At 49.7% G+C, this 88,812-nt stretch carries 83 protein-coding genes, 3 tRNA genes and 2 pseudogenes (1 of these 88 running past the window's edge); 34 read left to right on the top strand and 54 right to left on the bottom strand.

Annotated features, from left to right (window positions below; genetic code table 11):
• Window positions 1-176 precede the first annotated feature (176 nt).
• Entirely contained in the window at window positions 177-536 is a 360-nt protein-coding gene (locus tag C9J03_RS26490; RefSeq protein ID WP_146149085.1) for a hypothetical protein, read from the bottom strand.
• A gap of 665 nt (window positions 537-1,201) precedes the next feature.
• On the opposite strand from C9J03_RS26490, the gene C9J03_RS27320 reads away from it, so the two are divergent.
• Together C9J03_RS27320 and C9J03_RS27315 are read left to right on the top strand one after the other, a co-directional pair.
• Complete coding sequence (locus C9J03_RS27320; protein WP_052829553.1) at window positions 1,202-1,540, top strand: helix-turn-helix domain-containing protein; 339 nt, start codon at window positions 1,202-1,204, stop codon at window positions 1,538-1,540.
• A complete protein-coding gene (locus tag C9J03_RS27315) occupies window positions 1,504-1,746 on the top strand; it encodes a GyrI-like domain-containing protein (RefSeq protein ID WP_420813012.1) in 243 nt (80 codons plus the stop codon). Before C9J03_RS27320 ends, C9J03_RS27315 begins: the two co-directional genes overlap by 37 nt.
• Window positions 1,747-1,899: 153 nt before the next feature.
• Here C9J03_RS27315 and C9J03_RS15410 read toward each other — a convergent pair whose 3' ends face one another.
• Window positions 1,900-3,246, bottom strand: coding sequence for a magnesium transporter (locus C9J03_RS15410; protein ID WP_044620466.1), 1,347 nt, complete (start codon window positions 3,244-3,246; stop codon window positions 1,900-1,902).
• A 180-nt stretch (window positions 3,247-3,426) separates the two neighbouring features.
• Here C9J03_RS15410 and C9J03_RS15405 point away from each other — a divergent pair, with 180 nt between their 5' ends.
• The 3 genes from C9J03_RS15405 to C9J03_RS15395 all read left to right on the top strand — a co-directional run bounded on the left by C9J03_RS15405 (window position 3,427) and on the right by C9J03_RS15395 (window position 6,130).
• On the top strand, window positions 3,427-3,627 hold the full coding sequence (locus tag C9J03_RS15405) for an MbcA/ParS/Xre antitoxin family protein (RefSeq protein WP_044620467.1): 201 nt from the start codon (window positions 3,427-3,429) through the stop codon (window positions 3,625-3,627).
• Between the two features lie 355 nt (window positions 3,628-3,982).
• Window positions 3,983-5,179 carry a hypothetical protein gene (locus C9J03_RS15400; RefSeq protein WP_044620468.1) on the top strand — a complete coding sequence of 399 codons (1,197 nt, stop codon included), beginning with the start codon at window positions 3,983-3,985 and terminating at the stop codon, window positions 5,177-5,179.
• A 120-nt stretch (window positions 5,180-5,299) separates the two neighbouring features.
• Complete coding sequence (locus C9J03_RS15395) at window positions 5,300-6,130, top strand: hypothetical protein (RefSeq protein ID WP_044620469.1); 831 nt, start codon at window positions 5,300-5,302, stop codon at window positions 6,128-6,130.
• A gap of 13 nt (window positions 6,131-6,143) precedes the next feature.
• Here C9J03_RS15395 and C9J03_RS15390 read toward each other — a convergent pair whose 3' ends face one another.
• The 3 genes from C9J03_RS15390 to murQ all read right to left on the bottom strand — a co-directional run bounded on the left by C9J03_RS15390 (window position 6,144) and on the right by murQ (window position 8,666).
• Window positions 6,144-6,623, bottom strand: coding sequence for a DoxX family protein (locus C9J03_RS15390; protein ID WP_044620470.1), 480 nt, complete (start codon window positions 6,621-6,623; stop codon window positions 6,144-6,146).
• A 170-nt stretch (window positions 6,624-6,793) separates the two neighbouring features.
• The gene (locus C9J03_RS15385) at window positions 6,794-7,345 is read right to left on the bottom strand and encodes a porin family protein (RefSeq protein WP_044620471.1); all 552 of its coding nucleotides are present in this window, start codon (window positions 7,343-7,345) and stop codon (window positions 6,794-6,796) included.
• 418 nt (window positions 7,346-7,763) lie between these two features.
• Window positions 7,764-8,666 (bottom strand): N-acetylmuramic acid 6-phosphate etherase, encoded by a 903-nt coding sequence (gene murQ / locus C9J03_RS15380; RefSeq protein ID WP_044620472.1) that lies wholly within the window; start codon window positions 8,664-8,666, stop codon window positions 7,764-7,766.
• 470 nt (window positions 8,667-9,136) lie between these two features.
• Between murQ and C9J03_RS15375 the strand changes: the two genes are divergently transcribed.
• The 3 genes from C9J03_RS15375 (at window position 9,137) to C9J03_RS15365 (ending at window position 12,054) form a co-directional block, all read left to right on the top strand.
• Window positions 9,137-9,547 carry a DUF2799 domain-containing protein gene (locus C9J03_RS15375; protein WP_052829554.1) on the top strand — a complete coding sequence of 137 codons (411 nt, stop codon included), beginning with the start codon at window positions 9,137-9,139 and terminating at the stop codon, window positions 9,545-9,547.
• Between the two features lie 92 nt (window positions 9,548-9,639).
• Entirely contained in the window at window positions 9,640-10,809 is a 1,170-nt protein-coding gene (locus C9J03_RS15370; protein WP_044620473.1) for a MerR family transcriptional regulator, read from the top strand.
• 807 nt (window positions 10,810-11,616) lie between these two features.
• Window positions 11,617-12,054 carry a hypothetical protein gene (locus C9J03_RS15365; RefSeq protein ID WP_044620474.1) on the top strand — a complete coding sequence of 146 codons (438 nt, stop codon included), beginning with the start codon at window positions 11,617-11,619 and terminating at the stop codon, window positions 12,052-12,054.
• 78 nt (window positions 12,055-12,132) lie between these two features.
• Here C9J03_RS15365 and C9J03_RS15360 read toward each other — a convergent pair whose 3' ends face one another.
• The gene (locus tag C9J03_RS15360; RefSeq protein WP_044620475.1) at window positions 12,133-13,575 is read right to left on the bottom strand and encodes an amidohydrolase; all 1,443 of its coding nucleotides are present in this window, start codon (window positions 13,573-13,575) and stop codon (window positions 12,133-12,135) included.
• 152 nt (window positions 13,576-13,727) lie between these two features.
• On the opposite strand from C9J03_RS15360, the gene C9J03_RS15355 reads away from it, so the two are divergent.
• Window positions 13,728-14,114, top strand: a complete 387-nt coding sequence (locus C9J03_RS15355) for a thiol-disulfide oxidoreductase DCC family protein (protein ID WP_044620476.1) — start codon at window positions 13,728-13,730, stop codon at window positions 14,112-14,114.
• A 177-nt stretch (window positions 14,115-14,291) separates the two neighbouring features.
• On the opposite strand, the gene C9J03_RS15350 is transcribed toward C9J03_RS15355, so the two are convergent.
• From C9J03_RS15350 to C9J03_RS15340, 3 genes are all read right to left on the bottom strand, one after another.
• Window positions 14,292-16,538, bottom strand: coding sequence for a heparinase II/III domain-containing protein (locus C9J03_RS15350; RefSeq protein WP_044620477.1), 2,247 nt, complete (start codon window positions 16,536-16,538; stop codon window positions 14,292-14,294).
• 1 nt (window position 16,539) lies between these two features.
• Entirely contained in the window at window positions 16,540-17,091 is a 552-nt protein-coding gene (locus tag C9J03_RS15345; RefSeq protein ID WP_044620478.1) for an acyltransferase, read from the bottom strand.
• A gap of 106 nt (window positions 17,092-17,197) precedes the next feature.
• The gene (locus C9J03_RS15340; protein WP_044620479.1) at window positions 17,198-18,979 is read right to left on the bottom strand and encodes a sodium:solute symporter family transporter; all 1,782 of its coding nucleotides are present in this window, start codon (window positions 18,977-18,979) and stop codon (window positions 17,198-17,200) included.
• A 204-nt stretch (window positions 18,980-19,183) separates the two neighbouring features.
• On the opposite strand from C9J03_RS15340, the gene C9J03_RS15335 reads away from it, so the two are divergent.
• Window positions 19,184-20,095: a LysR family transcriptional regulator gene (locus C9J03_RS15335; RefSeq protein WP_044621798.1), complete on the top strand. Its 912-nt coding sequence runs from the start codon at window positions 19,184-19,186 to the stop codon at window positions 20,093-20,095.
• Between the two features lie 122 nt (window positions 20,096-20,217).
• Here the strand turns inward: C9J03_RS15335 and C9J03_RS15330 are convergent, their stop codons facing one another.
• Window positions 20,218-21,669, bottom strand: a complete 1,452-nt coding sequence (locus C9J03_RS15330; RefSeq protein ID WP_044620480.1) for a sugar porter family MFS transporter — start codon at window positions 21,667-21,669, stop codon at window positions 20,218-20,220.
• 575 nt (window positions 21,670-22,244) lie between these two features.
• On the opposite strand from C9J03_RS15330, the gene iolE reads away from it, so the two are divergent.
• From iolE to C9J03_RS15290, 8 genes are all read left to right on the top strand, one after another.
• Window positions 22,245-23,138 carry a myo-inosose-2 dehydratase gene (gene iolE, locus C9J03_RS15325; RefSeq protein WP_039469669.1) on the top strand — a complete coding sequence of 298 codons (894 nt, stop codon included), beginning with the start codon at window positions 22,245-22,247 and terminating at the stop codon, window positions 23,136-23,138.
• A 111-nt stretch (window positions 23,139-23,249) separates the two neighbouring features.
• Window positions 23,250-25,121, top strand: coding sequence for a 3D-(3,5/4)-trihydroxycyclohexane-1,2-dione acylhydrolase (decyclizing) (gene iolD, locus C9J03_RS15320; RefSeq protein WP_039469670.1), 1,872 nt, complete (start codon window positions 23,250-23,252; stop codon window positions 25,119-25,121).
• A gap of 139 nt (window positions 25,122-25,260) precedes the next feature.
• Window positions 25,261-26,436, top strand: coding sequence for a Gfo/Idh/MocA family protein (locus tag C9J03_RS15315; RefSeq protein WP_044620481.1), 1,176 nt, complete (start codon window positions 25,261-25,263; stop codon window positions 26,434-26,436).
• Between the two features lie 12 nt (window positions 26,437-26,448).
• Window positions 26,449-27,444 (top strand): 5-dehydro-2-deoxygluconokinase, encoded by a 996-nt coding sequence (gene iolC, locus C9J03_RS15310; RefSeq protein ID WP_044620482.1) that lies wholly within the window; start codon window positions 26,449-26,451, stop codon window positions 27,442-27,444.
• Between the two features lie 187 nt (window positions 27,445-27,631).
• Entirely contained in the window at window positions 27,632-28,501 is an 870-nt protein-coding gene (locus C9J03_RS15305; RefSeq protein WP_044620483.1) for a 5-deoxy-glucuronate isomerase, read from the top strand.
• Window positions 28,502-28,518: 17 nt separating this feature from the next.
• Window positions 28,519-29,346 (top strand): class II fructose-bisphosphate aldolase, encoded by an 828-nt coding sequence (locus C9J03_RS15300; protein WP_044620484.1) that lies wholly within the window; start codon window positions 28,519-28,521, stop codon window positions 29,344-29,346.
• A gap of 63 nt (window positions 29,347-29,409) precedes the next feature.
• Window positions 29,410-30,243: a MurR/RpiR family transcriptional regulator gene (locus tag C9J03_RS15295; RefSeq protein ID WP_044620485.1), complete on the top strand. Its 834-nt coding sequence runs from the start codon at window positions 29,410-29,412 to the stop codon at window positions 30,241-30,243.
• A 531-nt stretch (window positions 30,244-30,774) separates the two neighbouring features.
• On the top strand, window positions 30,775-32,352 hold the full coding sequence (locus tag C9J03_RS15290) for an ATP-binding cassette domain-containing protein (RefSeq protein ID WP_044620486.1): 1,578 nt from the start codon (window positions 30,775-30,777) through the stop codon (window positions 32,350-32,352).
• 87 nt (window positions 32,353-32,439) lie between these two features.
• On the opposite strand, the gene C9J03_RS15285 is transcribed toward C9J03_RS15290, so the two are convergent.
• The 7 genes from C9J03_RS15285 to C9J03_RS15255 all read right to left on the bottom strand — a co-directional run bounded on the left by C9J03_RS15285 (window position 32,440) and on the right by C9J03_RS15255 (window position 39,074).
• Window positions 32,440-33,186, bottom strand: a complete 747-nt coding sequence (locus C9J03_RS15285; RefSeq protein WP_044620487.1) for a phosphatase — start codon at window positions 33,184-33,186, stop codon at window positions 32,440-32,442.
• A gap of 38 nt (window positions 33,187-33,224) precedes the next feature.
• A complete protein-coding gene (locus C9J03_RS15280; RefSeq protein ID WP_044620488.1) occupies window positions 33,225-33,959 on the bottom strand; it encodes a nucleoside/nucleotide kinase family protein in 735 nt (244 codons plus the stop codon).
• Window positions 33,960-33,968: 9 nt separating this feature from the next.
• Window positions 33,969-34,487, bottom strand: a complete 519-nt coding sequence (locus C9J03_RS15275) for an MltR family transcriptional regulator (RefSeq protein WP_044620489.1) — start codon at window positions 34,485-34,487, stop codon at window positions 33,969-33,971.
• A gap of 58 nt (window positions 34,488-34,545) precedes the next feature.
• Window positions 34,546-35,817 carry a zinc-binding dehydrogenase gene (locus C9J03_RS15270; RefSeq protein ID WP_044620490.1) on the bottom strand — a complete coding sequence of 424 codons (1,272 nt, stop codon included), beginning with the start codon at window positions 35,815-35,817 and terminating at the stop codon, window positions 34,546-34,548.
• A 46-nt stretch (window positions 35,818-35,863) separates the two neighbouring features.
• Entirely contained in the window at window positions 35,864-37,264 is a 1,401-nt protein-coding gene (locus C9J03_RS15265) for a PTS mannitol transporter subunit IIBC (protein WP_107291726.1), read from the bottom strand.
• Between the two features lie 13 nt (window positions 37,265-37,277).
• A complete protein-coding gene (locus C9J03_RS15260) occupies window positions 37,278-37,721 on the bottom strand; it encodes a PTS sugar transporter subunit IIA (RefSeq protein WP_044620492.1) in 444 nt (147 codons plus the stop codon).
• A 498-nt stretch (window positions 37,722-38,219) separates the two neighbouring features.
• Window positions 38,220-39,074, bottom strand: a complete 855-nt coding sequence (locus C9J03_RS15255) for a patatin-like phospholipase family protein (protein ID WP_146149084.1) — start codon at window positions 39,072-39,074, stop codon at window positions 38,220-38,222.
• A gap of 314 nt (window positions 39,075-39,388) precedes the next feature.
• Between C9J03_RS15255 and C9J03_RS15250 the strand changes: the two genes are divergently transcribed.
• On the top strand, window positions 39,389-40,045 hold the full coding sequence (locus tag C9J03_RS15250) for a LysE family translocator (RefSeq protein ID WP_044620493.1): 657 nt from the start codon (window positions 39,389-39,391) through the stop codon (window positions 40,043-40,045).
• Between the two features lie 22 nt (window positions 40,046-40,067).
• Here the strand turns inward: C9J03_RS15250 and C9J03_RS15245 are convergent, their stop codons facing one another.
• Window positions 40,068-40,583: a hypothetical protein gene (locus C9J03_RS15245; protein ID WP_044620494.1), complete on the bottom strand. Its 516-nt coding sequence runs from the start codon at window positions 40,581-40,583 to the stop codon at window positions 40,068-40,070.
• Window positions 40,584-41,204: 621 nt separating this feature from the next.
• On the opposite strand from C9J03_RS15245, the gene C9J03_RS15240 reads away from it, so the two are divergent.
• Complete coding sequence (locus C9J03_RS15240; protein WP_044620495.1) at window positions 41,205-41,855, top strand: class I SAM-dependent methyltransferase; 651 nt, start codon at window positions 41,205-41,207, stop codon at window positions 41,853-41,855.
• Window positions 41,856-41,920: 65 nt separating this feature from the next.
• Here C9J03_RS15240 and C9J03_RS15235 read toward each other — a convergent pair whose 3' ends face one another.
• Together C9J03_RS15235 and C9J03_RS15230 are read right to left on the bottom strand one after the other, a co-directional pair.
• The gene (locus tag C9J03_RS15235; protein ID WP_052829556.1) at window positions 41,921-42,556 is read right to left on the bottom strand and encodes a class I SAM-dependent DNA methyltransferase; all 636 of its coding nucleotides are present in this window, start codon (window positions 42,554-42,556) and stop codon (window positions 41,921-41,923) included.
• Window positions 42,557-42,652: 96 nt separating this feature from the next.
• On the bottom strand, window positions 42,653-43,096 hold the full coding sequence (locus C9J03_RS15230) for a hypothetical protein (RefSeq protein ID WP_044620496.1): 444 nt from the start codon (window positions 43,094-43,096) through the stop codon (window positions 42,653-42,655).
• A 369-nt stretch (window positions 43,097-43,465) separates the two neighbouring features.
• Here C9J03_RS15230 and C9J03_RS15225 point away from each other — a divergent pair, with 369 nt between their 5' ends.
• On the top strand, window positions 43,466-44,347 hold the full coding sequence (locus C9J03_RS15225) for a tyrosine-type recombinase/integrase (RefSeq protein ID WP_044620497.1): 882 nt from the start codon (window positions 43,466-43,468) through the stop codon (window positions 44,345-44,347).
• A complete protein-coding gene (locus tag C9J03_RS15220) occupies window positions 44,344-45,396 on the top strand; it encodes an IS91 family transposase (protein ID WP_044620498.1) in 1,053 nt (350 codons plus the stop codon). The genes C9J03_RS15225 and C9J03_RS15220 overlap by 4 nt, the downstream gene beginning before the upstream one ends.
• Before the next feature lie 251 nt (window positions 45,397-45,647).
• On the opposite strand, the gene C9J03_RS15215 is transcribed toward C9J03_RS15220, so the two are convergent.
• Window positions 45,648-46,055 carry a hypothetical protein gene (locus C9J03_RS15215; RefSeq protein ID WP_044620499.1) on the bottom strand — a complete coding sequence of 136 codons (408 nt, stop codon included), beginning with the start codon at window positions 46,053-46,055 and terminating at the stop codon, window positions 45,648-45,650.
• A gap of 372 nt (window positions 46,056-46,427) precedes the next feature.
• Between C9J03_RS15215 and C9J03_RS15210 the strand changes: the two genes are divergently transcribed.
• The gene (locus C9J03_RS15210) at window positions 46,428-47,186 is read left to right on the top strand and encodes a sulfite exporter TauE/SafE family protein (RefSeq protein WP_044620500.1); all 759 of its coding nucleotides are present in this window, start codon (window positions 46,428-46,430) and stop codon (window positions 47,184-47,186) included.
• Window positions 47,187-47,222: 36 nt separating this feature from the next.
• Here C9J03_RS15210 and C9J03_RS15205 read toward each other — a convergent pair whose 3' ends face one another.
• A complete protein-coding gene (locus C9J03_RS15205) occupies window positions 47,223-47,966 on the bottom strand; it encodes a FadR/GntR family transcriptional regulator (protein ID WP_044620501.1) in 744 nt (247 codons plus the stop codon).
• A gap of 233 nt (window positions 47,967-48,199) precedes the next feature.
• On the opposite strand from C9J03_RS15205, the gene C9J03_RS15200 reads away from it, so the two are divergent.
• From C9J03_RS15200 to C9J03_RS15190, 3 genes are all read left to right on the top strand, one after another.
• Entirely contained in the window at window positions 48,200-49,459 is a 1,260-nt protein-coding gene (locus C9J03_RS15200) for an allantoate amidohydrolase (protein ID WP_044620502.1), read from the top strand.
• A 104-nt stretch (window positions 49,460-49,563) separates the two neighbouring features.
• Window positions 49,564-50,955: a YfcC family protein gene (locus tag C9J03_RS15195; RefSeq protein ID WP_044620503.1), complete on the top strand. Its 1,392-nt coding sequence runs from the start codon at window positions 49,564-49,566 to the stop codon at window positions 50,953-50,955.
• 23 nt (window positions 50,956-50,978) lie between these two features.
• A complete protein-coding gene (locus tag C9J03_RS15190) occupies window positions 50,979-51,683 on the top strand; it encodes a DUF1028 domain-containing protein (protein WP_044620504.1) in 705 nt (234 codons plus the stop codon).
• A 43-nt stretch (window positions 51,684-51,726) separates the two neighbouring features.
• Here C9J03_RS15190 and C9J03_RS15185 read toward each other — a convergent pair whose 3' ends face one another.
• The 7 genes from C9J03_RS15185 to C9J03_RS15155 form a co-directional block, all read right to left on the bottom strand.
• A complete protein-coding gene (locus C9J03_RS15185; RefSeq protein ID WP_044620505.1) occupies window positions 51,727-52,062 on the bottom strand; it encodes a DUF4156 domain-containing protein in 336 nt (111 codons plus the stop codon).
• 107 nt (window positions 52,063-52,169) lie between these two features.
• Complete coding sequence (locus C9J03_RS15180; protein WP_044620506.1) at window positions 52,170-52,889, bottom strand: hypothetical protein; 720 nt, start codon at window positions 52,887-52,889, stop codon at window positions 52,170-52,172.
• Between the two features lie 271 nt (window positions 52,890-53,160).
• The gene (locus C9J03_RS15175) at window positions 53,161-53,553 is read right to left on the bottom strand and encodes a RidA family protein (RefSeq protein WP_044620507.1); all 393 of its coding nucleotides are present in this window, start codon (window positions 53,551-53,553) and stop codon (window positions 53,161-53,163) included.
• Window positions 53,550-53,867, bottom strand: a complete 318-nt coding sequence (locus C9J03_RS15170; protein ID WP_231580655.1) for a PTS lactose/cellobiose transporter subunit IIA — start codon at window positions 53,865-53,867, stop codon at window positions 53,550-53,552. Before C9J03_RS15170 ends, C9J03_RS15175 begins: the two co-directional genes overlap by 4 nt.
• 5 nt (window positions 53,868-53,872) lie before the next feature.
• The gene (locus C9J03_RS15165) at window positions 53,873-54,970 is read right to left on the bottom strand and encodes a DUF871 domain-containing protein (RefSeq protein WP_044620508.1); all 1,098 of its coding nucleotides are present in this window, start codon (window positions 54,968-54,970) and stop codon (window positions 53,873-53,875) included.
• An 11-nt stretch (window positions 54,971-54,981) separates the two neighbouring features.
• Window positions 54,982-56,262, bottom strand: coding sequence for a PTS sugar transporter subunit IIC (locus C9J03_RS15160; RefSeq protein ID WP_044620509.1), 1,281 nt, complete (start codon window positions 56,260-56,262; stop codon window positions 54,982-54,984).
• Window positions 56,263-56,272: 10 nt separating this feature from the next.
• The gene (locus tag C9J03_RS15155) at window positions 56,273-56,578 is read right to left on the bottom strand and encodes a PTS sugar transporter subunit IIB (RefSeq protein ID WP_044620510.1); all 306 of its coding nucleotides are present in this window, start codon (window positions 56,576-56,578) and stop codon (window positions 56,273-56,275) included.
• A gap of 320 nt (window positions 56,579-56,898) precedes the next feature.
• Between C9J03_RS15155 and C9J03_RS15150 the strand changes: the two genes are divergently transcribed.
• Window positions 56,899-57,687, top strand: coding sequence for a MurR/RpiR family transcriptional regulator (locus tag C9J03_RS15150; protein WP_044620511.1), 789 nt, complete (start codon window positions 56,899-56,901; stop codon window positions 57,685-57,687).
• A gap of 253 nt (window positions 57,688-57,940) precedes the next feature.
• Here the strand turns inward: C9J03_RS15150 and C9J03_RS15145 are convergent.
• The 3 genes and pseudogenes from C9J03_RS15145 to C9J03_RS15135 form a co-directional block, all read right to left on the bottom strand.
• Window positions 57,941-58,243, bottom strand: a pseudogene (locus tag C9J03_RS15145) (MFS transporter); the annotation flags it as partial.
• A gap of 181 nt (window positions 58,244-58,424) precedes the next feature.
• A complete protein-coding gene (locus C9J03_RS15140; RefSeq protein WP_044620513.1) occupies window positions 58,425-59,519 on the bottom strand; it encodes a permease in 1,095 nt (364 codons plus the stop codon).
• A gap of 232 nt (window positions 59,520-59,751) precedes the next feature.
• A pseudogene (locus C9J03_RS15135) lies at window positions 59,752-61,194 on the bottom strand (immunoglobulin-like domain-containing protein); the annotation flags it as partial.
• 564 nt (window positions 61,195-61,758) lie between these two features.
• Between C9J03_RS15135 and C9J03_RS15130 the strand changes: the two are divergent.
• On the top strand, window positions 61,759-63,174 hold the full coding sequence (locus C9J03_RS15130; RefSeq protein WP_231580609.1) for a cytochrome-c peroxidase: 1,416 nt from the start codon (window positions 61,759-61,761) through the stop codon (window positions 63,172-63,174).
• Between the two features lie 199 nt (window positions 63,175-63,373).
• Here the strand turns inward: C9J03_RS15130 and C9J03_RS15125 are convergent, their stop codons facing one another.
• The 12 genes from C9J03_RS15125 to C9J03_RS15070 all read right to left on the bottom strand — a co-directional run bounded on the left by C9J03_RS15125 (window position 63,374) and on the right by C9J03_RS15070 (window position 74,354).
• Window positions 63,374-64,000: a DUF1190 family protein gene (locus tag C9J03_RS15125; protein ID WP_044620515.1), complete on the bottom strand. Its 627-nt coding sequence runs from the start codon at window positions 63,998-64,000 to the stop codon at window positions 63,374-63,376.
• A gap of 10 nt (window positions 64,001-64,010) precedes the next feature.
• Window positions 64,011-64,427, bottom strand: coding sequence for a DUF350 domain-containing protein (locus C9J03_RS15120; RefSeq protein WP_039457990.1), 417 nt, complete (start codon window positions 64,425-64,427; stop codon window positions 64,011-64,013).
• 33 nt (window positions 64,428-64,460) lie between these two features.
• Window positions 64,461-65,093, bottom strand: a complete 633-nt coding sequence (locus C9J03_RS15115; RefSeq protein WP_039457987.1) for a YjfK family protein — start codon at window positions 65,091-65,093, stop codon at window positions 64,461-64,463.
• Window positions 65,094-65,109: 16 nt separating this feature from the next.
• The gene (locus tag C9J03_RS15110) at window positions 65,110-66,144 is read right to left on the bottom strand and encodes an ion channel (RefSeq protein WP_044620516.1); all 1,035 of its coding nucleotides are present in this window, start codon (window positions 66,142-66,144) and stop codon (window positions 65,110-65,112) included.
• Window positions 66,145-66,168: 24 nt separating this feature from the next.
• Window positions 66,169-66,855: a PspA/IM30 family protein gene (locus C9J03_RS15105; RefSeq protein ID WP_039457982.1), complete on the bottom strand. Its 687-nt coding sequence runs from the start codon at window positions 66,853-66,855 to the stop codon at window positions 66,169-66,171.
• Window positions 66,855-67,253, bottom strand: coding sequence for a DUF2170 family protein (locus C9J03_RS15100; RefSeq protein WP_044620517.1), 399 nt, complete (start codon window positions 67,251-67,253; stop codon window positions 66,855-66,857). Before C9J03_RS15100 ends, C9J03_RS15105 begins: the two co-directional genes overlap by 1 nt.
• A gap of 277 nt (window positions 67,254-67,530) precedes the next feature.
• Complete coding sequence (gene ptsP / locus C9J03_RS15095; protein WP_044620518.1) at window positions 67,531-70,020, bottom strand: phosphoenolpyruvate--protein phosphotransferase; 2,490 nt, start codon at window positions 70,018-70,020, stop codon at window positions 67,531-67,533.
• 19 nt (window positions 70,021-70,039) lie between these two features.
• On the bottom strand, window positions 70,040-70,351 hold the full coding sequence (locus C9J03_RS15090) for a PTS fructose transporter subunit IIB (protein WP_044620519.1): 312 nt from the start codon (window positions 70,349-70,351) through the stop codon (window positions 70,040-70,042).
• A gap of 264 nt (window positions 70,352-70,615) precedes the next feature.
• Window positions 70,616-71,782 carry an AAA family ATPase gene (locus C9J03_RS15085; RefSeq protein WP_044620520.1) on the bottom strand — a complete coding sequence of 389 codons (1,167 nt, stop codon included), beginning with the start codon at window positions 71,780-71,782 and terminating at the stop codon, window positions 70,616-70,618.
• 91 nt (window positions 71,783-71,873) lie between these two features.
• Complete coding sequence (locus C9J03_RS15080; RefSeq protein ID WP_044620521.1) at window positions 71,874-72,716, bottom strand: helix-turn-helix transcriptional regulator; 843 nt, start codon at window positions 72,714-72,716, stop codon at window positions 71,874-71,876.
• A gap of 239 nt (window positions 72,717-72,955) precedes the next feature.
• A complete protein-coding gene (locus tag C9J03_RS15075; RefSeq protein WP_044620522.1) occupies window positions 72,956-73,270 on the bottom strand; it encodes a PTS fructose-like transporter subunit IIB in 315 nt (104 codons plus the stop codon).
• A gap of 22 nt (window positions 73,271-73,292) precedes the next feature.
• Window positions 73,293-74,354: a PTS fructose transporter subunit EIIC gene (locus tag C9J03_RS15070; RefSeq protein WP_044620523.1), complete on the bottom strand. Its 1,062-nt coding sequence runs from the start codon at window positions 74,352-74,354 to the stop codon at window positions 73,293-73,295.
• A 455-nt stretch (window positions 74,355-74,809) separates the two neighbouring features.
• Here C9J03_RS15070 and C9J03_RS15065 point away from each other — a divergent pair.
• Window positions 74,810-74,900, top strand: a tRNA-Ser gene (locus C9J03_RS15065).
• A gap of 140 nt (window positions 74,901-75,040) precedes the next feature.
• On the opposite strand, the gene C9J03_RS15060 is transcribed toward C9J03_RS15065, so the two are convergent.
• The 6 genes from C9J03_RS15060 to C9J03_RS15035 form a co-directional block, all read right to left on the bottom strand.
• Complete coding sequence (locus C9J03_RS15060; RefSeq protein WP_044620524.1) at window positions 75,041-76,543, bottom strand: tripartite tricarboxylate transporter permease; 1,503 nt, start codon at window positions 76,541-76,543, stop codon at window positions 75,041-75,043.
• A 9-nt stretch (window positions 76,544-76,552) separates the two neighbouring features.
• Entirely contained in the window at window positions 76,553-77,017 is a 465-nt protein-coding gene (locus C9J03_RS15055; protein ID WP_044620525.1) for a tripartite tricarboxylate transporter TctB family protein, read from the bottom strand.
• A gap of 68 nt (window positions 77,018-77,085) precedes the next feature.
• A complete protein-coding gene (locus C9J03_RS15050) occupies window positions 77,086-78,012 on the bottom strand; it encodes a tripartite tricarboxylate transporter substrate binding protein (protein WP_044620526.1) in 927 nt (308 codons plus the stop codon).
• Window positions 78,013-78,028: 16 nt separating this feature from the next.
• On the bottom strand, window positions 78,029-78,508 hold the full coding sequence (locus C9J03_RS15045; protein WP_044620527.1) for a hypothetical protein: 480 nt from the start codon (window positions 78,506-78,508) through the stop codon (window positions 78,029-78,031).
• Between the two features lie 423 nt (window positions 78,509-78,931).
• Window positions 78,932-80,407: a DUF1214 domain-containing protein gene (locus C9J03_RS15040; RefSeq protein WP_044620528.1), complete on the bottom strand. Its 1,476-nt coding sequence runs from the start codon at window positions 80,405-80,407 to the stop codon at window positions 78,932-78,934.
• 19 nt (window positions 80,408-80,426) lie between these two features.
• Window positions 80,427-81,215: a hypothetical protein gene (locus tag C9J03_RS15035; RefSeq protein WP_044620529.1), complete on the bottom strand. Its 789-nt coding sequence runs from the start codon at window positions 81,213-81,215 to the stop codon at window positions 80,427-80,429.
• A gap of 128 nt (window positions 81,216-81,343) precedes the next feature.
• On the opposite strand from C9J03_RS15035, the gene C9J03_RS15030 reads away from it, so the two are divergent.
• Window positions 81,344-82,285, top strand: a complete 942-nt coding sequence (locus C9J03_RS15030; RefSeq protein ID WP_044620530.1) for a LysR family transcriptional regulator — start codon at window positions 81,344-81,346, stop codon at window positions 82,283-82,285.
• 95 nt (window positions 82,286-82,380) lie between these two features.
• Here C9J03_RS15030 and C9J03_RS15025 read toward each other — a convergent pair whose 3' ends face one another.
• Window positions 82,381-82,572: a hypothetical protein gene (locus C9J03_RS15025; RefSeq protein ID WP_044620531.1), complete on the bottom strand. Its 192-nt coding sequence runs from the start codon at window positions 82,570-82,572 to the stop codon at window positions 82,381-82,383.
• Between the two features lie 401 nt (window positions 82,573-82,973).
• Here C9J03_RS15025 and C9J03_RS15020 point away from each other — a divergent pair, with 401 nt between their 5' ends.
• The 3 genes from C9J03_RS15020 to C9J03_RS15000 all read left to right on the top strand — a co-directional run bounded on the left by C9J03_RS15020 (window position 82,974) and on the right by C9J03_RS15000 (window position 85,346).
• Window positions 82,974-83,810 carry an enoyl-CoA hydratase/isomerase family protein gene (locus C9J03_RS15020; RefSeq protein ID WP_231580657.1) on the top strand — a complete coding sequence of 279 codons (837 nt, stop codon included), beginning with the start codon at window positions 82,974-82,976 and terminating at the stop codon, window positions 83,808-83,810.
• A gap of 1,240 nt (window positions 83,811-85,050) precedes the next feature.
• Window positions 85,051-85,141, top strand: a tRNA-Ser gene (locus C9J03_RS15005).
• A 128-nt stretch (window positions 85,142-85,269) separates the two neighbouring features.
• A tRNA-Asp gene (locus tag C9J03_RS15000) sits at window positions 85,270-85,346 on the top strand.
• Window positions 85,347-85,637: 291 nt separating this feature from the next.
• Here C9J03_RS15000 and soxR read toward each other — a convergent pair.
• Window positions 85,638-86,084 carry a redox-sensitive transcriptional activator SoxR gene (gene soxR, locus C9J03_RS14995; protein WP_044620534.1) on the bottom strand — a complete coding sequence of 149 codons (447 nt, stop codon included), beginning with the start codon at window positions 86,082-86,084 and terminating at the stop codon, window positions 85,638-85,640.
• A 177-nt stretch (window positions 86,085-86,261) separates the two neighbouring features.
• Between soxR and C9J03_RS14990 the strand changes: the two genes are divergently transcribed.
• On the top strand, window positions 86,262-86,783 hold the full coding sequence (locus tag C9J03_RS14990; RefSeq protein WP_044620535.1) for an NADPH-dependent FMN reductase: 522 nt from the start codon (window positions 86,262-86,264) through the stop codon (window positions 86,781-86,783).
• Window positions 86,784-86,887: 104 nt separating this feature from the next.
• Here C9J03_RS14990 and C9J03_RS14985 read toward each other — a convergent pair whose 3' ends face one another.
• Window positions 86,888-87,364, bottom strand: coding sequence for a TetR/AcrR family transcriptional regulator (locus C9J03_RS14985; RefSeq protein ID WP_044620536.1), 477 nt, complete (start codon window positions 87,362-87,364; stop codon window positions 86,888-86,890).
• A gap of 226 nt (window positions 87,365-87,590) precedes the next feature.
• A protein-coding gene (gene tkt / locus C9J03_RS14980; RefSeq protein WP_044620537.1) for a transketolase crosses the window boundary here: on the bottom strand, window positions 87,591-88,812 show its 3' portion. It continues 770 nt past the right edge of the window; the window shows 1,222 of its 1,992 coding nt (coding positions 771-1,992); its start codon lies off the right edge, out of view; the stop codon is at window positions 87,591-87,593.

Raw genomic sequence — 88,812 nt, 5'->3', positions numbered from 1 at the left:
GCGGCTTCAAGTTTAAACTCGGGGCTAAATGTTCTTCTACTGCGTTTTGTCATTGCGTCACCTGTTAACTTCTGAGGCGATGATATCACCTCTTATCAGGTGGCCAAATTAACTATGCCACTACACTGAACCTTTTTAAAAGATGAAGTTAATATAGAAGAAGAGAAATAAACCATTTAGTGGCCAATCCGCAAACCTTCTAACACAGGTCGACCTAGATCATCACAAGTATAAGATGATAAAGCCGGCCTAGCTTGTCGCTTAGCAGCAATAGAAGTAAGAAGAGCACTAGTGAATTGCTCCCCTTTTTTTGTATTCCCATAAACTCTAACATATTGGCCATTGCTGCTATCTTGGCTACAGTGTGATACTGTCACAGGCTTCTCAAACATGACATAAACTCTTCCACCATCATCTTCACCTTCATAAATAATTTCATCAACGTAAAGCCACTCCCCCCATAAATTGTTCGATATACTCGACGCTGAGGCATTAATTGAAGTAAGCATTAAAAGCGCAGTGATAATTAGTCTCATAGATTGCCACCAAAAAAAGTAAAGAAAATTAGACAGAAGAGGCTACCACTTGCTTAGATTAATATGCAATGAATCAACTTTGCCTCATATCACGCTTTCTCATTTAAATTTATCGAAATAAAAAATAAATCAAAAATACCAATATATTTGCAATCAATAAGAACAGTTATATGCTTATAGCTATATTTGTTACGATATATTACAAACAAAATGCAAGCCAAGGCATTGGCTTGGTCCTGCCAGATCAAATTTTAAAACACTAAAATTCAATGTGTCACGCCCTTCTGTTGGAACCTTCTAGACGGAGGTTTTATATATGCTCGAATCAACTAATTATCGACACTAATTGATTAGAAATCATTAGGCTATTAAACGAACAGCTCTTACTATTTATACTCTTAACTAAAAAGGTTTGGGGCATTTCTGTGTTACACGGCCTGCCAGGACACCTCTAGACAGAATGTGTTGATTCCGAGCCTTCCTATTTTCATCCCCCCTAACCTCAAACGTACTTCTATCAATATTGGTATATTTACACCGAACAACACCGTATCAACCTATTAACTGCTCATTTGTACGTTAGAAAGTGCGCAACTTTGGTCATGTAAACCATTCAACCCAACCATACTATGTTCACACCTTCTGAATTGAGACAAATTTACCCGATGACAAGAGCTAACAAGCGCCGAGAACAGCAAATTCAAACTGTCTGTCAGTACATAGATACCCACCTTGACCAAGCGTTGAGCTTAGAGCAACTGAGCCAGATTGCTATTTGTTCCAAATATCATTTTCAGCGAGTGTTCTCTGCATTTATGGGGATTAGTGCTACGCAATATGTGCTGCTTGCAAGGCTTAAACGAGCGTCATTTCGTTTAGCATTTGAAAAGAACATAACGGTCACAACTATCGCTTTTATTGAGCATCAAGGAAACCCCAAAGAGTTTTTGAAACGGCAGCTAAGTTCATTGAATGGCGAAAATCGACAGGGCTTTCGCCAATAAAAACTAGCCAAACCTTTGGTATTCCTTATGTAGACCCAAGCCAAGTGCTAGAGGAAGAACTTCGATTTGATATCTGCGGCAGCCATATCGGAGAAGTGCCAGAAAACCCTTTTGGCGTAAAAGCAGGTTTTACTCCAGCTGGGCGTTGTGCAATGGTATTACATAAAGGAAGTCATAATACGATTCTCCACAAAGCCATTGTTTGATACCCAGCAACTTATAAAGCTGTTTGAGCAGGCTCAATCCATGAGTTGCGATCTTGTCTTTTCGACTTCCGGTGAGCCATTTTCCTCGGCGTGATACTCAAACAGCTTCGTTGAGCCCTTTCCTCCTCATAAGGTATGGGCTGGTAGCCTTTGTTACAGCAGCAACAGTTTGGCCGTGCCGAGGAAGGCGAAGAAGCCGACCACGTCGGTAACCGTGGTGAGGATCACCGAGCCGGCCAGCGCGGGGTCAAGCTTGAGCTTGTCGAGCACGACAGGGATCAACACCCCGAACAGGGCGGCGGTGATGATATTGACCACGATGCCGACCGAGATAATCGCGCCGATCATCGGTGACTGGAACCACAGCCCCGCCATTAATCCGATCAATACTGCCCACAGCACGCCGTTGAGAAAACCTATGCCCAACTCATTGTGTAGCAGCGAGCGGCGGTTACCGGCGGTGACCTGATTAAGCGCCATACCGCGGATCATCAGGGTCAGGGTCTGGCTGCCGGCTATGCCGCCCATTGAGGCGACAATTGGCATCAGGATCGCAAGGGCCACGACCTGGGCAATGACATCTTCAAACAGGCTAATAGTGATCGACGCCAGTACGGCGGTGAGGAGGTTGATGCCGAGCCACACCGCACGCTTCTTGGCGCTTTTGGTGATCGGGGCGAACAGATCGTCCTCTTCGCTCATACCGGCATTGGCCATCAAGGTACTTTCGTAGTTCTCGCGCATCAGCTCCATGGCAAGGTGGGTATCAATTTCGCCTATCAGTGCGAAGTTCTCGTCAACAATCGGTAGGCTGAATTGCTGGCTGTGCTCGACAGCCTCTACCGCTTCGGTGAGCGAGGCGTCATCTTCCAGTACCAAGCAGTCGGTATTGGCCAGATTGCTCAATTTGGTCAGTGGCTCGGCTTCGTTCAGCTGCTGGTAGTTAATGGTACCGACAAACTTGGTATCGCGGGTGACCACATAAATTGAAGCCGGATACTGGTAACCGTAACGCTCCAGTAATACCTTGGCCCTTTTGGCAGAGATCCCCTGCGGCAGCGAAAGTACCTTGGGGTTGGCGTAGCGGCCGATTTGATCGTCATCGTACTGGTTGGCCCGGTCAAACAGCTCGATGTCTTCTTTGCTGAGTTTTCCGATGGCCCGTTCGATGATCTCTTCCGGCAGCGAGTCGGCCCATTCAATCAGGGAGAGGTTATCGAGCTGGCCGAGTACCAAATCCAGCTCGGTATCACTGAGTGACTGGATCACCCACTCACGCGTGTCAGCACGCATGGCGGTGAGCACATCGACGTGATCATTGAGGGGTAGCTGGCGCCAGAGCTCCATACGTTGATCAAGGGGCAGTGCCTCGAACAAGGTGGCAAAGGCGCCGGCTTCTAGTTGTTGGATCTCGGGTTCATTGAATATTTGACGCTGTTCGTCGGTATCTGCGGCGGAGATGCGCTCAATGAGCAGGCTTAGATCAACGGTGTTGCTCATGCAGGTTTCCTTGTTGCAAACGCTAGCAGCCAGTGGCTGAGCGTGTTGTTATTGTCGTTATTTTTCTATAAGAGTATGGGTTTCGGTTTTGTCGGTCAATTGTGATATCGCTAACTGTTGCTGTTATGAAATCAGGCTAGTTTATTGATAATGCGTTTGTTGTTGGTTAGGAGATGGATAATGGATAAACAGCACATTCCTGAAGCGCTCTACGATGATGCCCTGGAGTACTTTGGTGACCGAGCGAAAGCCGATGATTGGTTACAGACGGAAAATATTGCACTGGGTTTGGTAAGTCCGGCTTACTTATGCCGCACGGAGGAGGGACTTCGGCAAGTGACAGATCTTTTAAACCGTCTCAAAGAAACCGGTCATATCTAGCGCCTGGAGCGATGGAGAAAAATCGTGAAAGGCTGGGTGATAGAGGTCAGCCTTCATGAGAAAAGCTAATAGAATACTCAGTACAGTCATCTTGATATACCTTGTAATAGCGTGTAATAGATAAAAATTTCTCTCGAGTTATATTTTTATAAGCAAGTTGCATGATAGAAAACTATCTAGTGTGATCCTATGTACAAAAATGATTTTTTTCTATACGTGTCAACAAATGCAATATTAAACTTTCAAAGCTACATGCTCGATAACGGTGATTTTAATTGATAATTAAGTCGTTTAGAAATTTAAAATTGCTTGAGTTTTAATTTGAAGTCATAACACTTTTTACGAGGGAAATATTATGTCACAGACAGAGACGTTAGATAAAAGTGTAGGTTCATCTGTTAACTCCGCAATGGATACACTAACGGCGCAGTGGTATAACGCCATGGTAACCGGGTTAGGATTAGACCCGAACCAGTTCCAGTTATATCAAGGTCCCAATTCTATGATGAGCACATCCCAGGATATGTGGAATGTGTTCAACGCGGTACCACCCAAATCAATTAACAACTATTATAACCCAAATCAGACAAATAACTTTTCATCAGCCTATAACTTGATCCTAGAGGCACTTGTTCCTGCCTCTAACTCGAGTTTCCAGAACTGCATGGGGGATTATTATGGCAAATGGAATAGTTATTTCGAGAACCATGATCCTGCAGAGTGGACAGCTCAAGGCGTTTCTGATCTGTTTAACTCATGGGCGATGAGAAATGCTCCCGGGAAAGCTGGTTGCGTAACCGGTCTGACCAATATTTACATCAATCCGGTTGATATCGCGGTTAAAAAGTTTGCCTCGGCTGGTGGGAAATATGCCTGGAATAAAACGGCAGATCAGTTAAAGTCGGCTTTAGCCGGTGGGGCACAGAAGAGTTTTACCCTCGACTCTCAAACAACAAGCAGCGATGTTAAGCATACTTGGGCGGGTGGCAATACCTCCGTATTTTTTGATATTTTTTCATTTGGTGGCGGCGGTAAGTATGACAAGCTTACCACCAAAACTACCTCTGCCGGTGTAAAGATTGATGCGGAGTTCCAGAAGGTGACGACATTTACAGCCGGGCCATTGGCTGTTAATAATCCGAACGATCCAATATTGACAGACTTCAAAGCATGGTATGAAAGTTCAGCGCTAGCAAAGGCCTATGCCACCAAAGATAATACGGTTTGGAACAACCAAAGTTCGACCACGTGGGATAAAGCCTTCGGTTCAGATGGCTTCCTCCAGCGGCTTACCTCTTCGCTCATTGTGGCAGACGGTGTAACGATTACTATGACGTCCAACGCCAGTTATGACACTTCTGAGCGCACGGAAATAGAAGCGGCGGCAAAAGCGGGTATTTGGCCATTCTTTAGCGTATCAGGCCAAGGGGGGACAACGACCGAGGTGAAATTCAACGATCAAGGTAATTTCACCATTACCACGAAGATTGCTTTGGGCAACCCTCAGGTTCTGGGTGTCCTGCAATCTCCTATGTCAGCTATTTTTTCGTAGGATAGATGTGCACCATAATATCTGAATGATTAAAGGCTTCTTTTGTGAAGCCTTTATGTTTTTAGAATATCGATATGAAGTGAAAAATTATATGAATTACTTCTGAAAAGGTGCCTAACTATGGATAAAACCAAGCTGGTTATTTTTATATTAGCTCTGTGGTTACCGATATACGCATCGGCCAGAGCGGATATAAATGAAAACGATTTACAGAGAATAGGGTTGGAGTACTGGCATAGTCAATTGGCTGAAATAGTATCCGTGACCTCTAATGAAATTAAAATATCCCAAGGTATTATGTCGTTAGGCCATGACTCATATCAGCTTTGGAGTGTATTTGATGCCATGGCAAATTATGAAAGTGAGCTTTATTACAATCCCTCTCAATATAACAGCTTTTCTTCGGACTATGGTGATAAGTTATATAACTTACCCGTTGAATCCGTCAGCAGTGAGCGGTGTGATCTAGACAAGGCGGTTATTCGCTATGACAAGAGTGATGGAATTTACGCATGGAGTAAAACACTTGATCAACTCAATGATGAGTTGCTTAATAGTCAGGGCTTGAAATATACCTCCAGCAAGACCTTTGGTAATGAAAGTAATCCCAACGATCAGGCATCTTATACGGTTAAAGTCGACGTGGACTATGAGCAGTTCATCGTGTTTTACGCCGAGCCCTATGGCAGCGATATACACAATACACAATTACAGGGCTATACCCCTTGGTATAGCCCTTGTGTTTTACCATATGCACTCAGTCAAAAACAGGATGAAAAAGAATCAAGACTAAACCAAACGACTGCCCTTGTTGTCGCCAATAAGGGTAAGCAGTGTGTATCTATCCTTAACCCTGCACAAGTCCATCATGATTGCACCACGCTTTCTGTTCCCGCAATCATCGCCGTCATCACTGTCCCCCTAGTGGATCTGTATGCTCAGACCCCTTGACCGCAATTGTGTACTATAGACCTTGGCGAGCAGCCCCGGCTTTGTAATGGGGATGCATCTTTTTCATCAGCAAGCTATCAATGCTGAGACGACCGGCGCCCGAAGCCAGCAGCGAGACCGACATCGCCAGCAGGGACAAGCCAAACTCGTATCCGCCATTGGACATGAACAGACCGTTATCCAAGTGCACGGTAACAATCGCAACCACCATGGTGACAGCCAGTACCAGCGCAGTTGGCCGGGTGAGTAGCCCAAGTAGAATGAACAAGCCACCGAAGAATTCCGCGCTACCGGCCATCAGTGCCATTACAAAGCCGGGCTCTAGACCAATGGAGGCCATCCATTGACCAGTGCCCTCAAGGCCGTAACCGCCAAACCAGCCGAAAAGTTTCTGGGCACCGTGGGCCATGAAAATGATCCCTGCCGGAACGCGCAAAGCAAGAGGGGCGAAACTGGCTGATGACGAGAGTGTTTTGTTGATTAATGTGTTCATGATGCTGTCCTCGAATCTGTCGGCAAACCCTAGTGTCGGGTAACTGTACTGTGTTGTTGGGTACAGAATAGGCAGCTTTGGTTAAGAACAACATCAGGCTAACTTGAGCTTATCGTTCAAAAAATTCGAATGAACTAACTGGTAAAGTCTTAACTTCAAGCAATATGTTGTTAAAACTTAAAATTAATTCCCATCAAGTAATGATTGCTGCTAATGCTACGGGGCAGTTCGATACGCTGGTACTCTGCGCTGATACCGAAATGCTTGCCAAGGGCGAGTTCGGTGCCGAGGGCAATATACGGAGAGAATCCACGTTCGGTACGGGTGTGCCAGTTATCCTTACTCTTGCGGGTATCAATCTCAACGGCGGCGTAGTTAATGCCGCCTCGGGCATAGATATTGGTAAAGCGTGTTAGCGGATATTCTGCTTTAATTCCCAATAACCCGCCGCTATAGCTTGAAATGGAATGGGTTAGGCCAAGCGAGCCGATATAGCTCAGTCCGCCGCTGTTGGCAAAGTAGCCGGTGTCGAGAGAGAAATACGGGTTGAAGTGGTAGTTATAACCGAGCTCGAAGGTCAAGCCAGCATCGATGTCACTATAGTTACGGCTTGTCATCGTGCCCCCGCCGAAGCGCACCCCTATTTCATGGTTGATTGTTTGGCCTGTGGCATAGCTATACATTGGGCACAGAAGAACAATAACTGGGATCAGTTTTCTCATAAAATACACTGTTTTATTGGTTTGGGCGGATTGTAGCGATGAGGCGGCAGGAGCTCAATGGGTCGGTACAAAGTCATACAGTGTTACTAGAGGCAGGTAACTGACGTGTTTATATGTTTTACATGGTTTAGGGCACGCTTTTATCCGTGCAGTCAATGGTTGTCAGCGTGGTGAAGCAAGAGTCGTCTCAAAAGTGAGAGTTGAGCTAATATTAATGTAGTTGTGCCAGTTTTGGTTAAGGAAGCTATGGCTATGATGGATACAGATACACTACTTATCTGTATCTACTTGCTAGAATTTGACTCGCTAATTGTGTCTAGATTTGGACACTCGCAAATTTCGCTCAGCCTCGGCTGGGCATTTTTATTTCTGCCCTTCCAATTTCACCAAGTCACCTCGGCTGAGCTTTATCTCTGTATTACTTGTTACTGATCGCTTTACGGGTAAAACCTTGGTTTTCATCCAGTAGTGAAGCGGCTTGGCAGGCATCGACGCCAGCCAACAGCATGACAATCGCTGTCTTGCAGTGGCCGTTGCAGGCCGCAAGTGCGTCAATAGCTTCTTCTCGGCTGCACTCTGCAGCCGCCATCACAATATTCTTCTGCCGCTCGACCAGCTTGGCGTTGGTGGCTTCGACATCTACCATCAAGTTGCCATAGACCTTGCCGGTTTTGATCATCGCGCCGGTGGTTAGCATGTTGAGGATCAGTTTCTGTGCTGTGCCTGCTTTCAGGCGTGATGATCCGGTGACGATTTCAGGCCCAACAACCGGGGTGATAGCGATATCGGCAGCTTGGCTCATCGGGCTCTGCGGGTTGCAGCTGATACACGCCACGGTTGCGCCAACGGACTTGGCATAGTCCATCGCGCCAAGTACATAGGGTGTCCGGCCACTGGCGGCAATACCGACCAAGACATCTTTGCTGCTGAAATCCAGTGCTTGCAGATCGCCAGCCCCTATTTCACGGTTGTCCTCGGCATTTTCAACGGCTTTGAGAATGGCTTTATGGCCACCGGCAATAAGCCCTACCACTTGTTCTGGCTTGCTGCCGAAAGTGGGTGGGCACTCACTCGCATCCAGAATACCGAGGCGCCCAGAAGTACCTGCGCCACTGTAGATGAGCCTGCCGCCTTGCATAAAGGCATCGGCAATGGCATCGACCGCCCGGGCGATATCAGGAAGTACCGCTTCGACGGCTAGCGCGACTTTCTGATCTTCCTGATTGATGACGCTTAGCATATCGATGGTTGATAGTGTATCAATCTCGGCACTGGCACTGTTGCGGCTTTCAGTCACCATCTTGGTCAAATCAATTTTCATTCTGGGGTCCGTTGTAATGAGGTACCACTATCTTAAGTTATGACAAGGCTCGGAGCTAGGCACGACTGAGATTTGGCCTGCAAGATAGTATTAAGTATCATTTGAAATATATCTTTATGGGGCGCATTGCTATAACATGTATTTAAAAGTTTTGTTTTTGGTGCGCTATCACCCGCCTCATAAGGAAGTACACAATAATGAATTTTAAAATGACGTTTGCACTGATTTTCGCCATGGCCCTGTCATTGTCGATGATTGCCCCGTTGCTGATTTTTGCGCAGTAACATTGTTCATTCACTGCCGGTAGCCCACCGGCAGTTTATTGTTGTTCTTTCCTGCTTCCCCTTCCTGCATTGGCACAAACGTTACTAAGAGTACTGCTCGAATACGTCTTATTGATTGATATAAAAACACTATTGGCCTGTGCCATAATTATCCATTGCTGACATTTCTTGTTTGGATAAACATCAATGCATAACAAAAATCTGATACGAGCACTGGCTGGCCCTTTCATGGTGCTGGCTCTAAGTGCATGCAGTACCAATTACGTCGATAGCTATGTCGCGGCCAACGACTGGCAGTCGCTGGGCGAGCAAGATGCGCTCAAGGGCCACCGGGTGAGGGATCTCTCTTCGTTGGCAAACGGCGACTTATTGGCAGCGCAACAAAAATACAGCGTCGGTTATGAAATGGGCCGCGCTGAATACTGTGACGTCGACAAGGCGTGGCAACTGGGCAAGTCAGGCCAAAACTATTTCGGTATCTGCGACGGGTTGCCACATGGCAATGAATTTAGGCAGCAGTACCAGTATGGCCATGATGCTTTTGTGATAGAGATGGAGCGGGAAAGCTCGGCAAACGGGTTTGGCTTTGGCTATTAGAGATGCTGAAGAAACAACGTTGATTGTTTGACTGTTGACCTGTCCATAGCTTCATAGTTTAAGGTGACGACTTCATTGCATAGGGCTTGGCCATGTATCGGATTTCAGAATTAGCAGAGCAAGTGGGGCTGTCGCGCTCCACCTTGCTGTACTACGAGAAGCTGGGCTTGATTGCCGGTAAGCGGCTCGACAACGGTTACCGTAGTTATAGCGAGCGGGATCTGCAACGCTTAAAACTGTTGCAACAGTTGCAGGCTGGTGGGCTGACGCTCAAAGAGTGCCAGGCCTGCCTCGAGGCCAAGGTTGACCGCGAACTATTGCTAAACCGCATGCACCAGCTAGAAGAAGAGATTGCCCACAAACAACAGTCTCGTGATTTGTTGGCGGCGATGCTGGGTGAATCTGAGCTGACAGCATGGCATCAGTCGTTGGAGCAGGCTGCCCCTGATGCACATTTGGATTGGTTAATGAAACAGGGCTTTGATGAGAAGCAGGCCCTGAGACTGAAGTGGTTATCAAAAGACATGAATACACACGAACAATATATGGCGGACTTCAACACGATATTTGAAAGCCTGGATCGCTGGGGACCGGGCTTGGAGGCCGAAACCATCAAAGCCTTCAACCTGCTGCCAACTGTGCCACAGACAATCTTGGAGATCGGGTGTGGTCAGGGCATTGCAACGACAGTGCTTGCGAACCAGTCCGATGCGGTGATCACTGCGGTCGACAACCATGAAGACGCCCTTAGCAGGCTGCGAGAGCGCGTGGATGAGGCGGGTGTCGAAGGGAAGGTGATTACCCAGTGTGCCAGCATGACCGATTTGCCATTTGCTGATGCCAGCTTCGAGGTGATCTGGGCCGAGGGCTGCGCCTATATCATGGGGGTCAACAACGCCCTCAAGCAGTGGCGGCGCTTACTGAAAAGCGGGGGGGTACTGGTGCTGAGTGATCTGGTATGGCATAGCGACAACCCAAGTGCACAAAGGCAGGCGTTCTGGAATAAGGAATACCCGGACATGACCACGGTTGAAGAGCGTATCAAACAGGCGCAGGCTGCAGGCTACCAAGTGCTTGAGAGCTTTACCCTGAGCGACGAGGCATGGCAGGCGTATTTCTTGCCACTCCAGAAACGGGTTAATGAGCTCAAAGAGAGCATGGCCGAGTCGCAGGCGATCAAGGATATCCAGGCCGAATTGGATATCTATCACCAGGGGTTCGAGCAGTTCGGCTACCAGGTGTTTATCCTGCAAAATAGATAACGCGTAGACTTCTTACCCCATTGGTGGTTCTTAGACGTTAAGCAACAGGCTTCGAATATCGAAGCCTGTTGCTTTTAGTCGTTCAAGGTTTAACGCGGCTTCGACAATCAGCGTCTGCACTGCGGTTTTTCGGATGCGTTGAATTTGAGAGATATCGACTATCAGGATTTAATTTGCGGCAAAACAGATTAGTTCTGGTTGCCGAAGTTGTAGTGGATGAAGCAAACCGCTCCAGAGATCAGAGTACTGAGTGAAAAAATAACAAATCCCATACGTTTCTCCTTTCCAGCTTATAAAGCTATGTAACTTGAAAACATCATGGCATATCAAGATCTGGGCTGATAGAGATGCAGTTATCACTTTTGATAGATTGGTCATTAATGATTGGTCCGGGATCACAGTATTCGATATTTTCCACTAGGCTGGCGCAAGGATTGTCGCTCTTAGTGGCGTTTTATCTCATGTGGTGGCGAAATTGTGACTTTATCCTGCTGTTTAATCGGCCTATAACCCACTCTGTATCAACATGATGGCGGCAATGAGTCTCTACACGTTTTGCACTAAGCTGCTTGGCTAGTTTTCGCTGGCAAGGAAAGCGGTTGGCTTTAAGCACGCAGCTGATGCTGTAGGCTTTTTGTATGCCTATTGTGGAAATATTAAAGGATTATAATTACTTACAATAAGGGGATTCTAAGCCCTACCTAATTTGTGTAACGTGTGTTTTTTTGAATATCCCGACCCATTCATCGAACGCTTGAGTGTCGCTGTCATGGAATTTGTTTATTATTGGCTTAAGGGCAACTCTTTATGAAGCACCGCCTACTCCTTTCTCTTTTTTTGCTTCACCTCAGTGCACCGGCAACGTCTTCCAACCTCGTGTCGCAATTTGTTGAGAATGCGAAAACAGCGGATGTTTTCAATGAGTTTTCATCCTACGCAGGGTTTGATTCAGAGCTGCTTCAACAGCACTACACCATGAACGCAAACCTGTGTATGGCGGAGATATCTCCTGTGACATTGGCGCAGTTAGACAAATGTGTTGATGGCCGCTTGCCGAAATCATTGCAGATATCACCAGATGTCTGGGAAGGATGGCTGGATATCAAGTATCTCGATGACAATATCGATAGCCTTCAACAGCAAATCGACAGGCTGCTGGAAAAAGAGAGCTTGTCGGCAGAGGAAGAGCGGCAATTGATTGTGCTTGAGGATGATCTCGATAGGCTATATGAAACCATTATGTAGTTATCGTGCTGACGCCAACAGTTCGGCCAGCGTCAAAGACGCTGACCTACAAGTGTTAGATGCTACTATTGCCGTGGTTTAATTCATCAAGCTCTTTGACTTGATTGCCTTTTTCGATAGCTCTTTGGCGAACTCGGCAATATCGGCTTCAATGGTCCGTACAGCCTGCTGCATTTCAGCCATATCAATGTTTTTGATTTCCCGCTGCTCCATCACGATGTCGCCATTGACGATAGTCGTGCTGACATTGCCTGGGTTGGCTTGGTACACCAAAGTCGCATACGGGTTGTAATTCGGCATCATATTCGGCGATTGGGTCTCGATAATGATGATATCGGCTTTCTTGCCGACTTCCAGCGAACCGATTTGGTCTTCCATGTGAAGTGCCCTTGCGCCACCGATGGTGGACAGCTCAATCACTTGCTCTGGGATCATAATGGTGCGGTCGTTATGCTTGAGGCGCTGCATGTTGGCGGTGTAACTCAAGGTGCGCCACAGATCGACCTGGTTCGAGCTCATCGGCCCGTCGGTGCCCAGTCCCAAGCGCAATCCCTGGCGATACATTTCCCATGCCGGGGCAATGCCGGTCGCTCCCTTGGCATTGGCCATCGGGTTGTGCGCTACGCTGGCTCCTGCTTCTTTGATGAGATCAATGTCATTTTGATCAAGGTGGATACCGTGGGCCAGCACCATGCGGTTATCCAGTACGCCGATTTCCTTCAGCCAGGCCACCGGACTGAGTTGCTGGTCATTGCCTTCGATACGCTCGGCCTCATTGCCGAATTCGGCAACGTGGATCAGCACAGGTGCATCCAGCTTGGCAGACAGACGGTTGATTTCCTGCAGCTTCTCTTTCGAGACGGTATAGACCGCATGTGGCGCGAAGGCTGGGGTGATCAGCGGATCGTTCTGGTACTCTTCGATAAATTGGGTGGCGTACTCAATACCGCCATATGGTTCGGGGGCATCGACCACCGGGAATTTAATCACAGTTTCACCGAGTACCGCACGGAGGCCGACTTCTTTGGTGGCACGGGCCATGTCATCAACGTGGTAGTACATGTCGGCATAGGTGGTTACACCGCTCTGGGCCAGATCAACCGCCCCCAGTTTGGTCGCCTGATAAATCAAATCGCGGCTTAGCTTCTCTTTTTCCAGTGGGAAGAAATAGGCAAACAGACGGTTTTCGATCCCTTCTTCACCCAAGCCGCGGAACGCGATCATAGGCAGGTGGTTATGGGTGTTGATCATCCCCGGCATGACAATGCCGTCTTCGGCATCGATAACCTTGGGAGCCTGATATCGGCTCAGTAAGCTTGCATCACCGACAGCGACGATGGTGTCGTTTTCGATGACGATAACACCATTTTCTATCACATCTTTTTCATCGTTGATGGTTAACACCTGGCCATTGGTAATGATCAGGCTGGCATTATACTGAGATTCGGCTTGGGGTTCGGCAACGGTTGAACAGCCTGCCAGTAGCAGGGCGGAAGTAATGATCGATATTCTGGTTTTCATTGTGACTTAGCGGACTGTTGAGAGAAGGCGCATGCATTCTAGGTATCAACATGCCGCGTGGCAATCGTTTGCTGTTTGTAGTGGGAGCCGATTCACGCGCAGAGATCGGTTCGTCATACTCGCACGTATAGTCTTATACCGAAGCTAAAGAGATAACTATGTTAATCGTATTTTATGATGGTTCGTGCCCATTATGTGCAAGAGAAATGGCGGCGCTGAAACGGTATGATGCTGACAGTGCGATTCTGCTTGAAGACATCCATCAGCCCGGTTTTATCGAGCGATTTCCGCAGATAGACCCAACAGCCGCGATGAAAATCCTTCATGGCGAGCTTGATGGCAAGCCATTATATGGCCTGGATGTCACTTATCATGCTTGGCGTTTGGTGGGAAAAAAGTGGCGGGTTGCGTTTCTGCGCTGGTGGTGGGTCAAGCCCATTGCCGACAGGGCCTACCTGTTCTTTGCCAAGCATCGGCAGGCGATCTCTAAGCTGTTTGTCCGCAGGTCTCGTTGCGATAATAACGTTTGCTACAAATAATTTTTGGCTTGTGAGCCCTTATTATCCAGTCCCAAGCAAGTTGGGTAATGCTCCGCTATAGGGAAATAAGTCATTGTATCTAGAAAAATTAGGAGCCATGATCATAGTGCTGGCTACACAGTAATAACCCCACCGGATGAAAATCTGGTGGGGTTTTCTCTTTGTGTAAACTAAACCTTAGCCAACCGCGACTTTCTCCTCAGCTTGTTGGATATTCACACTGTCGTTATTGAAGTCGATGATAATGGTGTCTTCTCTGGTGAATATTGTCAGCGTTTGGTTGCTACCGAGCTGATGGGCGATAGGCTGCTTCTCACAGCAAGAAATAATCAGGTGCTCTTTTTGCTCTTGTAACGTCCACTCTAGGTGGTACATGTGCTTACTGGCATCGGAGATCACTTTTTCATCGTGGGAGGTATCATTGTTATAGCCAAAAGATAGCTGTGGGCTGATTTGGTCATGGCTTGGCAAGCTAACTTGATAATTACGGCCTTGTCCTGCGAGGTTAACGTGCTGGCCATCAGCGAATACATCGAGTGGGGAATGCAACCGCCATTGGACTGTCTGCGCCTCGTGCAGCGAGATCTGATCGCAGATCAGTACTCCCTTGCCGTCCACCATCACAAGGGTACGGGTGAAGCGGCGGGTGCCCTCGTAGGCAAGTGCCAGCTCGAGCTGAACTAGGCTCCAACCCATGCCTTGCTCCTGGCGCAGTACCTTGGCAGTCGCAGCCTCGTTATCAAGGATTTGGCCTTTACCCATATCCTCGCCAAAAAGCGGTAAGTTGTGGGCCTGGGTGGTGCGGGTCCACTGGCTGTGGTGGCCGCTGCCAAATCGATAGCCGTAGCTGCCGCTTGGGGTCAGGATGCTTTCTCCGTCATCAAACAAGGCAATATTTCCCTGGTCGGCATGACGGTGGGAGCTGTTGCCAAATTGGCTAGCCCGGTAGTAAAGCGCCAGTTCATTGGTTTGCATTTTGCCAAGCCCGGCAAAGGCATAGTATTGGCTATAGACCGTATCGTAATGGGCTGTGGTTTGTACCTGAGGCTGAGTTGTTGGCGTTTTATTCTCTGCAAAGGCCAGCTGCTTAACCGTTGGGACGACATCCAGCAAATGCAGGTGGAACACCTCGATTTTCGCTTCTAGTTCCTTGCAGGTTTTACGGGCGTGTTCGTCACCGAAACGCTCGGCGTAGATCCGCAGCGGGTTCTGGGCAAAAAAGCCCGGCCACTCGCGGCCATCGCGCTTGCACCAGAAGCCATCACCGAACGGGTGGATATCTTGTTCGGGTGCCACAAAGTCCATCGCAAACTGGCAGTAGTTTTTGTAAAACGGGTGGTCATAGAAAGAGAACCCGCTTAGCCGTTCAACCGAAAGGAAGAAAGGGTGGTGCCACTTGCTGTAAGACGATGAGTAGAATGGCCCTTCAGCCCAGCTGCCGTCTTCGCCGCCATAAAATGGCAATACACTCTGGTAGATCATCAGGGCGTAGTTGAGCCAGCGCTCGCACACCTGCTCATCATATTCTTTATGGAGTGCCAGTGCTGCAACCCCAAGATAAGCAGGCAAACGGGAAGTGTGTGAATGGCCCGGGAACTGCTTGAATTGATCTTGCTCTAGGCGTTGTTCCATTTGATAGGCAATACGAACCAGCATCGGTTTGATAAAGTCTTTTTCGCTGTCGGTCAGCAGCGGCGCCAGCCAGTGATAAGCGAGATACAGGTTGCGGGCTAGGGATAGGCCGACCTCGTCGCCCCAGGTGCAAGGGCGCAATAGTGAAGCCGGGCCTTCCGGGCTCCATTCCGCCAGTCGTAACAACAGCTGTACCGCCAACTCACCATTTTCTTCCTCACCCCAGATTTTGTAGAGCAGGGTCAGGGCCATCAAATCGCGATCAATCCAGTTGCGCACGTTGGCAATGGCGGTGCGCTTTCCTTCTTCCTGGCCACGGCGGTAATGTGTCGGGTAGCTGATGGCATCAATATCAACTAGCTTCGCAGTGTTTTGGAATTTCTGATAAGACTGGGCTGAAAAATCACGAACGCTCGGGATATCCTGGTCAAAATACATTAAAAACTGCTGGTGCTTGCTGCACAACTCGAACAGCTCCTTGGCACTTGGCGGCAGGTATTTTTCGGTCTGGCTATCAATGGCAAACGTCATCCACTGCGAGGTGTTGTTGCAGGTATCCTGTACCCGCCAGCGGTATTGGCCAGAGGACAATAGGAACGGCAGGCGAAATGGCGAGCTGACATTCTCCCAGCGCCATTGCAGCTGCTTTTCGACATGCTCCAGTTCGATATTGTAGGTGGCTTGGTAGTCCGATTGCGGCCAGTTGAAGCTTGGTGGGTTAACCCGGGTTGGTTTGTTTTGCTCCGGGGTCACAAACTTTTGAAAATCATGGGTTCGGCGTAGAGACAACATATTACACCTCCTTGTTGTACCAAATATATTCGCCGCTTTGCGGATTTATCTCACCGATCTGTTTGGCAGGAGAGCCAGCCACAATCGCATGAGGGGCGACATCACGGGTAACGACTGCGTTGGCGCAGACCAAGGCTGACTTGCCAACGGTGACACCAGGCGTGATCACCACACCGGATGTCAGCCAAACGCCGTCTTCGATAATAACTTTGCCTTTTTCCAGGCAGGTGCGGTCGCTGAAGTGGCCGGAAGCGGGGTCGAATAAGTGATTGGATGCCACGATAGAGACATGCGGGCCAATCAACACGTTCTCGCCGATGGAGACGTCGCCGTTGATGTAGCTATACAGGCCGATATAACTGTTCTTGGCAATTTGGTTGTCGCCGATGCGGACGATAGCGCCCGGGGCAATGCGTACCCCTTCGTTTTGGAAGCCGAGGATTTGGGCACGGGTATTGTCATCCTCGAAGTTGTTGCTTTGGGTGGTGTAGAGCGTGAATTTTTTGAATTCTTCTTCGCTGAGCTCGCCCCCAAAACGTTGTTGTACTGACATGTTTGTCTCCCGAAAAGAGATAGGAGCAAGGTGCTCCTATCTCAAGTAGTTCAAAATAAATGGTTGTTCAAGCTATTGGCTTTTCGAAAATAATTTGGCGAGCCGTTTAGTTGGTTGCCAGCTTGGCATTGGTTGCTTCATCTAGCTTGCGCTTGGAGCGCAGTAGCAGGAAGCCGATAAAGCCGACAATCGAGGCAACCAATAGGAACAGTGCGCGGCCCCAAAATGGGTTAGGCACAAGGGCCAGTGAGGCAAGGAATACCGCTGCCGTTAGCAGCATCTTGCCCAGCATGTCGTGCTGTTTGTTATCCATGCGGATGCTCGCTTCTGTATCTTCAACTACCACTTCAGTATCGATGTTGTTGAAGAACTTGTTGATTTCCGCTGCACGCTCTGGTGATGGCTCCTTGTAGAAGAAGCGCGATAGGACAAAGAATGGCAGGGTAATAGACATGTGGCCGATCACTCCCAGGGTGACAGACTTCATTTCGGCAAACTCACGGGCGCTGATTGGTGCATTTAGGCCCAGAACCGCTTCAATGGCTTGTGGTGTGATACCGAAGGCGATGATGGCTGACACGCCCATACCGACAAGGATTGTGCCCCAGCCTGACCAGTCCGGTGTCTTGCGGATAAAGAAACACATGATGGAAGGAATAAGCACCGGGAAGCCAACCAATGTACCGACCAGCATCATCAGGTCAAACAGGCCGAACTCTTTTAGCGAGGTCAGGAACAGACCGGTTACGATGATCACCACACCAAATACCGCAGTTAGGACTTTACTTGCCATCATCAGGTGCTTTTCAGAGAAGTCTTTACAGAAGTAAGGCTCGTAAACACTTTTCAGGATGATACCGGCGTTACGGTTCAGGGCAGAGTCCATTGAAGACATGGTAGCTGCGAACATGGCCGCCAGCATTAGGCCAACCATACCGACTGGCATTTCACGGCTGACAAAGATGTAGTAAGTCGCATCGGCTACCTTGTCGCCCAGACCCTCCAAGCCCCAAGTCGCCACATCCGGGTAGTTGCCGGCAACAAACCAGGCTGGCAGGAACCAGATCATTGGGCCGAGGATCATCAGCGAGCAGGCAAGAAGGGCTGCCTTACGGGCGTTCTTGGTATCTTTCGAGGCAATGAAGCGGTAAGAGTCAACCATGTTGTTGGTGCTGAAGAACTGCTTGATGAAGATACAGACAAACCAGCCAACGAACAGGTAGGTGTAGCTGTAGCCGTCACCGATAAGCTGCTGGGTTGGTAGACCGACTTCCATCAGGTTACCAACACCGCCCGATTTCCAAATCGCCACCATAGCCGCTACGAAGGTCATCACGGTAATAATGATCATCTGCATAAAGTCTGATGCGATAACCGCCCAGCTGCCGCCAACCAGTGACATGAACAGCACAACCAGGCCGGCACCGATGATGGTTTGCTCAAGCGGTACCCCGACAACGGCACTGGTAAATACGGCTAGACCGTTTAGCCAGATAGCCGCCTGCAGGACGCTGAGTGGCACGTTGGCCCAGGTGAAAACCTGCTCGTTCACTTTACCCAGGCGCAGTCTCACACCTTGCAGTGGGCTTATCACACGCATTTGGCGCGCTTTGGCGGCAAAGAAGAGGTAGTTACAGAAATAGCCGAGGGCGTTGGCAATAAAGACCACACCCACTGACATGCCGCTAGTTAACGCTTTGCCCATCAGGCCGGTAAAGGTCATGGCGCTCAGGGCCATCATGAACGCGCTGGAGCCAACCATCCACCATAGCATCCGGCCGCCTCCGCGGAAGTATTCACTGGTATTGGCGGCTGCAGAGCGGAAGACCCAGCCAAGGCTCATCAAAAAGACGAAGTACACGAGTACGACAAGAATATCGATATCCATATTTGTAGGTTCCTATTGTGATAGGGCAAAGGTGTTATAAGGCAACATTGAGATGTCTCATCCCTTTTGTAGTTGTTTTGGAGCAAGTAACCATGCGGGTAAAAAGCATGAGACCTGATACACGTTTCACTATAGAGACCCTTACTAATTCGTGGAAATAATATTAATGTATAACAATAATACAAATGACGAATGGGCAGTTGGATGGATATAAAAACACTCAGAACTTTCATAACCGTTGCGAAATTAAAGAATTTTTCCGCTGCTGCACGGGAGTTGCATACGGTACAGCCAACGGTGTCGCGCCATGTGTCCGAGCTGGAAAATGAACTGGGTGTGAAGCTGTTTCAACGCACAACCCATCAGGTTGAGCTCACGAAGGCTGGTGAAGCACTGCTACCTGAAGCGCTGAATATTATTGCCAATGACCAGAGGGTAAAATCGCTGGTGGGACAGACCACCGAACAAGGGGAGTGCCAGATCAATATCGGCTATTTGGCGACGGCTTGCTCATTTTTCCTACCGCACTTGCTGAGCAGCTTTATGGCCTCAAACCCCAACATTCAGACTAACCTGTTTGAAATGACTGCTGATGAGCAGTATCAGGCATTAACCGAGCACAAGATTGATATCGCCTTTTCCCGCCGCCAGCCAAAGCTGGACGGTAAGCAGTTTATGGTAGAGAAGATCTACTTCGACCGGCTAATGGCGATTTTGCCGCTCAACCACCCGCTGGCCGAGCGCAAGACGTTGACGCTGAGTGAGCTTCGTAACGAGCGGTTTATCCTGTTTAGGCCCAATGAGTGGACCGAGATGTATGAGCATATCTTGTTGCTTTGCCAGGAAAATGGCTTCTCGCCTAATATCAACTGCCACCCGGATAACATGCGCCATCTGGTGACCTCTGTCTCTTCGGGGTTGGGGATCTCCATTGCTCCTAAGTGCATCAAGTTTATTGCCCAGGATAACTGTGTCTGTGTGCCGATTGATGAAGTGAACTTGGTCTTGCCGCTCTACATGTATTACAAGCGGGAAGGGCTGGCACCGCAGCTGTCGGAGCTGGTCAAAGCGTGCCTCAACAAAGCGCCGGATATTCAAGTGATGCTGCAAAGCTAAATCCTTGCAAAAAGCTCCCCCCTGCAAACTGAAGCTCCCGCAATAAAAAAACAGGCTTACCTCTCGGTAAGCCTGTTTGTCATCCAAATGTGGAGCAATTGGAATCGGGTGGAGCGAGTGGACTAGGCGTTGGCGTTGGCCTCGGCTCCAGTAGTCGCAGTGACTTTCTTGCCAAGTTTCTTCGCCATGGCTTCTTCCATTTTCTCCAAGCTGACGCCTTTGGTTTCCGGTACATATTTGACCACCACAAACATACAGATTAGCGACAGCACTGCGAACAACCAGAAGCTGAAGGCGCCGTTGAAGTGCTCTTTCAGGAAGGCATTTTCGTTCAGCATTGGGAACGACTGGGTTACCAGGAAGCCGGTGAACCACTGGGCACCTACCGCGATAGCCATCGCACGGGAGCGGATGCTGTTCGGGAAGATTTCAGAAATCATGGTCCAGCACGCACAACCCCAAGAGGTCGCGTACGATACAACGTACAGACACAGCGCAAACAGGGCTGCGTAGCCTTCAGTGCCGGTGTAAAGGACAAAACCAACTACCGTCATACCTACCGCACAGCCAAAGGTACCGTACTTCATCAGTGGCAGGCGGCCGACTTTGTCAATCAGGTACATCCCCAAGGCGTTACCCAGAATGAAGACAACACCGACGAAGGTAGTCTGGAACAGGGCATTCTCCGTACTTCCCGTGATTGGGCGTAGGATTTCCGGCGTGTAGTACATGATGACGTTGATACCGGTTAGCTGCTGGGCGGCAGCGACAAAGGTACCGATCACCAAGATAGCGAACAGAAGCGGTGAGCGCAGGCTAACTTGTTTTTTGCCCGGCTGATTGGAATCAGCCAGTGACGCTTGGATCTCGCCGATCAGCTGGTCAGCATGTTTCGGGTTGGAGATACGCGACAGGGTGTCTTTGGCTTGATCGATTTTGCCTTTAAGTACCAACCAACGTGGCGACTCAGGGATCAGGAACAACAGGCCGGCAAACAGCGCAGCAGGGATCACCTCTGAGCCCAGCATCCAGCGCCAGCCCATATCAACCAGCCAGGCTTCACTCATGCCTTTGGCAATCAAGTAGTTAACATAGAACACACCGGTCTGGCCGACTACCGCAGACTGCTGGAACATACTCACGGCACGGCCACGGAAATCTTTCGGTGCCACTTCCGACATATACATAGGTGAAACCACACAGGCCAAGCCTACTGCGACACCACCAACGATGCGAAGTATGACGTAGAACGAGAAGGTGGTTGCCAGTGCAGAACCAATGGCGGAGATCATAAAGAGGATGGCGGCGATGAAGAGGGTGTTACGACGTCCGTATTTTAAAGCGGACCAACCGGCGCTGACAGCACCGATAATACTACCTAGAACAACACTTGATACTGCCCAACCGGTTTGTGCCGGGGTTAAGCCAAAGTGTTCTCTGATAGGACCAATAGCGCCTGAAATAACAGCGGTATCATAACCTAATAAAATTCCCCCTAGGGCTGCGATACAACAAATTCGAATAATGTAAGCAAAATTATGTTTTCGGGCCTCGGCCGCGGTTGTGGGTGACATGTGTTGCTCCTTGATTTATTCCCCCTTCTCTCACTCAACCATCGAATAAGCATGAGCTGGGTAGCGGTCCGATACGCTGATCACTGTAGGGTATGGGTATCGGCTGGTTTATTTCACCCTTTTATCTGTAGTAGTTATATGTCGCTTTGAAAATATTTTTTCATAAGGTGATGGTTTTATCATATTGAGTTCATCTTGATTCGACCAGACCCAAAGAGGGTTTTTATTCGTAAATGATATCTTGATCAAATTAAGAAAAATATTTTCCAAAAACATAATTGCGTATAAGATTCTGTTTTAATTGGATATTATTGGTTTGTGATCTTGCTCATAAAACCGCCAAAGGCCGCGTTATTACTGGGTTCTTTCCGATTTTTTCAAAAAAATTAAATGCTTTTCAATGATCGAAAAATATTTTTCATTTTGTTTTTTTTGGTTATAGTGATTTCCAAGTTGAGCGAACGGTGAAGGGCACGAGGCTCTTTATCTGGATGTGAAAAAAGCATAATCCAAAGCGTTCGCAAATTATCTCATCACGTTTAATTTTTTATTTAAGTTATTGTTGGAGAACAAACATGAGCAATGTGCAATACGGAATCAGCCCACTGACTTGGACTAACGATGATATGCCTGAACTGGGTGGCGAGATCCCATTGGAAACATGTTTGAGTGAAATGGCTGAAGCGGGCTTTACTGGTACTGAGCTAGGTACCAAATACCCACGTGAGCCAGAAGTGCTTATTCCTCTTCTAGAAAAACACGGCCTGGTTCTGGCTTCAGGCTGGTACAGCGGTAACTTGATGACGCTGACGGCGGAAGAAGAAATTGCGGCGATGCAAGATCACATCAAGCTGCTCAAAGCGGCAGGCTGTAAAGCGATGGTATTCGGTGAAGTGAGCAACACGGTTCACGGCGACATCAATACTCCTCTTTCTCAGCGCGTCATCCTGACTATGGATGAGTGGAAAACATACTGTGAGAAGCTAACGACTGTTGCTGAGTACCTGCTTAACGAGCACGACATCAAGCTGTCTTTCCACCACCACGTGGGCACCATCTGTGAAACCGAAGATGACATCAACATCATGATGGAGCTAACTGGCGACGCGGTTCACCTAACGCTAGACACTGGCCACATCACATACGGCGGCGGCAATCCTGTCACTATGATCAAGCGCTGGGGCCACCGCATCGGCCACATGCACTTTAAAGACCTACGTCTAGACGTTATGAAGGCCGCTCGCGATGCAGACAAATCATTCCTTAACGCAGTTCTTGATGGTGTATTCACCGTTCCTGGCACTGGCGATGTTGATTACGACGACGTTTTCGCTGCACTGAAAGAGCGTGACTACAAAGGCTGGCTACTGGTTGAAGCGGAGCAGGATCCGGCGAAAGCGCACCCACTGACTTACGCAAAAACTGCCTACGAGAATATCACTGGCTACGCGAACAAGTACGGCCTGTAACCAAGAACCCCTAGGGGGCTACTAGCCCCCTAATGTATCCCCGGCCGAACCAACTGGGAGGTGTGGTCGGGGTAGGGATGCCCCATCGGGTACTGAATATCGAGGAAGACAATGAAAACTGTACGCCTGACTGTTGCTGAAGCGCTTGCTAAGTACCTTGCAGCACAAATGATTGAAATTGATGGAAAGAAAGAACAACTTTTTGGTGCCGCCTTTGCGATTTTCGGTCACGGTAACGTGACGTGCTTTGGCCAGCAGCTAAAGAATATTGAAGATAAAATCCCAACCTGGCGCGGTCAGAACGAACAGTCGATGGCAACAGCGGCCATTGCGTACGCGAAAGCTAACCAACGTCGCCGAATCGGTATTGCAACCAGCTCTATCGGCCCAGGTGCGACCAACATGGTAACGGCTGCCGGTATCGCGCACACTAACCGTCTACCTCTTCTACTTATCTCTGGTGACGCCTATGTTAGCCGCCTGCCAGATCCAGTTTTGCAGCAGCCGGAGAACTTCGAAGATCCGTCTGTGACATCTAACGATGCCTTCAAGCCGCTAACGCGCTACTGGGACCGCGTTCTGTCGCCATCCCAGCTAATGCACACACTGCCTCAAGCGCTTGATACCATGCTAGACCCTGCTACTTGTGGCCCTGTATTCCTTGGCCTGCCGCAAGATATCCAGGGTGTGGCTTACGATTTCCCTGAAGTATTCTTTGCCGAAAAAGTACACCGTATCCGCCGTCCAGAGCCTGAAATGGTTGTTCTGGAAGAAGCGAAAGAAATCCTGATGCAAGCCAAGAAGCCACTGATCATCTCTGGTGGCGGTGTTCACTACTCACTGGCGACTGACGAGTTGGCTGACTTTGCAGGTAAGCACAACATTCCGGTGGTCGAGACCATTGCCGGTCGCGCCACTATGCTGCAGGACAACCCGCTGAACGCCGGCCCAATCGGTGTTACCGGTTCTGATTCTGCCAACCACATGGCTAACGAAGCAGACGTGGTGCTGGCAATTGGTACCCGCCTGCAAGATTTCACCACCGGTTCTTGGACGGTCTTCAAGAACCCAGAGATGAAACTGGTCAGTATCAACGTAGCGAAATTCGATGCCATCAAGCACATGTCTTACCCAGTGCTGGGCGATGCCAAAACATCCATGACCAAGCTGTCAGCCCTACTTGGCGACTGGCGCTCAGGCGATGAGTGGTCGGCCAAAGCCAAAGCCGAAGCGGATGAGTGGAAAGAGTTGGTTCACCGCCGTACCCACCCTCAAGAAGGCGACCTGCTACCGGGCATGTCCTCTTACGCGGAAGTGATCGGCAAGCTCAACAAGTCGATGGAAAAGGGCGACACCGTACTGACTGCTGCGGGTGGCCTACCTGCCGAGCTATCGATGAACTGGCAGAACTACCAGATCGGTAAGTTTGATATCGACTTCGGTTACTCATGCATGGGTTATGAGATTGCCGGCGGCTGGGGCGCGAAAATTGCCAACCCAGACAACGACGTTGTAGTGCTAGTGGGTGACGGTTCATACCTTATCCAGAACTCAGATATCTACTCATCGGTTTTGACTGGCCACAAGATGATTGTGGTGGTGTGCGACAACGGCGGTTTCGCGGTTATCAACAAACTGCAGAACAACACCGGTAACGAGTCATTCAACAACCTGCTTGAAGACTGCCGCCGCCCAGATGGCGAGTTGGCCCGCGTCGATTTTGCCAAGCACGCAGAAGCACAAGGGGCGATTTCCGAGAAGCTGACCTCTGTCGACGAGTTCGATGCAGCATTCGCCCGCGCCAAAGAAGCTGACCGCACCTACGTGATTGTGGTGGATATCGACCCGGTATCACCAGCGGCATGGTCTAAGTGTGACTGCTGGTGGGAAGTAGGGCTACCTGAAGTGACTCGCAACGAGCACACCGCGAAGAAAGTCGCGGATTGGGAAGAAGGCCGAGCGACCCAGAGACGCGGTGTATAGAGGCGCGGTGTATAGGGTAGCGGTATTTAAGACCGGTGCCTAACATAAACGAATTCCGAACATTTAAATCTTAATATTTCCAATAATTTACCCGCAGGTATCACAGTGTGAAGTCGTGATACCTGCCAAGGAGTGAACCATGTTTAATGAAGAACGTCATTTTGACCAACCAATCCGCTGGGCAATGGTAGGCGGCGGCCGTGGTAGCCAGATCGGTTACTCACACCGTAATGCCGCACAGCGTGATGGTCTGTTCAAGCTGGTAGCGGGTGCTTTCGATCTAGATCCTGCACGTTGCCGTGACTTCGGTGAAAACCTAGGCCTTGACGGCGACCGTTGCTACGCCAACTACAAAGAGATGTTTGAGCAAGAAGCCCAACGCGAAGACGGTATCCAGGCGGTCTCTATCGCCACACCGAACTCTACCCACTACGAAATCTGTAAGGCAGCGCTGGAAGCAAACCTACACGTGGTGTGTGAAAAGCCAATCACCTTCACTACTGAAGAAGCGGAAGAGCTAAAAACAATCGCGGCACAGAATAACCGTGTTATCGGTGTGATGTACGGCTATAGCGGTTTCCCAATGGTTCAGCAGGCGCGTGAAATGGTTCAGCGTGGCGACCTAGGTGAAGTTCGCGTGATCAACATGCAGTTCGCCCACGGCTTCCATAACGAAGAGTACGAGCTAAACGATCCAGGCCTTAAGTGGCGTGTAAGCCCAGAAGTCTCTGGCCCAACTTACGTGCTAGGCGATATCGGCACCCACGCCTTCTACCTGTGTGAAGTGATGACAGGGCTAGAAGTCGACCGCCTGTCTTGCATGCGCCAGAGCTTCATCAAGTCGCGTACACCGCTAGAAGATAACGCCCATGTGATGATGGAATTCAAAGGCGGTGCTGTGGGTACGCTTTGGGCATCTGCAGTCAATGCTGGCTCTATGCACCAGCAGAAGATCCGCATCGTGGGTTCTAAAGCCTCTCTCGAGTGGTGGGACGAGCAGCCAAACCAGCTGCGTTACGAAATTCAGGGCGAGCCACCACGCATTCTAGAGCGCGGCATGGGCTACCTACACCAGGATGCACCGGGTGTTGCCGCTAACCGTGTTGGCGGTGGCCACGCAGAAGGTTACTTCGAGTCTTGGGCAAACCTATACCACCGCTTTGCATTGGCATTCGACGCGGCAGACCGCGACGATCAGGCAGCGCTAGCGGATATTTGGTTCCCAGGTATCGATGCCGGTATCGAAGGCGTACGCCTATGTGAGAAGTGCGTTGAGTCAGCAGACCAAAACGCAGCTTGGGTTGATTACGAGTAATAGGAACGGACCATGACAAAGATTGCACTTCAGCAAGACCGCAAGCTGGATGCCATCGTGTTGGGACGTGCGGGCGTAGACCTCTACGCCCGTGAATCAAACACGGACATGGCAGACATTTCAGGCTTCAACAAATTCGTCGGCGGCTCGGCGGCTAACATCGCAGTGGCTGTGAGCAAACTTGGCGGCAAAGTCGGGTTTATCGGTTGTGTCGCTGATGATGCATTCGGCGGCTACGTGAAGCAGTACATGTCAGGCCAGGGTATCAACCTAGACGGCATGATGACCGACAATTCGGGCTCGCGCACTTCAGTGGCGTTTACCGAGATGAAGCCGAGTGACTGTACCGTATTGATTTACCGTAACAAAGCCTCTGATTTGACCATCAAGCCAGAGCAGGTCGACCCAGCGTACATCGCCAGCTCGAAAGTGTTGGTGGTCACGGGAACGGCGCTGTCTGAAAGCCCAAGCCGCGAAGCTACATTGATTGCGATGGAGCATGCACGCCGCAGCAACACGCTCGTGGTACTGGATGTCGACTACCGCCCTTACTCATGGCGTACCGATGTCGATGCGTCTATCTATTACGGCATCGCAGCAGGCTTGTCCGATATCGTTATCGGCAACCGCGAAGAATTCGACATGATGGAAACCGTGCTGGCCCCGGGCAACAAGGATGACGATGCAACGGCAGAGCGCTTCCTGCGTGCCAATACCCAGGTGGTGGTGATCAAGGCAGGTGAGTTCGGCTCTAAAGTCTACTGCCGTGACGGCCATAAATTCCAGCAGGGGATCTTCCGCGTTGAGGTTCAAAAACCATTTGGTTCGGGCGACTCATTTGCCGGCGGCCTGATTTGGACCCTGGTTAACGGCGGCGAGTTGGAAGACGGCGTCAAGCATGGCTCGGCAGCAGCAGCGATTAACGTCAGCGGCAACAGCTGCACCGAAGCGATGCCGACCAAGGAACAATTATTCGATTTTATTGAGACCAGAGAACAAAGCCTTTAACAGTCACCTCCGGACGAAGTGATTAAAGGCATTTTGGTCAGCCGGGTCAGTGCAGCGCAGTAACCTTCAGTCCTCTGCCTGTACACACCATCGAGGCCCGGCTTTTTTATCCCCTTTATATAGAACCAATTATTACATGGCTGTGCTGATTACATCCCGAGGTTAATCAGGCAGTGAGGAGAGAGTCATGGGTAAGCATATCCCACCGTTTGATAATAAAAACCAACCTATCATCGATGTGAACGATGAAGTCACACCGCTGTGTTATTTCAATCAGGTCCGTTTGTCGCAGGGCGAGCAGCACCAGCACGTTGTTGAAGGTTACGAGTCCGTGATCGTTTTGGCGGGCGGTACCTGTTCGATCATTGTGACCAATGGTGAGAAGACCGAAGTCTACGACAACATCGGTAAGCGTAAATCGGTATGGGATGGCAACCCGGAAGCGGTCTATGTGCCGCTTGGCTACAGCGCAACCATTGACTGTGTCAGCGATACGGCGGATGTGATGATTGCCGGTGGTAAGTTCGAACAGTCTCTGGAGCCATTTTGCATCCGCGAAGAGAATGTCGACATTGTACAGTACGGCTCGGATGACACTAAAACTCACCGTAAAATCAAACATGTGCTGGGCCAGTCAAACTCTGACAACCGTGGCCGCCTACTGGTGAGCGAGCTGTTTACCGTCGGTGCCGGTGGTTGGTCGGGTTTCCCTCCTCACAAGCATGATGAGGATCGTGTTAAGCCTGACGGCAGCAAAGAGACATTGTACGAAGAAGTATACCAGTTCCGCTTCAACCCAGACTTTGGCTTCGGTGCCCAGTTCCTCTACGAGCACGAAGACGACTTCGGTCCGGTTTATCACGTTCGTACCGGTTCGGTGATTGCCATCGATAAAGGCTACCACCCAAGCGTGGCGGCACCGGGCTACGAGATGTACTACTTCACCATTATCGTAGGCAAAACCGAGAAGTCATTGATCCAGCACTTTGACCCGCACCACGAATATCAAGTTGAAACAATCCCTGGCATCAAGGACATGATCGCCAAGTTCAAATAACACGGAGGTTTTCTACTATGCTCGTCAATTTAAAAGATCTTTTGCCTGAAGCCGCGGCTTCCGACTATGCGGTTCCTTGCTTCAACGTATTCGGCTACGAAGATGCCCGTGCCGTGGTAGAAGCGGCAGAAGAAGTGAACAAGCCAGTGATCCTCGCTTGCAACAAAGATGTGGCTGATTTCTACGGTGTTGAGACCGCAGCGGCGATGTTCCTGACCTTGGCGAAAAACAGCACGGTGCCAGTATGTTTGCACCTAGATCATACCTACGAGGAAGAGATCGTTTACCGTGCCCTGAAAGCAGGTTTCAGCTCAGTGATGTTTGATGGCTCTCAGCTATCACTGGAAGAAAACATTGCCCGTACCCGTGCGGTGGCAGAGGTTGCCCACGCTATGGGCGCTTCAGTTGAAGGCGAGATAGGCTCAGTGCCTTACGATGAAGGCCGTGACCACATCAAATCTATCTATACCGAAGCAGAAGAAGCGGCCCGTTTTGCCAAAGAAAGTGGTGCCGACTGTGTGGCCGTTTCAGTAGGTAACGTACACCGCCTGACTGAGCCAACTTGCACCATCGATTTTGGCCGCCTGGACAAGATCGCCAGCATGGTCGATGTCCCGTTGGTTATCCATGGCACCAGCGGTATCCGCAACGAAGATATGGAAGTGCTTAAGCGCACCCGCGTATCGAAATTCAACATCGGTACTTGCCTGCGCCAAGCGCTGGGCCATGGCTTGCGTGATTTCATGAATGAAGAGCCAGAGAAGTTTGACCGCATTTACTTCATGAAGAAGGCCATGCCGGCGGTGAAAGAAGAAGCGATTCGTAATTTCAAACTGCTGTCGTAATAAATGTCGTGACCATTTGCCCTGTTAATACAGGGCATTTTTTTCGCAGGAGATCATCAATATATGGAAGTAGCCGAGCTTGTCCCCACCGATTTAGACACCCTCAAAGATCATATTGTCCGTCGCTACGACGATCTAAGTCCGCGCCTGCAGCAGGTGGCTGACTTTGCCATGGCCCAGCCAATGCTGGTAGCGGTTGAAACCATGGTGACGATTGCCGAGCAGGCCAATGTGCCGCTGTCTACTCTCAGCCGCTTTTCTAATGCGATGGGTTTCTCTGGGTTCAGTTCGATGCAAGCTGTCTTCCGCGATCACTACTTCAACCGCCCGCGGGATTATAAAGAGCGGGTGCGCAAGGCGAGAAACGAGGCTGAATTTGGCCCGGATTCTGCGGCGGCGATTTTCCATGATTTCGGCGCGGCAAATATTGAGGCCATGGAGCAGCTGCAAATCACGGTGTCGCCACAGAAGCTGGACAGGGCGGTTAGCTTGCTTGAAGGGGCCGAGACGATTTACATCCAGGGTATGCGGCGGGCGTATCCCGTGGCTTTCTACCTTTGGTATGCCTTGATGAAATCCAATAACAATGTTGTATTGATTGATGATAACGGTGGGATGCTATCGCCGCTGACCCGCCTGATGGGTGAGAGAGACGTATTGGTTACCTTCACTTTCAGCCCTTATGCGCCGGAAACCACCGACGTTATCGACCTTGCTTACCAAAAGAAGGTGCCGATTATTGCCATCACCGATAACCAAATGATGGAGCAGGGCAACAAGATGGATGTCTGCTTCGAGGTGCAGGAAGGGGATAATTTGGGCTTCCGCTCACTCAGTTGCTCGGTCTATCTGGCCCAGACCTTGGCGGTGAGTTTAATGTGCCAGGACAGTGTTTAGTGACTGACGATTGATGCAGAAAGAGCCTCGATTGAGGCTCTTTTTTGTCCTTAAGGAAAGCGGCACTATAGGGAAACGACTTGTATTTGCGGTTCCCGAAAGGATTTTCAATATACAGAGAATCCACTTGTTATAGAGCTAAGAGAGCGAATGGAAGCTACTTCAAAGTCTTAGCTCCCACACTTCTAAACAGGCTTCTTTTGCTTGCTTAGTACTGAGTGTCTTGGTTAAAATTCCCCCATCATTTCTTTAGGAGCTAACGCCGACATGAACAACTAACTTCCTGATAGCCAGTTTTTATTATCTTGGACTCTCGGGGTTAGTGGGCGTTACTTCGTCATATCTTCTCTATCTAAAATATCTATTTGCGCTTGTTGCTAAGGCTTTTTGCTGACATCTGAATGTTTGTCCGAGCGCACAGTGGGATCAAAGTAACTGCCTGGTCATTCTATTGGCGTAGAAAGACGTAACCCCTTGTTTAATAACAATCACATTAGAAATTTAGTGTGATTGATAAATAGGGAGGTATTTATGCCTGCATTAATCGCCCATCAATTAGCTTTTCAGTTAGACACTGGGGAGTGGCTATTTCAACACCTCAACATCAGCTTGAATGACAAGCTGACCGGCTTGGTCGGCCGCAACGGCGTGGGCAAGTCGGTGTTATTATCATTGCTGCTTGGAAAATTAACGCCGACAACAGGGGGCGTGTCTTGCCAGGGGCAGATCGGCCTCTATTCCCAGCAACCTTCAAAATTACTGACAAGTACGCAGACGGTTGCTGAATTTATTGGGGTTAGCAATAAGCTGGCCGCTATCAAAGCGGTAGAGCAAGGCCAATGCGATGCCCATTATTTTGACATCATTGCCGATGACTGGGAGGTTACGACGCGAACCCAGCAGTTGTTGGCGGAACTTGGGTTACCGGCTTCGCCAGAGGCCCTGTGCCGTGACTTGAGCGGCGGGCAACTGGCACTGTTGCAGCTGCACCAGCTGTTTCAATCACAGGTTGATATCTTGCTGCTCGATGAGCCCTCCAACCACCTTGATGCCCGAGGCCGCCAGTGGCTCATCGGCCAACTCCAGCAGTTTTCCGGAAAAGCCCTAGTGGTCAGCCATGACAGGGAATTGCTCCGTCATGTTGAGGGTATTTACCACCTAACCAGCTTGGGATTGCAGTATTACCAGGGAAACTACGATGCCTTCTTTAGCCAGCATACCATCAAGGAAAATGCACTCGATAGGCAGATCACCCAGCTTAAGTCAGAGCAAAAGAAAATCGAGCGTCAGCAGCAAGCGAGCAAGGAAAAAGCCCAGCAGCGCCAGGCGCAAGGGAACCGGCTGAGGAAAACCGGCAGCCAGCCCAAAATCTTGCTTGATGCGATGAAAGACAAGGCGGAGCAGAGCCAATCTGCCGCCGCAACGAACCACCAGAACCAGCTTAAACGCAGCCAGCAAAAGCTTTCTGCGTTGCAACAGCAGCAGGAAGCCATAAAGCCACGCCATTTGTATTTGGCAGAGTTCGGCCAGGCAAAAAAGACCACCGTACTTAGAGTTGAAGGCTATCTGTTGCCCTATGGCGCCCCTGAACCCGTAAACTTGGTGCTGATGCAATCAGAGCGTTGCTATCTGACGGGGGGCAATGGCAGTGGCAAATCCACCCTGCTCAAGGCGATTCACCATCAAGCTGAAATGCCATCGAGAACAATGACTGTCAATACAACAACAGAGTATCTCGATCAGCACTTCAGCCTGCTCAGAGACGACAGCACCATGCTGGAGTGCCTGATGGACTACTGCGATGGGCTTAGTGAGAGTGATGCCAGAACCTTGCTGGCCGGTATTGGCTTTCGCCGAGACAGTGTCTACCGCCAGGTCATGCACTTAAGTGGCGGGGAAAAAATGAAGCTGGCGATATTGATGGTCAGCCATCTTTCCGAGCAGCCTGTGCTACTGCTTGATGAGCCTGACAACCATTTGGATATCGACGCCAAACAACAACTGGCGCAGGCGCTAAGCCAGTATCGGGGGGCATTTATCTTGGTGAGCCATGACCGGGACTTTGCCAAGGCGATCCGGTTTGACAAGGAGTGTGCACTGACGAGTTGACGCAAAGGAATGGTCAACATGCTGTTTGCAAAAATAGAAATGCCGACATTGCGTCGGCATTTCAACGTCCCAATATGTCGATCCTAATTAATACAAACCGGCGAATTCGGTGATTTCTGGTTTGCCGCGCAGCAGCAGGAAGTTGAGAAAGCGGCTAGTCGATGTCGTCAGGATTTGCTCTTCACTGACACCATGCTTTTCCAGCAGGGCGATAGCAAGATCGAGCCGGGCAATTTCTTCGCAGAAGTGGGCATCGGAGCCGGTGGTGAAATACACCCCGATCTCTTTGCCGATCTCGACGATATTGCTGCAGCGCACGTCGCTGCCTTTGCGGCTTTTGCCGGTCAGTGAGGTGTTGTTGACCTCGATGGCCACGTTATGCGCCTTGGCACAACTGAGTACCTGCTCGATATCGAACGGGTAGTTGGGGTTGCCCAGGTGGCCTAGCACATCCACCCGGCCACTCTTGATGACATTGACGAGGGCGGCAGTATGCTCGGCCTCAGTCGCCGGTTTGAAGACCGGCTCATGGAAGCTGGCGATAACCCAGTCCAGGTGCTGGTCTGTTGATGCGGGCAGGTCGATCTCGCCCTTCACATTGAGCGTATTGGCCTCTACCCCGCGAAGGATCCCCACATCATGTAAGAAGCGGGGCAAAATCCGCTGGTTATTGAAATGCCAATAGTGAGGAGCACCTGGCATTTCAGGCGCATGGTCGGTAGTGCAAAGCAGCTTCAGCTTCTTGTTTTTCGCGGCTTGGGCATTTTCAATGATGGTGCTGTAAGCATGTCCACTGGCGATGGTATGGGTGTGGCTATCAATCACGATATTCATAGTGATCTCCTTGTTCTGCTCCTACAATGGTGGACAGCTTATTGGATTTCAAATGAACCGTCTCGGTTCATAAACAAATTCAAATCAGCCTTGATGGAGTGGTTAAGGACTTTCTCGACATTCACGGCATCCGATTTTTGGTAAAAAGCCAAGGCCTCCTCTGGCGAACTGCCGCCTCTGATTTTCCGGTTGACCAAGCGCTCTTGCAGAAACTCGGGTTGGGTATCGATGAAGACCGTGAAGTCCGCCAGGTTGTAAAGCCCTTGCCATACCGGCTCATCCAGCAATAGCCAGTTACCCTCGACCACAACGATGTTACGCGTGACGTCAATGGCATCATCGACAGGGTCGTGCAGGTTTCTGTCGTAATAAGGCCACTTAGGATCCTTGACTTTGAGCTGTTTCAGCTTGTCGATAAGTTCGGTTAAATTGAAGGTTTCGTATGAGCCTTTGATACTGCGTAGGGAAATGGTTTCACCATTTCGTTCAGTGGTGTTGCTGTCGAGGATGTCGTTGGGGTAATGAAAGCCATCAAAAGGCAAAACTTGCAAGGGTTCCAGGTGTTCATCTTGTTCTGATAAATATTCCCAAAAGGCGGCAAGTGTTGATTTTCCACTGCCTGGAGGTGCGCTGAGGAATATAACGATGCGCTGCTGAGTTTCTTGGTAAAGGCGAGTAAATTTCTCCACCAGGGGTTTATGAATAGTCTTGATATCTTTATCGGGAAATACCGCTTCGGTATCGAATCCACTGATGTTCAAATTCACTTTCATCGCGAGGCCTCATTGGTTGATCTCTCTTTCGATGTTTTCTAATAACAGTTCACAGGACAGGTCTAGCACGGTTTTGATCAGCGCTTCATATCTCATCTGTGAAAAAGCTTCGAAAGAGGAAAACTTTAATTTGTTGATGGACTCAAGATAAAAGCCATCTTGCTGTGACGAGAGTACCGATTGGTTTTTAATGAAGTCGTAAACCACATCATCACCGTAAGAGATTTTGTCTGAAAGAGACGCAGCATACTCCAAGGTTTGGTTGTACAAGCCAATATCTGCATAGGTTTTTAATGAAATTTTACCCATTGCAAACATCAGCTTAGAGACGACATCAGTGGTTACCAGCGGGCCATCTTCCCTCAGCAAGGGTTCCACAGCATACTCCATGACCAATTCGTCCTGGACGAAGACCTTAGGGAGTAATGCTTTTAACTTGAGGTTTATTATTTTGTTAGAAACCTGAAGAAACGAAGTGGCATTATCGCACTCTTCCAGTTTCTTCAGTAATTCATGTTCACGTGACAACGTTTGTGACCTCTTCATTATGTGGCAGCGCAAAGGCTACCACATAATTTCGTTGTAACTAAACCGCCAAGCTCACGTCATAAAACTCGAGTAACGCTTTTTCTGCGTCTACGTTCCACACATAGTTGTTGGCTTTCAAAATAGCGTCCAACTCGGCGAAGAACGGGTCTTGATCGGCAAGTGACATAAAGTCATCAATAGCGGTTAGCGGAAGATCTATGTGCGGGTAAATAAGTTTTTTACCACCCGGGATTTCCAATTGATTTAAAATCGTATGCGGCGCTGCCTGCAATCCACCCACGTGGGTGATCATAAACGATGGGTTGATGAGATGATCAGAAGATAAATCGAGTGATTCGATCATATCGCCTGTCGAGCCGCCCGAGGTGCCCACAATATGGGTGGCTTCGTAGTGCACATTGTAGAAGTTGAATGGGACTTTGAACTTCTTGTCGGTCGGGCCGGCAAAGAAGTTCAGGCAGCCATCATTGCCTAGAAGATCATCGGCCTGTTCCAGTACCTGGGAAACGGCAGCGTATACCATCACATCATCGTAGCCCTGACCGTCGTTGAGTGATTTCAGATACTCAACCGGAGAGTCCACTTTCGCGGTATTCACATAGTGCAGTGCGATGCCTTTTTCTTGCGCAGTGCTCACCGGGATCAGGCTTTCAGCGCGGTCAAGACGGGCTTGGTCAATGTCGGTCACGACAATGATGCGTGGTTTAACCGGGCCATTGATGGCGTAATCAATCGCACCGATACCCATAGGGCCAGCGCAGGCTAGCAGGGCAAGTGAACCGCCTTCTTTGATACCCATCTCGTGCTCGTAAACATACGGCGTGGTGTGGTAGCTGGCATGGTAAGCACCGATGATGCAAGACATAGGTTCAGCCAGTGAGGCATCGGCAAAGTACTCGCCTTTGTATGGCAGGACACAGCCTAGGTCGATAGCGATCTTTGGAATGATAGAGTAGGTGGCGTTACCGCCGAAGGTTTCGTAGCTGTAACCGGCAGAGTAGCCAGATGGCAGGCCCATCGCAGGCTGCAGAACAAAGGAATCACCAGCAGTAAACTTGTCTTTCAGGTTCTCACCCACTTCAACAATGATGCCCGCGTATTCGTGGCCAGTCATCACGGGTACTTCTGCGATATTTTCTGGTACACGTTTGTGCTTAGTACCCAGTAGCGCCGCTTTGTAAGTGGACAAACAGATGCTGTTTGAGATGTTTTTTACCAGTAGTTCGTCTGGTGAAATGGTTGGCAGTTCGAACGTTCTTAGTTGAACATCTTTTTCGCCACAGATAACCGCTGCCGTTGTTTGTACCATGATTTCTCTCCAAAGTAGGGCGGCGGACCGCCCTATAATGCAATTGTTAAGCTTGTTGTTCGATAGTTACCATCAGCTCATCAAGAGCAGGGTCGTTCAGGAAGTTTTTGATAGTGATGACCGGTAGCCCTGTCGCGTTAACCGCTCGGTTTTCGAGGCTCTCGTGGGTGACCACAATGTCGGCGTCACCTGGGACTTTCTCGATGGCGAAGTTCTTCACTTCAATATCAATCCCCGCCTTGGTCAGCTTGCGCTTGAAGGTTGAGGCACCCATCGCACTGGAGCCCATACCCGCATCACAAGCGAAGGCGACAAACTGGATTGGTTTTGCTGGCGCTTCGGTTGCTGCCGCGGCAGGTTTCACCGCGCCTTCGGCTTTCATGTCTTTCATGTCAGAGACCGACTGTTCGAACTCGTTCTCTTTGTCTTCTGACTTGCTCATCTTCAGAATCGCACTGGCGACAAGGAAGGATACGACTGTTGCTGATACCACACCGGCAATCGTTGCGATGAAGCTGCCTTTCGGTGTCAGTGCCAAGTAAGAGAAGATAGAGCCTGGGCTCGGGCCCGCTACCAGACCAGCGTCTAGCAGGTTGAAGGTGGCGATACCGGTTGCTGCACCGGCAATCATTGCCACAATCATGATTGGTTTCATCAGCACGTACGGGAAGTAAAGCTCGTGGATACCGCCGAAGAAGTGGATGATGATGGCACTTGGTGCAGAGCGCTTGCTCAGACCCTGGCCGAATTTTGCGTAAGCCAGCAGCATACCGAGACCCGGACCCGGGTTAGAGGCCACCATGAAGAAGATGGACTTGCCAGTTTCTGCTGCTGCCTGCAGGCCCAGTGGGTAGTAGATCCCCTGGTCGATAGCGTTGTTCAGGAACAGTACCTTGGCAGGTTCGTTGATAATCGCCAGCAGCGGCAGGAAGCCGGTTGCAACCAGCGCCTCGATGCCTGACTTGACGAACAGGTTCGCGGCTGTGACGGCCGGGCCAACAATCTCGTAGGCAAACAGGCACAGGATCATGCCGACGATACCCAGCGAGAAGTTGTTCACCACCATCTCGAAGCCTGATGGAATGCGGTGCTGGATACGCTTATCCATTTGCACCACCACCCAGGCACTCAGTGGGCCCATGATCATCGCGCCGACAAACATTGGGATATCCGCGCCGACGATAACACCCATGGTACCGATAGCACCGGCAACGGCTCCGCGCTTGTCGCCGACAATCTGGCCGCCGGTGTAACCGATCAGCAGTGGCAGTAGGTAAGTGATCATTGGGCCAACTAGCTCACCAAAGGCTTCGTTTGGTACCCAACCGGTAGGGATGAAGAGTGCGGTTATAAAGCCCCAGGCAATAAAGGCCCCGATATTCGGCAATACCATGGCAGTCAAATGACCGCCAAAGGCTTGCACATTAGCTCGCATGTTTGGTTTCACGTTATGTTCCCTCTTAGTATGCTTTTATAATTTCAAGCACTTGTTCTTTAGAAGATGCTTGGGCTAGCTTCTCAATGTTCTCTTCATCCACAAACATCTCGCTCAAGGCTTGAATCACTTCTATGTGGGTATCAGAGTCTTTTGCTGCTAAAGTAATAAGGACATTGGCCGGACCGAGATCAGAGCCAAAATCAACAGGGGACGGGAAGACATGGATACCAAGCCCAGTTTTCAATACCCCTGTTTCAGGTCGTGCGTGAGGCATTGCGAGGCCAGGGCATAATACGTAGTAAGGACCATTCTCTTGTGTCGATTGGATAATGGCATCGGCATACTGATTCGACACGTAGCCACGTTGCTCAAGGTAGTGAGTTGTTTTCCTTACAGCTTCTTGCCATTGGTATGTACCGTCGTTGATGACATCCACTAATTCGTGATCAATTAACTCGTATAGCATGTCTTTAACCCTGTTGTTCGTTGTTGGGGTTATTATCAATACAAGCGGATTAAAGAAGCAAACGGTCAAATTTTGTGATCAGGGTCTAATTAAAATTACTGTCAAGCGAGCATTTAGCTGTTGGATCTCAATTTAATCACGTAATTTATTTTCATTATTTTTCTGAATTACAAATCAATAGGTGAAATTAGAAGTTGATCAAATTAATGGAAATTTAATTTATTTTGCCAAATGTGATTGGTGTCTGTTTTTACTGATTGCACGAGTTAAAAGTTTGAGTTAGATCGGTTTGTGTTTTTACTCGATTTTACGGTTTTCAACGGCTTTCATATGGCGTTTAGCTCTGGTTCAGCGAGGAAATTATCGCCTGTAATTGAATTACGGTGCGGGTGAAAGTTATTGAGTTGCAGGCGCTTTTCAGCGGCCTTTATTTATAGGCAGGGCTGTGGGCCATAATATACAATCGGCCCACTATTGAGGGGGAGAATAGAGAGGTTTTTACCGAGTAAAGCTGTCTAATAATGATTTTTTGGATAAAGACTTCTTGAGTTCTGCCAGCCATTCGGCCCCTTCGCCCGAGAAGTAATCCCGTGTGGTTTCGTAGCCCAAGTTATAGAGTGTGGTCAGGCTGCCATTGTTGACGTTGAACGCGCCCCACTTATCAATGCCTTCCGGAGCAAGGTTGATATCGGGTAACTTGATGCTTTTCAGAAGGTGCGCCGAGCTGTAGATTTCAAATACCCGGTCGATGACATCAAAGGCATCGGTAAACTCATGGCTGGCTTTATGCTCCAACGGGCTCAAATACATCCCGAGATGAGCGCGGCATAAACCGTGGATCAGATCGGTCGGGTAGTTATTGGTGATACCGCCGTCGGCAAACAGCTTGTCGCCGATTTTTACCGGCGTGAACATGCCAGGATAAGCCGCCGAGGCCAGTAGCGCCTGAATCAGCTCTCCCTCATGGAACACCACTTGTTGCGCGTTATTGAGATCGGTTGCCGCGACATAGAGTGGAATGTCGAGCGCATCGAAGTTATCCCGTTTGATCCAGCCGTGGAAATGGCGGTTGAGCTTTTCGGCGTTGATCAAGCCCAGCTTGTTGAAAGAGAAACTGCTGGCTTTGAACATCTGGCTTTCGATAAAGAACGATAGGATATTCTCCGGGCTATGGCCAGCCGCATACAACGCCCCGACAAGTGCGCCGCCGCTAGCCCCGGAAATCACATCCGGTTTCACGCCTTGCTCGTCGAGGTACTGCAACATACCGATTTGCGCCATGCATTTAGCGCCACCACCAGAGAGGGTGAGCCCGAATTTATAGGGTTTGGGGTTAAAGAGTGATGCCGGCAAAATCTCTGTCCTGTACTAGCCCGATTGATGAGATCAATATACCACTAAGTTAACAAGATGAATGCTAAATAGCCGTTACAGAAATTTCTCGATAAGTACTTCGCCAATATCTTGCGGCGACAAGTTGTTCGGTGCCTGTTACAGCAAGCCGTTGTGTTTTTGCATGCTGAGAATCGAGGGGGGAAATTTGGCAGTCGTCATGATGGCTTATGACCGAGATACTGCTTTGTAGATCAATATCTTGTCTTTGTGAAAATTCCATGGATACTGACAGAATATTCGGCGGTTGCCTTACTTGATAGGGATGGTTGGTAATGGAAGTGTTATTGGTGCTTGCTCATGTGGCATTGATTTGGATACTCGCTGTAGCGACGCCAGGAGCCAATGTACTCCTAACGATTAATACCGCACTGCAATACAACCGCACTCTCGCCATGTTCTCTGCCTTTGGGGTCAGTACCGCGATATTGCTCTGGGCGTTTTTAGGTGGCTCTGGACTGGTCATCTTGCTGACGACGTTTCCTCAGCTGTTTAGCGTGATGAAAGTGGTGGGCGGTAGCTACTTATTGTATCTGGGGCTTCGCCAGATTTACCAAACCCGCAAAACAAAAAGGCTTGGCCAGTTACCTCGAGGCCAACAGATTATATCGCCATCGAACAAAAAGGTCTTTATCACGGCGTTTATCACCAGCATCCTCAATCCGAAAACCGGCTTTTTCGTGGTCAGTTTATTCAGTGTGGCTATGCCACAGAGCATGCCTGGCAGTGTGTCCGGAGCAATGACAACGACGATGATCTTAGCCATCATGCTCACCATGTCTTCAATCACCCTATGTTGGCACTCACTGCTCGCGACGGCCTTCTCACATCAATCTGCGAAAAGTGTCTATGCCCGTATTTCGGGTGTGATTGATTATATAACCGGTGGGTTGTTTACCGTTTTCGGTATCAAAGTCATGGCCTCATCGTGAGGTTTTAAGCACTTCACCGCGATTAAGCGATTCGCCTCAGTTTGCTCTTGGCCTTGTCGAACAAAAAAGGGATAAGGAAAATCGCCAGACAGGCCAGCCATGGCCGCATATCGTCTTTGATGTAAAGCGCATACCCTCCTGCCGCCAGCAGGTATATAAAGGGAATGGTTTTGCTATGGGTTCTGAGCAGCCTCAAGGCCAGAAAATACCCCGCCACCGCATTCAAACCTAGCCACAGTAATGATTCCGTTGCCCCAATCGATGCCTTGAACGGCGCAGGCAGGTAGATTTGCGAATACCCGCCCATTGGCGACAGGGCATCCGCCGCCAAGTGGATGCTGATCCCCGCACTCAGCCCGGCGGCAATCGGTTTGGCATACTTTGAGCGCAGCAATACCAGCACCAACACTGGCAACAGTGGGCTATGGGTGATCATAGAGCGGTGATGCAGCAGGGACATCAGCTGCTTGTCCATATCAGGCCAGAACAGGCCCAAGTACAGAAACAGTGCAAAAATCACCAAGTGTAAGTGCTTCATTAAATGTCCCTTTCAAAAAGGAAATCATAACCTAGCAAGGCGGGAGGGGGTAGAGGAGGAAACCTGCTTTGTCGACTGCAATGGACTTGTTCACTTTGAGGTTAACAACATCAGGATAAGTCGTAGCCGTAGCAGCTGTGGGGTTACAGTGAGTGAACACGCTCAGACAAAATATTTGCACAGTGAGTATTGGGATCAAGATCACTGAATAAAAGCACTTATGCGCTTAGTTTTGTATGGGTTATCTCTTGTAGGCATAGAATGATAGGAGGATTTTTATGCATACTAACTGTCCAAGCTGCTCTCAATATGTGTTCTTGAACCAGATACACAGAACCTGGCTAGAGAAGATAACGCATCGGCATGCGTTCAAGTACCTGTGCCCAAACTGCTCGGCGATCTTGTTTTCCCATTGCCACAAACATCAAATGTGGGTCGCCAAAAAAGGTAGCTGCGAGCATGACGTAACGTAATCATGGCTTGGTAGCCAGCGGCTTTGCTTGAGTGTGTTCGGTATAATTTGCGTGGTTTAATTTTCTACCTTTTTATCTGGTATGTTTTGCTGTGACAGCAGTTTGCTATATTTTGCATATTCGTTTGATTTAAAGTATTGATAAATAGATGAATAAAGATGTTGGCGCAGGCCAAGCCGTCTACTCGAAGAAAGTCCTCTCAATTTATGATCTATGGGTATTAGGTTTTTCCAATCACTACCTATGGAAATGTCCGACACGTCTAATCAGCCAGCAGTTTGCCGATTTAGTTACAGCTAACCACCTTGATGTCGGGGTGGGGACGGGGTATTACCTCAAGCAAAACTTGCCGGCCGGGGGCCAACGAATTGCTTTGGTAGACCTTAATGAAAACAGCTTGGAGTCAACGGCCAAAGCTATCGAGCACCTAAAGCCGGAGATCTACTGCCGCAATGTGCTCGAGCCGTTTGGACTGGGTTGCGAGGCGTTCGATTCGGTAAGCATTAACTACCTGCTGCACTGCCTGCCGGGAAGCATGTCTGAAAAAAGCATCGTGTTCTCGCACATTAGAGAGGTGATGAGCGCCGGAGGCGTGGTGTTTGGCAGTACGATTCTGGGCCAGGGGACGGAGAAAAATGCCTTCGCCCAGAAACTGATGTCGCTCTACAACAAGAAAGGCATTTTCTGTAATGATCACGACGAACTCGGCGCTTTAGAAGAGGCCCTGCATCAGTACTTTTTGAATGTGAAGGTGGAAGTGATTGGCTGTGTCGCCCTGTTCTCGGCAACCAAAGCATAACCAACACCTCGGAATATTTGAGAGTAGATCAACAGCCCTCTGGACTAAAGAGGGCCTTAATGGCCTCATTGTGCCGTTGTTTGCTTTGACTTCTTCACGACGAACAGAAACAGTGGATACGATATTTCCACACCCTCGAAGTTTTCCTGCCAAATTTCATAATACTGCTCTATGTGCTGAACGATAAAACCTGCGTTCTCCGCAATAGCTGATAATGCTGAAACATTAAAGCCATTGTGGCCATCAAAGCTCGGGTTATGCTTATGAAAGGAACCATCCTCTTCGTATAAATCGGCAATGATCAACATGCCATTATCTTCAAGCGCACTATGAGCATCCGTGAAAAATTCATTTACATCAGGGATGTGATGAAGTGTCATCAATGTCGCTATCGCTGAATGTTTTGATGTTAATTCAGACAGCCTGTCAATTTGATGGGTTTCAATGTTATTGATATTCGCTGCAGCTATTTTGGCTTGAGCAACTTGAAGCATTTTCTCCGATGCATCGGCGAGGTGAACATGAGAAAACGTATCCTTGAGCTGAAAGCCCAATAAACCCGTGCCACTGCCAAAATCAACAATGCTATGTTTTGATTCAAAATGAATCTCTTTGATTTTTGCTGCTGTAATTTCAGCGCGCTCGACCTTAGCAGGGCATGTATCCCAAACGCTAGCCACGCTATCAAAGTACTGACTCAAATCCCTTTCCTTGTATTGATAGGCTGATAAAAATACATAATACCTTGTTATTTATCAGCTTTCCGTGATTGATGCCCGTACTGCAAACCCATCAACTTATCGTGTCGTCCTGAAACCATCGCGCCAAACCAGCGCCCGATAACAGGGTCCAATGTCATCGCTGCATTCAGAAGAATGAACCGCAAGCAGGAGGACTGATTGCCCATCAAAATCGACAATTTTCCATTTATTGGCAAGAAATTCGTATGATTTTCCATCAACAACGACCCATAGGAATGTGCCACCAGAGCCACCCCACATGGAAGCCGAGGTTGAGCAGGAGAACTGCGACGCGTCCACGATTTCTTCTGGTTGGCCATCACCGGTAAAGTCATGCAATGAAATGGCCTGCTCAGTCGCGTGGAATTCGCCATTCTCAAAACGAGCGCATTCTTCCTTAGCATCTTGAACAACCGCGCTCGCATCTTCGGGCTGATCTGCGCCAAAAGCAAATCGGGGCAAACAAAGAGATATCAGGATGACAGATAGAAGGGTCTTCATTCAAACTTTCCTATATTCAGTACACAGCACATTAAATGTAGCAATGAAGAAGGAAAAAGCCGCTTATCAGATAAAGAGATCTTGCCGCGATTAATGACGACTGGAGAGGGTGGCAATGTTGCATGCACGTTAGCGGGGTAAAGCCCTCTAGGAGAGGGCTTTAAACGGCTTTAACTTTCAGGCTCAACGCCAGCAATAAGGTGCACGACACTGAACTAACAAAGCCCACCGAACTTCATACCAAAACCGCCGAGTGTAACTGGTCACCTTGATTGCTTTGTTGAACCAAGCCGCTGCGCGGCAGAGTCCTTTGATTCCATACACTGACCTCTGAGACCTTACCTTCCCGGTAAGACTTGGAGGCGAACCATGAACACCCAACAACAGCGCCATTTCGAGGCGCTATACCAGCAACACCTTGATAATCTTATCCTACAAGGCAAGCGCCCGGCGACCATCGATGCCTACAGCCGTGCGGTACGTCGTATTTCTGCCTTCTTTGACTGCCCGCCAGATCACCTGACAACCGAACAGTTACGTGCCTACTTCCGCCAACTCATCCGCACCCACTCATGGAGTACCGTCAAACTCGACCGCAACGGCTTGCAATTCTTCTACCGCTATACCCTCAGTAAACAATGGATCTGGCTCAATATCGTCAAACCGCCGCAGGTCAAACGACTGCCAGACCTTTTGACGCCTGATGAAGTAGGACTGCTCATCACCATGACTCGCCAGTCACGTTACCAAGCCTTTTTCTTTACCCTCTACAGCCTCGGGCTCCGGCTCGGCGAGGGACTGAACCTGACGACAGCCGATATTGATGCCCGCACCATGCAGGTTCATATCCGGGAAGGAAAAGGCGGCAAAGACAGGCGGGTGCCGCTTCCAGAACGAACCCTGGCAGTAATGCGCCAACACTGGCGTTCACACCACCACCCTCAGTGGATCTTCCCGGGTGTTGGCACCACCGAACCGATGGATCGCGGGGGTGTACAAAAGGCGATGAAACAAGTCTGCCGGGACTGTGGGATCAATAAACGGATCAGCCCGCACTCATTACGCCACTGTTATGCCACCCACTTATTAGAAGCAGGGCTGGACTTACGGTCACTGCAGGTGCTGCTCGGCCATGCCAGCCTCAATACGACCGCCCGCTATACCCAATTCACCAAGGTCAAGTCGGCCTCTGCCGCCTTGGCGGTTAATGCACTGGCCAATAAGCTGGCGGTAATATGGGAGGCAGCATGAGTACGTTTACTTCCCTGCTCACCACACACTATGCCGAATTTATCCATCACTACGGCGATAGGATCACGCCTGATATACACCGGGCAATATCAGCAATGCGACGCTGCCGGACAGAGCAAGCGGGCTGCTCTCAGTGGTATTGTCCGCATTGCCACCATGACGACCGGTTGCCGTTAGGCTGCGGCCACCGTTCATGCCCGCAGTGTCAACAACGTACCGCCTCAGAATGGCTCGCCCGCCAGGAAGCGAAGCTGTTGCCGGCAGAGTATTTTATGCTGACCTTCACGGTACCAGCGCCACTGCGGGGCCTCGCCCGTTATCAGCCCGGGGCGTTCTACGCTGTGATGTTCCAGGTGGCAGCATCGGTATTGAAGGACTTTGCACACCGTCAACATCACGGTCTAAGTGGTTTTACCATGGTGCTGCATACCCATAACCGACGACGAGATATCCATCCCCATCTACATGTCGTGATGCCGTCTGGGTTCTACCACCCACAACGCAGGCAGTGGCACAAGGGTAAGAAGGGCTTCCTCTATCATCATAAAGCCTTGGCAAAAGTCTGGCGGGCACGACTGCTCGACACCCTTGCCCATCACCCTACACTTAGGCTTCCTCCGGCACCGCTCCCCACCGAATGGGTAGTCGACTGTCGCAACGTCGGCCGGGGCCTGCCGGCGCTGCAATACCTATCACGCTACCTATACCGGGGCGTTTTACCCGACAAAGATATTATCAAGTTCAATGACCACCAGGTGACATTCCGCTATACCGATAGCCAGACCCAGCGACCGGCAACGCGCACCTTGCCGGTTGTGCAGTTCTTGTGGCTTATCTTGCAGCATGTGCTGCCAAAAGGATTACAGCGGGTACGGGATTATGGCTTGCTACATGGCAGTACGAAGACGCTAAGGCTGACCATCCAGCTGATGTTGCTCAACTTGCCGACATGGCAGTTACCTGAACAAACCAAGCCCCAGAAAGCAAAGCGGGGCTGCCCATGTTGCCAGCATGCTATGTGCTGTGTCGGCTCCACCCGACCGAGATAGCCGCAAGGCAGACTGAATAAGGATAATGGCACTCAACACCTAAGAGGAGAACGCCAACGTAACACCGAACTCAGGCAGTAAGCCACTGAAGTGAGTAGCATTGTTATCACTTCTAGGCTGCGCTCGTCTTGAGCAAAGTCACGGGCGTAACGCCTATCAAACTCCCTCCGAGCAATTTACTTAATAAGGTTATACGGGCTTGTCCAACAACCGGATAGAAGTGTCGGCTGCGCGACACGTATCCTTATTTGTTATGTTCGTAGCCTCGTATGCCACCTAGTTACTTCCGAAAACCTACTTTCATAGACCTTATTCACAGTTGCTACATGAGCTGTGCAGTCAAAATTAAACAACACTACACGTTTTTTAATGGTTTTTACTCTATCCGTATCTACTTCAACTGTTAAACAGGCTTTCAATAACTTTGATAAGTCGATATTTTCCTTTATAGCTTCGCTTCTAAACCAAGCTGATAGCTCATTGGAAATATACAGTTCTAGTTCACCAACAATCGAATGTGAAACTGTTCCATCGAGCAAGTTAATACACAAGACACCATTGGGCAGCTCAGACAATGTTTCGAGGTCTTCCCCCATCCGCCAACCGACAAACATTTTGGGTAGAACTTCAACGTAGTGATTAATCCTTTTTAGTCCCATATTCCCTCTAGAACATAACATTTTATTCTGCGATCTTGTTTCGCATATCCACCCTTAAGCTATCCGGTAGACATTATGGATGTTATGTTAAACGCCTGACTTAGCTCACATTTCCTACCAACTCAGTCACATAACCCATTAAAGCCCACATTTTTGCACATGGATGCCTGTAAAACTATGCTTGAGTGACTTGAAAGTTAGTTACTTATCAAGAAGGCGATTTAGGTCAAATAAAGTGGCCTCTTGGTAGCGCCTTCTTTGGGTATGGACCTTGTGTTTTAGTGTTTTTGCGTTTTGTGATGGCCCGGTTGTCTTTTGCATCAGGCAACGCCGTAAAATGATCCCTATCTTCCCAGGAGCGATGTAGAGCAGATGGATCTGGTGTACGAATGGTTTAAACCCGCCGCATTAACCGACCTGCAATTTACTATCTTGGTCTCGCTGAGCTTTGTCACATCGGCGGTCACGGCTTTGATGGGGGCGGGTGGGGGCGCGCTCTTGATAGCGGTGATGGCTAGCTTTATGCCTGCGGCGGCCATTATTCCGGTTCATGCGGTGGTGCAGCTTGGCAGCAATGGCGGCCGACTACTGCTGATGCGAAAGGATGTCGATCGGTATCTGGTGTGGTGGTTTGTCGTCGGCACGGTGATTGGAGCTTTGGTTGGCGGTAATATTGCCGTGTCGCTAGAGCCTGCCTACCTCCAACTAATATTGGGGGGCTTTATCCTCCTAAGTTGCTGGGTACCTATCACTGCGGCCTTGAAAGGCAAGAAAAGCCTGACAGTGCTGGGCGTTCTGACATCATTTCTGACCATGTTTGTCGGGGCGACGGGGCCGTTTGTGATTGCCTCCATGCGCCACATTATTGCCGATAAGCTAAAACTCGTCGGTACCATGGCGGCCTTGATGTCGGCACAGCATCTGATTAAGGCGGTTGTGTTCGGTGGGCTGGGTTTTGCTTTTGCCGATTGGGCAGGAGTTATCGTGCTGATGATCCTCACCGGCTTCTTCGGCACCATGACCGGCCAGGCCCTGCTTCAGCGGGTGTCCAACGAGAAGTTCCAGCTGGCTCTTCGGATCATGCTGACCTTTTTGGCGCTGCGGCTGATTGGCTCAGCGTTGGGGTTCTGAGTTCGGCGCGTGCTCGCCGAAAAGCAGGACGTCGGGTTATTCCTGCAAAAACTGCTTGGCCACTTCGACTTCTTGCACTTTCATCAGTTCGTGGGCAGTTTGCATATGCTGCGACATTACCTGCTTGGCCTGCTCGGCATCGCCGCTACGCAGCGCGGCAACAAGCTGTTTCTGGCTCTGCACCCCGGTTAACCACAACTGGTGGTTCTCTGGGGCGTAGAGTTTCTTGTAGATAGTGAGATCGGTCAGCATCTGGGCGGTGAAACGGACGATGAATTTCAGCAGTTCATTGTTTGAGTAACTGGCCAGCAGGCTGTGGAACTCAATCGAAGCGATATGGTGCGCCTGCTCTTGGTAGATATCGGCGGGTGGGGTGGCGTATTTCTCGATTTGCGCTTCAAGACGTTGTAGCTGCTGTTCCGACAGCTTTCCTGCCAGCGAGGCGGCAACATCCGGCTCCAGCGATTGGCGGATCTGGTAAATGTCGGAAATGGAAATATCTTTGAAGAACAGGTAATTGCTCAGCAAAGATTGCGCTTTGCTCTCGCCCATTTCGGCAACGAATGCGCCCCCTTTCGGCCCGGTCTTGGTGGCCAGGATCCCCTGTGCTTCGAGAATTCGCATGCTTTCACGGACGGTACTTTTCGAGGCATCGAAAAGCTCCATGATCTGCTGCTCATTGGGAAGGCGGTCGCCAGGCGCTAAGCTTTGTTCGACAATCCATGCCTTGATTGACTCAGCAAGTTGTTGAGTGCGTCTACCTTTCGTGCTGCCTGCCACAATTACCTCGAAGTGCTGTGTGTCTATTTAATCGACTTGCTGTTAGCGGTTGATTCTTACCAATAATTTTTCTCTTGTCATCATTTTTTCTTATCGTTTTGCCAATCAAAAAGTATGCCTATAGTGGATTATTTTCGGACAAATATAATAATTTATCATGATAAATAGCTTTATTTTGATATTTATCATGATAAATTAGCTGCAAGTTTGATTGAAAAAAGAACGATTTTGACATGACGGGACTAAAGGAGTCTGCCAGCCTGACTTGGGAATGGTTGGAAGAAATAGCACGTTGTTCGCAAACTGCCGATCCGGATCGTGAGGGGGTTACCCGATTGTGTGCCTCTGACGAGCACCGCCAGGCGAACGACAAACTGCGCCAATGGATGCTGGCTGCCGGCATGCAAGTACGAATGGACAACGCGGCGAACCTGATTGGCCGCTATCCGAGCGCTGCGCCGGATGCCAAGACGCTGATTTTTGGCTCGCACCAGGACACGGTGCCCAACGGCGGCAAATACGACGGTATCCTCGGTGTGATTGCCCCTCTGGCTCTGGTTCATTACTTCAACCAGAACCAAATAGCTTTTCCCTACCATATCGATGTCATCGCGTTCAGCGATGAAGAGGGCACCCGCTTCCAGTCGACCTTGCTGGGATCGAAGGCGATTTCCGGTACGTTCGAACCGGCGATGCTTGATGCCGTGGATGCGCAGGGTACGACCATGCGCCAGGCCCTGGAGCAATTTGGCTGCCGCCCCGAGCTAATCAGCCATGATGCCTACCAGCCAGAAGAGGTATTGGGTTTTGTCGAGCTGCATATCGAGCAGGGCCCACAGCTGGAACAAGCCGATTTACCCGTTGGCGTAGTGAGTGCCATCACCGGCATCGAACGCCATACCCTGAGTATCAAGGGCAAGGCGGGTCATGCCGGCACGGTGCCGATGAACATGCGCCAGGACGCCCTGGTGGGGGCGGCACAGGTCATCCATTATTTCGATCAGCTCTGCAAAGGGCAGGACGACTTGGTCGGCGTGGTCGGCAAGATTGAGAACTTCCCCAACGGGGTCAATGTGATCCCGCAGCAGACGGATATCACCATCGAGCTGCGCTCACCCAATGATGCCTCACGGTTGGCTGCCCGCAGCACGCTGCTGGCAAAGATTGCCCAGATCATGGCCGACTATGATCTGGGCTACGAGCACCAGCTGATTTACCAGCAGGCGGCGGTGACCTGCTCGGAGAGTTTGTCATCGATGCTGGCACAGGCCACGTCAGCGGCAGGCATTGAGCCCATGCAGCTATTCAGTGGCGCCGGGCATGACGGCTTGGCGGTGACTCACCTGACGGATATTGCCATGCTGTTCATGCGCTGTAAGAATGGCGTGAGCCATCATCCGGATGAGGCCATTACTCAGGCTGATCTGCTGTCAGCGCTCGATGTGCTTCAGCAATTTTGTCTATTGCTCAAAGGCGATAGCACCCGTAGCTAGGAACGGCTGCGGATTTTAGGACAAGCCCTGCCTGGGTGGCAGCGGTGTTTTCGCACTGCTGGCATGGGTGGCAGGCTAATTATTAGGTACGACGGAGAAAAAATATGGATATGACGGATAAGATGGCTTCAGAGGCGAGTAAGCCTTGGTATAGAAATATGCCCGATCCTATGGTGCTGATCTTTATGATTTTGGTAGCGACCTATGTGCTGACATTCATTGTGCCAGCGGGTGAGTTTGCGCGAGTGGTGGCCGATGGCCGGACTACCGTGGTACCAGAATCCTTTGCCTATCTGACCGATACCCCGGCGCTACACTTCTTCGATATCTTCGTGGCCATTCCCAAGGGCCTGATCAGCGCAGCGCCTTACCTGTTTATCGTGTTTATCGCCGGTGGCCTGTTCCATATCTTGCAAAAAACCGGCGCGCTGGAAAATGCCATCGGTGTGGCAGTGAACAAGGTTGGGGTGAAAAACCGCAACGTTATTATCACGGTCGGTACCTTTATCTACGGCTTCTTCGGTGTTGCTGTTGGCTTTGAAAACAATATCGCCCTGGTTCCTGTTGCCGTGTTGATTTCGGCGGCGGTCGGCTACTCGTCTCTGGTCGGTACGGTCATGGCGGTCGGTGGTATCGGCATCGGCTTTGCGCTGTCACCGATCAACCCTTACACCGTGGGTGTGGCGCAGGGCATTGCTGAGTTGCCAACGTTCTCAGGGGCGTGGCTGCGTACCTTGATGGTTTTGACATCCCTAGCTGCCTTGGCGTACTTCATTTGCGCCAAAGTGACAAAAATGGACTTTAAGGAGCCGGAAGGTGTTGAAGGGCTGAAGCAAGATCTTTCCGAGTACCAACTGGGCGGCAAGGACAAAGCGACGCTGGGCGTTTTCCTGGCTGGCCTTGGCATCATGCTGTACGGCGTGTTCGCTAACGGTTGGTATATCAACGAAATTGCGGGCCTGTTCCTGCTGATGGCAATTGCGATCGGCATGGTGAACGGCTTGGGCGCTAACGGTATCGTCAAGCAGATGATGGAAGGCGCTTCCGGCGTGACGGCAGGGGCACTGGTTATCGGTGTGGCGGCCTCTATTCAGGTGATTCTGGACCAAGCCCAGATCATCGACACCATTGTTAATGCATTGAGCTCGCTGATCCAGGATATGCCTATTGCGGTATCGGCCATTGTTGCCAGTGTGGTTCAGGGGGTGATTAACCTGTTTGTTCCGTCGGGCTCCGGCCAGGCGATGGTGACCATGCCGATCCTTGTACCGGTGGCTGACTTGGTGGGCATGAGCCGCCAGTTGATGATCACCGCGTTCCAGGTCGGTGACGGCCTGACCAACCTTATTGTGCCAACCTCTGGCGGTACGCTGGCAATGCTGGCCTTGGGCCGCGTCTCCTACGAGCAGTGGTTGAAAGCGATCCTGCCGTTCATGGTGCTTGTTTACGCACTGTGCTGGGTCGCGCTATTCATCGGCCAGTTAGTTGGTTATTAATTGGCTTCACAGACTGAGAACCTATGACGATTTCACTGATTCACTTCAACCCCGAGACCGGGACAGCGGCGTCTATCACGGCAACCGGCGGCGTGTCTGTCGGGGGGTATGTTAACCATAGCTGGCGAGGGCTAGGGGGCTGTGCCACTCAGGGCTTGTTTACCAACCCTTGGTATGCCGAGAAAGCCAAACAGCTCTTGGGGGAGGGGCTCAACTGCCGCGAGGTTATCGAGCGGCTGAAAAGTGAAGATGCAGGGTTTGAGCAGCGCCAGTGTCTGGTGATGGACCGTAATGGTAATGCCGATGCTATCAATGGAGGGGAGAATATTCCTTATATTGGTGCTGTGGTATTCCAGCATATTGCCGTGGCCGGCAATATGCTGGAGAGCGAGCGGGTACTCCAGCGCTTTGCCGAGAGCTTTGTCCTGGCTACCTGTGCCAATGCCGAGCAAGTGCTCGCGGGCAGTGCGGCCCCTTGTTACTGCGAGGGCTACGAGAGCAGCCTGCCCGAAGCGCTGATCTTAGCTCTGGAAGCCGCGCTGGAAGCCGGTGGCGATAAGCGGGGCACCTACTCGGCATCGCTCCGGGTGGAGAGTATGACCCAGGCGCCGGTTGATATCCGGGTTGATTGGTCTGATGACAGCTTGATAGCGGATATGCGCAAAGTGCTCGGCCACGTCAGAGGCGATAGTTTCCAGCAGTTTCTGGCGCAATTGCCCAACCGTTAACTCCCGATGTAAAAGAGCCTGCAGAAGCAGGCTCTTTTTCTATTTATGGCCGGCAATCGTAAGCGGTGCCGAGCAGTGAGACCGAGGTGGTGAAATTGTGCGGGCTCATGGTGACCACGGTATCGGCCCCCATCTGGTAGGCATTGTTTTTCAGCTCGTTGACCGCACCCTGGATGAGGAGGTCGTTGCTGTAAAACAGATAGGAGTACCAGTGCCCTTCGTTGCCGGTTACTTCACCCACCCAGCTGCAGCTATCAAGGCTCGGCAAGCTGGTGGTAAAAACGCGGACTTGGCCGGCTTGCGGCAGAAGCTCTTCGCTTGGCGTCGTACAGCCGACGAGCAACAGGCTGACAAGACCTGCCAATACTACTTTTCTCATTGTATATTCAAATAACCTACTGATGACGCCACAATCGGCGCTAGATTAGCACCGTTCGCCTCTTATGCTAAGTGGGGATGTGTAAAGTAATTTTACCTGACCACAATCTAATAAAATCGGCCGTTGATCGACTCGGAAAGCGCTGCCGCCCGGGTTGAAATGGTGTGCCAGCTATCAAGTCGAGCCCACAGCAACTCGGTGGTCAACTCGTTGAGAAAACTAGGGATGATGGCCAACCGATCACAATAAGCGTCGCTTTCGTCGGTTAGGCCAAATTTTTGCGCTATTGCCCGTACCGAACCATCACAGCTCTGTGCTTGTAAATACTGCCTGAGTGCATGGAAAAAGACGTGATATTCGACCCTAACATGGGCAGGGTATTCCCGCCATACAGTAAGGAGCACCTTCCGATACGGGACGATAAGCTCTCCGTCCTTGTCTTTGTTGCAATCGACGAAGCCGTCTTGATCTTCGAAATAATCATCGGGCCCGTATTCGGTGGCATCGTCGGGGTTAAACCTGATGGCGAAGTAGTCATCATTGCCAACCATGCTGATCATTTCGAGGCAATATTCGGCGATTGTCTCTGGCGAGAAGCCAATATGGTCGAACACCTCAAAGCACAATTGGCGAGCGTTGTAGTCGCCATCGATAGTACAGGCGTAACAGAACGCCCCCTGTTTATGTCCGAACTTTAGCCATTGTTTGAAATCGGCAATCTCGCTCAGTTTGGACGAGTGCCGGGCGTTTTGGTACAGCTCGGCCTCGACGTCGTTAACGATGGCTAACGTGTTGTCGATGATCCGTTTAACTTCGATTGCAGACATGTCTTGGATTGGTCGCCCAGATAGAGTGGATAAACATCGGGTTGAGTATGTGTCGCCTAGTCTATCAGGCAAGGTTAACCGCTGTCCCATATCCAGATCGCGGAAATTGCCATTTTGACGGCAGGTATAGTTGGCTAACGGTTTGAGATAACTGTTGTGTATAGCGGAGGTTTTTGCTGAAGATGGTGGGAATATCACGATGGATACCCCCACGATGGCAACGGGTGGTTACAAATGTGAGTTGATATTAGCTACATAGCATCAACACAAGTTACACTCGATCTTGCCTAAAACAGGTCACATCGACTTCGACTTTTACATCAACCACCAAATCACAGACCATACAGATTCGTGCGGGTGGGTGGTCACCGAAAAACTCCTTGAACACCTTATTAAATGATTGGAAGTAGCGGGAGTCCGTGAGTACGACCTTGACGTGTACCACATCTTCTAGCGTGTAATTCGCCTCCTCCATAATATTGATGCAGTTCTGAATGGCGAGACGTGATTGCTCAACAATCCCGCCCTCAACAACTTCGCCATCGATCATGGGTGTTTGGCCCGAGACATACAAAAATCCCCCGGCTTGGGTGGCGCGGGCGAACGGCAAGTGCTGTCCGCCGGTTCCCGTACCGCCTTCGATGCCATAGCGGATAATGGTCATTGTACTCTCCTGTATAGGTCGACAAACTCTTTGGCCAAATCCTTCATCAATACGGCATTCATCAGGTGATCCTGGGCATGTACCATCACCAAAGTCACCGGTACCTTACCTTCGCCCTCATCAAGGCCGATCAGAGACGTTTGTACATCGTGAGCCATCTTCAGGTACTTAGCACACTCTTCCAAGGCCAGATCACAAGCCGCGAAATCATTTGTTTTGGCATATTGTATTGCGGCCATCGCTTCACTCTTTGACTGACCGGCATTGGTGATCAGGTTCATTACCGTCAGTTCGTAATCATCTTTGTTCACAATAGATCTCAACTTATCGTTGTTAGATTGAATTTCTGCCAGGGCTTTAACTGGTCCAGAAAGCGGATATTTTCGTGACTGATACGGCCAACGACATTGGAGCACCCGGTGTTTTCGAAGTCCTGCAAAGCGATATGCAATTCACCGGTATACTTGTTGTAGGCATCGTTTTCGACAATGACATCCCCACGCCGGATCATCGGGTTTGTTCCTTTCGGCTTAATACTTTTTCCTTTGTAGAGGTTACGGGTATGGCTAGAACGTATTGTCCTCTCGTTGATGTCACCGCGGACCCAATGTATTTGGTCCAAGACAATGGCACGTTCAACGTCGGTGATGTCTTGGTGTAATTCCACATCCAGCTCTAACAGCGCACGGTTAACGCTCGCGAGGGCGGCAAGCTCTTGGTCTGAGGCAAAGGCGTTTGCGATGAGTACATCATCAACTACGCCCGAGTTGAACAGCTCTTTGGCCTGAGTGGTAATGGAAAGGTCGCGGTGTGCTTCGATAGTGCAAAGGCCTTCCGAGACCGGCCACGGTCCGAGTTCGGCACTGGGTGCATTGACAAAGGCTGCCACCCTGATCCCTTCCTGGCGGAAGCTCTCTGAACGCTCCATGAAGTAGTACCACCCCAACCCCGAGTATTTCTTGGGGTAGAAGTTATGGCAGCCAATCAGCTTGTCGCGGTTTGGCTGGTAGTTAAGAATATTTTCGAGATAACGCTGCTCCGGGCTGATGTTGATTTCGATCAGCAACTCTTGCGGGTTGAACGTCATCATTGCTTCTTCAAAGCCGGTAAAGCCTTCGTCGAGCCTGATCCCAGTCAACCCCATTTCTTTGAAGAATGAGAGATCGTCGTGGCTTAGTTGGAGCTCACGAAAGACGCGGGGATCAACATCGGCGACCACGATCATTCCGTGCGCAACGGCATGCTGTACTACCGCTTTGAATTTATCAAAGACCGCTTCCTTGTCCCCATCGGCACATAAAAGACAAGTAAATAGTCGGCTGTAGCCATAGTTGCTCGCTTTATCGATATACGCTTTGATTTCATCCAGATCACTATGCTGGGGGTATACCGAAATACCTATACGTTTAGTTTTCATCAAACTTTCCTTTATGCGGCTTGCTCTTCAAGGGTTTTTTCGTACATGCGGACAAAGGGTAGGTACATCAGTACCGATGTGATGATCAGCGTGATGCTCAGCAGCAGCGCTGTGGTCCCCAGGTTCGTTGCCAGGAATGCCCCTAGCGGTGCAGGTGTGGTCCACGGTAGCAGCGTGACTACGTTGCCGACCAAGCCACTTGTTGTCGCAAACCATGCAATGGTGGCGTTAATCATTGGGATAAAGATAAACGGTATGAATAACACGGGGTTCATTACCATCGGCGTGCCGAAGATCAGTGGCTCATTGATATTGAACATGCCCGGTACGATACTCAGCCTACCGATGGTGCGCAGGTGGGAGTTCTTGGACCAAAATGCCATTACGCAGGCCAGTGAGAAGGTACAGCCCGCGCCACCCATGAAGATAAAGTAATCCCAGAAGCCCGCGACGAAGATACGCGAGGCTTCTTCGCCAGCAAGGATGGCATCCTGGTTGACTTGCAAGTTAGCAAACAAGAAGGGGGTCAACACACTGAGCACAATCGTGCCGCCATTGATCCCGGCCACCCACAATACCTGGACGAAGAAGACAGCCATCAGCAATGCAGGCAATGAATCCGAGACCACAACCAACGGCTGGAGTACGGTGATGATGAGCTCTGGCAATAATGTGACGGCTCCATCAGTCGCGGCATCGATCATCAGGTTGATGGGATGTAGCAGCACAATCACGATGGCAACAGGGACAATCAGCTCAAATGATTTCGCAATCGCCGGCGGCACCGAAGGCGGCAGCTTAATCGTTATCCCCTTTTGAACACAAATTCGTAGTACGTGAACAGAGATAATTGCGGTGAGGATAGCCGTGAAAATGCCTTTGGCATCGAGATAGCTAACCGACATGGCTCCCTGCTCTACCGGTGCGGCAACCAGTAGGAATGAGAACATAGCCAGAAAGCCACCGGTAATATTATGGAGGCCATAACTTGCCGACAGGCTACTGCCTATCCCGAAGGCGATAAATAGCGTCATGATCCCCATACTGACATAAAAGGGCTGCATGTATTTAGCTCGGGCTTCGACAACCCAGTCGGTGTACCACTCCATGTAGAGGAAGTTGCTGGGATCGGTTAGCGGCAGATTCAGTAGCAATAGAACGAATGAGCCGGTCAGCAAAAATGGGATGGCATAGGCAAAGCCATCTTTCATTGCGTTCAAGTATCGGGATTGGCTTACTTTGCCTGCAACGGGCATGGCATAGCGTTCAATCCAGTGCATCATTTTTTCCATCTAGATGCCCTCAACCAATTAACTCTAATGCATGGGATAGGACTTTCTGACCATTCATCACGGCATAGTCCATTGGGTTAATGACTTCGACAATTTTTCCATAGGGCTCTGCACGATTTTTGAATTCGTTATGCATATATTTCAATTGAGGACCAAGTAAAACAATATCGTACTCAGGAATCAGATCATTAAATCGCTCTGAGCCATAAGCTTCAATTTTAACTTCTAGATTCTGCTCGGAAGCACTTTCCTGCATCTTCTGAACCATCATGCTTGTCGACATACCCGCGGTACACATCAATAGGATTTTTTTCATTGTGTTACTCCATGAGATAGTTGTAATTATATGCTTTTATTTGCTTGGTTATTTTTGTTTTGCCTCGATGATAATAATTTTCATGAAATTTATTTTAAACCCCGTCTTTCTGTAATTATTACGAGGGTCACAGCAAACAAGGGTGAAACTTATTATAAAAACCAACCGCTTACTCATGGTTTTATTGGCGGCTTTTCCAATTGACGCATAAAAACAGTGGGTTAATTAAATTCGTGCTTCAAAATAAATTGACGCGTGAAAATAATTTACATAGCTTTTGTAAAAAAGAAATTCGGACGTTAAGGGAAGCGTAAAATAGCATGGAAAATAAAGTCGATGTAGTGTCTCAAATATTCAAAAGTCATGATAACTTCAGCGATGTAGAGCTTAAGATCGCTCAGTTTATATCTGAGAATCCTCGGTTGGTTGCTATTTCTAGCATTAGCAAACTGTCGAAAATGATAGGGGTCAGCACAGCGTCAGTTAGTCGGTTTGCTAAAGTTTTGGGACTGGAGAATATTCGCGAGTTGAAGTTTCACTTGGCTCAGTCCTTTAATTCGGTAGAGATGCCCGTTGTGGATCAGCGGCTGGCAACAAGTGGATATAATTTGATTTACGAGTCGCTGAGCACAATATTGCTTAATAACGTTACGACGCTATCAGGAAGCCATATCACTATTTTCAGCAATTTTATCGAAGAGGCGGAGACCATATATATATTCGGCTCCGACGCTATCACCCGGCACTGCGCAGAGGATGCAAAATTCAGGTTAACCCTGCTTGGCAATGTTGTTTTGACGGCTGACTCACCAGAGCTCATGCGGGCATATAGCAATAACTTCAGGCCCAATGATCTCGTTATTTCACTCGACATTAGCCAACAGCCAGAGCAACTCATCGAGGTGACCGCCAAAGCCAAGCAAGTGGGCTGCCGCGCCGCGGCGATCACCTCGCAGCTTTCTGATCTAACCAATCTCTCGGATATGGTGCTGGCGATCAATACCCAGGATATCAATGGCAAGTTCAAGTCCAACGCTCTGCGCCATCTGTTATTGACCTATATTGATGCCATCGAGTTAGAATTGCTCAGCCGGCAAGCAACCATATAAAAGGCTGGTCAGGATCAAGCGGGATAAGTTCCTCGGGAATACCCTGCCCACCATTGAAGACATGCTTAATTAGGGTATCGACTTCGTGTTGGTAATTAGTGTTTAGCCTTTCCACTTGGACCCGGAAGCGATTGGGCTGGAAATTGAGTTTGAATGCGTTCAAGTGAAGGGGGCGCAGACCACTTCCTATGTAATCGAGCAGTCCCAGTTGCTCACCTTCATTTTTGCATCCGGATAGCGTTAATAGATGCGCTTGGCCAAAGCGGGCGATCAAGAAGGTGGTGCTGCTGCCAGCCTGACCGCCCAGCAGCGAGGCAAAAATAAAGATGGTTGCGCCGGTCATGGCAACTGGCTTGCGGCCGATGGAATCAGACAGCTTACCTGCAAAGAACATGGTGGTCGCCATGCCCGCGAGATACACCGAGAAGGCGATATGGAGCTGCGATTCTATTGCACCTAGGTCACTGGCAATTTGGGGCAGGCCAACCAGATACAAGTCAATCGCCGTTGGATAGAGCAGAACGAGTGCAAAGCTGCACAGAAGAAACCGGATCATAAATACCTCATAGTTGTGTCGCGAGAAGTGTAGTGATGATCCGGCTGGCTAACGAGTTGCCATTTTGACAACAGGTATTTCCATTGGCGACATATAAAGGTTTTATGTATAAAAGTAAACAGCCGGCCTCTTTCGAGACCGGCTTGGTTGGTTGAATGGTCAGGGCTGGTTGTGCAGTTACTCAGCCAAACAGGTAGGTGTACATGTAACCTGCGCCGATGGCCATACCGAGGATCACGGTTAGGAAGGCGGCGATCATCTGGTTCTTGAAGATAGACTTGAGCAGGATAACTTCGGTCAGACTCGCCCCGGCACTGCCGATGATCAAGGCCATTACCGAGCCCATTGCCATACCTTTTTTCACCAGGGCTGCGCTCAATGGGATCACCGCTTCGGCTCGGATGTAGAGCGGGATCCCAATCACTGCCGCGACTGGGATCGCATACCACATCCCTTCGCCCGCATACTTGGCAATCAGGTCGGTCGGAATAAAGCCGTAGATGAAAGATCCAATTAAAATGCCCAGCATCAAGTAAGGAAGTACTTGCTTGAAGTCTTTCCAGGTTGAGTGCCAGATGCGTACCCAGCGGCTCTCTTCTTTCACTGTCAGTACGGCTTCACCACAGCTGCTGATTTCCACATCCACTTCTGCTTTGCTGCCGCAGCATGAGCTGGCAACAGGTTCTGGCTTAGGTTCCGCGGTACAGCATGAAGCTGCTGCTGGCTCGGGTTTGGCGCCACAAGTAGATACAGCTTTTGGTGCTGTTTTTGGTGAAGAATCACCACAAGAAGTACCACAGCTAGAGCCGCTGTCGGCAACTTGGTATGCCTCTTCACGGACATAGCGTTCGAAGCCCAGTTTTTCCAATACATAACCTGCAATGACCGATACCGCCAAAGCCACAGCGAAGTAGAACACTGCCACCTGGATCCCGAAGGTCACCACAAACAGGCCGATGATCAATGGGTTAAGCAGTGGGCTGGCGAACAAGAACACCATCATCGGGCCAAAACCGGCACGGGCACGCAGCAGACCTTTTAGGAAAGGAATCGTCGAGCACGAGCAGAATGGCGTGATGGAACCCAGTAGCGCAGCAATGACATACCCCTTGCCGTTGCGCGAGCTCAAGATCGACTGGATCTTCTCGGGTGTCAGGAACTCCTGCAGGACACCCACTAGGTAGCTAATGACGAGAAAGAGAACGGTTAGCTCTGCGGCGAGGAAGAGGAACATCCCAGCGGCTTCTTTGAACATGGTAACGAATTCAGGACTCATGGTTACTGCCTCACTTGGTACTATATTTCGACATGTGTCGAAATATAGATTCACAGCAGGTTGGTGTCAATTATTTATTTCTAGTTTTATCGAAATAATGAGGGCCGTGATTCTGGCTAACTCCTATTCATGGCTCTATAACGTGTATCCACCAATAGAAAAGCCAGTCATATGACTGGCTTGGTGTTCAGTGGTTATTGGAGTGTTGTTTGGTTTATTGGCAGGTGGCCGGACTTATCTCCTCCCACACTCCCCATGTGCCGGTCGTTCCGGGCTCTTCGCCTTGGGTCCACCACTTAGCCTGCCACAATGTGCCGTTATGCGTCACTTCGTCATTGGTGGAATAGGCGGTGGCGCTGTCCCAGGCATTTGGGCATACAGGCTGGTTGTCGTCATAGACAGTGACTTTCCTTGGCTGGTTGGCACTGTTGCCAGCGTTGTCACTGACAGAGTAGCTGAGGCTGTAAACACCGACAATATCGGTATCTACCGTCCCTGTCACTTGGATACTGGTCGAAATATCAATGTTGTTGGTGTCGGTTGCCCTCACCCCTGCCAGCGGATCAAACGCTGTTCCGCGAACGACTCGGGTATCGGCAATACCAGAAAATACCGGTGATTTATCTGGCTCAGGTGGCTGCTGGTTGTGGACATAGCTACCGTAGTCCTTGATGAACTGTTCGTTGTAGGGTTGCCCGGCGCTGTTGGTGCCCATGTCCCAGTTGACCGACCAGGTCATGACACCACGCAGGGGTTGGCCTTGCGCCTTCAAGCGATCGAAGGCGGCATATAAGGCGTTTGGATCTTCAACAAAGCCGTTGTTGGCCCCATCAATATTTGCTGGGATGCCAAATACCAGTTTGTCGTTGGTGATGGTGGTGTAACCTCGGGTACCGTTGATCAGTGAGTCGGAAATGTAATAGATGAACTCTTCTTTTCTGGCATCATTTTGCGATAACCAGCCAACCCCTTCGACATAAACACCGTCGCCGCCCTGATTGTAGAATTGCGGGTTGATGAAGTCATAGTCACCTTCCAGCCCCTGAATGTATGGTAGGTATTTGCCGTTGGCAGTCGTGAGATAGGGGAATTCAGGAGCCATGGTGATCATGAAATTCTTGCCCTGGGCCCGGTAGTGCTCTTTTACCATGCGAAGTGCAGCAGGGATCACGGTTTGGTTATCGGCTGCCGTAATGGCATTTTGTTCAAGGTCGATATCCAGGCCGTCGAAGCCGAATTTGTCGGTCAGACGGATCACTTCATCGGCAAAAGCTTGTTCGTCACCTGCCTTTAGCTCGACGTGGGCATCCGCGCCGCCAAGGGCCAGAAGCACACTGCGGCCCTGGCTGTTGAGGGTATGGATTTGATCGATGAAGGCCGATTCGGTGAGGCCAATGGCAGGGTCGAGCTGGAAGGTTGGGATGCGGCCCGCATTGAGATCATACACTTTCATGAAGGATACATTAACTACGTTGTAGTCGGGATGTACTTCCGTTAGATCAACGCAGGGGGCAAGTCCTCCGCGATAACCTGCGCCATCACACCAGTTGTGCCAGTAACCGACCACCACGTTGCCGGCTTGGGCCACCATGTCATTGGCCTGTACTGAGAGGGAAACCGTACTTGTTGCCATCAGCATTGTGGAAGCGAGGAGAGGCAGTGGTAATAGTTTCATGTTCACTCCTTTGATTGTTATTGGATACGCCTGCTTTGTTGTTATGGTTGTAAGTTAAAGCATGCATGCGTCAGGCTAAATAATTTTAGACACAAAAAAAGAACTGGATTCCGAATATTTCCTGCAAGATTTTTCTTACTTTGTTGAATACCGACGGGCATCTAAAGATACACCTCGCCTCAGGGAGCCATTTCCTTGCGGCGTTAAATTTTACCGAATAACGATAAATAGACTTCAACGTTATTTTTGTATTATTCGGACTTTATCTATCAGGCTGATAATTAGCACTTTATGAGTGAAATGCGCGGTAGCAGCTTGTAGATATTTGCCGAAATTGAAAATGTTTATGGCCTTAATTTGCTGCCATGCTGACAAAAATACACCTAACTTGCTGCTGTGATTGGATTTTTCTCACTTGTCAGAAACAAGAAGAAGCGCGTCTTTTAGGCTTTTAGTTAAGAGCAGGGAATGGCATTGCCTTTCCCGCAAATAATAGGCAGTAACAATAAAAAATAAACTGCCCATATAAAAATAACGTTGGTTTGGCTAGGTTTGGAGTGGTGTATGAATACCTCCCGTTATTTATTGGCTGTCGCATTGATTGCGACAGTTTCCGCTTGTCGAGAAGACTCGGACAATACTGGTTCACTTGATTTAGGCACGACAGGGTCTGAAGGGGCCGAAACTGTCCAGCAGCCTGTTCAAACTCCGCCTTCGGATGATGATCCGGCGCAAGAGTCTCCTGAGACTCCGCCGTCTGGTGGTGATGATGGCCAGGTCAGTGAGCCACCACCGCCTCCCCCCGAGGCGAAGTTGGACATTGATGGACTGCCGTTGCCTGATTTGTCGGTGACCCATGACTATGAAGCTTATTTATCGGCGCAACCGAAGCACTATACCCGCATTACGTCGCCATTTGGCAATGTGGATTCGCAGAACAATACCCCGTTTGACAACAAGGTTACGAATGCCGGGGCCAATTTGGGGCGGGTGATTTTCTATGACGTCCGCTTATCGGCCAATAACACGGTTTCCTGTGCATCTTGTCATATTCAAAAGCATGGCTTTACCGATCCGAAGACCTTCAGTGATGGGTTCGATGGCGGTAAAACCGGCCGTCATTCCATGAGCCTGACCAACGCGACCTACTACAGCAACGGAAAGTTCTTTTGGGATGAGCGGGCCGATACCCTCGAAGATCAGGTGCTGATGCCAATTCAGGACGCGGTCGAAATGGGAATGAATTTGTTTGATCTGGAAGTGAAAATGGCCGGAACAAGTTTCTATGCGGACTTGTTCACCCAAGCCTTTGGCGATGAGGCGATCACCAGTGACAGGATCTCCAGAGCCTTGGCGCAGTTTATTCGCACTATGGTTTCCTATGAATCAAAATACGATCAGGCTTTCTCTATCGGCGAATGGGATGAACCAGATTTTGCTGCGGTCTTCAGTGAGCAGGAATTGTTAGGCCTGAAGCTATTTTCTGGATTTCCGGGATCGGAACGGGATTCACTTGGCTGTATCGCTTGTCACCAAACCAGTGCGCATTCGATGGATCAGGCCCATGTCAATGGCTTGGATGCTGATACCAGCAGCGACCAAGGGGCGGGGAATGGTTTCTTTAAGTCGCCGTCTTTGCGCAATATTGGTGTGGGTGCACCTTATATGCACGATGGCCGGTTTGAAACCTTGATGGATGTGGTGGAGTTCTACAACAGTGGTGTTCAGCGCCACCGGATCTTGAGTCCTGATCTTACCAGCAACGGTCGAGTGGGTGGTACGCCTATCCGGATGAACCTGAGCCAGGCAGAGAAAGAAGCGCTGGTGGCCTTCTTGGAGGCATTGACGGATGAGACGTTCCTCAACAACCCGATCTATCACGATCCTTTCTTCCCCAATACTGTTGAAGGTCAATTACAAGCTGCGTTGGAAAAAATGGCTGAGCAGCAGGAAAGCGAGCAAGGGGGCAGTGAACAGTAGAACAGGGCGGCGGTATACGGTATACCCTGTTGCCGTAAACGGTAAGTTGAGGTTGTGCTCTTGCCAAAAAAAACCTGCAACAAGGATGTGCAGGTTGTTATGAAAGGAACAAATTGACGAGATATGAACTTGTCGTAGTTAGTTACGCAGGCAGTGTGCCTGTCGATCAAATCTGATGAATTTTTTTGGCCGGAAGGGTTCAGCCTCCCCATCCCTTGCTGCCTCCTGAGGATCGGCTGCTACTCCAGCCCGATTTGGCAGAGACGGTTGAGCCGAAGCCCCCGCGAGAAATCGTGCGGCTGACGGTTGGCTTGGGTTTCATGTGATCTTTACTGACCCGCACTGTGGTTTTTTTGTAGCCGCTGCGGCCGTAGTCATAGCCGTCAGCCGTGGTCCAGCGGTCATAGAAAATACTCCCTGGATAATAGGAGCGAAACATAGGCTGCGAATAATAACCACCGCGGTCTCTGTCGATCATCCGGGCAAACATAAATCCGGCCATGGCTGGCATAAACCAGTTGTTGCCCTGTGGCTGCATACAGGCGTTGGTGCCGAACTCGGCCTCGCAATCGTAGCGCGAGTTATACTTGGGCGCGGTGCGGGAGGCCTCCTGTAAGGCAAATTGGTAGGCGGCCTGACACTCCTCGGTGTAAGTGGGGTTATCATCGATACAGTCGTTGAGCGATTGATAGATGACGGCGTCTTCAGTGCTGTCGCTGCAACCTGAGAGTGCGGCGGTTGCCAAGACGGCGGTCATCGGTGCCATCGACACCGGACGCCAGTTTTTTTTCATACTGGCGAGAACGACATGCTTACTGCGTTTCATGTTGTCCCCCTTAGTATGTCATGCAGGCGGCGTTGAGCAGGCCGACGGACACAGAGGTTGCCGCCATGACAATACCGGCCGGGATCTCGCCAGCTTCGATACGCTCGACAATCTTCGGCATAAAGCCAAAACGTAAAATTGCAAAGGCAATTAACTGGGCAAACAAGGCCACCACGCCCCAAATGGCAAAGTCGATCAGGTTGACCGAGTTACTCGCCGCGCCAGCAATGGCCAGGCAGTAACCGATGATAGAACCCGACAGGCCGATGGCTGCCGCGATATTTTGCTCCTCCTTGACCAGCTTCCACTCGTCGTGCGGGGTGAAGCGGACGTAGACAAACTTGAACAACAGCAGAAATGCCAGCGATAAGGCAAAGTAGAGCAGAAATGCGCCGAGGCCGGCGAGTGAGTTGGTCAGTACTTCCATGTTAATCCTATCTCTTAGGTCATCTATTGAATGTTAGCCGATGAGCTTGAAATCCGTCGGCGATAAGTCAATCCCGGTGCTGATAGCCATACAGCGTTCGGCTTGGTTGCGGTAAATCTTCTCCTCGCCAGCGACGAGCAGGGACTCGAACAGCCCATTGCCGAGATCTCGCTCGTATATCATTACGAACTGATCGGTGTCACTGCTAGTGCCGTTTTCGAGCCAGGTCTTTTCTGTCATCGCAACCGGACGAATGTTGTCCCATACCTTAGTAAATTGAAAGCCTTCCAATTCCCAGCTGGGTTTGACGATTTCATGATCCAGCAAGTGTTGCCACTGGCTCTGGGTATCGATTGGGCGTGACTCGTAAAAGTAATACAGTTTGACTTCGCTGACGTCCGCCTCGGTGGGGCCGTGGGTGAGTACCTGGATGAATCCATCGTCATCGGTGTAATAGCGCAGTAGCCGAGTTTGCTCGTCGAGACGGACTTCGCCGACGGCTTTGATCAGCTGGGTACGGGAAGCGCCCTCAATGATCAGATCCGGCTCTATTAGCCGCAGTTTCAAATCATCAAGCTCAAAGGCTCCGCCGAGCCGCAAGCCCAGAATTTCAGGGCTACTGGGCGGGGGCGTTTGGGGTTGCTTTTTCTTGAACCAGTCGAACATAAACATTCCTGCGATGTTAGGTGCATTTAGACCAATTGATTTGCTCGACACGCTCGTCGGCAATATAGAACAGTTTGGCACCGGGAGGGACTTCCCGATCCAGCGGTGGATTCAGCTCGACGCCTTGGCCTGCGTCTATGGCAATAAGGATAGCCTCGTATTGCTGCTTGAAGCCGCTAAACAGTGGGGCAACGGTGCTAGGGCTGGCACTGGCAGGGTATTGGACCGCATACTGGGTCATCCCCTTGTGGGTACTGAGCAGTTCGTGGTGCAACTCGCTGGATCCCGGATCGATAGCCGCTTTGGCCAGCATTTCGACCGCCACTGAAGGGATGCACTCTACGTTGGGGCAATGCATCTTGAGAAGATCACTCAATGATTCGTCATTGAAGTAGGCCAGGATATGGGCATTGGGGTTTTGGTTGGCGCAGAACAAGGCGGCGGACAGGGTCACGTCGTCTTCGCTGTTGTCGATCACGATGCAGCTTGCGGTTTCGATCCCGGCTTTTGCCATGGCGTGGCTGTCGGTGAAGCTGGGCGTACGGACGAACTCAATCTCGCCGGGAAGCGGGTTTTCAATATCTGGTCGAACACACAGTACAATGGCGCGGTGGCCTTTCTCTTCGTATTGCAGCATTTTGATCAGGTGCAGGGTACGCTGCTCGTTCCACCCCAGCACTAAAATGTGGTTTTCCACCGAGACTCTCCTCCGGCCTAACAGTCCTTGTTTCCAATAATCAATAAAGGCGCTGGCGACCCTGCCGACGGCTAAGGCAAACAGCCCAAGCCCGCCGGGGATCACAAACAGCATCACGACCCACTTTCCGGCCACGGTTGTCGGTGACATATCGCCGTAGCCTACGGTGGAAGCGCTGACGACCAAGTAGTACAGGAAGTCGGTTGGGCTCTGGACTAGCGCAGACTCCCCAACCGCTGACAGCAGGGCATAACTGATAATGGTATAGCCGATCACCAGTAGGAGGAGGTTTCTGCCACTTAGCGCATGGAACTGGTGAGCCGCCCAGCGGCGAAATAAAAGCCATAATGACATACTGCCTCCTTGAACAAACGGCGACTACTTGCCCAAAATACGCTTGAGCTCATCTTCGGCTGACGACTGCTTGCCCGAGGTGATCCCGGCTTCGGACAATTTCTTGTCCAGGCTGCTGCCGGACTGTTCCTCGGCCATTTCGGCGGCCGCTTCGAGCTGGGCGGACTTTTCGGCCTGGCGCTGCTTGATGCGCTCTAGCGATTCAACCGCGGTGTGCATCTTGGCGTTGGCCCCGACATTGGTGGCCGATACCGCCGATTGGGCTTTCTGTACCGCTTCGTTGGCCTTGACCACGTCTACCTGCTGCTCCAGCTGACGCAGCTTGTCCTTGGCCTGGCTGATATTGGTGCGCATCTTCTGCTCTGAGGCGACGAACTGATCGAGGTAGGCTTGCTCGGCCTGCTGGTCGTTGCGAAGCTCGGCGACTTTCTGTGCACACTCAAGGGCGAGATCCTGCTGGCCTTTTTCCATCGCACTGCGGGCATGCCCCTCGTACTCTTCGATGCCCTGCTGGAAGCCATCGACTTTCTGCTGGGAGAGCTTACGCTTGGCAACAATGCTAACCAAGGCCTCGTCGGAGCGGCGAAGCTCTTGTTTGGCCTCGCGGATCTCTTGATCCAGGATCCTTAGTGCCTGGTTATCGGCGACGGCTTCGGCGGTTTCGTTGACACCGCCCTTGATGGCAGTAAACAGCTTTTTCCAGACACTCATTATGCAACCTCCTTGAGGTGATCTTGGTACAGCTCGATGAACGCTTCGACATTGCGGAACAGGGTGGCAACCTCAATCACAATGCTTTCTGCTTTGGATTGGGAAGACAGCGAACCAAAGGCTACGTAGTAGTCTCTGCCGCCAATCTCATTGATCCCGATAGTCGAGAGCGGGAACATCTTGTGGGTCCGTAATATGTCGTTGTTAAGGCTGACCGGGTCAATCACCTGATCGGCACTGAAAAGCAGGACTTCGACCAGGATTTGCTCGCCGGAAACGGCCAGGAAAGCTTCGATGTTGTCTTCGTTGCGCACAATGAGCGTTTGCTCGCTGGCTTCTATAGCCCAGCCGTCGTGTTCACTGAGCAGTGGGATCAGTTCGGATACTTGCCACGTCATGGTTGCTACCTTTTGGTTTAGGTTTCAGCGGATTGAACGAAAAATCTACTCTTATTATGAGGTTAAATTGTTCAATTGCCATGAAATGCTGTTTTTTTGTTGTGTTTTTGTGAGCTGTTTTATGCCGCTTGAGTACATTCGATGTTGTGTGAATGGTTGATAAAGGAGGGCTTGGGATAAATGGGGGAGGCGTATCTGGTGATGGGAGGATAAAAAGCCCCCTGACCGTCCGAATGAATCAGGGGGAACCTTGGGTCTTTCCTTGGGGAAAGTGCTGTTACAAAGCGAGTTCTTGTTCTAGCAGTTGGATCATCGCCGCTTCGTCACCGCAGTTTTGCAACTTGTCGCGGAAATCCTGGTGGATCAACTTGCGGGCCAAGCCGGAGAAGATCCGCATATGCTGATCACCTTGCTCCTTATTGAGTGTCAGCATGATGATGAAGTCCACATCACCCGAGTCGGACTGCCAATCAATAGGCGTTTTCAGCTGGGCAATACTGATGCTTGAATGGCGGATGTTGCCGGACTTGGTGTGCGGTATGGCAAAACCGTGTCCGAGCCCGGTAGAGAATACTGCCTCGCGCGCCCAGATATCGTCTTCCAGGGCATAGGCATTGTCGGTTCGCCCTTGCACGGCCAAGTTGCCGACCAGCGTCTGTATCGCCTCTTCTTTGTTGGCGAAATCAGCGTGCTTGAACACACAATCGATGCCCAGCAACGGCTTCTCCGGTCCAGTAGCAGAGGCATTCTCCAGTAGGGTAGTGACATCGTCGATGGTCGGGCACTGGCAAGCTTGCTCGAACAGTTGCTGGCAGTGTGTAAGCGCCAAATCATTGAGAGCCGCTTTGGTTGCGGTGATTTTTGGTGCGCTCATACTGAGCTCATCCAGTCCTGAACCCACCAGTAAAGACAATACTTTGTTATCAGCACCTAATTCACCGCACAATCCAACCCAACGGTTGTGCTCGTGTGCCGTTTTGACTACGTGTCCTAGCATACGCAAAAAAGCAGGGGCTAGGCTGTTGTATAGGTGCGAGACTTGTCCATTATCCCGGTCTACTGCCAACAGGTACTGGGTCATGTCGTTGGAGCCGATGCTGAAAAAGTCTACTTCCTGGCAGAACTGGTCGATGATAAAAGCCACAGCAGGCACCTCTACCATGATCCCCAGTTGTACCTGTCCTGAATTAGCAATGTCGCAGCTATCGAGTTCGGCTTTGACCTCGGCAAGCTGCTGTTTAACCCAGCGGATCTCCTCTATGCTCTGGATCATCGGGATCATGATTTTGGTGCTGCCGTATACCGACGCACGTAGGATCGCACGCAGTTGGGTGCGGAACAGTTGCTCGAATTTCGGGTAGATGCGCACGGCCCGGTAACCGAGAAACGGGTTGTTTTCTTCTGGAAGGTTGAGGTAATCGATAGGCTTATCACCGCCAATATCCATGGTACGGATGATCACTGGCTTGCCGACTGCCGCCTTGAGTACTTTGCAGTAGTGCTCGAATTGCTCGTCTTCCCCCGGTGCCGACTGACGGTCCATAAACAGCATTTCGGTGCGGAACAAGCCAATGCCCTCTGCACCATTGGCAAAGGCCGATGATGCTTCAGCTGAGCATGCAATGTTTGCCGCAATTTCAATTTGGTGACCATCGCTTGTGACGGCTGGCTGGTAGATGAACTGCTCTTTCTGTTTCTTTTCTTGTTGGCTGAGTATCAAGGCGCGCTGGAAGTAACGTTGGACAGGCTCGGTACAATCGGTTGCCAGCACACCGAGATGGGCGTCAATATAAACAGAGGTATTCAAAGCAGCCCGACATTGCTCGGCAGTAATGCCTGATAGGGTAGGAATACCAAACGCCCTAGCTAGGATCACGGTGTGAGAGGTATTGCCGGCGTGAGTGAGTACCAACCCCTGCAATAAGTGTTTATCTAAACCAATAAACTGGCTTGGCGTTAGGTCTTTGGCAAGGACGATGCTGGGCTCTGCCAGTTGAAATTCACGCTGACATTGTACCTCTGGATAAGCCGCTATCAGCAATTGCTCTGCCACATCTCTTATATCCAAAGCTCGTTCGCGTAAGTAGGCACTTGCAGACTGCTCTAACTGCTTAGTTAGCTTTTCGAAGGTAGCCAATATCGCGTTGGCAGTAGAGTGTTCGCGTAACAGGTCGGAAATACTGCCGGTAAAGCTGCTGTCGTTTAGGATAGCCAGGTGAGCTGTAATAATATCTTTCTCTTGCTGTGTTGCCTTTATTACGGTTTCAGAAAGACTGTTAATGACTTGCTGGTGAGCGTTGTGGAATCGAGCGTGCTCGTTATCGCAATGCTCTGTGGCAAACAGGTTCAGGTTGGTGTAGCTAAACTCAATTAATTTGCCGTGGCCAATCCCTGTGGCTAGTCGCTTACCGTGCAGCAAGGTTGGCTGGTGCCTCATCAGTGATTGAGGTAGCGGAAATGCTTCGGCATTGTCTTCGGTTGCGAGTGCTTCATCGCAATGGGGAAATTCATTATGGATGAAGCTTTCAAGAGATTGGCAGGCTTGTTCACTGTCATGGCCCTCGAAGATCAGCGAACAGTTGTCATTGAGCAAGGTATCTGTGCCGACTAGAGACAGTACACTTTTGGCATCACCTTGGTGATTGTTGCGGTGGTTCACTAGTGTGATTTGGCAATCAAACTGGCCGCAGGCTTTTTCGAGGTGCGTCGCCGGGCGGGCATGGATTCCATTGGGTAGTTCACAACGGAAAGCAAATTGGTGTTTCATGGGTACTACTGCCTTGTAATTAATGCGCTAACAGCTGCTGACATTGAGAGAACACCCGGCGAGGACGCTGCAGGGCATCTTGGATTGTGACTTCGAGGCAACGTTGGTTTTTGAATCGGGCACTCTGCTCGATATTGATATCGGCGGCGAGGACAACGACATCTGCCCGTGCGATATCTTGCTCGCTGAGGCGGTTCTCGATCCCCATGGCTCCTTGGGTTTCGACTTTGATGCTAATACCGAGCTTCTTGGCGGTATCCATCAGTTTGTCGGCGGCCATATAGGTATGGGCGATACCGGTTGGACAGGCTGTGATTGCGACGACTCTCATCATTTTCTCCAATCGTTTGAATTCTAGTACCCAGTCACTTGGGTATATTCACTACTATATGGAGAGGCAAGCAATGGCGGTAGAAGAGAAAACAACCCTTTACTGGACTTTTGTAGCACTCACATATAAGCGTGATAAGTCTCTCATATTGCAGCAAACTTCTTCTGTTTACTGTGCAACATCGGTTGAGGGTAGCTTGTAGAACGGAATAAGTGCGGTATTTTTTGTTAAGCCTCTTAGTCGGATTAGCATTTTTAAGGCTGCCTATTCATCCGGCCAGTGCCATGACGGTGTGGTTAGAATGTCCTGTCCAGGGATCACGGTTTGGCCCATTTCCTTCTCCAACTTGATCGCATTGCAGTCAGGGTGTTGCTCCAAGGCGGCAATCAAGCGCGGTGAATGGGAGACCACCCAAAGCTGGCTGTGTTTGGTCGCATGGAGGATCAGTCTTGCCAATGCTGGCAGTAGGTCGGGATGCAAACTGGTTTCTGGTTCGTTGAGTACCATTAGGCTTGGCGGGCGAGGCGTCAATAGTGCTGCCACCCAGAGAAGAAAACGCAATGTGCCGTCGGAAAGCTCGGCACCAGTTAATGGGCGGAGCAGTCCCTGCTGGGAAAACTCGAGAGAAAATCGGCTATCGGCATGGTGTATTATGCGAATGGATGCGCCGGGAAAGGCGTAGTCAATAGCTTTGAACAAGGTCTCTTTATCGCCGATCTCGATGATAGTTTGCAGGGCCGCGGCCAGATCCCTACCGTCGTGATGCAGAACCGGTGTGCGAGTTGCCAATTGCGCTTGACGAGCAGGTGCGTCGCGATCGGTTCTGAAGTGATCGTAGAAGCGCCAGCCACGGATGGTCTCTCGAAGCTGAAAAGCCTCTGGTGTGGCAACTGGATCGGCCATTTGATCAAACAGGCTATGGTAGCTGGCGATATGTTGTGAGATGACCTGCCACTGCCGCCCGCTGCGGGCTTTGATCATTGCCCCTTTGCGGTCGATTAGGCTGCTGGATGGCCGGTAGACCTGGCCGTTCCAGATGCATTCTCGCTTGATTTCGGGATCTTGGCCGAACATGGTTTGTGAAGAGGGAACCGGCAAACCCAGAGAGATGGCATAGCTGAACTGCTCGGTGGCAAAACCCAGCTTCATCCGCTTGGTGCGTTGGCGTACCGTGTATTCAACAGCCTGCTCACCCTGTTTCATTGCCCTTGAAAGGGTTTCAGGCCCCGCCCAGAAAGTCGAATCCAGTCCGCCTTCTTTGGCGATGGCTGGAACTACGCCACCCTGTGCCGTTTCGGCCAGCAAACGTAACGCTTTGTAGAGGTTGGATTTACCAGTGCCATTTTCGCCGGTAATGACATTGAGCGGCCCCAACGGCACCTTGAGATCCAAAATTGAGCGGTAGTTATTGATAGACAGAGCTGTGAGCATAATGGCGGCAGCCTTTAAAAAACACAGTTCACAATAACAGGTGATGCCGCAGAGGGTAAAGTAGGTTTCGGCTTTTGATGTGTTGCTTGGTTTAACGGCTGCGGTATTCGGTCGGGGTTTTCCCTGTCTTTCGCTTGAATACCCGACAGAAATAATTGGGGTCATGATAGCCGCAGCGTTGAGCCACTTCCTCTAGGCGGAAGTTGTAGCGCTTAAGCATGAACTTGGCGCGCTCAAGCCGCACCCAGGAGATATAGTCGGCAAAGCGCATGTGCCCTTCTTGGCGAAACAGCCGCGACAAGTGGTTCGGTGAGATATTAAAGCGGGCAGCAACGGTATTGCGGTTGATGTTGCGGTGGAAGTTTTCCTGCACGTAAATACAGATCCCTTTGAACATGTCCTCACCGCGACGGCTGGTATCTTCTGTCGGCAGGGTCAGCATATCCTTGCAATAACTGAGCAGCGCTAGCAACAGGAATTTATCGGCTGGCTGCTTTTGCTTTTCGTAGGCGAGGGTCGATAGTGCTGTCAGAATGTGATCGATGGCCCGGCCAGTCCGCTGCGGCACGCTGTACTTGACCACATCATAGAAGCCTTCCTCATTGTCGTGCTTGCTGACCAGGCTGAACCCGAGCTGGCTTTTGCCAAACAGTAAGCTGAGCACCGAGCACTCTTTGTCCCAACTCGGCTTGTTCCAGGCATTGGGCGGAATAAACAGGGCATCGCCAGGCCGGAGTAGAATATTCTCAATTTGGTGCTGCGGGCTTTCTAGTAAGTTTTCGTATTGGCCATTGAATACCAGTTCAAGGCGCGGAAAGTTGACCTGGTAACTGGCTTCGGGAGGCGGGACATCATCACCGGCAAACCAGATGGTATTGAAGGCGCTGCTGTCAGAAATCACATTATCAAGAAGATCAGTGAAGGTTTGCTTCATGTCATTACATCTACTCAACCACTCGCCACAGGCGCAGTGTTATCAAAAAGAAAGGCTAGCTCTGAATATGCATTACCTGAAGACGCATAACATACTGAAGACTAACCGTTTATATGATACCACTCTAATATCCGCCACTTCGAAATGATATTCTGCAAACTGTAGAGTAGGTATCATTTTTCAGAGTAATAATGTGCCAATGCCTTGGCCATTTAAAGCCAGGGCATTGGGGTGAGGTTTTAAGCCGAAGCGAGATGCGCTTCGATTTTATCCATGATTTGCGGGGCTTTCTTCACTGCATCTGCTACCCCGACACGAACGATTTTCTTGCCCTTGAAGCGCTCTTCGTTTTTGATTGCGATATCTTTGGTCAGGATGACAATATCGGCATTTTCTACTTCGGCTGACAGGATTTCATTTTCAATCCCGATAGAGCCCTGAGTTTCGATTTTGACTTCCCAGCCTTTGGCTTTGGCCGCTGTTTCCAATGCTTCTGCTGCCATATAGGTATGGGCAACGCCGGATGGGCAAGAAGTTACGCCTAGTAGTTTCATGTTGTTTTCTCCCGAAAAATTGTTAGTCGAAATCTAATTCAAGGGTGTCTTCCGCCGAGTCATTTTCAACTTTGGCGTCTTGACGTTGTTCGATAGGTTTTTTCAATGCATTGACCATCAGTGCAGTAGTTAGAGCACCGGCGGCGATACCGACGATGTAGAACAAGCGTCCGTCCACCACTGGTAGCACAATCAGGCCGCCCCATGGCGCATGGTTGAGGACGTTGAACATGAAGCCGACAACGTTACCGACCATGCCGCCTACCACGATAGAAGGCAGTACGCGCATCGGGTCGGCGGCAGCAAAAGGAATTGCTCCTTCAGTGATACCGATACAGCCCATGATGCCAGCGGCTTTCCCCGCTTCACGCTCTTCGTCGGTGTAACGTTTTGGTGAAAGCAAAGTCGCTAGGAACATACCCAGAGGAGGAACACAGATAGCGATGCCAACACCGCCCATTAGCCATGGTTGTGTACCGACTTGGGTTTGGGCGAACAAGGTGGCGACTTTGTTGATAGGGCCACCCATGTCGAAGGCGGTCATGCCACCGAGTACCATACCCAAGAAGGCTTTAGAGGCGCCAGCCATCCCCTGTAACCACAGGTTCATGCTTTCCATGGCCATGGCTATCGGCGTACCGATGACCCAGATCACCAAGCCAGAGACAATAAAAGTGCCGCCGATAGGCAGGATAAAGTAGGTTGAAATGGCTTTGAGTTTATTGGATAGCGGAATACGCTTGAGCTGCAGGACAACGTAGCCCGCGATGAAGCCGACCACGATCGCGCCAAGGAAACCGGCTTGGACTTGGTTAGCCAGGTAGGCACCAATCATACCTGGTGCAAGTGCTGGTCGGTCGGCAATCGAGTAGGCAATGTAGCCACCAAGTACTGGCACAAACAGGGTAAAACCAGCAATACCCATGTCCCACAGACCTTCCAGGAATACGCCTTCCGGTACCGCACCTTTCCCCCCCAGCATGACTGACAGGGCAAGTAATACCCCACCGGCAACAACGAAGGGGAGCATGTGGCTGGTACCCGTCAATAAGTGTCTTTTTAACACTGACAGTTGGCTTTTCATTTCGAATTACTCCATGTTTTTATGGTTTATTTTTTCAGTTGGCTTGGCCGCCAACGCAACAGGGTTGAGCGATGTTCTAAGACAGAATGCTGTCTGGATGGCTGTAATTATGGGACGGGAGATCAGATGAAACTATTGGATAAATAGGCCATTAGCTGGACTTTTGTACCCTGCGAAATGAGATGTGATTTAGCTCTCAGGCCAATAGTGAAGGGGGGGACTAATTTGCTGACGATGCATAAGCGTTTGGAGCAAAGAGGTATTAAAAGTCCAGTTGGTGAGGGAAAATCCAGTCTGCTCTTTGAAAATCTCTCTATTTGGTACGAAGCAGAAAAAATAACGGTCAATTGCTTTATTTTTAACACATAAAGCAGGCTGCTGGTGGATATGTAAGCACTTGGTTATTGGGTGGGTTTACAAGGCGGATCGTTATGATTATCATACGCCGCACTTACGGAGAGATGGCTGAGTGGTTGAAAGCACCGGTCTTGAAAACCGGCATACGTTAATAGCGTATCTAGGGTTCAAATCCCTATCTCTCCGCCACATTCAGAGGCCTTGTCATAAGACAAGGCCTTTTTCGTACGCATTGAGTTCTGAGTAAGGGATTTGAATCAAATCCACCATACTTAAAGCGCTCCGCCATATTCAAAAAGCCAGCTTAACTGCTGGCTTTTTTACATCTGTTACTTGGCAACAGGCTTCACAGGATTCTGTGCCTGCTTCTTTTTGAGCTTCATGGTGGAATAGACCGAGAAGATTGCCAGAACAATGAATGCTAGTGCGATAGGGCGTTCATACAGGAATGACCAGCTACCGTCGTACATTAGCAGTGATTTGCGCAGGTTGGTTTCGGCCATTGGCCCTAGGATGATCGCCAGCAGGATAGGAGAGGATGGGATTTCCATCTTATTGAGGATAAAGCCAAGCAAGCCAAAGCTGATCGCAATACCCACATCGAACATCGAGTTGTTGATAGCATAGGCACCGATCACCGACAGGAAGATGATAATAGGGATCATGATGATCTTAGGTACCTCAATAATGCGGCAGAAGAAGCGGATACCGAGCAAGCCGATAATCAACATGACAATATTGGCAACCAGCATTGAACTGAATACCCCATAGACGACTTCAGGACTTTGGCTGAACAGCAATGGTCCTGGCGTCAGGCCCTGCACAATCAATGCGCCAAGTAAAACAGCAGCTACCGCATCACCCGGGACACCCAGCGTCAATAGCGGAACCAGTGAACCACCGGTAACGCCATTGTTACCTGCTTCTGCTGCCGCTAAGCCTTGTACCGAACCTTTGCCAAATTCATCCGGATTTTTGGCCGAGCGCTTGGCTTCGTTATAGCAAACAAACGCTGAGATATCGGCACCTGCCCCCGGTACCGAGCCGATAGAGGTACCCATCAAACCACTTTTCACCGCAGTTGGCAGCATGGTTTTCAGATCTCTCTTGCTCAGTAACTTATGGTCAAATTTCGGTGGTGCGCTTTTCTTCTGTGTATGCAACTTTTCAAGCTGGTTGAGACCCTCAGAGATAGCAAATAAACCAATTAGTACCGGTATCACATTGATGCCGCTGTACAAATCCATCACATCAAACGTAAAGCGAGGCACACTGCTGATCGGGTCTAGACCTACAGTGGATACTAGCAAGCCGATACTGCCTGCAAGTAATCCCTTGAGGATGTTTTTCGACGACACACTGGCAATGATGGTAAGGCCGAACAAGGCCAGCGCGAAATATTCAGGCGCATTGAACTTGAGGGCAAAGTCAGCCAGTAGTGGTGCAATCGCAATTAGTACAATGGTACTGATAAGGCCCCCGATAAACGAGGCAACCGCCGAGATACTCAGTGCCCGAGCAGCTTGGCCTTTTGCTGCAAGGGTATGGCCGTCAAGCACGGTCGCCGCAGAGGCCGGGGTACCGGGCGTTTTGAGCAAAATCGCGGCAATCGAGCCACCATAGATACCACCGATATAAACACCGATGAGCATGACCAGTGCAGCCGTTGGCTCCATCCCAAAGGTAAAAGGCAGCAAAATGGCAACACCCATGGTTGCGGTGAGGCCGGGTAGGGCACCGAGGATGATCCCGCCCAGTACGCCGAAGATCAGTACGGGGAAAACACTAGGGCTAAAAGCGGTTAGGATGCCTGAAAATAAATGTTCTAACATATGCGGCCTCTACAGAATGATGCCGTCAGGAAGTGCGATCACAAACACTTCGCCAAACAGGAAATACACAGATACAACGAATACTGCTGCAATAACGTAATAAAGGGTTTTCTTCACCTTGAAATAAAATAGGTATAAGGCGAAGGCAATAAGACTGGCAAACAGGTAGCCAAGAAGGTGAATCAAGAAGGTATAACCAATTAAGTAGGCGACACCAAAAATAGACAGCTTTGAAAATATTGGTGCTTCTTTCTCTTGTTTTTTTTCCTTCTTGTAACGGTGGGCTTTTTGCCAATGCTGGAAGGCTAACACCGCCGAAATAAACATCATAGCGATAGTGACAACGGTTGGGAAAAAGGCGGCATCGACACTGGCATCTTGGAATATCGGCTTGTCGAATTGGCTGATAACGAAAAGGGAAGCGGCACCTAATAAAATGATCAGGGACGGGAAAAGAAAGTTTCTATTCAACATAGAATCCATCCTTGTGTTGAGCGTGTTTATAATAAGAGCCAGCAGGGTGTGCTGGCTCCTGAGTATGGTTAGTTAATTAGAGAGCCTAGTGCTTGCGTATCTTCGTAGACAAACTTGGTAAACTCTTCGGCATTCAGGTTGTGAATCGACATTGCGCCTGTTGCCATGAATGATTTGAATTCCTCGCTCGCCATAGCTTTGTCAAAAGCCGCACCCAGCTTTTCAATAATGTGATCAGGGGTGTTTTTTGGCGCACCGATGCCACGCCAAGTCCCCGTCACCACATCTACTCCTTGCTCTTTCAGGGTTGGAACATCTTCAATAAACGCGATACGTTTTTCAGACATTACGCCGAGGGCCTTTAGCTGTCCTGAGCGAAGCTGTGCGATGGCTTCGCCCGGTGTCACCATGGTGACATCCGTGTGGTTGCCCAGGACTGCTGGAATCGCTTCTGAAGCACCGTTGTAAGGAATGGCATTTAGTTTGATATCTTGATCTTGTTCTAGTGCCATCAGGTAGAAGTTTGGTGCTGCGGTAGAAGCAAACTTCACTTTGCCGGGCTCTTTTTTGGCATCAGCAATTAAGTCATTGATACTGTTGTATGGGCTGTCAGCAGCGACTAATACAACGGCTGGATCGAGGTTTACCATACGGATCAAGCGGAAATCATCGGCAGAGTGGCGCATCAGGCCCATTTGAGGAAGTGAGGTAATCTCGCGGGTGACTACTGTCAGGGTATAACCATCAGCGCGCTGCTGGGCACCAAAGCTCATCCCTACAGCACCTGCACCACCGGTACGGTTCATAATAGAAATATTCTGACCTAGAACATCTTTAGCACTATTAGCCAACGTACGGCCAACAGCATCGGTACCGCCACCGGCACCAAAAGGGACAACCAAGCGAATGTTTTTGGTTGGGTAATCAGCAGCAACAGCGGTGGCTGAAACTAGTACACCTGCGGAGATCATGACTGCTTTTAGTAATTTATTCATATTTTAGATACCTATTTTATTGTTCACGTCGGTAGGTTTGAGTCGGGTTATTCGTTTTTTGGAGTTGGTAGTCGTTGATTGTGAGTTGCTCGATGGCCAGGGCAATCCAGCCACTGATCAGCATGTCATACCATTGCTGCACCCCGCTGCAGGCGACGACGACATTGCCGTAGACAAAGGAGCCGTAATACAGCACATCATCATCTCGTAGCGACGATGGGTGAGCCGTTTGGTGATTAATATTGGCCTGGGAGTCACGCCAAGCTTGTTGGGCTTTCTTTCGGGCGAGTTGATCAAAAGGGATTGTCCATGCATCAGGTTGGCCGATAGAGGTTTCAACTAAAACGGCTTCTTCAAAGCTGGATTCCCATGGCTTGAGGCGGGGATCCATCACTACTATATGCAGTTCTTGACGGTTGGTTCGTGAGAATAGGCGCTCGATAGCAGGCCTAACAAGCTCGATTGCATCTAGGGCAATTTGTTTTTGTGTGTTCATCCTTACACCTTGATATCTCCTGTGTCATTTGAGGTTATTGTATTATTTTATATCAATCAAAGTGGCTTTTGGTAAAGTGATAAACTCGTCACCTATTTGTTTTTATCTTTATGATTTTGATCGCTAAATTGGTTTTTATGCGAGGGTTGCTAGGTGAGTGCGATCACTTTTTGGTTTGTTTTATTTGTATTATTAAATTTGGTTTGATTTGAAGGTTTATTTTTAAACGTTGAGAGAAAAGAAAGAGTAGATATGTCAGATGTAGCTCAGCCTCATGGCCCACAGGAATACGCCTGGTTCAACGAGCGCCTATACTGCCTTCTACAAGGAGAGATATTGAGCTTCCTGTGTTTTTCGCGATACTTGATTTAATTTATCTTTATCATAAAAGCCAGCAAATATGCTGGCTTCCCTACCATGTAGTTAATTGATACGTTTGAAGTTTGGCAGTATGGTTTCGGGTTTCTGCTGTACAAACTCTTCGCTTGGTGAATACGCTCTAAAGTAAACGAACCAATTTTCTCCTTCGCGGGTTTGAACCCAGTTTGCTTCGTTCACACCCGCCGGCTTGGTTGGCGAAAAATGGAATGTATAGTCGCCTTGCGCATTCTTTACCGTACCGGCAATGTTTGAACCTACGTCTGCGCGTTCAAGGTCGTTATCGATAATCGCTCGGTTTTCGACGTTGTAAACCGTGATAGTCCAAAATAGATCTGCGTAGTTTACCTTTCCATCTAGGGTTAGGGTGTAGTGATTGCTGCCATTAAGGCCGTCGCCGTTGTCATCTCGGTAGTTATCGAGGTAGATTTGTCCCCAGCCGCCATTTTCGAATCCGTGCATCGCAATGTCATTGGTTACCGCTTCATAGAACCAAGCGGCACGCCCATCTAGATCGACACCGTAAGCGCGGTCTTGATTTGGCGTGGAGGCGGTGGCGATTTCCCATGTATTTCCGGTAGGTCCATAAGCGGCATGGGGAAGGCGTTCGGTTTTATTGAAGTCGATGTTTTTTACCATCGCTTCACCCATAACGACGGCCTGCTCAAGAATTTTGCGCTGTTGAGAGGTCGGCTCGAAAGGTCTGCCCTTCTCAATACCTAACGGGCGAAGCATATCGTGCATGATACGGTCTCGCTCGGCCACGGTTTCTGCTTGGATAGCCTCGTCCAAAACCTGCCAAAATGCCATGCCGCGAGGGTGTTTGGCATCTTCACCGCGCTCCGGGTAGTTGACGCCTTTAGCGCTCAGCGGCTTACCGCTTGTATCTGTGATCTTGAGTGCTGCGAGATCTTTCATTCGCTGCTCTTCGGATTTCGCCATCAGGCGCACGCCGAAGAACACATAATTGGTGTCAGACTCCAGAACTTTCGCATCTTTGGGAATATTTGCTGGGGTTGGGCTGCCCTTGGCTTTTATGACGTAGGTGCCCGGCTCGGTCATCTGGGCAATGCCTATCTGCCACATCGTGTGCACTGCCCCGCGAAGCTCATCGGTTGGGATGCTAATAACGACCGGCTGTTGTTCGACATTGAACCAAGTTAGCGCATACGGCGTGGAGGTGTTATAGGTTAAACCTCCCAATTTTGCTTGATGGGTGGCGACATAAGTGATTTGGCCATCCTCGGCCCCCATTTTCTCGTAGGCTTTTTTCCAGGCGTAGTTTGAGACGAGAGGGACAGACCAAATGTAGGCCTGTGATGCACGTTGATAATCGATCAGTTCAAATAGGCGCTCGGAGCTTTCCTGAGTTGGAATACCATGTAAAAAGCTGTTCTCGAATGTAAATTCACCAGAGCGTGTTGTGATGGTTTCCGTCGGCTCGCTATTTTGCGCAAAGGCAATACCAGAAAGTGAGGTAACGGCCAGTATTGAAGCAATGGTGTTCGTGAGAGTTTTCATGATGTTTCCTCGCTAATAATTAAAGCTGGTAGTTGAACTCAATGCGGTGGTCGCCGTCATTGAAATCGGTGTTCTGCGTCCAATTGGCGAAGTAGCGAATATTGGCTTGTGGTGTTAGTTGATAACTTGCAGCAAATTCGTGTGCCAGCACGGAGCTGTCGCCCTCAAAGCCTGTATCTTTGAATGTTGACGATCCTGAGATAGTGCCCAGGTACATGGGGTTGTAGTTAAGCCAGACGTTATCGGTAATTTGCATCTTGCTGTACATCCCTGCGACATAGAATGTGCCGTGCAGGTTGTAGCGGTCCCTTACTTGGTCGGCATCGGGGTTGCCGCCTGTGGTCCCGGGCAATTCTTCACCTGCTGCCAGCCCGACCCCAGCTAGTGGGTAGAAGTTAAACCTGCCCATTTGAGGCAGAGCTTGAATTAAGCTGTAAGATGCAGATCCTTGGTTACTGTCAAAATCCCAGGAAACATCAATTTGAGCGCCTCTGCCGTTCGTCAGGTCTACGCCGAAATTTCTGAAGCGAATGGAGTCAATGCTGTCATCGTTGTCCCGGCTACTCCAGCCAATGGATTGACCTGCAACCCCTTTTATTTCAATGATATTCATACCCATGGTCGTGTCATTACCTGTGTCATAGGTCTGACCTAATTTTAGGTTCAGGCCCTTGTCGGTATAGCCCAACCCCGCCTGCGTATATACCGCTAATGGGTCTGACATATCTTGAATATCTGCTTCGTTGGCCGCTGATGCACAGGTAAATGTAATCGTGAGGAGAGAAAGTAGTGAGCGTTGTATTAGCATATTGCCTCGTATGGTTTTTCATTACTTCCCTGTAACTTGTCGGTTTTTGGTTACTATATAAGGCAGCTTTGGTTAAGGAAATTAATATAAACTAAAGAGATCGTTAAGCTGTGGTTTATGGTGAGCGCATGAAATTAAACAAAGTGGATTTGAATCTTTTGAAGATCTTTGTGACGGTGTACCAAGAGCGGAGTCTGCGCAAAGCAAGCGAGAAACTGTTTGTGACAACGCCAGCCGTCAGTCAAAGTATTAAGAAGCTCAAAGAGTCGCTCGGAGAGGAGTTGTTTGTTCTGTCAAATAAACAATTCTTGCCGACACCGTATTCCGATAGTTTGTACCAGAAAGTGTTCCCTTTGCTTGAGGGCTTGGCAATGGCCATTGAGGAGGGAAAGCAGTTTGATCCCTGCCAGATAAACGAAGAATTCCATGTCGAGTGCAATCCGCATGTACTCCCATGGCTAACCACCGAGTTATACCTGCTGCTATCGCAACAAAGCCCAGGCTCTACCTTGGTCACTCATACTATATCCAAGCACTCGATTGAGAGACTTCAACAAGGGCTGGTGGATGTTGTGGTTCATTTTGAAGTGGAAAATTTACCGTCAGACATTATTGCAGTGCCGATTGCTACCCTCACATTTGTCTTAGCGGTTAGGAAAGACCATCCATATAAAGGGACGAATGCCAATATTGATGAACTGCTCGAATACCCATTCGCGCACGTTGATATGGCGTATCTGGATCCTAACAAGCATTCACGACTGGAAGAAGAAGTCACAAAACTGGGTAAGTCTATGGCGTTCAGTTTGAGAACGACGTCATTGAGCGGATTGATAGAGACGATTAAACAGACCGATATTATTGCCCCCTGTATGCAGCCAGTCGTGGAGCGATATAAAAACGATATACGGGCGGTCTTCGTGGACGACCTAGAGCAGCCTGCGCTAGTTGAGGTGTATGCTTTCTTGAACAAAAAGAATCAACATGCTGCCAAATTCATGTGGCTGTTGGATCTTATTGATACTGTCATGGCGAATTCAAATGCCGCAATTAAGGATGCTGCCACATAGTTTTGTAATGTACGTCACAGGCAAAGAGCCCTAGGCGTGATCATGCAGGCCTGCCGTCAGGCAGACCTGTAAACTGAAGACCAAGATAAGTATGGCTAGAGCAGCCCGGCCTCGCGGGCTTGGTGGAGTACAGCAGGTTCCACCAAGGCGTAGGCCGCATCCCACAGGGAAGCGATATAGAGCTTTTCCTTGCCTTTGGCTTGCCGCTCAAGCTGATCGAGTTGGTAGAGTTCGTCTAAGGTTAGTGGTCTGGTAAATAATTCCTTCGCTAATTTAAGTTTTTCCATCTGCCTGACTCCGCAATACTAAATTGCAAAGTCAGCTGCAGTCGTATCAGTTTGGCCAGTCGGCCTCGCAATGATGTCAGCAAGCTTTGCAATTAAGGCTTGATAAGGGCTCAATGAAGGCCCCCTAATCAAACATTGTGTAGCAGCGACAGATCTTAGTTTCTTTGCTCTAACTTTTACTTATACCCTAATAGGTGCAGCCTTTGATTAGAGTGATCGAATCCACACTTGTTGCTTTTTTAAACAGCTTTGGGTGGAGATTAGATCTAGGTTTCGTCCCCGTGATCGTCGTTGTAGGGGATTACAGAGAAAGGTTGATTGGACTAGCAAATTAATCATTTTAGTTGTGATGGATATAACGGAACGAGCGCCAAAGAAGGGAGCCGACTATTGTGAACGACATGAAGTTAATGCCAGTGTCAGCTGGGCAGATATTGACCCGGGTTAATGAGGGGATTTTGACCGTTACGATGAATCGCCCTGAAAAATTAAACGGCTGGACGATGGACATGATGAATGCCCTCAAGGAGGTCTTTGATAAGGCAAACCACGATGATGATGTCAAAGGGATCATTCTGACCGGGGCTGGGAGCTATTATTCTGCGGGGGTGAATCTGAGTGGTACCTTGAAGCTCATGGCTCCACGAAAGTTACGTGAGCTCATTGCCGAAAACAACCAAGCCTTGTTTGAGATATTTCTTGGTTGCGCCAAGCCATTGCTTGTTGCGGTAAATGGTCCTGCAATCGGTGCCAGCGTGACCTCTGCGACATTAGCCAATGGAATTATTGCTGCTGATAATGCGACATTCTCAACGCCTTTTGCCGTTTTGGGTGTGACCCCCGAGGGCTGCTCGAGTGTGCATCTACCTCGCTTGATAGGAGAAGGCAATGCTCAGCGTATGCTTGGTACTGAAGGCTGGAAACCTGATGCCCAGCAAGCACTGGCTATCGGTTTGGTTCAAGCTGTTGTTCCGCAGTCTGAGTTAATGAACAAGGCTGAACAGGTTGTGCAGCAATGGATTGAGGAAGGACAGCTGCGACAATTTTTGGCCGGCAGTGAATTAGAGGAACTCCGTGCTGTAAATGCCGGAGAGTCTGGGCAACTGGCCGATGCCTTTTTGAAAGCGGCTTTCCTCAAGCATCAAGCACAGTTCTTGTGGCGCAAGAAAAAGTTTATGCCGTCGGTAATGTTCTGGCTGCTATGGGGACTAAGGCCAGTGTGGAAGTTTGCCTTGTAGTGGTGGATGTTCACTGGAGGCAGGCTAGTGGTGCCTGCCTCCACGACTTATAGGGTTAATCTGGCGAGGTTTTCTCTGGTCTTGGCTATGGTTTCTTCAAGATAGTTTAATTCTTGTTTGTCATCATCAGAGATTGCGTTGAAATATCGCCAATGAAGATTAACAAGGTGCTCAATGTAGTATTGCTGATTTATTTTAAGATCAATACCATTATCATCTTTAATATCCATTGTACTTATATCTGGTGTGCACACCTGTAGTCTCCGCCCTTGAGTAGAATAACCTTGTCCATCGACATATGAGATAAAATGAGAGCTGAGCAGTGGCTACATTGATATTTTGCGTATTTCTTCTTAGTTAACTTCTCTAATATTGTTCTATGCAAACGGTAAAAAAACACACTTTCTTTACAAGATGGGCAATTAAAATACATATATCACAACCTTGATGTTATTTTTTGCAGTAACATTTCTTAAGAGGAGAGTGATACCCACAAATACAGATAAGAGTATTGGTTTCTGTGTTAATTAAAAAATTATCACGCTGGCCACATTTAGGGCATGTTATAAGCTGGCAGTCACAAATTTCGCTTAGCATCCGTGTGCATTGTCCTGTGTTTCTATGGAACCGGTATCACAATGATGCATAAGTGCATCATCTCTTTCTGTGATCTTGGTTCCAGTTTTTAATATTAATTTTGTTGCGCTTTGGGGTGTCTTTTTTATCAGGCATTTTTTATTTTGTAACCTACTGTTTTATATTAGTTCTTAGGAAAATAAATACATACAAGTGCCAAAAAATATTTACATCATCTTTTTTTGTGTTAAATCATGCTGTGTGCAAGTTATTACACATTATGGTTATTTCTCTTCACATTATTGTAAGATATAAAATATATTTTTTTATTCGGCGAATTAGAAAATAAAGAGCCATCTTGCCGAGCAAAACAAATATTAATTCCCGTGCAGTGAATAGAACAGGTTTGGTGTAAACACTTACGATGTATTTATCTAACAAATTCTCTCTTTAAAATCTACACGTGTTTCTTGTTTGTAGTGTGATGGTAAATAAACAGGCTCATTAAGGTACGTAGTTGGTGTGTTGTTAAGTCATCCTGCTGATGAAACCTGTTCTTTCGTGATGTCTTCATAAAAATGTTGTTTTTGATTGTATTGTGACCAGTTGGCTGTTTTTGGGGTTTACAGCTGGCCTTAAGCAACTTATCATATGCCGCACTTACGGAGAGATGGCTGAGTGGTTGAAAGCACCGGTCTTGAAAACCGGCATACGTTAATAGCGTATCTAGGGTTCAAATCCCTATCTCTCCGCCACATTCTAATAGTCAGTAGCAATACTGGTTATTTGAGCTTTTGGGTAAGCAGGGTTCAAATCCTCCATGCCCAGAGCGTCTCCACCACATTCTAGAAACTAGGTTTTAAGCTGAGTTTCACACAGAATTGGAGCGGTAGTTCAGTTGGTTAGAATACCGGCCTGTCACGCCGGGGGTCGCGGGTTCGAGTCCCGTCCGCTCCGCCACTACACTGAAGCCCTTGTCGAAAGACGAGGGCTTTTTTGTATCTAACGCTCCCGAAAGTGCTGCGCACTTTTGTCTGCGGGCCGGGGTGCCGGACCATCAAGTCCGTCCGCTCCGCCACTACACTGAAGGCTCAGTCGAAAGACTGGGCCTTTCTTGTATGCGTTGAACATAGGCGTCAGTCCTGCGGACTGATGAGTCCCGCTTGGACGCAAGCCCGGCCGCTCCGCCACTACACTGAAGCCCTTAACTAGGCATCCCCGACGAAATACGAGGCTTTTTGTGACACTAGATTATGATTGGTTATCTGAGTCAGTGCTCACCAGCCTTGCTCCTGGCTCATAGATGCCCTTGGTGTCTTCTGGGTTGTAAAGCTCACAGGTGCCAAGTGACAGGCAGCCACAGTTGATACAGCTACTCAGCTTCGATTGCAGGCTTTTTAGTGCCTGAATTCGCTCCTCGAGCGTTTTATTCCAGTCTCGTGCGAGCCTTTCCCATTCTTCCTGCTTAGGCGCTCTATGCTTGGGCAGATCTGATAGGGCCTCAGAGATCTCTTGCAGTGAAAGCCCGATATTCTGCGCGGCTTTGATCACCGCGATCCGGCGCAAGATTTGCCGATCATAGAGCCTGCGGTTTGCGTGATCCCGAGAACTCACAATCAAGCCTTTCTCTTCGTAGAAATGCAGGGTAGAAACATTAATACCAGAGCGTTTTGCTACCTGGCCGACGGTCATGCTCATGTTAATTTCTCCGCCTCATGCTGTTGCACAGACACTAGCTAAGTTGAATTAGGGGCTGTCCCATTATTTTTAATTTAGCCACAAAAAAAGCTTTACCTCAACCTAACTTGAGGTTTTATCATCCTTTCCATACCAACAAGCGACAGTAGTTAAGTGGTTAAATTTTAAGGGGTAATAATGAAAGTTTTGGCAATTGGCGCAACAAACAGTACCACATCCATCAATAAACAACTCGCGACGTACGCTGCAGGCTTGGCCGAAGGTGCAGACGTTGAAGTGTTGGATTTGAATGATTTTGATATGCCTATTTACAGTGAGCAAAGAGAAAAATCCTCGGGTGTTCATGAACATGCCAAGCGCTTTTTCAGCAAGATTGGTGAAGCAGACGCCGTGGTGATTTCATTCGCTGAATACAATGGGTCATATACAGCGGCGTATAAGAATATTTTTGACTGGGCATCACGGATTAATATGAAAGTGTATCAGGGGAAACCCGTTATTATGCTTTCTACCTCACCAGGTCCGGGCGGTGCAAAATCAGTATTGTCGACGGCTGTGGAATCAGCGCCGTTTTTTGATGCAGAAGTAAGAGGCTCATTATCGGTACCAAGCTTCTATGACAATTTTGATGTTGAAAAAGGTGAGCTATCGAACATTGAGCTAGTTGAAGAACTTAAATCGGTCATGCGCAAAATTTAATTACCGATATACCCAAGTAATTTCATGATGCTTGGGTATATTTGAAATGCCTTAACTTTTCCGCTAGCCCTGCCAGTAATGGCGGGGCTTGATGATATTAAGCCTTAGGCTGCCTTGCTTGTTGTCAGCATAAAGATACTGCGGCCGAGCAAGCGGGGAAGATCGTTTTCTTTTACCTCGGCTCCGAGCTTCTCTTCTATAAGGTCCTCAAGATCCCGCCATGCCTGCTTTGCGTACTCAATAGCCACATGGTGCGAGGCATTATTGAGCAGTAACTGCATGACTGCATTAAATGTCGGGCGAGCTAGGGCTGACTCAAACGATGAACTGAAGGCGTCTCTGCTCGACAAATCGAGTTCATTCAGTACGGTATTGAAAATCCTGCCATCAAGCGCTAATAGAAAGTGCTCTTTTTTACCAAAGTGATTGAGAATACCGCCACGCGAAATACCTGTCATGGTTTGCAAGCGGGTGTAGGTCATTTTTTCATAACCGACCTGAGGGTCTAGCAGGCACTGAATGACTGCATCCAAAATTCGCTGGCGGGTTTTCAATGCTTCTTCTGGGGTTACTTTTGCCATCAATGGGGTCCTACGTCGAAGTTAAACACCCAAAGGTGCTTGCAAGAAAAGATGCGCTATCATTTTACGGTTCATTGTACTGTAAGGTTTGAGTGGGTATCAATGTCAAAATCTTAGAGAGTGCTTACCGCTGCTTTTACCCGATAAATGATTTTGGCGAAAAGAACAATAAAAAAGGCGCTAAGTGATTCACTTAGCGCCTTTTATTTACTTAATGTTGGCTAACTTAGCTCAGCAATTCTTTAGCTGTCTCAACTGCGTTTTCAGTCGTGAAGCCGAACATCTTGAATAGCTCGCCTGCAGGTGCTGATTCGCCGAAGGTTGTCATACCGATGATACGGCCGTCGAATCCAACGTACTTGTACCAGAAGTCGGCAATACCCGCTTCAATGGCAACACGAGCCGTTACGTCTGATGGCAGAACAGCTTCACGGTATGCCGCGTCTTGCTTGTCGAATGCATCGGTAGATGGCATTGAAACAACGCGTACTTGCTTACCTTCAGCCGTTAGCTGGGCAGCCGCTTCTACCGCTAGCTCCACTTCAGAGCCAGTGGCGATAAGGATAAGCTCTGGCTTGCCTTCACTGTCTTTCAGGATGTAGCCACCCTTAGTGATGTCAGCAACCTGTGCTTCAGTACGCGCCTGCTGCGCCAGGTTCTGGCGCGAGAAGATCAGCGCTGTTGGACCGTCTTTACGCTCGATAGCCAGTTTCCAAGCTACGGCAGACTCAACCTGGTCACATGGACGCCATGTGCTCATGTTAGGAGTCAGGCGCAGAGATGCCATCTGCTCAACCGGCTGGTGAGTCGGGCCATCTTCACCCAGACCGATAGAGTCGTGAGTGTAAACCTGGATGTTCTGCACTTTCATCAGTGCTGCCATACGCATTGCGTTACGTGCGTATTCCATAAACATGAGGAAAGTCGCACCGTATGGAACGAAACCACCGTGCAGCGCGATACCGTTCATGATCGCGGTCATGCCGAACTCACGCACACCGTAGTGGATGTAGTTGCCAGAGAAGTCTTTTGCTTCCAGTGACTTAGAACCAGACCACATCGTCAGGTTAGAAGGTGCCAGGTCAGCCGAGCCGCCCATGAACTCAGGTAGCATCTGACCGAACGCTTCTAGTGCGTTCTGTGAGGCTTTACGAGATGCGATGTTTGCTGGGTTCGCCTGAAGATCTGCGATGATAGCGTTCGCTTTCTCTTCCCACTGCGCAGGTAGTTCACCGTTTACACGGCGCTTGAACTCAGCTGCTAGCTCTGGGTGAGCCGCTTCATAAGCTGCTAGTTTTTCGTTCCAAGCCGCTTCTTTCGCCGCGCCCGCTTCTTTGGCATCCCACTCAGCGTAAACGTCAGCAGGGATTTCGAATGGACCGTGGTTCCAGCCTAGGAATTCACGAGCCGCTGCGATTTCGTCGTGGCCCAGTGGTGCACCGTGACAG

It is taken from the genome of Photobacterium gaetbulicola, assembly GCF_003025515.1.
GTDB lineage: Bacteria > Pseudomonadota > Gammaproteobacteria > Enterobacterales > Vibrionaceae > Photobacterium > Photobacterium gaetbulicola.
The sequence above is the reverse complement of the archived record's forward strand: the minus strand, read 5'-3'. Positions and strand labels throughout refer to the sequence as shown.

Coding starts and splice junctions, on each gene's coding strand:
- C9J03_RS15295 (WP_044620485.1), top strand. CDS start 29,410: ATGGAAGTAGCCGAGCTTGTCCCCACCGATTTAGACACCCTCAAAGAT.
- C9J03_RS15400 (WP_044620468.1), top strand. CDS start 3,983: ATGTCACAGACAGAGACGTTAGATAAAAGTGTAGGTTCATCTGTTAAC.
- soxR (WP_044620534.1), bottom strand. CDS start 86,084: ATGAGCATGACCGTCGGCCAGGTAGCAAAACGCTCTGGTATTAATGTT.
- C9J03_RS15300 (WP_044620484.1), top strand. CDS start 28,519: ATGCTCGTCAATTTAAAAGATCTTTTGCCTGAAGCCGCGGCTTCCGAC.
- C9J03_RS15340 (WP_044620479.1), bottom strand. CDS start 18,979: ATGGATATCGATATTCTTGTCGTACTCGTGTACTTCGTCTTTTTGATG.
- C9J03_RS15090 (WP_044620519.1), bottom strand. CDS start 70,351: ATGAGAGTCGTCGCAATCACAGCCTGTCCAACCGGTATCGCCCATACC.
- C9J03_RS15105 (WP_039457982.1), bottom strand. CDS start 66,855: ATGAGTGTCTGGAAAAAGCTGTTTACTGCCATCAAGGGCGGTGTCAAC.
- C9J03_RS15395 (WP_044620469.1), top strand. CDS start 5,300: ATGGATAAAACCAAGCTGGTTATTTTTATATTAGCTCTGTGGTTACCG.
- C9J03_RS15070 (WP_044620523.1), bottom strand. CDS start 74,354: ATGAAAAGCCAACTGTCAGTGTTAAAAAGACACTTATTGACGGGTACC.
- C9J03_RS15220 (WP_044620498.1), top strand. CDS start 44,344: ATGAGTACGTTTACTTCCCTGCTCACCACACACTATGCCGAATTTATC.
- C9J03_RS15250 (WP_044620493.1), top strand. CDS start 39,389: ATGGAAGTGTTATTGGTGCTTGCTCATGTGGCATTGATTTGGATACTC.
- C9J03_RS15290 (WP_044620486.1), top strand. CDS start 30,775: ATGCCTGCATTAATCGCCCATCAATTAGCTTTTCAGTTAGACACTGGG.
- C9J03_RS15330 (WP_044620480.1), bottom strand. CDS start 21,669: ATGTCACCCACAACCGCGGCCGAGGCCCGAAAACATAATTTTGCTTAC.
- C9J03_RS15040 (WP_044620528.1), bottom strand. CDS start 80,407: ATGAAAACTCTCACGAACACCATTGCTTCAATACTGGCCGTTACCTCA.
- C9J03_RS15155 (WP_044620510.1), bottom strand. CDS start 56,578: ATGAAAAAAATCCTATTGATGTGTACCGCGGGTATGTCGACAAGCATG.
- C9J03_RS15215 (WP_044620499.1), bottom strand. CDS start 46,055: ATGGGACTAAAAAGGATTAATCACTACGTTGAAGTTCTACCCAAAATG.
- C9J03_RS15280 (WP_044620488.1), bottom strand. CDS start 33,959: ATGAAAGTGAATTTGAACATCAGTGGATTCGATACCGAAGCGGTATTT.
- C9J03_RS15025 (WP_044620531.1), bottom strand. CDS start 82,572: ATGGAAAAACTTAAATTAGCGAAGGAATTATTTACCAGACCACTAACC.
- C9J03_RS14985 (WP_044620536.1), bottom strand. CDS start 87,364: ATGGCAAAAGTAACCCCAGAAGAAGCATTGAAAACCCGCCAGCGAATT.
- C9J03_RS15285 (WP_044620487.1), bottom strand. CDS start 33,186: ATGAATATCGTGATTGATAGCCACACCCATACCATCGCCAGTGGACAT.
- C9J03_RS15405 (WP_044620467.1), top strand. CDS start 3,427: ATGGATAAACAGCACATTCCTGAAGCGCTCTACGATGATGCCCTGGAG.
- C9J03_RS15085 (WP_044620520.1), bottom strand. CDS start 71,782: ATGCTCACAGCTCTGTCTATCAATAACTACCGCTCAATTTTGGATCTC.
- C9J03_RS15175 (WP_044620507.1), bottom strand. CDS start 53,553: ATGACCATTATCCGCTATGGCATCGAAGGCGGTACGGGAACCGGCGGA.
- C9J03_RS15360 (WP_044620475.1), bottom strand. CDS start 13,575: ATGAAAACCAGAATATCGATCATTACTTCCGCCCTGCTACTGGCAGGC.
- C9J03_RS15045 (WP_044620527.1), bottom strand. CDS start 78,508: ATGAACACACAAAAACAAATTGCCCTAGATGCAATCGAGCTTGTTAGG.
- C9J03_RS15350 (WP_044620477.1), bottom strand. CDS start 16,538: ATGTTGTCTCTACGCCGAACCCATGATTTTCAAAAGTTTGTGACCCCG.
- C9J03_RS15050 (WP_044620526.1), bottom strand. CDS start 78,012: ATGAATAAATTACTAAAAGCAGTCATGATCTCCGCAGGTGTACTAGTT.
- C9J03_RS15230 (WP_044620496.1), bottom strand. CDS start 43,096: ATGAAGACCCTTCTATCTGTCATCCTGATATCTCTTTGTTTGCCCCGA.
- C9J03_RS15245 (WP_044620494.1), bottom strand. CDS start 40,583: ATGAAGCACTTACACTTGGTGATTTTTGCACTGTTTCTGTACTTGGGC.
- C9J03_RS15335 (WP_044621798.1), top strand. CDS start 19,184: ATGGATATAAAAACACTCAGAACTTTCATAACCGTTGCGAAATTAAAG.
- murQ (WP_044620472.1), bottom strand. CDS start 8,666: ATGAAAATTGATTTGACCAAGATGGTGACTGAAAGCCGCAACAGTGCC.
- C9J03_RS15030 (WP_044620530.1), top strand. CDS start 81,344: ATGAAATTAAACAAAGTGGATTTGAATCTTTTGAAGATCTTTGTGACG.
- C9J03_RS15020 (WP_231580657.1), top strand. CDS start 82,974: ATGAAGTTAATGCCAGTGTCAGCTGGGCAGATATTGACCCGGGTTAAT.
- C9J03_RS15385 (WP_044620471.1), bottom strand. CDS start 7,345: ATGAGAAAACTGATCCCAGTTATTGTTCTTCTGTGCCCAATGTATAGC.
- iolE (WP_039469669.1), top strand. CDS start 22,245: ATGAGCAATGTGCAATACGGAATCAGCCCACTGACTTGGACTAACGAT.
- C9J03_RS15035 (WP_044620529.1), bottom strand. CDS start 81,215: ATGCTAATACAACGCTCACTACTTTCTCTCCTCACGATTACATTTACC.
- C9J03_RS15410 (WP_044620466.1), bottom strand. CDS start 3,246: ATGAGCAACACCGTTGATCTAAGCCTGCTCATTGAGCGCATCTCCGCC.
- C9J03_RS27320 (WP_052829553.1), top strand. CDS start 1,202: ATGACAAGAGCTAACAAGCGCCGAGAACAGCAAATTCAAACTGTCTGT.
- iolD (WP_039469670.1), top strand. CDS start 23,250: ATGAAAACTGTACGCCTGACTGTTGCTGAAGCGCTTGCTAAGTACCTT.
- C9J03_RS26490 (WP_146149085.1), bottom strand. CDS start 536: ATGAGACTAATTATCACTGCGCTTTTAATGCTTACTTCAATTAATGCC.
- C9J03_RS14990 (WP_044620535.1), top strand. CDS start 86,262: ATGAAAGTTTTGGCAATTGGCGCAACAAACAGTACCACATCCATCAAT.
- C9J03_RS15120 (WP_039457990.1), bottom strand. CDS start 64,427: ATGGAAGTACTGACCAACTCACTCGCCGGCCTCGGCGCATTTCTGCTC.
- ptsP (WP_044620518.1), bottom strand. CDS start 70,020: ATGAAACACCAATTTGCTTTCCGTTGTGAACTACCCAATGGAATCCAT.
- C9J03_RS15190 (WP_044620504.1), top strand. CDS start 50,979: ATGACGATTTCACTGATTCACTTCAACCCCGAGACCGGGACAGCGGCG.
- C9J03_RS15200 (WP_044620502.1), top strand. CDS start 48,200: ATGACGGGACTAAAGGAGTCTGCCAGCCTGACTTGGGAATGGTTGGAA.
- C9J03_RS15160 (WP_044620509.1), bottom strand. CDS start 56,262: ATGGAAAAAATGATGCACTGGATTGAACGCTATGCCATGCCCGTTGCA.
- C9J03_RS15195 (WP_044620503.1), top strand. CDS start 49,564: ATGGATATGACGGATAAGATGGCTTCAGAGGCGAGTAAGCCTTGGTAT.
- C9J03_RS15375 (WP_052829554.1), top strand. CDS start 9,137: ATGCATAACAAAAATCTGATACGAGCACTGGCTGGCCCTTTCATGGTG.
- C9J03_RS15315 (WP_044620481.1), top strand. CDS start 25,261: ATGTTTAATGAAGAACGTCATTTTGACCAACCAATCCGCTGGGCAATG.
- C9J03_RS15055 (WP_044620525.1), bottom strand. CDS start 77,017: ATGTTGAATAGAAACTTTCTTTTCCCGTCCCTGATCATTTTATTAGGT.
- C9J03_RS15365 (WP_044620474.1), top strand. CDS start 11,617: ATGAAGCACCGCCTACTCCTTTCTCTTTTTTTGCTTCACCTCAGTGCA.
- C9J03_RS15060 (WP_044620524.1), bottom strand. CDS start 76,543: ATGTTAGAACATTTATTTTCAGGCATCCTAACCGCTTTTAGCCCTAGT.
- C9J03_RS15370 (WP_044620473.1), top strand. CDS start 9,640: ATGTATCGGATTTCAGAATTAGCAGAGCAAGTGGGGCTGTCGCGCTCC.
- C9J03_RS15305 (WP_044620483.1), top strand. CDS start 27,632: ATGGGTAAGCATATCCCACCGTTTGATAATAAAAACCAACCTATCATC.
- C9J03_RS15240 (WP_044620495.1), top strand. CDS start 41,205: ATGAATAAAGATGTTGGCGCAGGCCAAGCCGTCTACTCGAAGAAAGTC.
- C9J03_RS15115 (WP_039457987.1), bottom strand. CDS start 65,093: ATGTTCGACTGGTTCAAGAAAAAGCAACCCCAAACGCCCCCGCCCAGT.
- C9J03_RS15210 (WP_044620500.1), top strand. CDS start 46,428: ATGGATCTGGTGTACGAATGGTTTAAACCCGCCGCATTAACCGACCTG.
- C9J03_RS15140 (WP_044620513.1), bottom strand. CDS start 59,519: ATGAGTCCTGAATTCGTTACCATGTTCAAAGAAGCCGCTGGGATGTTC.
- C9J03_RS15270 (WP_044620490.1), bottom strand. CDS start 35,817: ATGGTACAAACAACGGCAGCGGTTATCTGTGGCGAAAAAGATGTTCAA.
- C9J03_RS15080 (WP_044620521.1), bottom strand. CDS start 72,716: ATGAAGCAAACCTTCACTGATCTTCTTGATAATGTGATTTCTGACAGC.
- C9J03_RS15260 (WP_044620492.1), bottom strand. CDS start 37,721: ATGCTATACGAGTTAATTGATCACGAATTAGTGGATGTCATCAACGAC.
- C9J03_RS15075 (WP_044620522.1), bottom strand. CDS start 73,270: ATGAAACTACTAGGCGTAACTTCTTGCCCATCCGGCGTTGCCCATACC.
- C9J03_RS15130 (WP_231580609.1), top strand. CDS start 61,759: ATGAATACCTCCCGTTATTTATTGGCTGTCGCATTGATTGCGACAGTT.
- C9J03_RS15110 (WP_044620516.1), bottom strand. CDS start 66,144: ATGTCATTATGGCTTTTATTTCGCCGCTGGGCGGCTCACCAGTTCCAT.
- C9J03_RS15150 (WP_044620511.1), top strand. CDS start 56,899: ATGGAAAATAAAGTCGATGTAGTGTCTCAAATATTCAAAAGTCATGAT.
- C9J03_RS15185 (WP_044620505.1), bottom strand. CDS start 52,062: ATGAGAAAAGTAGTATTGGCAGGTCTTGTCAGCCTGTTGCTCGTCGGC.
- C9J03_RS15225 (WP_044620497.1), top strand. CDS start 43,466: ATGAACACCCAACAACAGCGCCATTTCGAGGCGCTATACCAGCAACAC.
- C9J03_RS15100 (WP_044620517.1), bottom strand. CDS start 67,253: ATGACGTGGCAAGTATCCGAACTGATCCCACTGCTCAGTGAACACGAC.
- C9J03_RS15125 (WP_044620515.1), bottom strand. CDS start 64,000: ATGAAACGCAGTAAGCATGTCGTTCTCGCCAGTATGAAAAAAAACTGG.
- C9J03_RS15390 (WP_044620470.1), bottom strand. CDS start 6,623: ATGAACACATTAATCAACAAAACACTCTCGTCATCAGCCAGTTTCGCC.
- C9J03_RS15180 (WP_044620506.1), bottom strand. CDS start 52,889: ATGTCTGCAATCGAAGTTAAACGGATCATCGACAACACGTTAGCCATC.
- C9J03_RS15345 (WP_044620478.1), bottom strand. CDS start 17,091: ATGTCAGTACAACAACGTTTTGGGGGCGAGCTCAGCGAAGAAGAATTC.
- C9J03_RS15165 (WP_044620508.1), bottom strand. CDS start 54,970: ATGAAAACTAAACGTATAGGTATTTCGGTATACCCCCAGCATAGTGAT.
- iolC (WP_044620482.1), top strand. CDS start 26,449: ATGACAAAGATTGCACTTCAGCAAGACCGCAAGCTGGATGCCATCGTG.